This window comes from Methylopila capsulata, assembly GCF_016907975.1.
Lineage (GTDB): Bacteria > Pseudomonadota > Alphaproteobacteria > Rhizobiales > Methylopilaceae > Methylopila > Methylopila capsulata.
The window spans coordinates 334,825-449,373 of the sequence record NZ_JAFBCY010000004.1 but is presented as its reverse complement, the minus strand read 5'-3'; the positions used below and the strand labels follow the sequence as shown (position 1 = coordinate 449,373).

Below are 114,549 nucleotides of genomic sequence, written 5' to 3'. Positions count from 1 at the left end.
CATCACCATGCAGATGACGCCGACGGCCAATTGCGTCCAACGATAGGCGTCGCTGACGCGGTGGCCGGGCTCCCCGGCCTGTAGCGCTGTGGTCATTTCCTACCCCTGAGAATTTTTCTCGTTACGTGGCGTTGTTCGCTCACTGGGGCCATCTTGGTATCCGTTATGCCAAACGTGCAAGGGACGAAATGTTCGTTCGTCTCTGTGCTGCGCCGCACAACAAATCTCCAATAACGAGAAAGAGGCGCCCGGTCGTGGTCTACTGGCGCACCATAACCGGAGCGGCCCGCGCTTTGGAAACGACGCCTTAGTCGAATGCGAGATAGCGTCGCTGCGACGCTTAGACGCTTAGAGCGCCACCGACTCCTTGAGGTTGAAGCGCCGGCGTCGCGGGCGTCACGGCCGCGGCGAACGCCCGATTGACCCGGATCGTCGACGGCGAGCGGGCCTGCCGTCGGAGCCGTCCGGCGATGGGGTTCGCCGATCGCGCGGATCACGCCTTCTATTAAACGAAAGTATCGGAGATTTTGTATTTGGCATGCCAATACTGCTCACGGAAGCGCGAGAAAGCCGTGATCGCTCCGTGGCTTTTGCGTTGCAGCATACGTCAATAGGCCATGCCGTCGCAGGTCTCGTTGACGTTTCGTATCTGGCATGCCAGATTTTGGCGCACCTGATGACGAGCGTTTCGAACGGCGCGACAGGCGGATGCGAGGCGGTCTTTCAGCCTCTCGCCCGGCGCGGCGTCGGATCATCGTCTGGCCCCCCGCGCAACCGCGCGGAAAAGCGAGGAACAGCGGCCGAAGAGCCGACGCCACGCGATTTCGAAGTCCGGCAGGCGCGCGTCATCGCGCCGCTTCGAGAATTGGGCCGTTCGTCCGGCCTCAACGCAAAAAAGCCCCCTGGAGGAATGTCCCATGTCGAGCGCCGCAGCCCTTAAGATCGAATCGCCCGCCGAAGAACGGAATCTCGCGCCCGCGATGGACCCGCAGATCGCCGCAGAACCTGAGCTGACCGACGGCTTCCACCTCGTCATCGACGCGCTGAAGCTGAACGACATCACGACCATCTACGGCGTCCCCGGCATTCCGATCACCGACCTCGGCCGCCTCGCGCAGGCCGAAGGGATGCGCGTCATCTCCTTCCGCCACGAGCAGCATGCCGGCAACGCCGCGGCGATCGCGGGCTTCCTCACCAAGAAGCCCGGCGTGTGCCTCACCGTTTCGGCCCCCGGCTTCCTCAACGGCCTCACCGCGCTCGCGAACGCCACCACCAACTGCTTCCCGATGATCCTCATCTCCGGCTCGTCCGAGCGCGAGATCGTCGACCTGCAGCAGGGCGACTACGAGGAGATGGACCAGCTCGCCATCGCCAAGCCGCTGTGCAAGGCCGCCTTCCGCGTGCTGCACGCCGAGGACATCGGCATCGCCGTGGCCCGCGCGATCCGCGCCGCGGTTTCCGGCCGTCCCGGCGGCGTCTATCTCGACCTGCCCGCCAAGCTGTTCAGCCAGGTGCTCGACGCGACCAAGGGCGAGAAGTCGCTCGTCAAGGTGATCGACGCCGCGCCGGCCCAGATCCCCGCCCCGTCCGCCATCAAGCGCGCGCTCGATGTCCTCAAGGGCGCGAAGCGTCCGCTCATCGTGCTCGGCAAGGGCGCGGCCTACGCCCAGGCCGACGACCTCGTGCGCGAACTCGTCGAACGCACCGGCATTCCCTACGTGCCGATGAGCATGGCGAAGGGCCTGCTGCCCGACACCCACCCGCTGTCGGCCGGCGCCGCCCGCTCGACCGCGCTGAAGGATTCGGACGTCGTGCTGCTGGTCGGCGCCCGCCTGAACTGGCTGCTCAGCCACGGCAAGGGCAAGACCTGGGGCGCGCCCGGCTCGAAGAAGTTCATCCAGATCGACATCGAGCCCAAGGAAATGGACTCGAACGTCGAGATCGTCGCGCCGGTCGTCGGCGACATCGGCTCCTGCGTCGAGGCGCTGCTCGCGGGCGTCGACGCGAACTGGCCGGCCGTTCCGTCCGACTGGACGGAGACCCTGAAGGCCAAGAAGGAGGCGAACGTCTCCAAGATGGCCGCCAAGCTCGGCAAGAACGCGGCTCCGATGGACTTCCACGGCGCGCTCGGCGCGCTGAAGACGGTGATCCAGGAGCGGCCCGACGCGATCCTCGTGAACGAGGGCGCGAACACGCTCGATCTCGCCCGCGGCATCATCGACATGTACCAGCCGCGCAAGCGCCTGGACGTCGGCACCTGGGGCATCATGGGCATCGGCATGGGCTTCGCCATCGCCGCCGCGGTCGAGACCGGCAAGCCGGTGCTGGCGGTCGAGGGCGACTCGGCCTTCGGCTTCTCCGGCATGGAGGTGGAGACGATCTGCCGCTACAACCTGTCCGTGTGCATCGTCGTCTTCAACAACAACGGCATCTACCGCGGCACGGACGTGAACCCGACCGGCGGCGAGGACGTCGCCCCGACGGTGTTCGTCGCGGACGCCCGCTACGACAAGATGATGGAGGCCTTCGGCGGCGTCGGCGTCAACGTCACGACGCCGGACGAACTGAAGCGCGCGGTCGACGCGGCGATGGACTCCGGTCGCCCGACCCTCATCAACGCCGTCATCGACCCGGCCGCCGGCACCGAGAGCGGCAACATCGGCAGCCTCAACCCGCAGAGCGTCGTCAAGAAGAAGTGACGCTCCCGCGGCAGGTCTCCGGCGGTCAACCGTCGGAGACCAAGAGTCGCATGAGGTATATCTAATACCAGAGCCGCATTGACGGCGCGGCCTCCGCGCCGTCATCTGGCCGTGACAACCGTCGACCGGGCGCCTGCACGGTCGACGCGACGGAATGAGAGACAGGGAAGCATTATGAGCAAGGCTCTGGAAGGCGTCCGCGTGCTGGACTTCACCCACGTCCAGTCGGGTCCGACCTGCACGCAGCTGCTCGCCTGGTTCGGCGCTGACGTGATCAAGGTCGAGCGCCCCGGCGTCGGCGATGCGACCCGCGCGCAGCTGCAGGACATCCCGGACGTGGACAGCCTCTATTTCACGATGCTGAACCACAACAAGCGCTCCATCACGCTCGACTCGAAGAACGCGAAGGGCAAGGAGGTGCTGTGGCGCCTCGTGAAGGAGTGCGACGTCCTCGTCGAGAACTTCGCGCCCGGCGCGCTCGACCGCATGGGCCTGACCTGGGAGAAGATCCAGGAGGCCAACCCGCGCATGATCCTCGCGTCCGTGAAGGGCTTCGGCCCCGGCCGCTACCAGGACTGCAAGGTCTATGAGAACGTCGCGCAGTGCGCCGGCGGCTCGGCCTCGACCACCGGCTTCCGCGACGACATCCCGATGGTCACCGGCGCGCAGATCGGCGACAGCGGCACGGGCCTGCACCTCGCGCTCGGCATCGTCACCGCCCTGTTCCACCGCACCCATTCGGGCAAGGGCCAGCGGGTCGACTGCGCCATGCAGGACGCCGTGCTGAACCTCTGCCGCGTCAAGCTGCGCGACCAGCAGCGTCTCGAGCACGGCCCGCTGCGCGAATACAGCCAGTTCGGCGAAGGGATCGAGTTCGGCGAGAGCGTGCCGCGCGCGGGCAACGACAGCGGCGGCGGCCAGCCCGGCCGCATCCTGAAGTGCAAGGGCTGGGAGCACGATCCCAACGCCTATCTCTACTTCATCACCCAGGCCCCGGTCTGGGAGAAGATCTGCGACATCATCGGCGAGCCGGACTGGAAGACCGATCCGAACTACGCCACGCCAAAGGCGCGGCTGCCGCACCTGAACGAGATCTTCACGCGCATCGAGGCGTGGACCATGAAGCACGACAAGTTCGAGGCCATGGACATCCTCAACAAGTACGACATCCCCTGCGGGCCGATCCTCTCCATGAAGGAGATCGCCGAGGACGAGTCGCTGCGCCAGTCCGGCACCGTGGTCGAGGTCGACCACCCCACCCGCGGCAAGTATCTGACGGTCGGAAGCCCGATCAAGCTCTCGGGCAGCCCGGTCGAGGTCGAGCGTTCGCCGCTGCTGGGCGAGCACACCGACGAGATCCTGCGCCAGGTGCTGGGCTACTCCGACAACGAGATCGCCGAGATCGAGGGATCGGGCGCCGTCGGCCAGATCCAGCGCCTCGCAGCCGAGTGATCTTCGCCTGACGTTCTTCGGGAAGGCCGCCGCGGCGATGCGGCGGCCTTTTTAGTCGTATGTGACGAACGAGATCACATTACCGTCGGGATCGCGGACGTGAAAATCGGTCCCGCCCCATGGTTGCCGGGTAGGCTGTTGCCGGATGTCGGCGCCGTGCGCCTCGAATTCGCGGAAAAGCCCATGCACGTCGTCGACTTCCACCGTGGCGAGGATCAGGGACGGCTCGCGCGCGGCCAGTTCGACGAAGTTAGGGCGCTTCACGCAGCGAAAATGGAAGCACGCCCGTCCTCGCGAGACGGATCCGTAGAAGGGCGGTTCACCGTGGAGGAAGTCCACCTCGAAGCCGAGCTTGTCTTTAAAGTAGCCAGCCGCTAGCGGAACATCCCGAACGAACAGGATCGGGATCACGGTCATGCGCGTTTCGCTGCGTTTGTTCATCGAGCCTGCTCCGAGACGAACTGAATTGGGCGGCCGGGCCAGGGACCCCGGACAGATTACAAGGAGAACGTCCCATGCGCATCGTGGTCCACGGCCAGCAGGCCTTCGGCAAGGCGGTACTCGAGGCGCTGCTCGCCCGCGGCGATAACGTGGTGGCCGTCTACGTCGCGCCGGAGAAGGAGGGCCAGAAGCCCGACCCGCTGAAGGAGGCGGCGCTCGCCCACGGCCTCGAGGTGCGCCAGCCCGCCTCGTACAAGTCGGACGAGGTCGCCGAGGCCTTCCGGGCGCTGAAGCCCGACCTGCAGGTCATGGCCTTCGTCACGCTGTTCGTGCCGTCGAGCTTCCTCGCCATCCCGACCCACGGCTCGATCCAGTACCACCCCTCGCTGCTGCCGGCCTACCGCGGCGCCTCCGCCATCAACTGGCCGATCATCAAGGGCGAGACCGAGACCGGCCTGTCGATCTTCTGGCCCGACGACGGCCTCGACACCGGCGACGTGCTTCTGCAGAAGACGACCCCGATCGGCCCGAAGGACACGCTCGGCTCGGTCTACTTCGACCGGCTGTTCCCGATGGGCGTCGAGGCGATGCTGGAGGCCGTCGATCTGGTGAAGGCCGGGACCGCGCCGCGCATAAAGCAGGACGAGGACAAGGCGACCTACGAGGGCATCTGCCGCGTGGCGAACGCGAAGATCGACTGGGGCAAGCCCTGGGAGCAGATCGACCGCCTGATCCGCGGCTGCAACCCCTCCCCCGGCGCCTGGACGACGCTGGACGGCCAGACCGTCAAGATCCTCGACGCCGTTCCTCTGCCGGCCAAGACGCCGAAGGACATCGCCGGCAAGCTCGGCGAAGTGGCGGTCGTTGACGCGGACGGCGTCGTGGTGGTTTGCGCGGACGGTCGCTTCCGGGTCACCCGCGTGCAGCCCGAGGGCGGCGCGAAGACGCCTGCGGGCGAATGGGCGGCCGCCGCCAACCTCGCGACCGGCGTCCGCTTCGGGCTCTGACGCGGTCCGCCGTCAGCGCCACGGCGGCGCGACCGTGAACCGCGCGGGATCGAGAATCGCTCCGTCGTCGTAGAACGTCATGAGCACGTTGAGGCGGACCTCGGGGCCGTCCTCGCGCAGCAGTTCGTAGCGGGCGCCGTGCTCCTCCAGCCGGAGGCTCGCCTTTTGCGCGATCGCCCGCAGCACGCGCTGCGGGGCCCGCCAGCCGAGCGTCGCGTGCAGGCCCTCGAGCGCCTCGGTCGCCGCGCGGGTCACCTCCCGGTCGTCGCCCGGCTTCAGCACGTTGAGCTTCAGCCGGACCACGTCCACCGCGGTCGGCCGTCCGCCCCGCAGGGTGACGATCAGGCTCGACCCGTTCTCGCCGAGGGCCTGGTAGGCCAGGCAGTACCACCCCGGCGAGGTCGGGAGAGGTCCGGGCGTGACCGGGGCCTCGGGCAGGCCGAGCTGCCGGAGCCGTCCGCAGAGCTGCGCGGGCGTCGCCTCCAGGCGGCGCATGAAGCGCGTCGGGCGCGCGAACGGCCCCCGCAGCCAGGCGTCGTCGAAGGCCGCGGCCGGCTCTTCGGCCGGCGGGGTGTCCGCGGTGGCCGAAGGCGCGACGACCTCGGGGGCCGTCGGGACCGGCGCCGCGACGACGTGAACCTGCCGCGCGTCGTCGATCAGCCCGGTCTGGGCCGAAATCCGCCAGATCGCGATCGAGAACACCAGCAGCACCAGCCCCAGAGCCGCGCCCCCGAGCGCCGCCGGCGCCCACTCCGGCGCGCGGCGCCTAGTTCCGACGGGACGCGGCTGCGGCGAAGGGTTCGGGCGGCGGGCGAGGCCGCGGATCGCCCCCGCCGCCGTCGCGGACCGGCGGCGGACCACGAGCGCCGCGGCGCCGACGGCCGACCTCATGCGCGCCCCCGCGCCGCCGCGTGGCCGCACGGGCACGACGGGCCGCGCCGCTGGCCGCGGCTTCGCCCGCGGGGCCGCGCGCCGCAACTGCATCGCCGCCTGGTCTCGGGCCGCCACGAGGCGGGCGCGGACGTCCCGCGACCAACGAGCGCCATGGATGCGAAATCGCTGGGACAGGGCGGCGGGGGCCGCGCGCAGGGCGCCGGCGCTCGGCGGCTGGCGACGGCCCTTGGGGCCCGCCGCGGACAAACCGGCCCGCGCCTTGGCGACCGCCCCCGACGCCAAGGCCTCGAGCCGGACGCGCGAACGCCCCGCCGCCCGGCGCGCGGCCTCGGCCTGCGCCCTCAGCCAAGCCAGGGGCCGTTCGATCCAGCGCGTCACCGTTGTCGCCGCCCGTCTTGCACGTCCGCATGCGCCCCGGACCCGAGATCCGAACGCCGCGTCCGCCGATCCATGCGACGGCCGCAAAGCGCGGTCAACGGCGCCCGGCCGAGCGGCGGCGGCGGTTCGAGGTCCAAACACTGAAGAGGCGGCGCGTCGGCGGAGCCGTCGTCGCCAGGCGAGAGCTTCGGATGGTTCAAGCCTGCCCGGCCGATGCATGACGCGTCGCCCAAGCGGGGCGGCGGATCGGGATATCCGCGACGTCCTGAAGTCGGCTGGTCGGAGTGGCAGGATTCGAACCTGCGACCCCCTCGTCCCGAACGAGGTGCGCTACCAGGCTGCGCTACACTCCGCGGCCGACGGCGGCCCTTATAGGAGGACCAGCGGCGCTCCGCAAGCGGGCAAACGCATGCGACGCCTTCCCTTTTCACAGGCGCGTCTCTCCCGAGGCGCCGCGCGGCGCCTCGCCGGATGGAACTCCTGTTCCGGCCGCACGTTTAGCCGCCACTCCCGCCGCCGACGGCGGCGCTGGTCCTGCGCTCAGGGCGCTGGACAACGAAAGGATTTGAGCGACATGGCGGACCCCAACATCTCCGAAAAAGTCGACGATCTGGCCGATGGCGTGAAGAACGCCGGGCGTAGCGCCGCCGAAGGCGCGCGCGCAGCGGGCGAGAGCGTGGGCGACGCCCTCGACGACGCCGGCGACGCCGCCGAGCGCCGCCTGCGCCGCGCCAACCGCCGCGGCCGCGCCGCCTACGCCGAGACCGAAGATCGATTCGAGAGCGAGTTCGAAGGCATCGAGGACACCATTCGGCGCAATCCGATCGCGGCCACCGGCGCGGCGCTGCTCGTCGGCGTCGTCCTCGGCCGGTTTTTCCTCTGATCTGATCGTTTCATTGCGGCGCCAAGGCGCCAGGAAAGGGAGAGTGACATGGACAAGAACACCGTGAAGGGCGCCCTCAAGGAGGCCGTCGGCAAGGGCAAGGAAGGCGTCGGCAAGGTCACCGGCAACGTCGGCCTCGAAGCCGAAGGCAAGGCCGAGCAGGTCGAGGGCAAGGCCCAGAAGACCGTCGGCAAGACCGCCGACGCCGCGCGGTCCGCCCTCAAGCACTGAACGTCTCACCCGGATGCGGCGCTTGCGCCGCGCCCGGACCAGACAGTCGCCCTGCCTTCGCACAGAACGCACGGCGGTCTGAAACGTGACATCCGGAAGGCCGGTCGCGACGCGATCGGCCTTCTCTGCGTCTAGCCCTGCCCCGTCCGTCGCGCCGGGCCTGCGTCCGTGGAATCGGACGGGCCCACAAGCCGCCGCACGGCGTCGACAAGCGCCGAGAGCGACGTCCGGGATTTCGTCAGCGCCGCGGCCGCCTGGGGAGCGACGTCGCCGTCGATGTCGTGCGCGGAGAAGATGATGGCGGGTGTCGGACGCGGCGTTGTCGCTTCGAGATCGGCCAGAAGCTCGAGCCCGCTTCCGTCGCCAAGCGCCACGTCGATGATCGCCAGATCGAACGACGTGTCCACGAGCCGCGCGCGCGCCTCGATCAGGCTGCGCGCGGACACGACGTCCGCGATCGGCGCGACGGCGGCGGTCACCACCTTGCAGAGATCGGCGTCGTCCTCGACGTGAAGGATCTTGGGCCGCCCGCCGCGCGGTCTCAGCCGATCGCGCAGGAGTCCCGACAGGCGCTGGACGTCGACCGGCTTCTCGAGCCACGCCACGACGTCGAGCATCGCCGCGCGGGCGTCGCGGCGGCCGGCGTCCGCTTCGGCGGAGACCACGATTATCGGCGTCGTGGCGGTCGCTGCGGACGCGCGCAGATCCCGGATCAAGGTGATGCCGTGGCCGTCCGGCAGTCTCAGGTCGACCAGGATGGCCTGCACGTCCCCTGTCGCGGCCGCCTTCGCGCTGCGCGCGGTCGTGGCGAGGATGGTGCGGAAGCCCGCCTCGGACAGCTGTTCGGACAGGATCGCGCCGATGATCGCGTCGTCCTCGCACACGAGGATGCAGGGCCGACGGTCCAACGCCGGCGCGGACGCCGCCCGCTCCTCCCGCATCCGCGGCAGCCGCACCTGGAATTCGGCGCCCTCCCCCGGCTCGCTGACGAAGCCCACGGATCCGGCGTGCCGCTCGACGATCTCCTTGACGATGGCGAGGCCGAGCCCGGTCCCGCCCTTGCGGCGGCTGTCGGAGCCGTCCGCCTGCGCGAACTTCGAGAAGACGTGCGGCCGGAACCCGACCGGCAGGCCCGGGCCGCGGTCGCGCACCCGCAGCCGCGCGGCGGCGCCGTCCACGTCGATCGTGACCGTGACGGTCTCTCCCTTCGGGGAAAACTTGATGGCGTTCGAAATCAGGTTGGTCGCCACCTGGCTCAGGCGGTCGGCGTCCCCGCGCACGATGGTCGCGTCCGTTCCGCTCACCACCTCGACCTGGACCTCGTACGACTGGGCGTAGCCCCTGAGACCGCTCACGGCGTCCTCGACCAGGGGCTCGAGCGCCACCGGACCGAGATCGAAAGCCATGCGGCCTGCTTCGATCTTCTCGATGTCCAGGATGTCGTTGATGAGCCGAACCAGGCGCAAGCTGTTGGCGTGGGCGATGCCGATCAGATGGCGCGCCTTGTCCCCGAGCGGACCGGCGACCCCTTCCGCGAGCAGGCCGAGCGAGCCGGCGATCGAGGTGAGCGGCGTGCGCAGCTCGTGGCTGACCGTCGACACGAACTCGGTCTTCATGAGCTCGACGCGCTTGCGCTCGCTGATGTCGCGCGCGGTGACGAACACGCGCTCGACGCGCCCTCCGGCGTCCTTCAGCGGCACATAGACGATTTCGTAGGCGGCCGGCATGCCGCGCACGGCCGATTCACGCTCGGCCGTGAACGGCTGCCGGGTTTCGACCGCCGTGCGCAGATCCTCCTCCAGCGCGGTCCCGGGTCCGCCGGGGAAAATCTCCGCGGGCGTCCGCCCGACCACATCGTCCTGGCGCAACCCGCTCGCCTCCACGGCTGCGCCGTTCCAGGTCTCGACGCGGAACGATCCGTCGGGCTCGACGCGCAGGACGGCTTTCGAATCGGGGGAGTGGTCAAACAGCCCGCGGAACAGCGCCTCCGCCTCGACCAGCCGACGCTCCCGGTCGCGGATCGCCGCCGCGGTCGCCGCCAGAGCGCGGCTGAGCATCCCGATTTCCCCACGCGCGCCCGCCAGCGAGCGGTCGTCCGGTTCGTCGCCCTGAAGCCGTTGGGCATAGGCCGTCAGGCGCCGGACGGGGCGAAGCACCAGCATCTCGGCGCCGAACACCCCAAGCGCCACGGAGGCGGCCAGCAGGGCGCTGATCAGGCCGAGGCGGCGATTCATCCGGGCGTCGACCGGCTCGACGATCTCCCGCTTGGGCAGGCCGACGATGACCCGCCCTCCGCTGAAGGCGAGAGGGCGCACGACGAACACGAAGGGCTCGCCCCCGTCGCCCGGCGCCTCGAACGCGGCCCTGCGGGTCGTGAGCATGTCGGCCGGCGCGCGCGCGAACGCCCGCGCCCCGATCTGGTCGCGGTCGTCCGGGCGTCGCGCGATGACGACGCCGTCCTTGTCGACGAGCGTCAGCACGGCCTCGCGCTCGCCTCCCACGGCGAGCCGGTCGAGCGGGTCCCCCAGAGCCTCGAGGTTGATGATGGCGCCGACGAGCACCGTCGCGCCGCCGGGAAGCAGCAGAGGCTGCACCACCGCGATCGACGCGCGGGACTGCACCCTTGTGACGATGTAGCCGCTGACCGTGAAGCTCTGGGTCGAGAAGGCTTCGCGGACGTAGTCGCGATCGCCGAGGGAGATCGGGCGTCCGCTGCGCCGCGGGGCGCACAGCACTTCGCCCGAGCGACTGACGACGAACAGCGACGACGTCAGCCCGTTCAGACTGGCGAAGCGGGCGACGGTCGCGTCGCAGGCGGGTCCCGGCGTGCGGATCTCGGGAAAGCGCGCGAGAAAGACCAGCGTGCGCCGCACCTGCTCGATGACCGCGTCCTGCTGCTCCACCCCGAGGCGGGCGAGGCCCGCGAGACGCGTCTCCGCCTGCTTCAGCGCGATGTCGCGCTCGGCGCTCGCGAAATACACCGTGAGCGCCGCGAGCGGCGTCAGCGCGAGCACGCCGACCGGCGCGATGCGCCAGCGCAGCGTCGACGACTGCCGCGCCAGTCCGATCGCGAGATGCAGCAGCGCCAGCGCCGCGGCGCTCGGCAGCGACACCTCGCCGAAGCCCGTCACGGCGGCGAGCGCGGCGGGCTTCATCGCATAGAGCGCCAGGGCGAAAACCGCGATCGCGACGCCGACGATCCGAAACGCCTGGCGCAGGTTTTCGACGAGGCTCGATCCCACGTTGGCGAGCGCGAGGGCGAGCGCGGTGCAGAGCACGGCGGCGACAGGGGCGGAGGCCAGCTCTCCCCCGCCGGCCCCGCTCGACGACGCCGCGGCCAGGACATGCGCCAGGACGCCGACGGCGACCAGCGACGCGAGGACCGCCCCCGCCCGCTGGAACGACGGGATGGGCGCGTAGACCGCCACGCAGGCCGCGGCGAGCGCCACCAGGGCGCCATCCACCCACGCCGCGCCGGAGGCCGAAGCCAGCGCAGCCGTCTGCGGAGTCGGCCAGCCGAGGACCGTGTTGAGTCCGGACAGGGCCGCGATCAGCCCTGCGGCCGCCGCGCAGGCGCCCGCCGCCCAGTGGCGCGGCTTCATCGGAAGCGATCGAGACGACATCGACGACCGCCCTGGCCGCGTGATCGGGGAGCGGCACGCTACGACAGAACCACGCGGGTTGGGAATCGCCCGGTGGGGGGCGTCGTCCTCGGCGCACGGGCGTTTGTGCTAGGGCTTGGCCGATCCTCACGAACGCGCGGAGAGGCGAGCCCGGTGCTTACGAGATCGATTCCCGCCTCGATGGACGACGCCATCGTCAGGATGATCGACAGCCGTCTCGACGACGTCCGCCGGAGCGAGGGCGTGGCGATCCCCCTGGCGATCGAGAGCGGCAGCCGGGCCTGGGGCTTTCCATCCCCCGACAGCGACTACGACCGCCGGTTCGTGTTCGTTCGCCCGAGCGAACACTACCTGTCGCCGTGGCAACGCCGCGACGTGATCGAGACCCCGCTCGACGGCGACCTCGACGTGAACGGCTGGGAGCTCGGCAAGGCGATTCGCCTTCTGCTCAAGGGCAACGCGGTCATCGTCGAATGGCTGAGGTCGCCTGTCGCTTACGGCGTGGACGAGACCTTCCGGACCGCGTTTCTGGAGCTGGCTGAGAACGTCGCCGACCGCAATCTCATCGCGCTCCACTATCTCCATCTCGGCTTGCGCCAGCGAAACGCCTACTTCTCCGACCGCAAGGCCGTCGCGCTGAAGAAGATTTTCTACGCCGTGCGGCCGGCTGCGGCCCTGCGCTGGCTGCGGCGCCATCCCGATGCGGCGATCGCTCCCATGCGGTTTCAGACGCTGATCGAGGAATGCGATCCCCCGTCCGACGTCCGGTCCGTTCTGGCTGACCTGGTCGAGCGGAAGTCCGTGACCCGCGAGCTCGGGACCGCTCCTCTCCCGGCGTCGATCGCGACCTTCGTCGACGGCGAGTTCGAAGCGGCGACGGCGGCCTTTTCGAAGGCGCCTCCGGCCGAGCGACGGCGCGAGATCGAACTGGCGGAGCAGTTTTTTCGGAGAATGGTCGCGCACGTCTGGGCGAGCTGACGAGCCGGAGCCGAGTCGCGGTCTCGGCGCGTGCGCCGGCCTCCTGCAGTCACTCGACCCGCAAGCTGGGCCGTCGCCGTCCTATCTTTGCCCGCGCGGGATTGCTTCCCCGGCGATCACCCTACTTCCTGCGGACGATCGCAGCCCCCGCGCGTCGCATTACAAGGCAGAGCAGATATGACCGACCCCAACGCATCCGAGATCGACGAGGCGCGGCGTTCCGTCGTTTCGCTCCTGCGCCAGGAGTTCAACAATCACACGCTCGGTCAGCTCGACCCCTATGAATTCGGAAACGCGGTCGCGCCGCTGGTCAACGCGCTCGCGGCGTTGACCCTCATGGAGAAAGACCTGTCCGATGGCGCCGGTCTGGGAGAAGCGAGCCGCTCCGACGACTGATTCCTGGACGGCGAACTCGCGTTCATCCGCGTCGCCTCGGGCGCACAGGACCGCGAGCGCGTTTCGCTTCATTCGATGGGGAGGGGCGCCGCTCGGCGGCAGGTCTGGACCGGCGGTCCGCCTGCTAGAAGAACCAAGCAGGCCGGTCGTCGGAACGACCATATGACGTCCTGTCGGAACGTCTCGATGATGCGGCGGTAAACACCAAGAAAGACTTGGTGGGCGCACTAGGGCTCGAACCTAGGACCCGCTGATTAAGAGTCAGCTGCTCTACCAACTGAGCTATGCGCCCGATCGAAAAGTGACGTTCGGGACGCCGCATCGCTTCGATGGCGCGGGATGTAACAAACCATCCCGCGCCTGTCTAGCCTTGTCGATCACTCTTCCTGGAAAACCTCGTCGCGCTTTTTGCGCACGGAGGGGAGGAAGACGACGACGAGCACGAGAACCGCCACGATGAGCAGGCCCGCGCTCAGGGGACGGGTGAAGAACACCGTTGGATCGCCGCGGAAAATGGTCATCGCGCGGCGCAGGTTCTCCTCCAGCATGGGCCCGAGCACGAAGCCGAGCAGCAGGGGCGCCGGCTCGCATTCGAGCTTCACCAGCACGTAGCCGAGCAGGCCGAAGGCGGCCACCGCATAGAGGTCGAACGCGTTCGAGTTCACGCTGTAGACGCCGATGCAGCAGAAGGCGAGAATCGCCGGGAACAGCACCGTGTAGGGCACCGTCAGCAGCCGCACCCACAGCCCGATCAGCGGCAGGTTCAGCAGCACCAGCATCAGGTTGCCGATCCACATCGAGGCGATGACGCCCCAGAACAGCTCCGGCTTCTCCACCGCGACGTTCGGCCCGGGCTGGATGCCCTGGATGATCATCGCGCCGATCATCAGCGCCATCACCGGGTTCGCCGGGATGCCGAGCGTCAGCATCGGGATGAACGAGGTCTGCGCGCCGGCGTTGTTCGCGGCTTCCGGGGCCGCCACGCCCTCGATCGCGCCCTTGCCGAAGCGTTCCGGCGTCTTCGAGATGCGCTTCTCGACGGTGTAGGCCGCAAACGACGACAGCACCGCGCCGCCGCCCGGCAGGATGCCCAGGATGGAGCCCAGCGCCGTGCCGCGCACGACGGGCGCCCAGGCCGCCTTGAAGTCCTCCTTGCTTGGGAAGAGGCCCGTGACCTTCTTCACCATCACCTCGCGGTCGCTCTCGTCCTCGAGGTTGCGCAGGATCTCGGCGATGCCGAACACGCCGACCGCCACCGCGACGAAGTTGACGCCGTCGGCGAGCTCCAGGAAGCCCATCGTAAAGCGTTGCGCGCCGGTGTTGACGTCCGACCCTATGAGACCGAGCAGAAGCCCGATCACGATCATGCCGAGCGCCTTGATGACCGAGCCGTGCGCGAGCGCGACCGAGGCCACGAGGCCCAGCATCAGCAGCGAGAAGTACTCCGCCGGGCCGAACTTCAGCGCGACCTCGGTGAGCGGCGGCGCGAACAGCGCGATCAGCACCGTCGCCACCGTGCCGGCGAAGAACGAGCCAAGCGCGGCGGTCGCAAGCGCCGGACCCGCCCTGCCCTGCTTCGCCATCTGGTAGCCGTCGATCGCGGTCACCGCCGACGAGCTCTCGCCCGGCAGGTTGATCAGGATCGCCGTGGTCGAGCCGCCGTACTGCGCGCCGTAGTAGATGCCGGAAAGCATGATCAGCGACGTCGCCGGCTCGAAACCGAAGGTGATCGGCAGCAGCATCGCGATGGTCGCCGTCGGGCCGATGCCCGGCAGCACGCCGATCAGCGTGCCGAGCAGAACGCCGATGAAGCAGAACAGAAGATTGACAGGCTCCGCGGCGGTCGCGAGGCCAAGCCCGAGATTCTGAAGGATCTCCATCTCAGCCTCGCTTTAAAAGGTGAGCCAGGGGCCGATCCGCGGGACCGGCAACCCAAGGCCAAAGCTGAACACCAGAACGCAGAAAATCGTCAGCCCGACGGTCAGCGAGGCGGCCATGACGAGCGTGGCGCGTCGGCTGGCGAAAGCGGAGATCGCGACCACGAGCGCGGTCGCAGGCCCGAGGCCGAGGCCCCGGAGCGTGAGGCCGAACACGACCGGCGCGCCCAGGATCAGGATCAGGCCCCGCCACGGCACGCCGGTCATCGGCGACGGCGCCTTGCCGACCGCCTTGAAGAGGGTGATGAAGCCGATCAATCCAAGCACGCCTGCTAGCACCAGCGGGAAGTAGCCGGGGCCCATCCGCAGCGCGGTGCCGATCGTCAGCTCTTGCGTGCCGAGCGCGAACAGCCCGGCGATCACGATGAAGATGACGCCGGCCGCGGCGTCACGTGTGTTGATTTGCATGAAGTGGCCTCGGGAACGAACGCGTCGACCCGCCTGAAGCGGGCGCCGAATAGAACGGGAGCGGCGGGTCGCCCCGCCGCTCCCGGCTCCAGAGAGGGTCAGTCGGCGTAGACGCCGGCGGATTTGATCACGGGCGCCCAGCGGGCGATCTCGGAGGTCAGCTTGGCCTTCAGCGCCTCCGGCGTGGCGTCGGCGTCCGGCGACGGGACGGTTCCGAGGTCGGCGAAGCGCTTGACGACGTTCGGATCCTTCAGCGCCTTCTGGAGCGAGGCCGACAGCTTGGCGACGATTTCCGGCGAGGTGCCCTTGGGGGCGTAGATCCCGTGCCAGATGCCGACCTCGAAGTCGGTCAGCCCGCCTTCGGCCGCGGTCGGCACGTCCGGCAGCGCAGCGAGGCGCTCCTTGGTCGTGGTGGCGTAGGCCTTGATCTTGCCGCCCTTGATCTGGTTCGTCGTGTTGGTGGTCTGGTCGCACATCAGGTCGACCTGGCCGCCCACGAGGTCCGTCATCGCGGGACCGGTGCCCTTGTACGGCACGGTCGTGAGCGGGGTCTCGATCTTCGACATGAACAGCATGCCGCAGAGGTGCGACGCCGCGCCGATGCCGGCGTTGGCGTAGGTCACCTTGTCCTTGTTGGCCTTCGCGTACTCGACGAGCGCCTTCATGTCGGCCGGCTCGAAATTGGCGCGGGCGACGATGGTCATCGGCACGTCGGTGACGAGGCCGACGTACTCGAACGCGTTCAGCGTGTCGTAGGGCAGCTTGCGGTAGAGCGACGCGCTCGTCGACATGCCGATGTGGTGGAGCAGCAGCGTGTAGCCGTCGGGATCGGCCTTGGCGACGCGACCCGCGCCGAGCGTGCCGCCGGCGCCGCCGACGTTCTCGATCACGATCTGCTGGCCGAGATCCTTGCTCATGGCCTCCGCCACGAGGCGGCTGACCGTGTCGGTCGGCCCGCCGGCGGAGAACGGCACGATCATGGTGATGACGCGGGACGGATAAGTCTCGGCGGCGGCGCCGCCCGTCAGCACCCCGAAGGCCGCAACCGCGGCGGCAAGCGACTTGAACATAGGATTTTCCCTCCTCACGCCCGTGTGACGGTCGATCGTCCGCCTCTGAGCGGAGCGTCCCCGTAGCTCTTCCCGATCCGCGCGTTACGCGTCTTGATGGGCTGTTCGCTTATCGATGATGCTTAAGTCGAACGCAACCGATCAAGGCGAGATTGCGGCGGCGCACCATGAACGCAAGCCCGTGATCGGCGGCTCCACGATCGCTCGTCGTCGCCCGAATGCCAAGAGGCTGAACGAAAAGAGGCCGCCTCGCGGCGGCCTCTAAGCAGTTCTTGGTATGCCCGTGCTCAGGCGCGGATGGCGGCCTGGGCGTTCAGACTGACGCGCTTGGTCGCGAGCTTGTTCAGCGCCGCCACATAGGCGCGGGCGGAGGCGACGAGCGTGTCCGGATCGGCCCCGCGGCCGGTCACCATTTTGTCGCCCTCCTCCAGCCGCACCGAGACCTCGGCCTGGGCGTCGGTGCCCTCGGTCACCGCGTGGACCTGGTAGAGCGCGAGCTGCGCCTCATGCGGGACCACGCGCTGGATGGCGTTGAAGATCGCGTCCACCGGCCCGTTGCCGACCGCCTGCACCGTGGTGTGCACGCCGTCGATGTCGAGCGTCAGCGTCGCCGACTGCGGCCCCATGGTGCCGGCGATCACGGTCAGCGAGAGCACCTTGATGCGATCGTTTCCGCTCGCGATCTGGTTGTCGACCAGGGCCTCGATGTCTTCGTCGTAGACGTGCTTCTTGCGGTCGGCGAGATCCTTGAACCGGGCGAACGCATCCTGCAGCGCGTTCTCGCCGAGTTCGTAGCCGAGGGCCTTGAGCTTGTCCTTGAAGGCGGCGCGGCCGGAATGCTTGCCCATCACCAGCGAGGTCTTCGACATGCCGACCGAGGCCGGGGTCATGATCTCGTAGGTCTCGGAATGCTTCAGCATGCCGTCCTGGTGGATGCCGCTTTCGTGCGCGAAGGCGTTCTTGCCGACGATCGCCTTGTTGTACTGCACGGGGAACGAGGTGGCGGCCGATACGAGGCGGGAGGCGCGCGTCAACAGGGTCGAGTCGACGCCGGTCTCATAGGGCATGGCGTCCCGGCGCACCTTCAGCGCCATGACGATCTCCTCGAGCGCGGCGTTGCCCGCCCGCTCGCCGATGCCGTTGATGGTGCACTCGATCTGCCGCGCGCCGCCGGCGACGCCCGCCAGCGAGTTCGCTGCCGCAAGGCCCAGGTCATCGTGGCAATGGGTGGAGAAGATCACCTTGTCTGCGCCGGGAACCCGCTCGCGCACCTGGACGAACATGTTCCGGTACTCGTCGGGCGTGGCGTAGCCGACCGTGTCCGGCAGGTTGATCGTGGTCGCGCCCGCCCGGATCGCGGCTTCGACCGCCCGGCAGAGGTAGTCGATCGGCGTGCGGGTGGCGTCCATCCCAGACCACTCGACGTCGTCGACGAGATTGCGCGCCTGGGCGACGGTGCCCGAGATTATCTCCAGCACCTGCTCCTCCGTCTTGCGCATCTGGTGCGCGAGATGGATCGGCGAGGTGGAGACGAAGGTGTGGATCCGCGGACGCCGGGCGAAGCGCACCGCCTCGCCGCAACGGGCGATGTCCGCGGGGATTGCCCGGGCGAGGCCCGCGACGATCGCGGTCTCGGTGCGCCGAGCGATCTCGGCCACCGCCTCGAAGTCGCCGTTCGACGCGATCGGGAAGCCCGCCTCGATGACGTCGACGCCCATCCGGTCGAGCAGATGGGCGACGTCGAGCTTCTCCTCGAACGTCATGGTGGCGCCGGGGCACTGTTCGCCGTCGCGCAGCGTGGTGTCGAAAATGACGATCCGGTCGGTGGATGCGGTCATCGGGAAAGGTCCTTCGGGATCCGGGCGGCTCCGCCGGCTCTGATGTGGCCGTCAGCGGGCTCGCGAGCGTCGCGTGCTGGTCGGGTTCTCGGCGTCCCCTGAGCGCCAGGGCGACAAAGCCCGGCCGGCCCTCAGGGGCGCGTAAGGAGAAGTCGGCCGGCGAACGGGCGCGCGGAGGCGTCGGCCGCGAAGGCCGTCGTCCGATCCACGATGAGGTCGCCGCTCGCGCGCATGACGCCTGTCCGAAATCCGCAAGGCAAACGCCGGGACACATCCGGCGCGAAGGCCACGTTTACGCCCGTTGCACGCGGCGATCAACGGGTAAACCCGCGGTTGACCGGCTGTTACCCCGCCGTTAACCCGCCGCGTCACAACGGAGCGGCGCGGGTTAACCCAGCAGCGTCCCTTCGGCGACGACGACGGCGCCGCCGCCCACCGTGGCCGAGGCGAGCGTTCCGCCCGCGATCTCGAGGCCGACCTCGATCAGGCTGGGCCGCCCCATCTCGTAGCCCTGTTCGATCCGCACCGCGTGGGAGCCCTCGCCCGGCCGGTCGAACGCCGCCACCACGCCCGTGAAAGCGGCCGCGGCGGAGCCCGTCGCGGGGTCCTCCGTGATCGCAGGTTCCAGCATCCGCGCGTGGTAAGTGTTTGCGCTGTCGACCGTTTCTCGCGTGTAAACAAAGACGGCGGAGTTGCGGTCGTCGCCGAACGCCTCCGGCCAGAGCACGCCGTTCGCGGCCACGCGAGCAACGGCGTCGGCGTTCTTCACCGGCACGAAGGTGAAGGGGTTTCCGGCCGAGAATCGCGACACCGAATGCCCGTCGAACCCGATCTCATCCGGCGAAATCCCAAGCGCCGCAGCAGCTTGCGCGACGGTCGGCGGCTCCCCCGCAGGTTCCGGCAGGCGCGGAAGCGTGAAGCTCGCGCGGCCGGAGGTCCTGTTCGCGAGCCTGACCCGGCAGGAAATGACGCCGACGGCCTCCTCGACCTCGAAGGCGCCTTCCTCCTTCGAGCCGACCCCGGTCAGCAGCCCCAGCAGCACGGCGGCGCCGACAGTGGGGTGCCCGGCGAAGGGTAACTCTTTGTGCGGCATGAAGATTCGAAGCCGCGCCTTGCGCCCGTCGACCTCGGCCGGAAGCAGAAACACCGTCTCCGACAGGTTGAACTCGCGGGCGATCATCTGCATCCCGGCGGCGTCCAGGCCCTCGGTGTCGAGCACCGCGGCCAAGGGATTGCCGGCGTAGGCGCGGTCGGTGAAGACGTCGAGGATCACATAGCGTCTGGCCATGACGCGCGGCTTAGCACGCTCCGCGAAGATCAGGCCAGAGCCGGAATCGGCGGAGACGACGATGTCTCGCCGCTCCTAAAAGCGGCCTTCGCCCCGACCGCGAAGGCGCAACGAGCGCCAGCGGGCCAAGAAAAAACCAAGGAACGCCAAGGGCATGACGGCGATCGGAGCGCTCCGGGCGACAATCCGCGCGGCGCGGCGGAACGCGACGATCGTCAGGGCCGCGGCCCCTGCGGCGCTCAGCGTTCGCGCGGATTTCCTACACCCGCTCCGGCTGGAACAGCCTGGTCGGGCGCACGAACTCCTCCTGCGCCGCGATCGTCAGAATCTCTCGTGACCCCGCGTCCGACGTCGCCCTCAGCAGTCCGTAGACCGAGGATCCGGCCAGCGACAGCGCCTGCGCCGCCGAGCCGGTCGTCAGCAGATGCACGAAGAACAGGGCCGCGATCGCGTCGCCCGCTCCGTTCACCGAGAGCGGCAGCAGCGGGGTGCGGAGGCGGAAGGCGCCCTCCCCGTCGACCGCGAGCAGATCGATCGCGTCCTCCGGCGTCTCCGGCGTCCGCAGGCTGGTGACCAACACCGCCTTCGGGCCCCGCGCCCTCATGGCCTCGACGGCGGCGACGGCCGCGCCGAGCGAGCCGACCGTCACCCCCGTCAGGTATTCGAGCTCGAACTGGTTCGGCGTGACGACGTCCGCGGCCGGCAGGGCGCGGTCCCGCATGAACTCCGGAATGCCCGGCCGCACGAACACCCCGCGGCCGACGTCGCCGATGACGGGATCGCAGCAGTAGAGCGCCTCGGGGTTCGCCGCCCGCACGCGGCCGACGGCGTCGAGGATCGCCTCGCCGATCGCGGCGTCGCCCATGTAGCCGGACAGCACCCCGTCGCAGGACGGCAGGACCCCCCGCTCCTCGACGCCGGTCACCACCTCGCGGATGGCGTCGGCCGGAAACACCGGGCCGCGCCAGGCGCCGTAACCCGTGTGGTTCGAGAACTGGACGGTGTTGATCGCCCAGACCTCATGGCCGAGGCGCTGCATCGGAAACGCCGCGGAAGCGTTGCCGACGTGGCCATAGGCGACGTGAGACTGGATCGACAGGATGTTCATCAGCGCGCCCCGCTTTTGCCGCGCCGGTTCTAGCGCCGCATCAGCCGGCCCGTCGAGTTCCGATCGGTGATCGCGACGATCGTCCGCGCTGATGCGTCAGGCGAAGTAGTCGCGCAGAAAGACGCCGCCCGGCGCGAGCAGGATGTAGGCCCAGACGACCGCGGAACTGGCGTTCGCCAGTTGAAAGCGCACCTGTCCCATCTCGAACATGCCGGCGACGAAGGGCACGAAGGATCGAATCGGGCTGATGAAGCGGCCGACGAACACGCCGGGCGCGCCCCATTTCTGCACGAAATTCTGCGTGCGATGAATGAGTTCCGGCCGGTTCTTGATGGTCTTCCACTCCAGCACGCGGTCCTTCAGGCGGTAGCCGAGCGCATAGGACACCCAGTCCCCGAGAAAGCCTCCCAGCGCGACGCCTGCAAAAATCGGCCAGAACGCGATGTTGCTCGCGCCGATCAGCGCTCCGACGCCGACGAAAAGCGGCGTGGACGGCACCGCCAGCGACAGCCCGACGATCGATTCGAGAAAGGCGAGCACGAACACGATCGCCGGCGCCCAGGCCTCGTGCTCCCGGACGAAGTCGAGCGTCGTCGTCATCACGCTGTCGAAGGTCATGGGCAGCCGGAATCGTGAGATGGCGGAAAGCCGGCGTTTCTCCCGCGTTTTCGGCCCCGACGCAACGCGCACGGAGGGAACGATCGCTTTACCGGGCGGCGGCGGGTCCGCGCCCGGAGGCGGCGCGCGACCAGCTCGCGAGGACCGTTGCGCAGTCCCTCGACATCCCGATCCTCCGCAAGTCTTGCACGATCCTCCGAACGTGATGGGACAGCTCTGGCGAAAGCTCCCGCCGCTCTCCTATCTTGCAGCGCGAAGACCCAATCCTCGGACGCTGCGTTACAAGCGAGCGGCCAAGGGGCGACCAGGAGACGCGGCGATGGCCGACACCACCGAACTCGCGGCACTGATTGCGCGATTCGCCACGGACGAAGGCGTCACAGCGACCGCGGCTCCGCGGCTTTCACTGTTTCGCGCCTCGCGGCCGACCGAACCCGTGCATTCTCTTTATGAGCCCGCGTTCTGCATCATCGCCCAGGGCCGCAAGCAGGTGATGCTGAACGGCGCGATCTACGGCTACGACCCCGCGCACTATCTCGTCGTCTCGGTCGATCTGCCCATCGTCGCGCAGGTCACCGAAGCGTCCGACGACGAGCCCTACCTCGGCCTGCGCCTCGATCTTGATCCCGCCGCCCTGAGCGCGATGATGATCGAGCACGGGCTCGATCGCCGCGACATTCCCGCCGGCCCCGGACTAGGTCTTGCGCGGATGACGCCGGACCTGATCGACGCGGTCGTGCGCCTGACGCGGTTGCTCGATCAGCCCGACGACATCGGCGCCCTGGCCCCGCTGATTGAGAAGGAGATCCTTTATCGCCTGATGACGGGCGATCAGGCGTCGCGCCTGCGCCAGATCGCATTGGCCGACAGCAAGCTGAGCCAGGTGAACCGGGCGATCGACTGGATCCGGCGCAACTTCCGCGAACCGTTCCGGATCGACTCGGTGTGCGACGCCGCAGGCATGAGCCCTTCCGCGTTGCACGCCCATTTCAAGACCGTGACCGCGATGAGCCCGCTGCAGTACCAGAAGCAACTGCGGCTGCAGGAAGCGCGGCGATTGATCCTGAGCCAGGCGCGGGACGCGGCTTCCGCCGGGCACGCCGTGGGCTACGACAGCCCCTCGCAGTTCTCGCGGGAGTACAGCCGTCTGTTCGGCGCGCCGCCGCTGCGCGACGCTGCGAAGCTGCGTGAGGCGCCGGAGCTTTCGATCGGCTGACGCTTAGGCCTGGGAGGAGCGCGTCTCGCTCACGCGCTTGGTCTCCAGCCGGCCGAGCAGAAGGTGAAGGGCCCGAAGTCGCCTCCGGGCCCTTCTGGGCGTCTTAGTTCTTGGCCTTGTCGACCATGGCCTTGGCCTTGATCCACGGCATCATGGCGCGGAGCTTCTCGCCGACCTCTTCGATCTGGTGGGCGTCGTTCTTCGCGCGGGTGGCCTTGAACGAGGTCTGGTTGACCTTGTTCTCGAGCATCCAGTTGCGGGTGAAGACGCCGCCCTGGATATCGGCCAGCACGCGCTTCATCTCGAGCTTGGTCTCGGGGGTGATGATGCGCGGGCCCGTCACGTACTCGCCGTACTCGGCGGTGTTCGAGATCGAGTAGTTCATGTTGGCGATGCCGCCCTCATAGATGAGGTCGACGATCAGCTTCACTTCGTGCAGGCACTCGAAGTAGGCCATCTCGGGGGCGTAGCCCGCCTCGACCAGCGTCTCGAAGCCGGCGCGGATCAGCTCCACGAGGCCGCCGCAGAGGACGACCTGCTCGCCGAACAGGTCGGTCTCGCACTCTTCCTTGAAGGTGGTCTCGATGATGCCGGCGCGGCCGCCGCCGATGGCGGAGGCGTAGCTGAGGCCGATGTCGTGGGCGTTGCCGGTGTAGTCCTGCGCGATCGCGATCAGCGACGGCACGCCGCCGCCCTTCTGATACTCGCCGCGCACGGTGTGGCCCGGGCCCTTCGGCGCGACCATCAGGACGTCGATGTCCTTGCGCGGCTCGATCAGGTTGAAGTGCACGTTGAGGCCGTGCGCGAACAGGAGGGCTGCGCCCTCCTTCATGTTGCCCTCGAGGCTCTCCTTGTAGATGTCGGCCTGGAGCTCGTCTGGGGTGAGCATCATCACCACGTCCGCGACCTTCGCGGCCTCGGCCGGCGACATCACCTTGAAGCCCTCGGCCTCGGCCTTCTTGGCGGACGCCGAGCCCGGGCGCAGGCCGATGATGACGTTCGCCACGCCGCTGTCGCGCATGTTGAGGGCGTGGGCGTGGCCCTGGCTGCCGTAGCCGATCACGGCGACGGACTTGCCCTTGATGAGGTTGATATCGGCGTCGCGGTCGTAATAAACGCGCATCCTGAGGCCCTTCCCTATGGGAGTTTCGTGAAGATCAGCCGGCCTGCGCCGGCGTTTTCGTCGCCCCGTACAGGGCAAGAAACTGTTGGACGGCGCGCCGCGCGTCGTCGGCTATGGCGGCGCCGTCGATCGTGAACCGGTCGCCGAGCAGCAACCGGATCTGGATGTCCCGGCCGACGAGGCCGAAGAAGGTGCGGAACGCCTCTTCGGCGTCGTCGAAGGCGACCAGCCGCGCGTTGCGCGCGTCCAGCAGCAGGCCCTTCAGCCGCTCCCCGATCGCGAAGCGTCCGTTGGCGAGGACAATCCCGCCGAGCGTTTCGGCCTGCCCGATCGCCACGCGATTGAGCGCGACCGAGGTCTCCGACGAGATCACGCTCAGCCAGTTGGCAGCGAAGCCCTCCAGGCTTTCGCGCAACGCGCCGGCGTCGAGATGCTGCCGGTCGTAGGCGCCCGCCCGGACCTTCGACGCCTGCCACCGGACGGTCTCCGTGAGCAGCCCGTCGCGGTCGCCGAACCACTTGTAGAGCGTCTCCTTCGAGCAGCTCGCGCTGCGCGCCACCGCCGTCATGGTCAGAGCCGCCGCGCCCTTCTCGACGAGCAGAGCAAGAACGGCCGCGAGCACGGCTTCGCGCCGCTCCGTCATCCCCTCGCCCAGACCGTCTCGACCGCTGCCGCTCATATGACCGTACCGTACGTTACGGTTCGGTCATATGAGCGATCCGACGAGCGCTTGCAAGAGGTTTTTCGTCGTGGAGGAAGACGCGGCGCGGGCGACGAACGTCAGCCGGCCATGCCCTCGGGTCCGCGCGCGATCGCGGCGACGCCGGTGCGGGCGACCTCCACGAGGCCGAGCGGCACCATCAGCGAGATGAACTGATCGAGCTTGTCGGGCTTGCCCGTCAGCTCGAACACGAAGCTCTCCGTGGTCGCGTCGATCACCCGGGCGCGGAACGCCTCGGCGATGCGCAGCGCCTCGACGCGGTCGTCGCCCTTGCCGCGCACCTTCACCAGCAGCAGCTCGCGCTCGAGCGATTTACCCGTGAGCGTGAGGTCGACCACGGAGTGCACCGGCACCAGCCGGTCGAGCTGGCTCTTGATCTGGTCGACCACGCCATCGGGGCCGGTCGTGACGATCGTGATACGCGAGAGATGGCTCTCGAGGCTGACCTCGGACACCGTCAGGCTGTCGATGTTGTAGCCGCGGCCGGAGAACAGGCCGATGACGCGGGCGAGCACGCCCGGCTCGTTGTCGACGAGGATCGCGAGCGTGTGGCGGGCGAGCGGCGGATGCGCGTCGTCCATGAAATAGGCGGAACCGGTCGGCAGAGGCGGCATGGGGTTCTTCTTGCTCTTTTGAGAGAGACGTCATCCCGGACGGCCGCAGGCCGATCCGGGATCGTCGTCAGAACGGGACGGTCACGCGGGCGAGCGAGTCCCGGATCGGCCTGCGGCCGTCCGGGATGACGCGTCCTTCAGACGTGGCTCACACCAGCGCCTGACCGGCCCCGGTGATCGCGGCATTGATGCTCTCGTCGGCGTCATCGTTGAGCAGCATCTCGTTGTGCGCGCGGCCCGAGGGGATCATCGGGAAGCAGTTCTCCATCTTGTCGACGAGGCAATCGACGACGGCGAAGCCCGGCGCGTCGATCATCGCCTGGATGGCGGCGTCGAGGTCGGCGGGGTCCTGCACCCGGATGCCCGTTCCGCCGTAGGCTTCCGCCAGCTTCACGAAGTCCGGCAGCGCCTCGGAGTACGAGTTGGAGTAACGGCCGCCGTGCAGCAGCTGCTGCCACTGGCGCACCATGCCCATGTACTCGTTGTTCAGGATGAACACCTTGACCGGCAGTTTGTACTGCAGCGCGGTCGAGAGCTCCTGCAGCATCATCTGGATCGAGGCTTCGCCGGCGATGTCGATGACGAGCGCGTCGGGATGCGCCTTCTGCACGCCCACCGCGGCCGGCAGGCCGTATCCCATCGTCCCGAGGCCGCCGGAGGTCATCCAGCGGTTCGGCTCCTCGAAGCGGTAGTACTGCGCCGCCCACATCTGATGCTGGCCGACCTCGGTGGTGATGTAGGTCTTCCGGTTCTTGGTCAGCTCGTACAGCCGCTCGATCGCATGCTGCGGCTTGATGATCTCCTGCGAGTTCCGGTAGCCGAGGCTCTTGCGCGCGCGCCAGCGATCGACCTCGCCCCACCAGGAGGCAAGCGCGTCGGCGTCGATCTCGGCGGAGGTCGCCTTCCAGATCCGGATCATGTCGGCGAGGACATGCGCGACGTCGCCGATGATCGGGATCTGAACCTTGACGTTCTTGTTGATCTGCGAGGGGTCGATGTCGATGTGGATCTTCTTCGAGTTCGGCGCGAACGCGTCGAGCCGGCCGGTGATCCGGTCGTCGAAGCGCGCGCCGATGCAGACCATCACGTCGCAATCGTGCATCGCGTGGTTGGCCTCATAAGTGCCGTGCATGCCGAGCATGCCGAGCCACGCCGGGCCCGAGGCCGGATAGGCGCCGAGGCCCATCAGCGTCGAGGTCACCGGCGCGCCGGTGAGCTCCGCGAACTCGCGCAGCAGTTCGCTCGCCCGGGGACCGGAGTTGATGACGCCGCCGCCGGTGTAGAGCACCGGCTTCTTGGCGGAGGCGATCAGCTCGACCGCGGCTTTGATACGCTCGATGTCGCCGTCGACCTTGGGCTGATAGCTCTTATGGACGACGTTCTGCGGACCGACGTAGGTTCCGGTCGCGAACTGCACGTCCTTCGGGATGTCGATGACGACGGGCCCCGGCCGGCCGTTGGTTGCGACGTAGAACGCCTCGTGCAGGATCTGCGCGAGGTCGTTCACGTCCTTCACCAGGTAGTTGTGCTTGGTGCAGGGCCGGGTGATGCCGACCGTGTCGCACTCCTGGAACGCGTCCGAGCCGATAAGGTGCGTCGGGACCTGGCCGGTGATGCAAACCAGCGGGATCGAGTCCATCAGCGCGTCGGTCAGGCCCGTCACGGCGTTGGTCGCGCCGGGGCCGGAGGTGACCAGCACCAGGCCGGGCTTGCCGGTGGAGCGCGCATAGCCCTCGGCCGCGTGCGCCGCGCCCTGCTCGTGCCGGACGAGCACGTGCTCGACCTTGTCCTGCTGGAAAAGCGCGTCGTAGATCGGAAGCACCGCGCCGCCGGGATAGCCGAAGATGTGCTCGACGCCCTGGTCCTGCAGCGCGCGAACGACCATCTCCGCGCCGGTCATCGTCTCGGTCATGGCGTTTGTCCTTTCGCCGTCTCGACCCTGAAACCACCCGGCGCCTCGTTGGACGCCGGGCAACAAAAAAGGGCCCGCTGGGGAGCCCTTGGCTTAGGCGTCATCACTCGGAAGCGAACCTATCTGGTCCGCTCCTGGGATGACGCCCTGATTACGAGAATGAGATTGCGCGCCACGTGGCCGCTCCTGTCGTAAAGTTGCGCGGACGCTACGCGCGCGCCGGCCCCTCGTCAAGGCATAAAGCTTGCCCGCCAGCGGCACGAACCGGGGGGCCCCTCACGCCCGTGCCGGCTGCCGTTCAGTCGATGAAAACCGTCTCGAACTCGTCCTCCGCGTGAGGCGAGACAGCCGAGGGCGGAGGGATCAGCGCGGCCCTCCGCAGTTCGTCGCCCGCGAAGCGCCAGCAATTCCGGCCGGCGGCTTTGGCCTTGTAGAGCGCCTCGTCCGCGAGCAGGAGCAGGCGCTCGGACTCCGTCGCGCTGTCGGGGGCGAGCACGCCGCCGACGGTGACGCTCGGTCGGAGCGAGACCTCCTCGAGACCGCAGTCCTGGTGGACGTTGTCGACGACGCGCTTGGCGAGCCGCATGGCGTCCTCGACCGACGAAATCGGCGCGATCACAGCGAACTCGTCGCCGCCCAGACGCGCAACGACGTCGGTCGCCCGAAACGAGGCCCGGATGCGCGACGACACCGCGATCAGCATCTTGTCCCCGCGAGCATGACCGAACGTGTCGTTCACCGCCTTGAAGTGATCGAGGTCCACGAGAAGCAGCAGGAAACGTCGCTCCTCGCGACGGGCCGCTGCGGCGTAGGCGTCCAGCATCTCGAGAAAATGCGCGCGGTTGGTGAGGCGGGTGAGCGCGTCGTGGCGCGCGCGGTAGGCGAACATCCGCTTGAGGCGTTGCTGCTCGAACACGACCGTCGCGACGACGATGCTGGGCGTCGCCAGCAAGGCGAGCGCGATGTAGCGCAGGATGTCGCCCGCCGCCGTGCTCGCCGCGCTGAACGGCGCCGGCCAGGGCGCGGCCGCTCCGTGCATGAGGAAGATGACCGCGAAGCCAAATGCCGCGACCGTCGTGGCGAACAGGCCGAGCCGCAGCGCGAACCAGAGCAGCGCGACCGACGCCGCCAAGGCCGCTACCGGCCAGCCGGTCACGATCGAGAACTCGACCATGACCATGGCGACCGACGCCGCGCCGACATATTCCCAGGCGGAGGGCTCGCGCTCGTTCGTGACCTGGCTGTCGAGAAACGATTTTGACCGGTCCCTCCCCTGCGTGACGCTGATCGACAGCATCAGGGTCATCGAGACCAGGCCGACCATCATCAGCGCCGCGAGCCGGAGGCCGTCGATCCCGCCGCGGCCGAGCATGGCCGCAGCCTCGACCGCCACGGCCGCGACCGAACTGGCGAGCGCCACGACGACGAGCGCGCCCATCAGGCCGATGGGAGAGGCGACGGCGCCTCGGCGACGCATCAGCTGGAAAGCCAGAACGCCGACCGCGATCGCCGCGAGATCGCGGGCGCTGGCCAAAAGCGTCGCCTCCAGCGGAAAGCCGAAGAACAGGCCCATACCGATGTGGACCGCGAACAGCTTCAACAGGTCGATCGGATCGAGCCGATCGCCCATGCGGACCAACATGCCGACCGCCGCCGGCGCGGCGATCAGAAGCAATGGATAGCCTGCGGCTCCGACGCCTATGATCTGATCGGCGAGGAGGCCGAGCGCGTAGCAGAGCGACAAGGCGACGCTACGATTGCGGATCCGCTCGACGCGAACGAGCGCACGCACATCACGCAGTTTGAACATGGGGCGGGGGCACCTGTGACTGGCCTTCACAATGCCGGCTACACCCTAAATCCGGGTTGGCGACGCCTCTCAAATTTAAAGTGTTTCGCGTTTTCGCGGCGGTCGCCGAGGTAACGGCCGAGCCGAGGGTTTCGTAGACTGGACCGAACCACCACGCAGGACGTTTCGATGCCGCTCCTTCGCGACCGTTCCGGCCGCTTCTCGCCGCTGCTGACGCTCACGCTCGTCGCGCTGGTCGCGCCGGCCATCTGGCTCGCGCTGCGCGCCGCCAACGGCGATTTCTCCGGACCCGCACTCGCGCCGCCTTTTGGGGTTCCGCCGGGCCTTGCCCCGGACGGGCCGTCCGCGTTCGGCGGCGCGGCCCCCGGCGCGGCGCTGCGGCCGGGCGGAGAGGCTGCAGCCCGGCCGATCTACGACGCAATCCACTTCACCGGGGATTGGGCCGTCCGGTTCCTGCTGCTGTCGCTCGCCGTGACGCCGTTCCGGCGGCTGTGGCACTGGAGCCGGCTGCAACTCGTGCGCCGACGCGTCGGCCTTGCGGCGCTGGCCTACGCCGCGCTGCACCTTGGGCTCTACGCGATCGACCAGGAGCTCGTGCTGAGCCGGATCGCGACCGAGATCGTCTTGCGGATCTATCTCGCGGTCGGCTTCGTCGCGCTCCTCGGTCTGATCGCCTTGGGGTCGACCTCGACCGACGGGATGGTCCGCCGGATGGGGGCGAAGCGCTGGGGCCAGTTGCACAAGGCGGCCTACGCCATCGCCGGCCTCGCCGTGCTGCACTTCGCCATGCAGTCCAAGCTCGACGTCGGCGAACCCATGCTGATGTGGGGCCTGTTCGGCTGGGCGATGGGCTGGCGCTGGCTGCAGGCCCGCCACGACGGTCGCGAGACCGCCCTGCCCTGGTTGCTCGGCCTCGCCGTCGCGACCGGCCTGTTCACCGCCGCCTCCGAGGCGCTGTGGTACGGGCTCGCCACGGGCGTCGACCCCTGGCGCGTGCTCGGCGCGAACCTCGATCCCGGCTATGGCGTCCGCCCTGCCGGCTGGGCGCTGGCCTTCGGGCTCGCCGCCGCGGCCTCGAGCCTCATCGGCGCCCGCCGTCGCGGGCCGGAGCGCGCGCGGGCGCCTCGCGTCGCCCCGACCGAACGTCTGGCGACGGAAGGCCCCGCCCCGCGCGCACGCTGACGCGCCCCTTTCAGACCGCAGCGCCGACCTTCGCGACAATCGTCTCGAAGTTGCGGTCGAGCTGTTCCGCGTCAGCGCGAAACGCCGGCAGCTTCGGCGCGACCAGCGCGCCAAGCCCCGCGGCGGCCTCCGCTCCGAGCGCCTGCTCAAGGCTCGCCCGGTACTCTGGAATCCGCGTCCAGTCGTCGGTCGTCTCGGGCGTGATTTCGGAGTGGTACTGGAAGCCGTAGGCGCGGTCGCCCCACCGCATCGCCTGCACCGCGCAGGCGGCGTTGGCCGCGAGCGCGACGGCGCCCTCCGGCAGGACGGACACCTCGCAGCCATGCCACTGCAAGGTTTCGATCGTCCGCGGAAACCCCTCGAAGATCGGGTCGGACGCGCCGGCGTCCGTGAGATCGACCCGCGCCAGCCCGACTTCGGGAGCGTCCATCAGCGTGACCCGGCCGCCGAGGGCGTCGGCGAGCAATTGATGGCCGAGGCAGACGCCAAAGTAGGGTCGGCGCAGTTCCCGCACCCAGCGGCGGATCGCGGCCTTCTCGGGCTTCAGCCAGGGATGGGCGTCCTCCTGCCAGACGTCCATGGGCCCGCCCATGACCGCCAGCATGTCGAAGCCGTCGAGCTCGGGGATCGGCTCGCCGGCGTCGAGCTCGACCGGGATCCAGTCATGGCCCTTGGCGTCCCAGATGTCGCGGAACACGCCGGGATGCTCCACGTCGAGATGCTGGAAAACCAGAATGCGCATCGTCCGCCCCGCGTCCGTGTGTGTGTGTGTCAGCGAGAGGTATACCACGACGCCGCAGGCGCTGAATTTGATGCCGGCGCGTGCTGGCGCGCCGACGCGCGCGAGCGTATAGCGTCGCCGAAAGACTTAGGCCCTTCGTTTCAAGGACGCCCGCCGTGCTCGCCGATCTCTCCGCCGCCGATCTCGAGGGCCTGACGGCCCGCACCCGCGCCGACTACGACGCGTTCCGCGCTCGTGGGCTGAAGCTCGACATGACCCGCGGCAAACCGGCGCCGGAGCAGCTCGACCTCGCCGAAGGCATGCTCGCCCTGCCCGGGAACCGCGACCACATCTCCGACGCCGGCGAGGACGCCCGCAACTACGGCGGCGTGCAAGGCCTCGCCGAGACCCGCGCGCTGTTCGCCGGCACGCTCGGCGCCACGCCGGACCGCATCGTCGTCGGCGACAACTCCAGCCTCGCGCTGATGCACGACACCATCGTTTGGGCGCTGCTGAAGGGCGTTACGGGCTCCGAGCGGCCGTGGAGCAAGGAAAGCGACATTGCCTTCCTGTGCCCCGTCCCGGGCTACGACCGGCACTTCGCGATCTGCGAGGAGTACGGGATCCGGATGATCCCCGTTCCGCTGCTCGGCGACGGGCCCGACATGGACAAGGTCGAGGAGCTCGTCCGCGATCCGGCCGTAAAGGGCATGTGGAACGTCCCGAAGTACGCCAACCCGTCGGCGGACGTCTATTCCGACGAAACCATCCGCCGGCTCGCTAGCATGACGACCGGCGCGCCCGACTTCCGGCTGTTCTGGGACAACGCCTACGTCCTGCACCACCTGACGGACGCGAAGCGCGAGATCCTCAACGTCGTGGACGCCTGCGCCGAAGCCGGCAATCCCGACCGCGCCTTCGTGTTCGCCTCGACCTCGAAGATGACGCTCGCCGGCGCCGGCCTGTCGTTCTTCGCGTCGTCGGCCGCCAACGTGAAGTGGTTCCTGGCGAGCGCCGCGAAGCGCACCATCGGACCGGACAAGCTGAACCAGCTCCGCCACATCCGCTTCCTGAAGGATGAAGCGGGTCTCCACGCCCACATGGAGAAGCACCGCGCCCTGCTCGCGCCGAAGTTCGCCGCGGTGACGGACGCGCTCGAGGCCAAGCTCGCCGGCACGGGCGCGGCGCGCTGGACAAAGCCGGAGGGCGGCTACTTCGTCAGCGTCGACGTGGTCGAGGGCGCGGCCTCGCGGGTGGTCCAACTCGCCAAGGAAGCCGGCCTGCTGCTGACCGGCGCCGGCGCGACTTGGCCCCACGGCAAGGACCCGCACGGTTCGAACCTCCGCCTCGCGCCGTCCTTCCCGTCGCTCTCCGACGTGAAGGCGGCCTCCGAGGGCATCGCGCTTTGCATCCTGCTCGCCGCGGCGGAAGTCGAAAGCGCCAAGCGCCGGGCGGCGGCGGCGTAACAGCCGCGGGCTCCGCCGTAGGATCTAGCGGCCCTCGACGCCCCTGATCATCAGCGCGTCGAGGGCCGCCGCTTCCGCGCCCTCGGGCGCCACGTGGCGCCAGTCCGGCATTCGATTGCGGAACCACGTCGATTGCCGCTTGGCGTAGCGTCGCGTGTCGAGGCGGGTGCGCTCGACCGCCTCCTCGCGAGCGATCTCGCCGCGCTTCCATGCGGCGAACGCCGAGACGCCGACCGCCTTCATGACAGGCGCCCCCTCGGGCAGGCCGCGGGAGACGAGACGCTCGGCTTCCTCGGCCGCACCCGCCTCGAGCATCACTTCGAGCCGCCGCGCGATGCGGAGGTCGAGCGCCGATCGGTCGGGCGCCAGCACCAGCCGAAGCGCGGTCTCCGGCGCAAGCAGCGGGGCGCCCGTCTCCTGCTGCCACAGGCTGAGCGAGCGGCCGGTGCTTTCGACCACCTCGAGCGCGCGCATGAGCCTCTGCGGATCGGACGGCCTGAGCCGCGACGCCATGACCGGGTCGCGCTTTGCAAGCTCGGCGTGGAGATCGACGTCCGCCCCGGCGCCGCGCCATCGCTCGCGGATCTCGGGCGCAATCTCGGGCACCGCCGACAACCCCCTTGTCAGCGCATCGAAGTAGAGGCCTGTCCCTCCGACCACGATCGGCAAGCGACCGCCGCTCAGAACGCCCTCCACATCCTGAAGCCAGGAACTGACCGCGTAGGGCGTCGCGCCGTCCACATGGCCGTAGAGCGCATGCGGCGCGCGGGCGAGATCGGCGTCGGACGGACGGGCGCTCAGCACGCGAAGGTCGGCGTACACCTGCGTGGCGTCGGCGTTGACAACGACACCGTCGAAACGTTCGGCGAGGGCGAGCGCCAGCGCGGACTTGCCGGACGCGGTCGGGCCCGCGATCAAAACCGCCGTGACCGGCGCCGTCATGGATCCTGTCTCATTGCCCTCACCTGCGCGCCGTTCGTTTCCCTGCGCGCCGCGCGGTCGTTATAGACACGAGGATTGCGCCCGCCACGTTCCTTCTCCGCCGGAGTGTCCATGTCCGCCCTCGCCGCCGTGCTGATCGCGAACCCCAACGAGCCCGCGGTCGACGCCGCGCTGGTGATGAAGGCGGCGCAGGTCGTCCAAGGCGCCGAGGTGCGCATGCTCGACGGTGGGATCGCGGCCGAGTTCATCGTGGAGGGCGAAAGCGACCGCCGCGCGCTGCGCCGTCGCCTTCTCGGCGCGATCGACCGCGCTCCGGTCGACGTCGCCGTCGTCCCAGTCGAGGCGCGCCGGAAGCGCCTGCTCATCGCCGACATGGATTCGACCATGATCGAGCAGGAATGCCTGGACGAGCTCGCCGCGGGGCTTGGCCTGAAGGACAGGGTGGCGGCGATCACCGAGCGCGCGATGCGCGGCGAGATCGAGTTCGAGCCCGCGCTGCGCGAGCGGGTCGCGCTGCTCAAGGGCCTGCCCGCGGCGGACACAATCGCCGAAGTTCTGGAGAACCGCATCACCCTGACGCCCGGCGGGCTCGCCCTTGTCGCCACCATGCACGCGAACGGCGCCTACGCGGCTCTCGTCTCCGGCGGCTTCACCGCCTTCACGGAAGTCGTGGCGGCGAAGCTCGGATTCGACGAGAACCGCGCCAACGTGCTGGAGATCGAAGCCGACCTCCTCGCGGGCCGCGTGGTCGAGCCGATCCTCGGCCGGGACGCGAAGCTCGCCGCCCTGAACGAGTTGATGAAGGCGAAGGCCTTGGACCGCGCGGAGACGATCGCCGTCGGCGACGGAGCGAACGATCTCGCGATGCTGGGCGGAGCAGGCCTTGGGGTCGCCTACCGCGCGAAACCCGCGGTCGCCGAAGCGGCGCATGTGCGAATCGATCACGGCGACCTCACCGCTTTGCTCTACCTGCAGGGCTATGCCGAGCATGAGATCGTGGCCGACTGAGGTCCATCTGCCTGCCGGCTAAGCAAATGCCGTCGGTCTGATCAATCGCCCCCCTCGGTATGCCGGAACAGTCGCTCACCCGGCAGGCGCCATCGCCGCATGTGCATGCAGAGAAACGCTTTTTCGCGCCGCGCAACGAGTCGTTAAGGCCGTCGAGGTCCACTGTTCACGATCGGGCGCGCGGGCGGCGCGTTCGCACCGGCTTCGAACGAAGGTCCTCCCATGTCGAGCGTTAGCGGCGCCGCGGCCATTGATCTTGTCGAGTACACGGAAAACATCGGCAGCCGGATAGACGGCTTCCTCTACCGTGGCCTCAACCGCGACGACTACGCGATGGTGTGGGTGTCGTCGGGCTTCCAGGCGCTGACGGGCGAGGACGGCGACGCTTTCGTGCGCCAGCGGAAATCGTTCAGCGTGCTGATCCATCCGGAAGACCTCCAGAGCGTCAACGACGCCGTGGCGCAAGCGCTGGAAACCGGAGGCCGGTGGCAGGTCGCCTATCGTCTCAAGGCTCCGGGAGGCGGCTGGCGCTACGTGCACGAGACGGGAGGCGGATGCGACCCGGATCCCGTGACCGGCATGCCGCGATATCTCGACGGCATCATCCTGGAGTCCGGCCGCCTGACGCGTCTGGCCGAAAAACTCGACAGTGGCCGCGCCTCCGTGAAGGCGATGAACGGCTCGATCGAGCAGATCTTCAAGACGCTGAAGACCCTCCGCCTCCTGGCGCTGAACGCCCGCATCGAGGCCGCGCGCGCCGCCGAACATGGCGTGGGCTTCAACGTGGTCGCGCAGGAGATGAACTCGCTCGCGACCACGAGCGAGGGCGTGATGAAGCTGATCGAAGCCGAACTCGGCCGCCTCAACGAGGCGGTGAAGCTCTGAGGTCCGCAGCCCCCGGCATGACGGCGGTCAGTCGATCGACACCGCCACGAAACGCACGTCGCCCTGGCGATTGGCAAGCAGGAGCAGCGCGGTCTTCTTGCCGTCCTTCTTCAGCGCCTCGATCCGGGCGGCGACGTCCGCGGGCGTCTGCACCGTCTCCTGCGCCACCTCGATCAGCATGTCGCCGGGCTGGATGTTCTTCTCCTGCGCGTTCGAGCCGTCGTCGACCCCGGTGACGACCACGCCCTTGGCGTCCGGTTTCAACTTGAACCTGGTCTTCAGCTCGTCCGTCACCGACGAGAACTGCAGCCCCAGCGCGGCGCCGGTCTTCGCCTCCTCGGCGGGAGGAGGCGTCTTCTCCGCCGCGTTCTTGGGCTCCGCCTCCTCGAGGCGGCCGACCGTGAGCTTCCGGGTCTCCTGCTTGCCCTTGCGCAGCACCACCACCTCGACCTCGCGGTCGATCGGCGTGTCGGCGACGATCCGCGGCAGGTCACGCACGTCGCGCACGCTCTTCCCGTCGAACTTGAGCACCACGTCCCCGACCTCGATCCCGCCCTTCGCGGCAGGGCCGTCGTCGTTGACGCCGGCGATCAGAGCGCCCTTCTCGGCGCCCGAGACGCCGAGGCTTTCGGCGATGTCGTCAGTGACCTGCTGGATACGGACGCCGATCCAGCCGCGGCGGGTCTCGCCGAACTTGAGGATCTGTTCGACCACCGGCTGGGCGGTGTTGGCCGGCACGGAAAAACCGATGCCGATCGACCCGCCGGACGGCGAGATGATCGCCGTGTTGATGCCGACCACCTCTCCGCTCATGTTGAACAGCGGCCCGCCGGAATTGCCGCGGTTGATGGCGGCGTCGGTCTGGATGAAGTTGTCGTATGGCCCGGAATTGATGTTCCGGTCGCGCGCCGAGACGATGCCGGCCGAGACCGAGCCGCCCAGGCCGAACGGGTTGCCGATCGCGAGCACCCAGTCGCCAACCCTGAGCTTCTGAGCGTCGCCGAATTTCACCGCCTTTAGCGGCTTCGTGGGCTTCACCCGCAGCACCGCGATGTCGGTCTTCGCGTCCTTGCCCACCAGTTCGGCGGTCAGCTTTGTCCCGTCGGGGAAGTTCACGACGATCTCGTCGGCGCCGTCGATGACGTGGTTGTTGGTGACCACGATCCCGCTCGCGTCGACCACGAAGCCAGAGCCGAGCGAACTCTGCTTGCGCTGCCGCTGCTGCGGACCGCCCTGCCCGTTCCGCTTGTTGAAGAACTCGTCGAAGAACTCCTCGAACGGCGAACCTTCCGGCGCCTTCGGCGGGGTCACTTCCTTCTGCGCCGGGGCGTTCTGCGAGGTGGAGATGTTCACCACCGAGTCGAGCAGCCCTTCGGCGAGGTCGGCGAAGCTGTCGGGCGCGGGCCGGGCTTGGGCGGACGCGAGCGCCATCGGCGAAAACGCGGTCGCGGCGGCGAGGGCGAAGGCGAGCGCGCGGCGGGCGCGGATCGCCTTGCGGGCGGCAGGCTCGCTCATGACGTCTCCTCAAAGCTGGTTCGACGCGGGCGGACGCGTCCGATTTTGGCCGTCACTCTACACGACGGCGAAGAGGCGAAAAGAGGACGGCGGGGCGGCGTTCGCGACCTTTCGTGAGGCGAATCAACCCCGCACGAACCAGACGATGATCACGCCGACTAGGGCGGAGACCAGGCCGATCGTCCTCAATAGGCCTTCGGGTGTCGCGACCACATTCGCGCTCGCCTGTTTCGCGGCGCCGGGAAACCCGGCGAAGAGCACGCCCTCGATCGCGAGCACGAGACCGAGGGCGGCCAACAGGTCGGTCATCGCGCCTGGGCGGGGGCGGCCGGAGCCGCGGGCTCGCCCGAGGGGCGCTGGAAGAAGCGGAAGAACTCGCTGTCCGGCGCCAGCACCATTCGCGTGCCGGTCTTCAGGCTCGTCTCATAGGCCTGCATCGAACGGTAAAAGGCGAAGAAGTCGCGGTCGCCGCCGTAGGCGTCGGCGAGCAGCTTGGTCTTCTCGGCCTCGCCCTGGCCCCGCAGGATCTCGGCGTCGCGGTTGGCTTCGGCGACGATCACCTGGCTGTCGCGGTCGGCGCGGGCGCGAATCCCTTGCGCCTGCTCCGCGCCGCGGGCGCGGATCTGGGCCGCCTCCTGCGCGCGCTCCGACGACATCCGGTCGAACACCGCCTTCGAGTTCTGCTCCGGCAGGTCGGCGCGGCGGATGCGCACGTCGACGATCTGGATGCCGAAGCGGTCGGCCTCGCGGTTCGCCTGGTCGCGGATGCGGGCCATGATCTGGTCGCGGCGATCGCGCACGATCTGCTCGAAGCTGTTCGAGCGGATCGCCTCCAGCAGAGCGTCGTTGAGCACGAAGGTCAGGCGCGCGTTGGCCTGTTCGATCGTCCCCACCGCCTGGCGGAAGCGCAGCGGATTCGTGATCCGGTAACGCGCGAAGGCGTCGACCACGAGACGCTGGTTGTCGTTCGCCGTCGCTTCCTTCTCGGGCATGTCGAGATCGAGGATGCGCTTGTCGATCCGCGTGACGGTGTCGATGAAGGGCGCCTTCACATGCAGGCCGGGCTGCGTGACGGTGCCGACCGGCTGGCCGAGGCGCAGCACGATCACCTGCTCGGTCTGATTGACGACGTAGAGCGCGCTGTAGGCCGCGATCAGCGCCAGCACGACGATGGCGGCGACGAAGCCGCCGAGGATGCTGCGGTTCACTGGCCGGCTCCCGTGCTGATCGTCGCGCGGGGCGCCTGACGTTGCTGCTGCTGGTTCTGCTGGCCCGCGCCCTGGATCTGATCGAGCGGCAGGAACGGCACCACGCCCTGGCCGGACGCCTTGGGATCGATGATGACCTTGTCAACGCCGCCGATCACGCGCTCCATGGTCTCCAGGAACAGGCGCTCGCGGGTCACGTCGGGCGCCGTGCGGTAGACGGCCGCGACCTGGCCGAAGCGCGAGGCTTGGCCCTGGGCGTCGGCGACGGTCGCAGACTTGTAGCCTTCCGCGCGCTGAAGCGCCTGGGCGGCCTGGCCGCGCGCTTCCGGCACCACCCGATTCGCGTAGGCCTGCGCCTCGTTGGTCAGACGGATGCGGTCGGCCTGCGCCACCTGGACTTCGCGGAACGCGCCGATGACCTCTCCGGGAGGAGCGATCTTCTGCAGCTGCACCGACGAGATGTCGACGCCCGACTGGTAGCTGTCGAGCGTCCTCTGCATCAGTTCGCGAACAGCGGCGGCGGTCACTTCGGGGTTGAGGGTCTCGGCCGCCGGCGTCACCGGCTCAACCGGGGGAGCTCCCGGCGTGGTCGGCTGAGCGGTAGCGTCCGGCGTGCCCTCCGTCAGGATCTGCTGGAGCTTCGAACGGCCCACCACCTCGCGCATGGCGCTTTCCGCCACGGCCTTGATGGAGCTCTCGGGGTTCTGCAGATTGAACAGATAGTCCGCGGCCCCGCTCGGGCGGCCGGTCGCGCCGTCGGCCGGCTTGATCACCCAGACCACCGAGAAGTTGACGTCGACGATGTTGCCGTCGCCGGTGAGCATCAGGCTCTCCTGCGGGACTTCACGCGACGACACGGCGCGCGTCGCGCCGGCGTTGCTGCGCATGCCGACCTCGATCGAGTTCTGCGTGGTGACCTTGGGGGTCAGCACGGTCTCGATGGGATAGGGCATGTGGTAGTTCAGGCCCGACTGCGTGGTGCGGACGTACTGGCCGAAGCGCAGAACGATGCCTTCCTCGTCGGCCTCGACGCGGTAGAAGCCGGAAAGCGCCCAGGCGACCACGGCGACCACGGCCAAAACCAGCACGCCGCGCGATCCGCCGCCTCCGCCCGGAAGGACGGTTCGCAGACGGTCCTGCCCGCGACGGATCAGGTCGTCGAGATTCGGCGGCGTGGGGCCCTGCTGCTGGGGACCTTGTCCCCAAGGCCCGCCGGGCTTGCTTCCCCAAGGGCCGCCGCCTCCGCCGCCGCCACTCTGGTTGCTCCAGGGCATCGATGCTCCTTCAGGATGACGGACGGGAACCCGCGCCGTTCGATGTCACGCGCCGCTTATAGGCGACGGCTTTCCCGCGTTCAACGCGAAGAGATTCAAGCGCTCCGCAGGTGGCGTGCGCGTGATCGGCCGTCAATGGCGAAAGAGGCCCGCGTCGATCACAAGCGTTTCAGCCCGCGCTCGCGCACGAGGTCTCGAAACACAAAAGCATGGTCGTCACGGCCGCCGGCCGGATGCGCTTCGCGGAACGTCTCCCGCCATTCCGCGGGATTGTACTCCGGAAACAGCACGTCGCCCTCCGGCGCCGCGTCGATCTCGGTGAGCCGCATCCGCTGCGCCAGGGGAATGGTCAGCGCGTAGATCTCCCCGCCCCCCGCGCTGATGATCTCGTCGGCGCCCATCTCCTCAGCGAGCGCCTCGGCCAACCCAAGCGCGTCCTTGAGATCATGCGCCACGTGGACGCCGCCGTCCCGGAACGTGCGGTCGCGGGTGAGCACGATCGTCTCGCGCCCCGGCAACGCCCGGCCGATCGCGGCGTGGTTGCGGCGGCCGACGATGAGCGGCTTGCCCATCGTGACCTCCTTGAAGCGCTTCAGATCGCTCGACAGCCGCCAGGGCATGTCGTTGTCGCGGCCGATGACGCGGTTGCGCGCCACGGCCGCGAGGATGACGAGAGGGACGCTCACTCGATCGGGCGGCCGCGCAGGCAGAGCGGCGTCCACAGCGCTTGAACGGTCCGCGTGTCTTCGGCGCCCAGCGTCTCGATCGCCGCGTCGCCGGCGTTGTAGCGGTAGACGAACCGCACGAGGCTCGGCTTGTCACGGCCGATATAGATCGTCGCCTGGCCGCAGACGGCTTCGTCCTTGCCGTTGCTGCGGCGACGGAAGTTCTCGAAGCCGAAGCGGGCCGGCTGCCCGGCGTAGGCCGACTTGAGCTTCGCGCGCAGCGTCTGCTCCGTCTGGGAGTACAGCGCCGGGGTGCTCTGTGCGGCCGCCGCGGCCGCGCTTCCCGTCACGAGCGCCGCGGCCAGCAGCGCCTGAATGCAAAACCGCATCGTCAATTCCCCGTCCCACGCGCGCCGTCCGCGCGCCACAGATTCGCCCCGAGTCGCGCGAACGCGTCCGTATCCCACGCGATACACCCTCCTGCGACGGGCCGCCACGCTCTCCTGCACAGAGCCGGAGGCGCGACAGAGCGTGGCTGCGATCGTCCCACAGCCATCATCGAGGGGATACGACGGGCTGGCCCTCTGCGATCACGCCTGCGCGACAGCCGTCGGGCGGATGCCGTCCGTGGAGACGCCGTCGCTCATCCCAGGGCGGCCGCGCGCTCCAGCGCCTCGCCGGAGAGCCGGTAGACCGTCCACTCGTCCATCGGCTTGGCGCCGAGACGCTCGTAGAAGGCGATCGATGGAGCGTTCCAGTTCAGCACCCACCACTCGAGCCGCGCCAACCCTTCGTCGCGGCAGCGCGCGGCGAGCCCCCGGATCAGCGCCTTGCCAATTCCTGAACCGCGGAACGTCGGCCGCACGAACAGATCTTCGAGATAGATCCCGTGGCGACCTCGGAAGGTCGAGTAGTTGTAGAACCAGAGCGCGAAGCCGGCAGGTTCGCCGTTCCAGCGCGCAATGTCGCAGAACACGCGGGGATTCGCACCGAACAGCGCCTCGGCGAGCCCCTCCTCCGTCGCCTCGACCTCGTGCAGCAGGTTTTCGTACTCGGCGAGTTCGCGCACGAAGGAGAACACCAGGGCGGCGTCCGCCGGCGCGGCCGGGGCGATGACGAGGCTCAAACGACAGGCTCCGCGACGAAAGACGATGGGTTCAGACCGCCACCGGGGCCTTGATGGCGGGGTGCGGCTCGTAGCCCTCGAAGGCGACGTCGTCGTAGGCCATGTCGAAGATCGAGCGCACCGCCGGGTTGAGGCGCAGCTTCGGCAAGGCGCGCGGCTGACGCGCCAGTTGCTCGCGCGCCTGCTCCCGGTGATTGAGGTAGAGGTGGGCGTCGCCAAGCGTGTGCACGAAGTCGCCAACGGCAAGGCCCGCCTCGTGGGCCACGAGGTGCGTCAGCAGCGCGTAGGAGGCGATGTTGAACGGCACCCCGAGGAAGACGTCCGCCGAGCGCTGGTAGAGCTGGCAGGAGAGGCGGCCCTCGGCCACGTGAAACTGGAACAGGCAGTGGCAAGGCGCGAGCGCCATGGCGTCGAGGTCCGCAGGGTTCCAGGCCGAGACGACGAGCCGGCGGGACGACGGATTGCGCTTCAGCTCGTCGAGCACCCAGGCGATCTGATCGATCGTCCGCCCGTCCGGCGCGGCCCACGACCGCCACTGCTTGCCGTAGACCGGGCCGAGGTCGCCATGCTCGTCCGCCCACTCGTCCCAGATGCTGACGCCGTTGTCCCGCAGGTAGCGGACGTTGGTGTCGCCGGCCAGGAACCAGAGCAGCTCATGCACGATCGACTTGAGGTGCAGCTTCTTCGTGGTGACGAGCGGAAAGCCCTGCGTCAGGTCGAAGCGCATCTGAGCGCCGAAGAGCGACAGCGTGCCGGTGCCGGTGCGGTCGTCCTTGCCGGCGCCCTGGTCGAGGATCTGACGCAGAAGGCTGAGATAGGCGTGCATGGCGGCGCTCGTCGTTCGTCCTGGACCGCAGCTTAACATGCGAAGGGCCCCGCGACGGCGTCGCGAGGCCCTTCGTCAACAGGTTCGGCGCCGGCTTCAGGCGGCCCGGACGCCCGAGAGGAAGCCGTCGACCTCCTTCCCGAGCCGCGTCGACTGCACCGCGAGCTCGCCGGCGGCGGAGCGCACCTGCGAGGCCCCGTGACCGGCCTCGTTGGCCGCCATCTGCATCTCGGCGACGTCCTCGCTGACGCGAAGCGTGCCGCGCGCCGCCTCCGAAATGTTGCGCGCGATCTCCTGCGTGGCGGCCTGCTGCTCCTCGACGGCCGCGGAGACGCCGCTTGCGATGTGGTGCACCTCGGCGATGATGCCGGCGATCTCTTCAATCGCCTTCACCGTCTCCTCGGTCGCGCCCTGGATCGAGCTGATCTGGGCGGTGATCTCGTCCGTCGCCCGCGCGGTCTGGCCGGCGAGCTCCTTGACCTCGGCGGCCACCACCGCGAAGCCGCGGCCGGCCTCGCCCGCGCGCGCCGCCTCGATGGTCGCGTTGAGCGCGAGAAGGTTGGTCTGGCCGGCGATGTCCTGGATCAGCTTCACGAACTCGCCGATCTTCTGCGCGCCGCGGGCGAGCAGATCCACCCGCTCATGAGCGTGGCGGACGTTCTCGACCGCGTTCGCGGCGGCCTGCGAGGTCAGCTCGACCTGGGCGCCGATCTCGCGGGCGGAGGCTGCGAGTTCCTCGGTCGCGGCGGCCACGGCCTGGACATTGTTCGACGCGTCGCTCGCGATCGTCAGCACGGAGCTGGACTGCCGCGTGGTCTGCTCGGCGTTGGCCGCGAGGCTTCGCGAGGTCGCCTCCATCTCTTGCGCCGCAGCGGCGAGGTGCTGGACGAGTTCGCCCACGCTTCCCTCGAAGCGGCCCGCGAGACCGGTCATCTCCGACCGGCGTTCGACGATGCGGCGTTTGTCGGTCTCAGCCTGGGCCTCGCGGAGGCTGGCCGCCTCCTGCATGGCGCCCGCGAACACCTGCATGCTGCGCCAGATGTCGCCGACTTCGTCCTTGCCCGGCTTGACGTCGGGCAGCCGGTGGTCGCCCGCGGCGAGCCGCTGGATGGCGCCGGTGACGCCCGCAAGCGGCCGCGCGATCTGGCGCTGAACGATCAGACCGCCCACGACGATCGCAGCCAGCGTGCCGCCCAGCGAGAGGATGAGCAGAAGCGCGAGCCGTTCCGCGTAGAGCGAGGCGACCTGCTCGTCGACCGCCTTCACCTCGGCGCGCCCGCGCTCGGTCATCGCGTCGATGCTGGCCTGGAACGCCCGGCGGTTCGCCCGGTTGCCGTCATTGTTGCCCTGGGCGTTGGCCGCGGCCGGCGATTCCTGCGACCCCAAACGGACGGTCTCGGTGCGGAACGCGCGGAACGTGGCGGCGTCGCGCGACACGGCGTCGAACAGAGCCTGGTCCTGCGCGGGAACGATCGGAGCCCACGCCTTCAGAAGCTCGTCGATCTGCCCCAGCGACGCCATCACGCCCTCGCCGAACTTCTTGGCGGTGGCGGCGTCGTCCGCCGCATAGATCCCGCGGGCGTCCATCACCACGCTGGTCACGAGCCGGTTCAGGCGCTCGCTGTAGAGCGCGCGCCTCGACGCGACCTGCACGTCGTCCACCGCCTGGTCGTAAGCTTGCAGCGTCGAATAGCCGACGCCCGCGACGCCGATCGCCACCGCTCCAAGAGCTGCGATCAGCGCAAAGATCTTCGTCCCGATACGCACGCTTCCATCCCCGAATCGCATCATTTTCTACGCTTCGGATTGTGCCGCCGAATAATTGCACCTTTGCTAAAAGGCTCGCCGTCTTGCCGGTTAAGCAATGAAGTTTCGCGTGCGTTCATCGTTGAATGCTCAGGCGCCCCCTTCCGATCCCGCACGACTGGGACTATATCAATCGGGCCGGAGCGATCCGGCTATGGTGATAAACGGTCGCCGCAATAAACCCTTCGGACCCGGGGGCAGCACCCGGCGCCTCCACCCAAGCCCACTCGTCAAAGTGGGTTTCGGCGGGGGCGAAACAGGATCGACGGGGGCGTAAAGGGCGAGCTTTCCCCCGGCATGGCACCGCCGTTATCGGGCTCAATCTATAGTTGCCAACGACAACTATGCTCCGGTTGCTCAGGCCGCGTGAGCGGTTTGAAACACCGAACTAAAGTCCTAAGGGGTTAGCTCTTTTAGGCGGGGTTCGGAGGTACCTGGCAACAGAAACCTCCACTTCCCTTTTTTGTGCTTATACGTTTCGTTCGGCCATCTCTCTTCGCTTCTGCGAACGTCGGCTGTTTTTCTCCGCTCGAATCCGCCTAAGTAGCGAACATGACGAACGAGACGCCGCCGACCGCCCAGGACTTCATCCGCTACGACCTGCTCACCCAACGCGCCCTGCGCGGCGTGGTGCGCGAGGTGCTGGCGAACGTCGCGCGCGATGGCGCGCCCGGCGACCATCATTTCTACATCTCGTTCCGGACGCAGGCGCCGGACGTGAAGCTGTCGACCCGTCTGCGGGAGCGTTATCCCGCCGAGATGACGGTCATCCTCCAGCACCAGTTCTGGGACCTGATCGTCACCGACCAGGGGTTCGAGGTCGGACTGTCGTTCGGTGGCGTGCCGGAGAAGCTCGGCGTGCCGTTCGATTCGATCGTCGGCTTCTATGATCCCTCGGTGCAGTTCGGGCTCAAGTTCGATAATCCGGACGCTGTGGAGACCGTAGGGACCGACGAGGCCGAGACGCCCGTCGAACCGGCCTCCGACTCGGCGCAGGACGCCGAAGAGACGCCGCCGGCCGCAACGCCCGAAGGCGGCGCGCAGGTCGTCAGCCTGGACAAGTTCAGGAAGAAATGACTGCGCTTCTTCGTCGCGCTCGGGCGTGACGGGGCGGGAAGCTGCGTGGTAAGGACGCCGCTGCGACGCAGCATCCGCGCCGTGTCCTTCCCCTCCTGATCCGAGAGCGCCGCCGATGACCGCGACACGCACCGAAACCGACAGCTTCGGGCCGCTCGAGGTCCCCTCCGACAAGTACTGGGGCGCGCAGACCCAGCGTTCTCTGCAGAACTTCAAGATCGGCGGCGAGACCATGCCGAAGCCGCTGATCCGCGCCCTTGGCGTGGTCAAGCGCGCGGCCGCCCTCGCCAACGAGGAACTCGGCGTCCTGAAGCCGGAGCTCGCGAGCGCGATCGCCGGCGCCGCCCAGGATGTGATCGACGGCAAGTTCGACAAGCACTTCCCCCTGGTGGTCTGGCAGACCGGCTCCGGCACCCAGTCCAACATGAACGCGAACGAGGTCATCTCGAACCGGGCGATCGAGATGCTCGGCGGCGAACTCGGCTCTAAAAAGCCGGTGCACCCGAACGACCACGTCAACATGAGCCAGTCGTCGAACGACACCTTTCCGACGGCGATGCACATCGCGGCGGCCGAGGAGATCGAGAACCGGCTCGTTCCCGCCCTCGAACACCTTGAGCGCGCGCTGGACGCCAAGGCGACGGCGTTCGAGCACATCATCAAGATCGGCCGTACCCACACCCAGGACGCGACGCCGCTGACGCTGGGGCAGGAGTTCTCCGGTTACGTCGCGCAGGTGCGGCTCGGCGTCGTCCGGGCGAAGGAAGGCCTCCGGCACCTGCTGCCGCTCGCCCAAGGCGGCACCGCCGTCGGCACGGGAATCAACGCCAAGATCGGCTTCGCGGAGAAGTTCGCGGAGAAGGCGGCCGAGATCACCGGGCTGCCGTTCGTGACCGCGCCGAACAAGTTCGAGGCGCTCGCCGCCCACGACGCCTACGTCTACGCCCATGGCGCGCTGAACTCGATCGCCGCCGGCCTGTTCAAGATCGCGAACGACATCCGATTCCTGGGGTCGGGTCCGCGCTCCGGCCTCGGCGAACTGATTCTGCCCGAGAACGAGCCCGGCTCGTCGATCATGCCGGGCAAGGTGAACCCGACCCAGTGCGAGGCCCTGACGATGGTCTGCGCCCAGGTGTTCGGCAACAACGCGGCCGTGACCTTCGCCGGCAGCCAGGGCCATTTCGAGCTGAACGTGTTCAAGCCTGTGATGGCCTACAACATGCTCCAGTCGATCCGACTGATCGCGGACGCGAGCGTCAGCTTCGCCGACAACTGCGTCGTCGGCATCGAGGCGGACGAGACGCGCATCGCCGACCTGATGGGCCGTTCGCTCATGCTCGTCACCGCGCTCGCGCCGACGATCGGCTACGACAACGCCACCAAGGTCGCGAAGACGGCGCACAAGAACGGCACCACGCTGCGCGAAGAGGCGGTCAAGCTGGGCTTCGTCACCGCGGAGGAATTCGACGCCGTGGTGCGCCCGGAAACGATGATCAAGCCGAGCTGAGACCCTCGGGTCTCGATTTCCTGTTCGGAGGCGTGTAAACACCTCCTCCGTAATGGCTGAGATCGTGAATCTGCGCCAGGCGCGCAAGCGGCGGGAACGCGAGGACAGGTCGGCGCAAGCCGCCGAGAATCGCGTCCGCTTCGGCCGGCGGAAGGACGAACAGGCCGCCGAGGAGGTTCGCCGCGCTCAGGCGGAACGCCTTCTCGATGGTCATCGTCGCGACAACGGGGGCGACGCGGAGCAATGAGCCGCATTGAGAATTTGACCATCGGCGTCTCGAACTCGGACGGCATCGTCGTGAACGAGATCGTCCGCGAGATGCCTGAAGCGATCGCGAACGTCATCAACCCTGACATCGTCAAGCGATCAATCGTGGTCGCCGGGCACAAGACGAGCGTCAGCCTCGAGGACGCCTTCTGGCACGCGTTGAAGGACATCGCGCGCGAGCGCGGACAGTCTCTGCGCAGCCTCGTTGCGGAGATCGACGCCAGCCGAACGGGCGGCAACCTGTCGTCCGCCGTTCGGCTGCACGTGCTCGATCATTACCGCCGCCGCTCGGGCGCGCTCGGCGCGATCAAGAGCTAGCTCTCGTCGTCAGCGACCGCCCTGCGTTTCGCCCTCGGTCGGCGGGGCCAGGTCGAACGTCGGCGGGAGCGTCGGCTGAGGCGGCGCGAGCAGTTGCAGCTCCTTAAGACGCTCCTCGTCCGCCTTCCGCTTCTCGTCCGTGACCCGTTGCTCCTCGGCGCGACGCCGCTCCTCCGCGGCGGCGCGTTCGCGCGCGAGCCGGGCCCTCTGCTGGATCTCGGCTTCCATCACCTCGATCCGCTTCGTCTCGCGCTCGACGGCACGCACCGAAAGCCAGCTCGTCAGGGCGGTCGCATCCAGCTTTCGGCGCGGCGCGGCAAGCGGCCCCTGGAACGCGACGCCGAGCTGCGGAGCGTCCGCCCGCCGGGGTCCCAGGGTGAGCGTGGCGTCCAGAGCGAGCCGCGACAGATCGATCGAGACGCCGCCGCCGAGCCGGGCCGCCGCACCCTCGTCGACGATCGCGCCGGAGCGCAGCACGCCCCCCGAGATCGTGAAAGGCGCTCCGAGGCGCGGCGCCGTGAAATCCGCCCGGCCGATCAGCGCTTCTAGCGCGCCCGCGATCTTCGGCGCCTGGAGCGGCAGTCCCTGCTCGATCATCGGCTCGACCGCGTCGAGCGCGGCGGCGTCGAGGCCGCGGATCGCGGCCGAGCGCAGCGTCGCGGAGCCGGCGCCGGCGAGGCTCGCCATGATCGCCGAGAGGCTGCGGCCGGAGCCCTGCGCCTCGACCGTTCCTTCGATCACCCCAATCAGCTCGGACGCCACGCCGAGGCCCGTCAGCCGTTCCAGACGCACGTCCTTCGCCGCGGCCTTCACCGCAAGCGTCGCCTCCAGACCCGGCCGGGAGAGATCGAGCGAACCGGTTATTCCCCCGCCGGCGAGATTGGCGGAGAACCGCTCCACGGATGTCGCGTTCGGGCGCAGCGCCAGGGTGAAGCGCACGTCCGTCGCAGGCTCGGCCAGTCCCAACGGCATGCGCCGCGCCGAGACCGCGATCCGCCCGTTGAGGCCGCGCAGCGGCGAAGGTCCGAAGGCGGCGGACGGCCAGACCGAACGGCCGCTTTTTGTTCCGGCGGTCAGGCCTTCGGGCGAGAGGCCGAGCGCAAGAAGCGCGGCGGCGGGCGCCTCGTCGACCGTGGCCTCGCCCTCAAAGGCCGCCCTGGCGTCGAACGGGACGACGAGCCGGCCGGATATGGCGCGATCGGCGATTGATCCGGTGAGGGTCTCGATCGCCGCCTGATCGGCGGTAACTGCGACGCGGGCCGCGAGGTCGACAGGGATCGCTGGCGTAACGCCGGGCGTGAGGCGCCCCAGAGCTTCGGCGAAGGCGGCGATATCTGGCGATTTGAGCGTCACGTCAGCCGCCGCGGACAGTCTTTCTGCAGGCGCGAACGCCACGTCGCCTTTGGCGGCGAGGTCGAGGCCGAGCGCTGCGAAGCGTGCGTCGCCCGTCATGCCGCTGGCCGGCGCTCCCTTGAGCGCCAGCGTCAGGCGCCCTCCCTCCGCGGACGCCACAGGACTGGTCGCCAGACCGACAAGGGCTGCGAGGCTCCGTCCGTCCGGCGAACCGAGCTCGAGCGCCATGTCCATGTCGGCGTCGAGCGCGAAGCGCGGCGTCGAGAGCCGCGCCTCGAAGGCCCCGCCGGCGGCGCTTCCGCGTGCCGTGACGCGGTGGCCGGCCGCGCCGGTGGTGAGCTCGACGGCGGCTTTCGCCGGCTGCAGCGCCGCCGCGCGGCGGGCCAGCACGTCGGCTGCCCCGCCGGCGCCGTCGATCGCGCGCGCGAAGGCGATGAGCCCGTCGAGCCGCTGCGCGTCGACGTCGAAGGCGAGCCGTCCTTCCGGACCCTCGGCGCCCGCGCCGATGCGCCCTCGCCCGGAGATTTTCGCGCCGCCTGCGTCCGCCACGGCGAGCCGCCGCACCTCGAAGCCGTCCGCGTCCAGCGCCGCGTCCAGGGCGACGTCTCTCAGCGAGACGCCGAGCAGCGTCAGGGCGTTTGCGTCAAGCGTCACGGCGACGTCGGTGTCGGCGCCGCGGATCAGGCCGGCGACGAGCCGATCCGCGCCGAGCGCGTCCAGGTCGAGCTTGTCGGCCGTGAGCCGCGCTTCCAGGGCGGCGCGCTGGCCATCCTCCGCCCCCCGCCACGCGAGCCGCCCCGACGTCACCGCGCCGTCGCCTTCGATTCGCGCGTTGTCGACCGCCAGCCCGCCCATCCGCGCGCTGACGTCGCCTTTGACGGACAGGCGGCGAATAGCAGTCCGCCCGCCCTCCCCCACGCCGCCTTGCAGCCAACGGCGAAGGCCCGCGAGGTCGCCGGCCGCGAAATCGATCTTGCCGGCGAACCCCGGCTCTCGGTCCACGAACACCAGCGCGCCCGACGCCGCCAGGCGCGCGTCGCCGGGGAGGCCCACCGACGCGCGGGCGACCCGCCAGACGTCGTCGTTCGCCACCAGCTCGGCGGAGAGAGTGCGGGCGACGTCACCGGCGAGGACGACCCCGCCGACGTCGATGGTGATGCGGCCGGGCAGCAGCGGTCGCGCTGCGCCGGCGAACCGAGCCGCAATCTGCTCGATGACGCCAAGCGGCGTCTTGGGACGGTCGGCTCCAGCAAAGCGATCGAGGTCGAGCTGGCGCGCCCCGAACGCCAGGTCCACGCGCGGCGTCGCACCCAGGGTCAGGGCGCCCTTCCCCGCGAGACGCAGGCCGCGCTCGTCCGGCCCGTAGGCCGCGTCGATCGAGTCGAAGGCGAGGCGCGCGCCGTCGCCCGCAACCTTCGCCGTGAGCCGCCATGGCGCCGCTTCGGCCTTCGCCTTGCTGTCCTTCGGATCCGACTTCGTCTCCGGTCGGGCGACGGACGCCTGACCTTCGAAGCGCGGCTTTGCGGCGATCGTCAGCGCGCCGTCGAGGTCGAAGGTCTCGGGACGTCCGTCCAGGGAGGCCGCGAGCTTCAGCCGAAGCACGCCGAGGTCGTCCGCTTTCGCGGTGGAGAGCTTGAACGTAGCGCGGCCGGACGCCGTCGTGGCTGCGCCCTCGAAGCGGAATGGCCCGCGCAGCGAGCCCGCCTCCGCCACGCCGTCGATGGCCGTCAGCGCCAGCGGCCCGGAGGGCGTCGCGAGGCGAAGGGCGCCGTCGACGATCTCCGCGCGCTCGAAGGAGATGCGGTCCGCATCGCGAGCGCCGCGCGCGCCGGCGCCGAAGGGCGTCGTCAGAACGCCGCCGGCGGTGGCGGCGAGGTTCAGCACGGGGCGGACGAGCTTCAGCCGCTCGGCCTTCGCCTCGCCCCTCAGCAGCGGACCGATGGCGAGGGTGATCTCGATCTCGGAGGCTTCGAGCCGCGCGTCGCCCGCGCCCGCCGTGACGCCGCGAAACCGGACGTAGGGGCTCGGCAGCAGCCGCGCGTCGACGTCGCCGGAGACGGTCACCGGCGCCCCAACCAGCGCGCTCGCCTGCGCCGCGAAGTCGTCGCGATAGGCGTTCCAGTCGATGAACCACGGGCCGACCAGCGCCGCGACGAGCGCAAGAACGAGCGCAAGTCCGAGACCCGTCAGCGCATTGTTCACCAGAGACCGCCGTTTCTTCGCCTCATCCCCCGGCGCGGCCTCACCCGGCCGCGGGCGCGCCAGCCGGGCGGAGGACCGGCGCGCCGCATCGCACTCTATAGCCCTGCGAAGGGCTTACACAGTCACGATCTTTCCGGGATTCATGATGTTTTGCGGATCGAGCGCCAGCTTGATGGCCCGCATGGCGGCCAAGGCCGCCGCGCCGTGCTCGGCCTCGAGATACTTCATCTTGGCCTGGCCCACGCCGTGCTCGCCGGAGCAGGTGCCGCCCATGGCGATCGCGCGCTCCACCAGCCGGGCGAGGAACGCCTTGCAGGTCGCGACGTCCGCGGGATCGTCCATGTCGACCAGCGGCTGGCAGTGAAAATTGCCGTCGCCGACGTGGCCCACGATCGGCGAGACGATGCCGCTCCTGGCCAGGTCGCGCTTTGTCTCGGCCACGCATTCGGCCAGCCGCGAGATCGGCACGCAGACGTCCGTCGGCACGCTCTTCGCGCCCGGACGAAGCGCCAGCGCGGCCCAGAACGAGTCATGCCGCGCCTGCCACAGCTTGTTCCTGTCCTCGGCCTTGGTCGCCCAGTCGAACGGGCCGCCGCCAAACTCTTCGGCGATCTCCCCGAAGCGCTCGGCCTGCTCCTTCACGCTGGCGTCCGTGCCGTGGAATTCGAGGAACAGCGTCGGCGTCTCGACGAGCGAGAGCTTGGAGTAGGCGTTGGCCGCGCGCACCTGGACCTCGTCCAGCAGTTCGATGCGGGCCACCGGCAGGCCGGACTGGATCGTCATGATGGTCGCGTCGCAGGCCGCCTCCACGCTCGGGAACGGACAGACGCCGGCCGAAATCGCCTCGGGAATGCCCTGCAGTCGCAGGGTCAGCTCGGTGATGACGCCGAGCGTGCCTTCGGCGCCCACGAGCAGCCGCGTGAGGTCGTAGCCCGACGACGACTTTTTGGCGCGCCCGCCGGTCGTCATGATCTCGCCCGAGGGCAGCACCACCGTCAGCGCCAGCACGTTGTCCTTCATGGTGCCGTAGCGCACCGCGTTGGTGCCGGAGGCGCGGGTCGAGGCCATGCCGCCGAGGCTCGCGTCCGCGCCGGGATCGATCGGAAAGAACAGGCCCTGGTCGCGCAGCGCCTCGTTCAGCTGCTTGCGGGTGACGCCCGGCTGGACGACGACGTCCAGGTCCTCGGAATGCACGGCGACCACCGCGTTCATGCGCGCGGTCGAGATCGAGATTCCGCCGAGCGGGGCGTTCACGTGGCCTTCGAACGACGAGCCGATCCCGAACGGCACCATCGGCACGCCATGCGCGGCGCAGAGCCGCACGATCCCGGCGACCTCCTCGGTGCTCTCGGGAAACACGACCCCGTCCGGCGGCTGGTTCTCGATCCATGTCAGGGTATTGGCATGCTGTTCTCGCACGGCGCGCGAGGTCGAGAAGCGATCGCCGAACCGGTCCGAAAGGGTCTCGAGCACGGTCTGAAGCGCGAAACTCTCGGGGCGCAGGGCGCCGGAGGTTGCAGAAGCAGGCATGTTCGGCGATGTCCTTCCCGGTCGCTGGTCCGGTTCAGAGTCGCCGGACCGGTGTTTGCCGAAAGTCTAGCAGATTTCCCCGCCATCGCCCCCGCGGCGCCCCCGGAGCGGCCTTGCGTGCCACACATCATCTATTACGCCGCCACCAGCCTCGACGGTCGGCTCGCAGGCCCGGGCGACGCGCTGGCGTTTCTCGAAGCGCTCGCTGACCCGGAGAGCTACGGGGACGACGCGTTCGAGCCGTTCTTCGACACGGTGGACGCGATCGTCATGGGCGCGAAGACCTTCGCCGTGCTGCAGGCTGCGATCCTGGCGGACGAAGCCGACGGCTGGCCCTACGGCGACCGCCGCACCATCGTCATGACGCGCAAGGACCGGATCGCCCCGATGGCCGGGGCGGAGGTCGAAGCTTTCGCGGGGACGCCGCGCGAGCTCGCGGAGGCGCTCGACGCGGCGGGAAGCGGCCGAGTCTGGCTCGCCGGCGGCGGCCGTCTGGCGGGCGCGTTCTTCGACGACGACCTGGTGGACGAGATCGTCCTGACGCTCGTCCCGACGATCCTGGGCGAAGGCCCCGCCCTCGCGGAAGGCAGCGGCATCCCGCTGCGCGACTTCGGGCTCAAGGGCGCGACCCAGGGAGCGAACAGCGTGGCGCTGCGCTATGTCCGGCTGCGCTGAACCGGAGATCCGACGATGACCGACGCCGCTTTCGTCACCGCCCCCCTGCCGATCGAGCGCTCCTACCTCGACCACAACGGCCACGTGAACATGGCCTACCATCTGGTGCTGGTCGATCAGGCGCTCGACCTCTCCTTCGCGGCGTTCGGGGTGGACGCCGCCTACGTCCAGGATCTCGGGCTCTCGACCTTCGCCGGCGAGATGCACGTCCGCTACCTCAACGAGATCAACTTCGGCGACGTCATAAGTGGCCGCGTGGTGTTTCTGGAGGCCGATGCGAAGCGCGTGCGCTGGGCGGTCGAGTTGCGCCGCGAGGCCGACGGGGCCGTGACCACGACCGTCGAGGGCGTGACGCTGTCGGTGTCGCTCGCGACGCGGCGGGTTGCGCCCTTCCCTGACACGGTCCGGCCAGCGATAGCCGCCATGATCGAGAGCCATAGGCGGGAAGCCGCGAAGCTGGACTGGCTCGGTCGCCGCGTCGGCATGCAGCGCTGAATGGGCGACAAAAAAGGCTCCGCAGCATGGCTGCGGAGCCTTTTTCAGATCCTGCGGAGGGACCGATCGGTTCAGTCGACGACTTCGACGACCTTGCGGTCGCTGTCGACGATGTACCGCTTCTGGTTGATCACGGTGTAGCTGTAGTCGCTGTCCGGCACGCGATAGACCTCGACGGTCTGCGGCACCGGCTTGCCCACCACCACGTCGCCTTCGTAGACGACGGAGGGGCGCTGCTCCTGCACCACATAGGTCTTCACGCGCTCCGGCGGGGACGCCAGCGTGCCGATCACGCCGCCGGCCACGCCGCCAGCCACTGCGCCGACCGGGCCGCCGAGAACCGCGCCCGTCGCCGCGCCGCCGGCGATGCCCGCCGCCGTACCTTCGGCCGCGAAGGCAGCAGCGGGAGCCGTAGCAAGCGCGACGGCCAGAGCCAAAGTGCTGATCCGCATAATGTCTTTCCTCCTCTTGTCCGCCCGCTCAATAACGCGGAGTCGCAATTGAGGTTCCGTGGCCATTAAACTTATCGACCGACAACATTGCGGGACGGTTTCTTCGTACCTCTTTTGAGCCAGGGGTTCGCCGGGCGGGCGAGGCTCGCAGGCGGCCAAGGCGAGCCTGCGCCCTCGCAATCCGGACCCGACGGCGCCATTTTGTTCTCCTATGGCGATTGAGTCGCCGCGGCTCGTTCGCCGCGCCGCGCCTCGCCCCCAGGAGCTGCAGACCCTTTGCCTGACCAGAACGCCCGCCATCCGGACGACGACCTGACGCTGCCCGCGCCCCGCGCCGGGGGCATCGCCGCGCGCGCGGCCGCAGCCCTTCGTCCCGCCTCCGCGCCGGATTATTTTCAGGGGCTGAATCCCGAGCAGCGGGAGGCGGTCGAGACGCTCGACGGCCCGCTGCTGGTGCTCGCGGGCGCCGGAACGGGCAAGACCCGCGTGCTGACCACGCGCATCGCGCACATCCTGGCGCTCGGCAAGGCGCGGCCGTTCGAGATCCTGTCTGTCACCTTCACCAACAAGGCCGCGCGCGAGATGCGCGAGCGCGTGGGCAAGCTGTTGGGCGAAGCCGCCGAGGGCATGCAGTGGCTCGGCACCTTCCACTCCATCGGCACCCGCATCCTGCGCCGCCATGCGGAGCTCGCGGGCCTGTCGTCGAGCTTCACCATCCTCGACACCGACGACCAGATCCGCCTGCTGAAGCAGGTGCTGTCCGCCGAGAACATCGACGACAAGCGCTGGCCCGCGCGCCAACTGGCCTTCGCGATCGACGGCTGGAAGAACCGGGCGCTTGCGCCGAAGGACGTGCCGGCCGGCGAGGCGCAGAGCTTCGCCGCCGGCCGCGGCGCCGAGCTCTACGCCATCTATCAGGCGCGGCTGCGCCAGCTGAACGCGGTCGACTTCGGCGACCTGCTGCTGGAGCCGATCCGGCTGTTCCGGGAGCACCCCGACGTGCTGGAGCAGTACCACCGCCGCTTCAAATACATGCTGGTGGACGAGTACCAGGACACCAACGTCGCCCAGTACCTCTGGCTGCGGCTGCTGGCGAAGGGCTCCTCCAACCTCGCCTGCGTCGGCGACGACGACCAGTCGATCTACGGCTGGCGCGGCGCCGAGGTCGAGAACATCCTGCGGTTCGAGAAGGACTTTCCGGGCGCGAAGGTCGTGCGCCTCGAGCGCAACTACCGCTCGACCGGCCACATCCTCAACGCCGCGTCCCATCTCATCGCCCACAACCAGGGCCGCCTCGGCAAGACGCTGCGGCCGCAGACCGAGCTTGGCGAGAAGGTCACCGTCGCCGGCGCCTGGGACTCCGGCGAGGAGGCGCGCCAGATCGGCGACGAGATCGAGTCGCTGCAGACCAAGGGCCACAAGCTCGACGAGATCGCGATCCTCGTGCGCGCCTCGTTCCAGATGCGCGAGTTCGAAGAGCGCTTCATCACGCTGGGCCTGCCCTACCGCGTCGTCGGCGGTCCGCGGTTCTACGAACGCGCCGAGATCCGCGACGCCCTCGCCTATCTGCGCGTGGTCGCAAGCCCCGCGGACGGCCTCGCCTTCGAGCGCATCTACAACACGCCGAAGCGCGGCCTCGGCGATGCGGCGCTGAAGCAGATCGTCGACCTGTCGCGCGCCGAGGAGGTGCCGCTGCTGGAGGCCGCGCGCCGCCTGCTCGACGGGCCCGACCTGAAGCCGAAGCCGCGCTCCACGCTGAAGGAGCTGGTGCAGTCCTTCGACCGCTGGTCGGCGCTGATCGACAAGATCCCCCACACCGCGCTCGCCGAGCAGGTGCTGGAGGAGAGCGGCTACACCGATATGTGGACCAAGGACCGCTCGGCGGAGGCGCAGGGGCGGCTGGAAAACTTGAAGGAGCTGGTGCGCTCCATGGAGCCGTTCGAGAACCTGCGCGGCTTCCTCGAACACGTCTCGCTCGTCATGGACGCCGACCGCGGCCCGGGCGAGGACGCCGTCACCATCATGACGCTGCACGCCGCCAAGGGGCTGGAGTACGACACGGTGTTCCTGCCCGGCTGGGAGGAAGGCCTCTTTCCCCACCAGCGCTCGCTCGACGAGAGCGGCCGCGCCGGGCTCGAGGAGGAGCGCCGCCTCGCCTATGTCGGCGTCACGCGGGCGCGGCGTCGGGCGAAGGTGTGGTTCGCCTCCAACCGCCGCATCCACGGCATGTGGCAATCCTCGCTCCCCTCGCGCTTCCTCGACGAGTTGCCGGAGGCCGACGTCGACGTGATCGAGGCGCCGGCGACGTTCGGCGGCGGAAGCGGCGGCATGGGCGGGTCCTACGGCGCGAGCCGCTTCGACCGCGCCGAGCCGTTCAAATCGACCTACGACACGCCCGGCTGGCGCCGCGCGCAGGAAAACCGCGGCCCCGCCTCCCCCGGCCCCGGCGCGCGCCGCAGCGGGCCGATGACGATCGAGGGCGAACTGGTCGCCTCCTCCACCGCGAAGTCCGCCGGCTTCGGCAAGGGCGCGCGCGTGTTCCACCAGAAGTTCGGCAACGGGACTGTGGTCGAGGTCGACGGCAACAAGCTCACCGTCGCCTTCGACAAGGCCGGCCACAAGCGCGTGGTGGACAGCTTCGTGAAGGCCGCCTAACTCACCTCGACGATCGCTTTTCGCCCGCGACGTCCCGATCGCATCAAAGGAAGCCGATCATGCAGACGTCGCAGACCGACGAAGGAACGCGCGTGATCGCGGAGATCGCGCAGCGTCACGGCTTCGGCCCCGAGGCGGGCCAGGCCATGGTCGCGGCGCTGGAAGCCGGCGCCGGCGCGATGGCGCAGTTCAGCCATTACGAGCTGGGCGGCATGGGCCAGTGGTCGCGCGGCGGCATGCTGATGATCGGCGACATGTTCAACAACGGCCTGAAGGCGCGGGTCGGCGCCCTCGCCGACGACCTCGCCGCCGCGATGGCGGGCGGCGCGATCCCGGCCCGGCGGCCCGCCCCCGGCCAATCCTCCGCGGGATTCGCGAACTGGTGGCCCGAGGAGCTCGGGGCGCCCTCCGCCACCGGCGCCCAGAACGGACGGCGCTACGCGGTGTTCCCCGCCACGCGCCGGCTCGCAATCGAGCGCGACGGGCAGGTTCGGATCTACGACACCGGGGACCACAACATCGGCGGCGCCGGCCAGCAGCAGGGCGGCGGCGACAGCCTGAGCTTCTCCACCGACCGCGGCTCGATTGGCGTGCATGACCTTCGGGAGGTCGACGCCCAGACATCCGCCGCCCCGGACCCCGCGCCCAGGTCGTCCGACGGCTGGCAGCAGCAGCAGCAACAGCCAGCGGCCTTGCAGACGTTCATGGAGGAGCCCCGCTCAGCTCCTCGGGCGCAGGCGCAACCCGATACGCCGCAAGCCCCCGCCCCCCGCCCGAACGGCGAGAGCGCCGACCCGATCGAACTCATCCGCAAGCTCGCGGCGCTCAAGGACGCGGGCGCGCTCACTGAGGACGAGTTCCAGGCGAAGAAGATCGAGCTGCTCGCCCGCATCTGAGGCGGCATCGGCGAGGCTCGGACCGGTTCCCCTCCGCGGGCGGACCGGCTATGGCTCCCCGCTCAAGGCCGGGACCCGCCGTCGAGGTCCCGAGCAACGTCGCTGAAGGTCTCGTCTCCATGTCCACGCCCCTCGTCCGCCTCTGTCTCGACGAAGCGACCGCTAAGCGCGTCGCAGACGTGCTGGAGGAGGCCTTCCCGTTCGGCGAGGCCTCCATCGCCGCGTTCGAGGTGACCAAGGACGACTGGACGGTCGAGGTCTACGGCGGCCCGGACGCGACCGCCGAGGAGCTGGCGTCCGCCCTGCGCGAGGCGCTGGGACCGGAGAGCGCCGGCCTGCGCATCGAGGCCGACGCCGTCGAGGAGGCCGACTGGGTCGCGAAGAGCCTCGCGGGGCTCGCGCCCGTGCCGGCGGGCCGCTTCGTGGTCCACGGCTCCCACGACCGCGACAAGATCCCGGCGGACGTGATCGGCATCGAGATCGAAGCTGCTCTGGCCTTCGGCACCGGCCACCACGGCACCACGCGTGGCTGCCTGCTCGCGATCGACGAACTGCTGACCGAGCGCCGCTTCGAGCGGGTGCTCGACCTCGGCTCCGGCACCGGCGTGCTGGCGATCGCCATCGGTCTCGCCCAGCAGGCGCCGGTGCTCGCGACCGACATCGACGAGACCTCCGCGCGCATAGCCGGCGAGAACGCCGAGGCGAACGGAGCCGGCGCCTTCGTTGAGTCCATCCACGCCACCAGCTTCGACCATCCCGTCTTCGCGGAGCGCGGCCCGTTCGACCTGATCGTCGCGAACATCCTGGCCGGCCCGCTGGTGGAGCTCGCCCCCGACGTGAAGCGTCATCTGGCCGCCGATGGCCGCGTGGTGCTGTCGGGCCTGATGAACCACGAGGAGGACCGCGTTCTCGCGGCCTACGCGGCGGAAGGCCTTGGGCTGATCTCCTCGCGCCAGCTCGAAGGCTGGTCGACGCTGATGCTCAAGGCATGATCCGCCCTCTCGCTCTGCGCTACTGCCGTGGGACTCGAGGCCTGAGATGAGCGCCAAGCCGAAGCGCGGTCCGGAACGCCGCGTGATGTACGTCGAGAGCAAGAGCGGAACCATCGAGGGCGTCGCGGCCCGGATCGGCTGGGTCGAGTTCTCGAAGACCGGCCAGACGATCTACTACCGTGGGCTGATGCTGCAGAAGGGCGTCGTGCCCCGCGGGAACTGCTTCGACGTGATCACGGGCGACGTGTACTGGGTCTCGGACGTCAAAAAGCGGGGCTCCAACACCCACCCCGACAATCTCGACCTCGAGGTCGAGATCGATCCGGACGCCCTGGACGAGTACCGGCGGATAAGGTCGACTTGATCGTCGGCGGCTCCGCTGTCGTCGGTCACGCGCGTGCGATGTTTACGGAACAGATCTGATGTTCGAAGCGAAGTTCCAGTCCTTCGACGAGACCTCCGACCCGTCCCAGGGCGCGCCGCGGCTCGCCGCGCTTCGGGCGAGGCTCGCGACGCTGACGCTTGACGGTTTCCTGCTGCCGCGGGCGGACGAGCACCAGAACGAGTACCTGCCGCCTTCCGCCGAGCGCGTGGCCTGGCTCACGGGCTTCACCGGCTCCTACGGTTTCGTCGTCGTGCTCGCCGACCGCGCCGCGCTGTTCGTGGACGGGCGCTACACCGTGCAGGCGCGGACGCAGGTCGACGCGTCCTGCTTCACGCCGGTAAATGTGGGAGACACGCCGCCGACGGAGTGGCTGAAGCGCAACCTCAAGGCCGGCGCGCGCGTCGGCTACGACCCGATGCTCCACACGCTCGAGGGCATCGAGCGGCTGGAGAAGGCCGCCGACCACGCCGGCGCGGCTCTGGTCGCGGTCGAGACGAACCCGGTCGACGCGATCTGGAGCGACCGGCCGGCCCCGCCGCTGACGCCGGTCGTTCCGCACGACCCGGCCTTCGCCGGCGAAACGGTGGACAGCAAGCTCGGTCGGATCGTCGACGAACTCGCCAGGGCGCGCGCCGACGCGCTGCTGGTGACGGACGCTCATGCGCTGGCCTGGGCGTTCAACATCCGCGGCTCCGACGTCGCGCACACGCCGCTGCCGCTCGGATTCGCGATCATTCCGGCCGAGGGTCGGGCCACGGTGTTCCTCGACGGGCGCAAGCTTTCCAACGCGGTGCGGGCGGATCTTGAAGCGAACGCGGAGCTCGCCGAGCCCGCCGCGCTGGACGCCGCGCTCGGTCGCTTGTCGGGCAAGACCGTGCGGGTGGACGCCTCAGGCGTCGCCGCCGCCTTCGCCCGCAGGCTGGAGGCAGGCGGCGCCCGGCTGCAGCGCGGCGCGGACCCGATCGCCAAGCTCAAGGCGGTGAAAAATCCGGTCGAAATCGACGGCGCGCGGGCCGCGCATCTGCGCGACGGGGCGGCGCTCTGCCGCTTCCTCGCCTGGCTCGACGCCGAGGCGCCCAAGGGGACGCTGGACGAAATCGGCTCGGCCGAGGCGCTGGAGAGCTTCCGGCGCGAGACCGGCCTGCTGCGCGACGTGTCGTTCCCGTCGATCTCGGCCGCCGGTCAAAACGCGGCCTTGCCGCATTACCGAGTGACGCGCGCGAGCAACGCGCGGTTAACTCCGGGTTACTTTCTGATCGACAGCGGCGCCCAGTACGAGGACGGCACCACCGACGTCACGCGCACCGTGGTGATCGGCCAAGCCAGCGACGAGATGAAGGACCGGTTCACGCGCGTCCTGAAGGGCCACATCGCGATCTCGACCGCCGTGTTCCCAAAGGGGGTCTCCGGCGCGCAGATCGACGCCTACGCGCGGCGCCCGCTGTGGGAGGCCGGCCTCGACTTCGACCATGGCGTCGGCCATGGCGTCGGGTCCTACCTGTCGGTGCACGAGGGTCCGCAGCGCATCTCGAAGCTCGGGACCACGCCGCTCGAACCCGGCATGATCCTCTCCAACGAGCCCGGCTACTACAAGGAAGGCCATTACGGCATCCGCACCGAGACGCTGGTGCTGGTCGAGCGCCGGCGGATCCCCGGCGCCGAGCGCGAGATGTACGGCTTCGAAACCCTGACGCTGGCGCCGATCGACCGCCGCGCGATCGTCTCCGAGCTGCTGACGGCGGAGGAGCGCGCGTGGCTCGACGCCTATCACGCGCGGGTGCTGGCGGAGATCGGCCGTCTGGTCGATCCGGCGACAGCGGCGTGGCTCGAGGCCACCTGCGCGCCGCTGTAAGGCGGCTTCCCAGACCAGACCGCCCTCAGCCGCGCGGCGTCAGGCGCTCGGCGGCGCGCTTGCGTCCGATGAAGGGCAGCAGCTTCGCGAGCTCCGGCCCATGCGGCCAGCCGGTCAGCGCGAGGCGGAGCGGCGCGAACAGGGCCCGGCCCTTCCGGCCGGTGGCGGCGCCGAGCGCCGCGGTCCAGCTCTTCCAGGTCGTCTCGTCCCAGGGCTCTGGGGGCAAGGCCCGCAGCGCTTCGGCAAGGAAGCTCGCGTCGTCTCCGGAAGGACGCTCCGCGGTCGCGGGCAGCGGCGCGGTCGCGATCCGCCACCAGTCGAGCGCTTCGTCGAGCCGGGCGAGATTGCCGCGAACCGCCTCCCAGAAGGCCGCGCCGCCCCCGACGCCGAGCGCCAGAAGACGGGAAGAGACCGCAGCGTGGTCCAAGCCATGCAGGGTTCTGGCCGAAAGGGCCTGAAGGTCGTCCTCGTCGATCCGGGCCGGCGCCCGCGACAGCCGCTTCAGATCGACGAGCGCCGCCAGCGCGTCGAGGTCCGCGATCGGCCGCACGGCTTCGGCCGAGCCGATCAGCGCGACATAGGCCGCCACCGCCAGCGCCTCGACGCCGCGCTCGCGCAGCGCGCCGAGCGACAGGCTGCCCTCGCGCTTCGACAGACCGGCGCCGTCGGCGGCCGTCAGCAGATTGTGGTGCGCGAAGGCCGGCGGCGCGGCGCCGAGCGCTGTGAACATGTCGATCTGCACCGCGGTGTTGGCGACGTGGTCCTCGCCGCGCACCACTTCCGTCACCTGGAGATCGACGTCGTCGACCACGCTGGTGAAGACATAGAGAAAGGAGCCGTCGTCGCGCCTGACGACCGGGTCGGACAGGCTTCCGAGATCGATCTCCTGCCGCCCTCGGACGCCATCGTCCCAGCCGATGCGGCCATCGGACAGCCGGAAGCGCCAATGCGGCGCGCGGCCCTCGGCGAGGTAGGCGGCGCGTTTTGCGTCCGTCAGCCGAAGTGCGGCCCGGTCGTAGACCGGCGGACGTCCCGAGGCGCGGGCAAGCCGACGCGCGCGGTCGAGCTCTTCCTCGGTCTCATAGGCGGGATAGACGCGGCCGGCGGCCTGCAGGCGCGCGAAGGCGGCTTGGTAGAGCGCGTCGCGGTCGGACTGGCGCACCTCGACGTCCGGGGCGAGACCAAGCCAGGCCAGATCCTCGCGGATGGCCTCGGCATACTCCTCACGCACGCGGGCGCGATCGGTGTCGTCCAGCCGAAGCACGAAGCGCCCGCCCCGCTTGCGCGCGGTCAGAGCGTTGAGCAGCAGCGTGCGGGCGTTGCCGAGATGAAGGCGCCCTGTCGGCGAAGGCGCGAAGCGCAGCACGTCCGGAGCGCGTGTCGCAGTCACGGGGAAAGATCTCCGGGCTCAACGGTCTTCCGGCGCCGCGCCCGGTCGCGCGGGATCGCTCGAAGCCGGAAACTGGTGGGCGGTGACGGGCTCGAACCGCCGACCCTCTCGGTGTAAACGAGATGCTCTACCAACTGAGCTAACCGCCCTCCGGCCGGATATGGAAACGCCGCTCCCGTGCGGGAAGCGGCTGGTTCGGCCGGGCAGTATGACGGGCGTCGGCGGGACGCCTCTTTCCGGACGAAGCCGGAAAGATCGTCCGCGCCGACGATCCGCGTCAGGCGTTGACGGCGTCCTTCAGGGCCTGGCCGGCCTTGAACTTCGGCGTCTTGGACTCCGGGATCTTGATGGTTTCGCCGGTGCGGAGATTGCGGCCGACGCCGGCGGCGCGCTTCACCACCGCGAAGGTGCCGAAGCCCACGAGACGGACCTCTTCGCCCTTCTTGAGAGCAGCGATCACCGCGTCGAACGTCGCGTCGACGGCCTTGGCGGCGTCGAGCTTGGTCAGGCCGGACGTCTCTGCAACTTCGGCGATCAGATCGGATTTGTTCATCGTTCCCTCCATGAACACGTCGGGAATCGCGCCTTTGGCGCGTTCCGTTGAACGAGCCCGCGCACACTTTCCGAAAATGGCAGTGGCTGCAAGGACGGACGCGCCGTTTTCCGTCATTTTCTACGCGTTTCGACCGATATAACGCCCCAAAAGGGGTACCCTATTCCGGACCCGCGCGAAAAGTCCACGCCGGCCGTCCCGCGTTGAGACGGCCGGCGCAGTAGGCTTCAGTGGGCCCGCATGCCCGCCGAATCGTCCTCGACGGGGTGCGCCGGCGGAGGGGTCACCGGCTCGTCCCATTCGATCGGCTCAGGCTTGCGCAGCAGAGCGCGGCTCAGCGCCTCGTCGACGAAGCGAACGGGGACGATCTCAAGCCGGCTCTTCACGCTGTCGGGGATGTCCGCCAGATCCTTGGCGTTCTCCTCGGGGATCAGCACCGTCTTGATGCCGCCGCGGAGCGCCGCGAGCAGCTTCTCCTTGAGCCCGCCGATCGGCAGCACGCGGCCGCGCAGCGTGATCTCGCCGGTCATCGCGATGTCCTTGCGGACCGGGATGCCCGTCATGATCGACACGATGGCGGTCGCCATCGCGACGCCGGCCGAAGGACCGTCCTTTGGGGTCGCGCCCTCCGGCACGTGCACGTGGATGTCCCGCTTGTCGAACATCGGAGGCTCCACGCCGAAGTCGACGGCGCGACTGCGGACGTAGGACGCCGCGGCCGAGATCGACTCCTTCATCACGTCCTTCAGGTTGCCGGTCACCGTCATGCGGCCCTTGCCGGGCATCATCACGCCTTCGATCGTCAGCAACTCGCCGCCGACCTCCGTCCAGGCGAGACCCGTGACCACGCCGACCTGGTCCTCGGTCTCCGCCTCGCCGTAGCGGTAGCGCTGCACGCCGAGGTAGTCCGCGAGGTTGGCGTCCGTGACCTTGACCGACTTCTGCTTCTTGGCGAGCACCAGCTCCTTCACCGCCTTGCGAGCGAGGTTGGACAGTTCGCGCTCAAGATTGCGGACGCCGGCTTCCCGCGTGTAGTGCCGGATGACCGCGAGCAGCGCCGCGTCGTCGACGGAGAACTCCTTCGCGCCGAGGCCGTGCTTGGTGAAGATCTCGGGCAGCAGATGCCGCCGGGCGATCTCGACCTTCTCCTCCTCGGTGTAGCCGGCGATGCGGATCACCTCCATCCGGTCCATCAGGGCCGGCGGGATGTTCAGCGTGTTCGCCGTCGTCACGAACATCACGCTCGACAGGTCGTAGTCGACCTCGAGGTAGTGGTCGTTGAACGAGGCGTTCTGCTCGGGATCGAGCACCTCCAGCAGCGCGGACGCCGGGTCGCCCCGGAAGTCCATGCCCATCTTGTCGATCTCGTCGAGCAGGAAGAGCGGGTTCGCCTTCTTCGCCTTCTTCATCGACTGGATGACCTTGCCGGGCATCGAGCCGATGTAGGTCCGGCGATGACCGCGGATCTCCGCCTCGTCCCGCACGCCGCCGAGCGACATGCGCACGTACTCGCGCCCCGTCGCCTTGGCGATGGACTTGGCGAGCGAGGTCTTGCCGACGCCGGGAGGGCCGACCAGGCACAGGATCGGGCCGGTCAGCTTGTTGGCGCGGCTCTGCACGGCGAGGTACTCGACGATGCGCTCCTTGACCTTCTCAAGCCCGAAGTGCTCGGACTCGAGCAGCTTCTCGGCCGCAGGCAGGTCCTTCTTGACGCGGCTCTTGACGCCCCACGGGATCGACAACAGCCAGTCGAGGTAGTTGCGCACGACGGTGGCTTCCGCCGACATCGGGCTCATCTGCCGCAGCTTCTTGAACTCGGCGTCGGCCTTCTCGCGCGCTTCCTTCGAGAGCTTGGTCTTGGCGATGCGCTCCTCGAGCTCGCCCAGATCGTCCCGGCCGTCGTCGTCGCCGAGCTCCTTCTGGATCGCCTTCATCTGCTCGTTCAGGTAGTACTCGCGCTGGGTCTTCTCCATCTGGCGCTTGACGCGCGTGCGGATGCGCTTCTCGACCTGCAGCACCGAGACTTCGCTCTCCATGAGCGACAGCACCTTCTCGAGCCGCTGGAAAACGTCGACCAGCTCCAGCACCGCCTGCTTCTCGGGGATCTTGACCGCGAGATGCGAGGCGACGGTGTCGGCGAGCTTGGACGCCTCCTCGATCTGCGTGACGGCCCCGACGACCTCCGGAGAGACCTTCTTGTTGAGCTTCACGTAGTTGTCGAAGTCCGCGGTCACGGAGCGCGCCAGCGCCTCGACCTCGACCGGATCGCCGATCTCGTCCTCGATCGGCTGGACGCGCGCCTCGAAATAGTCCGTGCGGTCGGTGTAGCCGACGACGCGGGCGCGCGACTGGCCCTCGACCAGCACCTTGACGGTGCCGTCCGGGAGCTTGAGCAGTTGAAGCACGGAGGCGAGCGTGCCGACCTCATAGATGCCGTCGGCCGCCGGATCGTCGTCCGTCGCGTTCTTCTGGGTCGCGAGCAGGATCGGGCGATCCGCCTTCATGACCTCCTCGAGGGCGCGGATGGATTTCTCGCGGCCCACGAACAGGGGCACGATCATGTGGGGGAAGACCACGATGTCGCGAAGCGGCAGCACCGGATGGACGTCGGCGCCGCCGGTGTCGGCAGGCGCGCGCGATTTGGCAGTGGTCATCGTCTGGTCCTTGTCACCGGCCCGCGCCGGACGCCTTGGGAGCGCGTCACGGCGGAGCCACGATTCGGCGCGGTCGTCAGGTGCGAGCCTAAGGCCTCGCGGGGCGACCGCCCAAGGGGAAGCGCGCAGGGGAGAGGGGTCTGTGCACGCCTAGTTGAGGATTAGGTGGCCCTCGCCTTGGGGGGTGTCAAGAATGGGACACATGACCGGCGACGCCAATATTGCGCCGCACCACCGGCGGATGGCGTAGCAGGCGTGGTCCGCGGCGGCGGATGGCTGGTAACACCGTTCTGCGGCCTGCAAAAACGATGACGCCCGCGGCGTGGGCCGCGGGCGTCGTTTCACGTTCGAAGCGATGTCGCGTCGTCGGCGTCAGGCGCTGACGCCGGCCTCGCTCGCGCGGTCGGCATAGATGTACAGCGGACGGCCCTTGCCGTCGGCGACGTCGCCCGAGATCACCACCTGCTCGACGCCCTCAAGGCCGGGGAGGTCGAACATCGTGTCGAGCAGGATCTGCTCCATGATCGAGCGCAGGCCGCGGGCGCCGGTCTTGCGCTCGATGGCCTTCTTGGCGATCGCCGTCAGGGCCTCCTCGTTGAAGGCCAGTTCGACGTTCTCCATCTCGAACAGCCGCTGGTACTGCTTGACCAGCGCGTTCTTGGGCTCGGTCAGGATCGTCTTCAGCGCGGCCTCATCGAGGTCCTCGAGCGTGGCGAGCACCGGCAGACGGCCGACGAACTCCGGGATCAGGCCGAACTTCAGCAGGTCCTCAGGCTCGACGTGGCGGAAGATCTCGCCGGTCTTGCGGTCGTCGACCGACTTCACCTTGGCGCCGAAGCCGATCGAGGTGCCCTGCCCCTTGGCCGAGATGATCTTGTCGAGCCCTGCGAACGCGCCGCCGCAGATGAACAGGATGTTCGTCGTGTCGACCTGCAGGAACTCCTGCTGCGGGTGCTTGCGGCCGCCCTGGGGCGGGACGCTCGCCACGGTGCCTTCCATGATCTTCAGCAGCGCCTGCTGGACGCCCTCGCCCGACACGTCGCGGGTGATCGAGGGGTTGTCCGACTTGCGGCTGATCTTGTCGATCTCGTCGATGTAGACAATGCCGCGCTGGGCGCGCTCGACGTTGTAGTCGGCCGACTGCAGCAGCTTGAGGATGATGTTCTCGACGTCCTCGCCGACGTAGCCGGCCTCGGTGAGGGTCGTCGCGTCCGCCATCGTGAACGGCACGTCGAGGATGCGCGCGAGCGTCTGGGCGAGCAGCGTCTTGCCGCAGCCGGTGGGGCCGATCAGCAGGATGTTGGACTTCGCCAGCTCGACGTCGTTGTGCTTCGTCGCGTGGTTCAGGCGCTTGTAGTGGTTGTGGACCGCGACCGAGAGGACCTTCTTCGCGTGGTCCTGCCCGATGACGTAGTCGTCGAGGACCTTGCGGATCTCCTTCGGCGTCGGAATGCCGTCGCGCGACTTCACCAGCGAGGATTTGTTCTCCTCGCGGATGATGTCCATGCACAGCTCGACGCACTCGTCGCAGATGAACACGGTCGGGCCTGCGATGAGCTTGCGCACCTCGTGCTGGCTTTTGCCGCAGAAGGAGCAGTAGAGGGTGTTCTTGGCGTCGCCGCCGCCGACCTTGCTCATCATCTTACCCCTTTCGGGTCCCAAGCAGCGTCCCGTCGCCGCGCTGCTTCATCGGAATGTCATACGTCGATCGGGCTTAATCAATCGGCGCCGTCACGTAGGCACGGTCACGCCGCGACGCAACGCAGATCGTTATGATAGCTTCATGCGGCGGCGCCGCAACCGCACACGCGCCCGGCGTCTCGGTTGCGGCCCGCCCGCGCCTTTAGGGTCACGCCGGCTTCGGATCCGGCTCGCCCTCGACCTGGCGCTTCTCGAACACCTGATCGATCAGCCCGAAGTCGCGCGCCTGCTCCGCCGACAGCATGGTGTCGCGGTCGAGCGTGCGCTCGATCTCCTCGTAGGAGCGGCCGGTGTGCTTGACGTAGATCTCGTTCAGCCGACGCTTGATCTTCACGATGTCCTCGGCGTGGCGCTCGATGTCCGAGGCCTGGCCCTGGAAGCCGCCCGACGGCTGGTGCACGAGGATGCGGGCGTTCGGCAGCGCGGCGCGCATGCCCTGCTCGCCGGCCATCAGGATGAACGAGCCCATCGAGGCGGCCTGGCCCATGCAGAGGGTCGCGACCGCGGGCCGGATGTACTGCATGGTGTCGTAGATCGCGAGGCCGGAGGTGACGACGCCTCCCGGCGAATTGATGTAGAGCGCGATCTCCTTCTTCGGATTCTCGGCCTCGAGAAACAGCAGCTGGGCGCAGATCACCGCCGCCATGTCGTCGTTGAAGGGGCCGGAAAGGAAGATGATGCGCTCTTTGAGCAGGCGGGAGTAGATGTCGAACGACCGCTCGCCGCGGTTGGTCTGCTCGATCACCATCGGGATGAGGAAGTTCGTCGTCAGATCCTGAAAATCGCGCATCTCTGAAGTCTCTTCCTCACTGGGGCCGGTCGCCGGCCACGCAAATCAGCGCGGCCGGACGCCCTATCGACGCCGCTTGCGGCGCCTGCGTCAAGCCGACGGCTGGTCGGTCTTCGTCTCGTCCGCGTCCGGCTCGGCGAGGAGCTCGTCCTTGCCGACCTTGCGCTCGGCGACCGACGCCTTCTCGAGCACCAGGTCGACGACCTTATCCTCGAAGATCGGGGCGCGCAGCTCGGCCAGAGCTTCCGGACGCTGACGGTAGAAGTCCCACACCTGCTGCTCCTGGCCCGGGAACTGCCGGGCCCGCTCGACAAGCGCGCGGGTGACCTCGTCGTCGGTGACCTTGACTTCGTGCGTCTCCCCGATTTCCGCAAGGACCAGGCCAAGGCGCACGCGGCGCTCGGCGATCTTGCGGTACTCGGCCTTGGCCTCGTCCTCGGTGGTCTCCTCGTCCGCGAAGGTGCGGCCGGAGCGGGCGAGATCCTGCTCGACCTGGCGCCACACGTTCTCGAACTCCTGCTCCACCAGCGTGGGCGGCAGCGCGAAATCGTACTGGCCGTCGAGCGCGTCGAGCAGCTCGCGCTTCACGCGCTGGCGCGAGACGCGGGCGTACTCGGTCGAGATCTGGGTGCGGACGGCGTCCTTGAGGCCGGCGACGTCCTCGAAGCCCATGCCCTTGGCGAGCTCGTCGTCGATTGACAGCGCGCCCGGCGCTTCGATTCCCTTCACCGTGACGGCGAATTCCGCCGCCTTGCCGGCGAGGTTCGCCGCGCCGTAGGCCTCGGGGAAGCTCACCTTCACAACCGTCTCGTCGCCGGTCTTCACGCCGACGAGCTGCTCTTCGAAGCCCGGGATGAAGGTGTTGGAGCCGATCGTGAGCGGCTGGTCGGTCGCCGAGCCGCCCTCGAAGGCCTCGCCGTCGATCGTGCCGACGAAGTCGATGGTGACGCGGTCGCCGTCAGCGGCGGCCTCGCCCTCGCCCTTGGGCGTGAAGGACTGATTCTGCTTGGCGATGCGCTCGACCGCCTCGTCGACCTCGGCGTCCTCGACCTCGGCCACGAGCTTCTCGAGCTTGAGCTCCGAGACGTCCTTGACCTCGAACGTCGGCAGCACCTCGAGCTCGACGCCGAGGGAGAGATCGGACTTGCCCGAGAGCACGCCCTCGACCTCGTCCTTGTCCTCGGGGAAGTTGACCTTCGGCTGCATCGCGAGCTTCAGGCCGTTGTCGTCGACGATCTTGCGGTTGGCGTCTGCGACCGCCTGCTCGACGACCTCCGCCATCACCGACTTGCCATAGAGCTTCTTGAGGTGCGCGAGCGGCACCTTGCCCTTGCGGAAGCCGTTGATGTTGACACGGTCCTTGAGGCTCGTGAGCCGCTCGATCAGGCGGGCGTCGAGATCCTGCGCCGGCACGACGATCTTGAACTCGCGCTTCAGGCCCTCGTCGAGGGTTTGCGTCACCTGCATGAGAGTGGTCTCTTCGAATCCTCCGCGGGCGGCGCGCTTTTCGAGCTGCGCGCGACCGCGGTCCTTGTGTCTCGGATGGCGGCGGGCTTGCGGTCACAGGCTTGGTGCGGGCGGAGGGGCTCGAACCCCCACGGCTTGCGCCACGGGAACCTAAATCCCGCGTGTCTACCAGTTCCACCACGCCCGCGCCGGGCGCATTGCTCCTCGCGCCGGGACCGGCGCGAAAGCGGACGCTCTATATCATGGCCGAGGCCGCGCGCAGCAAAAAACTGACATGCGCGCGTCGCCCTTCCCCCACAGCCTGATCAGTCTAGCGCCGCAAGGACGGCCGGCAGCGCTCCCGGCAGATCGTCGGCGATGAGCCCGCGGCCGATCGCCTTGGCCGCCTCGCCGTGGATCCAGACCGCCGCCGCCGCCGCCTCGAAGGCGGGCGTGCGCTGTGCGAGCAGGCCGGCCGCGATCCCCGCGAGCACGTCGCCGGCGCCGGCGGTGGCGAGGTACGGCGGCGCGTTGTCGGCGATCGCGGCCCGCCCGTCGAGCGAGGCGACCACCGTGTCCGGCCCCTTGAGCGCCACCACGGCGCCGAGCCGGACCGCCGCTTCGCGCGCCCGCTCGAGCTTCGATCCCGAGGGAGCCGCGTCGCCGAACAGCCGGCCAAACTCGCCCTCGTGCGGGGTGACGACCACCGGCCGGTCGGGTCGCGCGGCGATCGCCGCCGCGAGGTCTTCGGGCCGCCCCGCAAAGGCGGTGAGGGCGTCGGCGTCGAGCACGACCGCACCGGCGAGATCGAGCGCCCGGCGGACGATTTCCTCCACGCCCTCGCCCGCCCCAGGCCCCACGACCGCCGCGTCGGTCCGGCGCAGGGCGACCGCGGCGGCGAATCCAGCGGCGTCGTCGGCCGGCCGCAGCATGACGGCGGTGACGTGCGCGGCATGGATTCGGAGCGCGGAGGGCGGGCCGATCAGCGTCACCGCGCCCGCTCCCGCCCTCAGCGCCGCGACCGCCGACAGCCGTGCCGCGCCGGTCGCGAATTCGGGGCCGGTCCACACCACGCAGTGGCCGCGGCCGTATTTGTGGCCTTCAGGCTCGGGACGCGGCAGCGCGGCCAGCCACAGCGCCGGACGGTTGAGGAACACGGTGGCGCCGACGCTCTCGACCACGCGCTCCGGCATGCCGATGTCGGCGAGCACGAGGCGGCCGCACAGCGCGCGGCCGGGATAGAGCACGTGGCCCGGCTTGAGGCGGACGAAGGTGACGGTGGCGCCCGCCCGGACCACGGCGCCCTGCCCCGCCGGTCGCCCCGTGTCCCCGTCGAGGCCGCTCGGCACGTCCACGGCGAGCGTCGGGACCGCCGCCGTGCGGAGCCGCTCGACCGCGTTCGCGGCGGCGCCGTCGAGCGCTCGCGACAGGCCGGCGCCGAAGAGCGCGTCGATCACGACGTCGGCGCCCGAAAACTCCGCCTCGGCGAGCGGGACCACCGGCCCTTCCCAGCGGCCGGCAGCCGCCGCCGCGTCGCCCTTTAGCCGCTCGCGCGGAACGAGCGCCGCGACCGCGACCTCAAGGCCGCGCGCGGCCAGCAGGCGCGCCGCGACGTAGCCGTCGCCGCCGTTGTTTCCGGGTCCCGCCATGACGACGACGCGGCGGGCGAGCGGCCAGAGATCGAGCGCGGCGTCCGCAACGGCGCGGCCCGCGGCCTCCATCAGCGCCTCCGCCGGCGCGCCGGCGGCGGGCGCACGGCGGTCTGCGTCGGCCATCTCCGTGGTCGACAGCAGCTCCAGCGTCATCACCGAGCCCCGCCGGGGAGACTCTGCACAATTCTCACGCTGCCACGCGATGCCGGCGCGGATTTAATCGCCTTTTTATTAAGCATTTTGCCTATTTTTAGATCATACATCGGGCGGCTGCCAATTCGGGGGCTCGACCTATCTATCAAACAGTCGGCGGACGCAGAGGTTTCGCCGACGGCGGAAGACTGGCACGCTAGCTGCTTAGGTGCGCGACGTCCCGGAGCGCGGTCTCGTCACCGATCGGCGCGCGGCGACGACGCCAAGGAGGCCTGGAAACGTGAAGAAAATCGAAGCGATCATTAAGCCGTTCAAGCTTGACGAGGTGAAGGAAGCGCTTCAAGAGGTCGGCGTCCAGGGCATCACGGTCACGGAAGCCAAGGGCTTCGGCCGGCAGAAGGGCCACACCGAGCTGTACCGTGGCGCGGAGTACGTGGTGGATTTCCTCCCGAAGGTGAAGATCGAGGTCGTCATCGGCGACGATCTGCTCGACCGCGCCGTCGAAGCTATCCGAAAGGCTGCCGCGACAGGCCGCATCGGCGACGGCAAGATCTTCGTGTCGGCCGTCGAAGAGGCCATCCGCATCCGTACGGGGGAAGTCGGCGTCGACGCGATCTGAGCCTTGGATACGGCCGCCCCTGAGCGGCCGAAGCCCCACTCCTGAACAAGGATAAGGATAATCAAAATGGCAATGACCACGGCCAAGGACATTCTCGCATTCATCAAAGAGAACGATGTCAAGTACGTCGATCTCCGCTTCACCGACCCGCAGGGCAAGTGGCAGCACGTCACCTTCGACATCACGATGGTGGACGACGAGTTCTTCGCCGAAGGCCAGATGTTCGACGGCTCGTCGATCGCCGGCTGGAAGGCGATCAACGAGTCCGACATGCTGCTGATGCCGGACGTCGCCACCGCGTGCCTCGACCCGTTCTTCGCCGCCACCACGCTGTCTGTGGTCTGCGACGTGCTCGAGCCCACCACCGGCGAGCCCTATGAGCGCGACCCGCGCGGCACGGTGAAGAAGGCCGAGGTCTACATGCAGTCGCTGGGGATCGGCGACACCGTCTATTTCGGCCCCGAGGCCGAGTTCTTCGTGTTCGACGACGTCAAGTTCGCGGCGACCCCGTACAACACCGGCTTCAAGCTCGACTCGATCGAGCTGCCGACGAACTCCGACACCGACTACGAAACCGGCAACATGGGCCACCGCGTCCGCACCAAGGGCGGCTACTTCCCCGTGCCGCCGGTGGACAGCGAGCAGGACATGCGCGGCGAGATGCTGGCCGCGATGGCCGCCATGGGCGCGGTCGTCGAGAAGCACCACCATGAGGTGGCCTCCGCCCAGCACGAGCTCGGCCTCAAGTTCGAGAAGATCGTCCGGATCGCCGACCACCTGCAGGTCTACAAGTACTGCATCCACCAGGTGGCGCATTCCTACGGCAAGACGGCGACCTTCATGCCGAAGCCGGTCTACGGCGACAACGGATCGGGCATGCACGTCCACCAGTCGATCTGGAAGGACGGCAAGCCGATGTTCGCCGGCGACAAGTACGCCGGCCTCAGCCAGGAGTGCCTCTGGTACATCGGCGGCATCATCAAGCACGCCAAGGCGCTGAACGCCTTCACCAACCCGTCGACGAACAGCTACAAGCGCCTCGTCCCGGGCTTCGAGGCGCCCGTGCTGCTGGCCTACTCCGCGCGCAACCGCTCGGCCTCCTGCCGCATCCCGTGGACCAACTCGCCGAAGGCGAAGCGCGTCGAGGTCCGTTTCCCCGATCCGACCGCGAACCCCTACCTCGCCTTCGCCGCGCTGCTGATGGCCGGCCTCGACGGCATCACCAACAAGATCGATCCGGGCCCGGCCATGGACAAGGATCTCTACGACCTGCCGCCGCGCGAGCTGAAGAAGATCCCGACCGTCTCCGCCAGCCTGCGCGAGGCGCTGCAGAACCTCGACAAGGACCGCGAGTTCCTCAAGAAGGGCAACGTGTTCACGGACGACCAGATCGACAGCTTCATCGAGCTGAAGATGAAGGAGGTCATCCGGTTCGAGCACACGCCGCACCCGGTCGAGTTCGATATGTACTACTCGGCCTGAGACGTTCCTTCCGAACCGGAAAGCCGACTGCAGGGGCGCCGAAAGGCGCCCCTTTTTGTTCTATGACGATCTTGAAAGCCTCATCAGAGGCTGGCGCGGCTGACGACGCCTTCTACGCGAAGATTCGCGGTCCCAGTGCTTTCGCTGAATGATGCGAGGTCGGTCGTTCCAGTGATGGTCCCCGCAGCGTTCATCTGTCGCAAAGCGCCGCCGCCCGACGCGACCGAGGCGAAGCCGGCCGCGAGGTTGTCGGCGACCAGCACGTCTTTGGCCCCGTTGACCGTCGAAACGCCCATCGCGAGCGTCGTCTGGCGCAGGACGTTGCCGATGACGACGCTGTCCTGCGTGTAAGAGCCCGCGGAGACGTCGATCGCCTGGAAGGCATTCTCCACGAAGTTGTTCGCAATAAGCGCGCAGGTCTCCACCGCGATCGCCTTGCCGGGTGAGGTGTACTGGTTTGGCGTTCCCGCAGCTACGGTACGTTTGGAAATGCGCCGGATTATATTATTCGAGATCACACCGAGCCGGCCGCTGTAATCGATGTTGGCGATCGCGACGCCCACTCCGGCGTCATTGATCACGTTGTCGCTGACCACCACATCGTAGCCGTCATTCGCAATCTGCCGTCCGTTACCGAAGCCCTCGATGTAGATCGCGACCTCGCCATGTTTATCGCAGTGGTTCTGGACGACTCGGGCGCGCGTGCAACCGTTCAGTCGAACCGCCGTGAACGCACAATCATGAATCTCATTCTGGGCGACGACGACATTGGACTCCGACTCGATCAACACGGCGTTGCCCTGATAGCCCGTAGACTCAGGAAGAGTGCGTGAAACGCCGTCGACTCGATTGCCGACAATCCGCGTGATCGCAGGCGTTCCCGCGTCGCGGGAGATGACGACGCCATTGTTTCTCATCGCGCCGATCCGGTTTCCTTCGAAGACGAAGCCTTCGTGATTGGACGCCCCCGTCGCCGCGTACAAGTTCGAGAAACGACTATCCGTCACGAACGCGGCGCATTGGGATATGCCGAGCCCGTAGCCGTCTGCGGCCTGGAAGGCGCAACGTTCGATCCGAATGCGGGATGCGACAGTGGTCGTTCGCCGAGCGACCAAGAGAGCGCGGTAGCCGACGCCATAGGCGTCGGAAGGCGTGAGATCCGCGCCGTCGAAGATCAGGCCGCTAAGCTGCGCGGACGAGAAATTCTGCAGAACGAGGATGGACTTCGCCCCCGACGCCATCTTCAACGTCACCTTGCCGGGCACGCCGATCAGTTCAATCGGACCGGAAATCACGACGTTGCTGACGGTATAGGAGCCGGGCTCGATGAAGAGCGGCTTTCCTTGCGAAATGGCTGCGGCGATCGCGCTCGACAAGGCCGCCGAAGGGTTCGCAGCGGTGGGCGTGAACCCATAATCGACGGCGTTGAGCTGAGTGACCGTAGGCATGGAATCCTCCTGAACAAAACAAGAACACTCGCTTCCTAACCCACGGCCGCCGTGGTGGTCAAGCTATAATAAGCTTTTTTTCCTATACCTGCTCACGCTCCTCTGCCACTCGCCCCACGAGGCTCCGGCCGGCGCACAGGCTGGCTTCGACTTCGGACAGCACCCAGCCCTCCACGACGACCGACCGGCCGTGAGCGAAGTCGCCGGCGCAGCGTCCGGAACCGAGATTTTGCGCGCCGTCGGACAGCCCGGCCGTGAGCGCCTCGGGGATCAGTGGGCGGTCGCCGAGAGCGGCGGCGGCCTCGCCGCCGCGCACTCAAGGGCGCCTTCGGGCGCCCTTTTTCGTTACGCGGCGGCGAACGCAGACAAACCGGCCGCATTGACTTTGGTCGCAGGCCAGCTCCCGCCCCGCCAAGATGATCAGCGTGATCACGACGCCCTGACGGCAATGTGAGGGTCGCCTCGGTCGCAATATCACCCATGTCATTTATGTGTCGCCGTCGCGATAGACGGAACATTATACCGGCTCATACTTATAATATGAGTTTTATAATTTACGTCTTTTCGGTTTTTGAGAAACGCGCGGGAGGAATGACATGGCAAGAGCTTGGGTGAAGGGCGCAGTTGCTGCGGCGCTGGCGACGGCCGTCGGCGCGGCGGGCGTCATGGGCGCCAAGGCTGCGCTCACCTTCAACAACGCGGTGACCGGCGAGGTCCTGAACCTCGACGACGCCCCGCCGGAGGGCAAGGACACGGAGGCGTTCAAGGCCTTCGTGGAGACGGGCAAGAACGCCTATCTCGGCAACCCAAGCTGCCTCGCCAAGGGCGAGCAGTTGTTCCTCGCCATGTGCTCGGGCTGTCATGGCCAGAAGGGTGAGGGCAAGCTCGGACCCGGCCTCAACGACAGCTACTGGACCTACCCGCAGGGCGCGACCGACAAGGGCCTGTTCGAGCTGATCTTCGGCGGCGCCAGCGGGCAGATGGGGCCGATGTACGGCTCGATGAACGTCGACGAGATGCTGCTGACGATGGCCTGGGTGCGCCACCTCTACAAGGACAAGCCCGACGACGCCGGCGAGTGGATGACCGCCGAGCTCAAGGCGGCCTACAAGCCCTTCGACGGCAAGACGCCGGCCCCGAAGCCCGCCGCCGACGCGCCCGAGAGCTGCAAGACCGAAGAGTAAAGCCAAGGCCGATAGGCCCGGATGGATCACGCCGGCAGGCCGATCGCCGTCGCGGGGGCGTCCACGACACCGGACGAAGCTCGACGCCCCCGTCGCGGACGCCCGGCTCCGCCGGAGAAGGCGGCGGGCCGATCACAAGCGACCACGCTCCAAACGAGCGCCTTGGGATTGGTATAACTCCTGATTGCACTGTCTGCCGCTAAATGCAACCTTTGCGCGATCATCGCGAGGGGGAGGTTGCAGATGGCGCATCACGGCTGGATTTCGGTTCTCGACCCGCGGACCCTGGCGCCGAGCGCGCTCAAGTCCCCGTTCGGACGCCTGTTCGAAGCGTCGAACCACGCCTACGATTCCCTTGCGCTCTCCATGCTCGCGGGCGCAAGGGGGCCGATCGAGCAGATTGCGCCGACGCCGGTCCCGCCGCCGCCCGGCGGCAAACCCGGCAACCCGGCGGGCTTTACCTTCCTCGGGCAGTTCATCGACCACGACATGACGGAGTTCCGCGTCGTGGCGCAGGATCTCGCGCTCGTCCACCAGAACCCCACGCTCGGCCAGCGCCAGCGCGTCCTCGAGGACGGCGGCCAGCCGACCGCCACCAACGGCCGCATTCCGAGCCTGGACCTGGATTCGGTCTACGGCCTGCTCGGCGTCGCGCAGCCGGACCTCTACGACGACGACGGCTTGTTCCTGCTGGACAACGACGTGGACATCCTGCGCGGGGCGGCCTTCAACAACGGTCGTCTGATCGCCGATCCGCGCAACGACGAGAACAAGCTCATCGTCCAGATCCACATCCTGTTCCAGCGGCTGCACAACGCGATCCACGCCGCCGCGACGGGGTCCGCGAGCGACAAGCGTCCGGGCGGCGACGTCTTCAAGGCGACCAAGCTCGAGGTGCAGAACGCCTACCGGCGGATCGTGCTGCACGACTACCTTCCGAACATCGTGCAGAAGGAGCACATCGACGCCGTTCTCGCGGCCCTCGCCGCAAAGACGACGCTCTATCAGGCGATGATCGCGCGCGCCCGCGAAGCCTACCTCCGCGCCGTCGCGTCGGAGGGCGTGGCGGACCTCCTGGCGATGCCCGTCGAGTTCGCCCACGCGGCGTTCCGGCTGGGGCACAGCCAGCTTCGGGAGGGCTATGCGCTGAACGCCCGCGGCGGCGCGCCGCTGTTCGCGCCGGGCCGCGACCTCCGCGGCAAGGCCAAGCTCAGCGACGGCGACTTCGTGGTGGACTGGGAGCTGTTCTTCGACGCGCCGAGCCCGACGCCCACGGCCCAGCACGGCGAGCCGCTGGACGCCCGGCTGGCCAAGGCGGTGTTCCGCCTGCCGCCGCCGTCGATCGGCGAGCCGCCTGCGTCGCTGGCCGAGCGCAACATCCGCCGCGGGGTGGATTTCGGCCTCCCCTCGGGCCAGGAGGCGGCGGCCCGGCTGACGGACATCTACGGCGGCCTCGTTCCGGGCCTCCGCGGCGACCAGCTGTTCCCGCCGTCGGAGTTCGGCGACTTTCCCGAGATCCTCCAGCTCGCGCCCTCGCTCGTCTGGGCCACGCCGCTCTGGTACTACATCCTCCGCGAAGCCGGCCTCTACACGGCGGACCGCCAGCTCGGCGCGGTCGGCGGGCTGATCGTCGCGGAGACGATTCTGGGATCGCTCGACGAGATCCAGAACGCCGAGTTCGATCTGCAGGTCGAGGCCCGAGCGGCGCCGCTGGCCGGCGCGCCCTCCTCGCCCGCCGGCATCGCCTCGATGACCCAACTGCTGCAGTTCATCGGGGTCTTCAGTTAGCGGCGGAGCTCGGAGTCGTGCTTCGCAATCCCGGCGCGGGCGCGCTCAGATGATCGACGGCCGCAGCAGCTTCGCGGCGCAGAGGCTCGCTTCGGTCTCGGACAGCACCCAGCCGTCGATCACGACGCAGCGGCCCTCGGCGAAGTCCGCCGCGCACTGATCCTGGACCAGTTGCCGGCGGGTCGTCGGGCAGTCGGTCGCGATCGCCTCGGCGATCAGGGGACGAAGCTTCATCGCCGTCGCGAGAGCGTCGAAATCCGAGGGGAGGCTCGCCTCGGCGAGCGCCCCCTCCCCGATCCGGCGCGCGACGGCGCCCTCCGGCGGGATGTCGAGCAGCGAGAAGAAGTCGGGATGGTTGCGCGGCACGAAGCTGCAGGCCGCGCGGCCGCCGCCGTAGGCCACGAGGCCGAAGGCGCCGACGGCTGCGGTCCCGAGCAGCGCCCGGCGGGTGAGCTTGCCCATGTCGCTCTCCTCAGGCGCTGACCGCGAGGCGCTCGGCGAGACGGATCGCGAGCGCGGTGATGGTGAGGGTCGGGTTGGCGCAACCACCGGTCGTGAACACCGAGCTGCCGGCCATGTAGAGGTTCTTCGTCGAATGCACGCGGCAGTCGGCGTCGACCACGCCCTGCCGCGGATCGGCGTGCATGCGGGTGGTGCCCATGTGGTGGTAGCCGGAATAGGCGATGCTGAGGTCCGGCGGATCGCTGACGCCGAGCTGCAGTCGGCCGAGGCCCGCCGCGCCCACCTGCTCGCCGATGAACTGGTGCGTGCGGCGCAGGCGCAGCAGATCGTCGCTCGTCACCCGCCAGTCGAGCGCGATGCGCTGCAGCCCGAGCGGATCCGTGTCCGCGATCAACGTCACGCGGCTGTCGGGGTTCGGCGCCTGCTCGGCGTCCTGCCGCAGGCGGAACGCCTGGGCCGGCTTCTCGGGCAGGACGCGGCGCAGGGCATGACGGTAGATTCCCGTCGCGACCGAGCCCAGGTCGTCGACCACGTCGCAGGTGCGCTCGGCGAACCGGTCCGGCACATGGCCGCGGCTGAAGGTCTTCAGCATGGTGGAAAACGCGACCCAGCCGTAGTTCCGGAAGTCGTCGCTAAAGACCGCGTCGCCGTAGTCCGCGACCAGGAACGCCGAGTTGTTGTTGAGATTCCTCTCCTTCACCACGTCCGGGTGGACCTTGAGCCCCATCAGGATCTCGGCGCCGTCGTAGTTCAGCGAGGTCGGGTAGAGCCGGGTGTCGACGTCGTCCCGGAACAGCAGCATCGAGGTCTCGATCGTCATGTGGTCGGTGTAGAACCGCCCCACGAGATCGTGCTCGTTGCCCAGCCCCGCCGGGCGCTGCTTGCGGGCGTTGAGCAGGATGCGGGCGTTCTCGATTCCGCCGCAGGCGATGACGTAGGCCTTGGCCCTCACGGTCGTGGCGCGGCCGTCGAGCGTATGGACGGCGATCGAAGACACGACGTCGCCGCCCTCCTCCAGCGTCACGTCGACGAGGTTCGCGTGCGTCCAGCAGGCGATCTTCGGTTCGGCCCGCACCGTCTCCATGAATTTTTCGGCGAAGCGGGTCGGCGGGCTCTGCTGGTAGACGTCGGTCAGTATCTTCGTCGGATCGAGCGGCAGCGCGGGGAATGGCACGATCGAACGCCAGTCCTGCCAGTCATAGCGGTAGGGCCCAAGGTCGAGATAAGGATGCGCGCGGGCGTAGAACGGGTCGAGGTCGGCGCGGGTGATCGGCCAGCCGTGGTGGGGAATGTCAGCGCGGGGCTCGAAGTCGAGCGCGTCGAGCGGGGCGCAGAGCCCGGTCCAGTGGCCCGACGTGCCGCCGAACTGGCGCAGGCGCGACGCCGCCACGTCGATGTGGTCGTGCCCGATCACGGCGCCCTCGTAGAGCGCCTGGCTCGACTCCTCATAAGCCTCGCCGCCCCCTTCGAGCAGGACCACGCTCCGCCCCTTGCGGGCGAGCTCGAGCGCGAGGGTGACGCCCGCGGGGCCGGTGCCGACGACGCAGACGTCGCCCGTGATCTCCTTCGGCGTCTCGCCGGTCTGCAGATCGAAGATCATCCGCTCATTCCGCTCCAGCGGGCCGCAGGGCCTTGCGTTCGCCGCGCTCGGCGACGCGCATGACCAGCTTGCGGCCAGGTTTCTCGACCCATGCGTAGGTGATCTGCGACGCGACCAAGGTCACGAAGGGAACGCTCAAGCCCAGCGCCGCGCGTTCGGCCAGCGTCTCGGCGAGGCCAAGGATCTCGGCGGTGTTGAACAGCACCGTGAGCACGATCGCGTGGGTGAGGTAGATCGAATAGGAGATGTCGCCGAGCCAGTTCAGGACGCGGCCCCGCAGCAGCCCCGGCTCGACCCAGGTGGCGCGGGAGGCGAGCGCCGCGACCAGCACGATCATCGGCGGCCAGAGGGCGTCGTAGGGCGCGTTGAACGCCACCAGAACCGCGCAGACGCCGAACACGCCGGCGATGGACGCGGCGTAGACCCTCGGCGTCATCGCGACCAGCCACGGCTCGTCGTCGAAGATTCGGCGCAGCAGGATGCCGGCGAAGAACGACGGCGCGATGCGCAGCGCGCCCCCGTCGGCGGTGAGCGAGGTCAGGTCCAGTCCGAAGGCCCAGTGCGAGAACAGCGAGCAGGCGAGGAACACGGCCAGCATCGCGACGACGCGCCGACGCGTGCCGCGCACCCGGTCCGCCGCCATCAGGAACAGCGGGATCGCGAGATAGGCGCACCATTCCGCGCTGATCGACCACGACGGCCAGTTCCACGCGAGGTCCGGCGCGAGCCAGGTCGAGTGCAGCATCGCCGCGTTGACGAGGAAGGTGTAGGCGGTGTGCGGGTTTTCCGGCTCGGCGCCCATCATCCGCCCGACCGTCACGATGGCGCCCATCACGCACAGCGTGAACATGTGCAGCGGCCAGAGCCGCGCCAGCCTGCGGATCAGAAAGGAGCCGTGCCGAAACCGCCCCTCGGTCCACGGCGGATCGTACATATGGGCCAGCACGAAGCCGCTCAGCACGAAGAAGAAATCCACGACGAGCCGTGTGTATTCGACCGGGGCCGGCAGCTCGCCCTGACCTTTGAGGACGGTCGCGAGCGTGTGCGCGAGCACGACCCAGACCGCCGCGATCCCGCGGGTCGAGACGAGCTCGGGCAACAACATCCCGGACCTGAAGCTTCGCGGCGGCTCATGCATCGTCACTCGCTGCCCCCCCGGACGTCGATCGAACGAGCTTACTTGAAAGTCCTTTACGGACCGCTGCCGCGGCGGTGATGTCACCGACACGACATGGAAGGTTTTTAGAAACCTTCTTGTTGACGCTCCGCAGGGCGTGACGACGCCTTCCCGAGCCCGCCGGACGGACCCCCGCCCCATGACCGACGACCTCCGCACCACCCGCGCCGTCGCCTGCGAAGAGGCGGAGAACGTCGGGCGCAACGACAGCGCGAACCCGACCCTCGGAGAGATCATCGCCGCGCGTTTCTCCAGGCGGGAGATGATGCGCGGCGCGCTGGCGGCGACGGCGATCGCGGCCACGATCTCGCCCCGCGCGTTCGACGCCGCCGGCGCCGCTTGGGCCGCCGAGCCCGCGTCCCGGTTCGACTTCGAGGAGATCGAGGCCGGGATCGACGAGACCCACCACGTCGCGGACGGCTACGACGCCGACGTCCTGCTGCGCTGGGGCGACCCGCTGTTTCCGGGAGCGCCCGCCTTCGATCCCCTGACGCAGACGGCGGAGAAGCAGCGCCTGCAGTTCGGCTACAACAACGACTTCGTCGGCTTCGTGCCGCTCGACGGCTCCGCCGACCGCGGCCTGCTGGTCGTCAATCACGAGTACACCAACGAGGAGCTGATGTTCCCCGGGCTCAGGCGGCAGGACTCCAAGCAGGCGGCCTTCGCGGGAATGACCCGTGAGTTGGTGGACATCGAGATGGCGGCCCACGGCGGCTCGGTGGTCGAGATCGCCCGCGCCGGCGGCAAGTGGTCGGTCGTCGCGGACTCGCGCTACACGCGCCGCATCACCGCCGAGACCGAAATGGCGATCCATGGCCCGGCCGCCGGCCACGAGCGGCTCCGCACGTCCTACGACACGGAGGGCCGAAGCGTGCGGGGCATGATCAACAATTGCGCGGGCGGCGTAACGCCTTGGGGCACGTGGCTCACCTGCGAGGAGAACACCAACAACTACTTCTGGGGCGAGGTCGCCGACGACCACAGGGAAGCGAAGAACTACAAGCGCATCGGGATCACCGGCAGTCCCTGGCAGGCCTGGGGCCGGTTCCACGAGCGCTTCGACGTGACCAAGGAGCCGAACGAGCCGAACCGCTTCGGCTGGGTGGTCGAGATCGACCCGATGGACCCGGCCTCGACCCCGAAGAAGCGCACCGCCATGGGGCGCTTCAAGCACGAGGGGGCTGCGAACGCGCTGTCGGCCGACGGCCGGTTCGTCGTGTACCAGGGCGACGACGAGCGCTTCGACTACGTCTACCGCTTCGTGACGACCGCGAAGGTCGACATGGCGAACCGCGCGAACAACGCCGACATCCTCGACGACGGCGTCCTGCACGTCGCGCGCTTCGACGCCGACGGCCGCGGCCGCTGGATGCGTCTCGTCCAGGGCGAGGGCCCCCTCACCCCGGCGAACGGCTTCGCGAGCCAGGCCGACGTGGTGATCGAGGCGCGCCGCGCCGCGGACCTGCTCGGCGCCACCAAGATGGATCGCCCTGAGGACGTCGAGGCCAATCCGAAGACCGGCAAGGTCTACGTGATGCTGACCAACAATTCGAAGCGGAAGGCCGATCAGGTCGACGCCGCCAACCCGCGGCCGGAGAACGCCTTCGGCCACATCGTCGAGATCTCTCCGGACGGCGGCGACCATGCGGCGGAGGGGTTCGCCTGGGAGATCCTCGTGAAGTGCGGCGATCCGTCGATCGCGGCGGTGGGCGCGACCTTCTCCAGCGCCACCAGCGCGAACGGCTGGTTCGGGATGCCGGACAACTGCGCGGTGGACGCGCAGGGACGCCTTTGGATCGCGACCGACGGCAACGGTCCGAAAAGCACCAGCCGCGCCGACGGGTTGTGGGCGCTCGAGACCGAAGGGGCTGGCCGAGGCGCGTCGAAGCACTTCTTCCGCGTGCCGGCCGGCGCCGAGATGTGCGGCCCCTACTTCACCGCGGACGACACGACGCTGTTCCTCGCCGTCCAGCACCCCGGCGAGAGCGACGACGACAAGGCGCCGGGCACCTTCGAGGCGCCCGCCACGCGCTGGCCGGACTTCAAGCCGGGCATGCCGCCGCGCCCGGCCGTGGTGGTGGTGACGAAGCGCGGCGGCGGCGCGATCGCCTGACGCGTCGCCCGCCCGTCCGGGCGGGCCGGGACGGGAAGCCGCCCCGGAAGCGGTCGAGGCTCGACGTCTCGACCGGCGCCTTTGCGCGCTTTCGAACATCTCCGACGAGGCCGCTTGACGACCACGAGAACCGGGCGCATGCTTCGAGGGTCAACACAGATACGGGAGGTCTAAGACAATGACTCCACCGAAGCGTGTAAAGACACCGCGTTGACGCGCATCCGGAGCGCGAAGATTACGTGGCGAAAACATCATCAGGATTTTGAACGGCCGCTGTAGTTTGCGACGTCTTGATACGATCTGTCGGAGATCGGAACGACAGATACCCTGACGTTTAAGGACTGCAGTCGCCGTAAAAGAGCAGATCGAGAGCTCGCCGGTCCATCACCAGCCGAGCGCCTCCCAGGAGGCCGGCCGACACCCGAACGGACCCGCGTCATCGACGACATGAAGCGTCTCGCCGGCCCAGCCTGCGGGGCGTTTCTGTATGAGCGCGCCCGCGGGCGCGCCGATGCAGCGGGCGGCGGCGTCTCGCGACAAGGGCGGCCATTCTCGTCCGCACCGTGCATCGAGATGTGAAGCGGGGCGGTCCGTGCCTATCGCCAGCAAGGATCGGGCGGTCGCAGATCCCGGAGCGCGGTCGTTTCAAATTCATCGCACGTCATGCCCGGCGAAGCCGGATATGCACGACGGGGGCGTCGAGCCCTGACCGAAGCCATGGACGCTGACGCGAAAGCGCGGGCATGACGACGCGATGCGATCGAGCTGATCATGCACCAGTCTCCTGAAGCGTCGGCCGAACGTGAGAGCCGGAACGACCTCAGTCCTCGCGCGGGGCGCCGCCTTCGACCTTGGCGAAGCGCCGCCGGATGCCCTCGACGCGCCCCGGTTCGACGCGGATCGTCACCTCGACGGCGCCGTCGTCCTGGGGATGACGCGCCAGCACGTCGGCATGACCGAACAACCAGTTCACCCCGCCGCCGTCGTCCGGCGCCACGGTGACCATCAGCGTCTCGCGACCTGCCGACAGCCGCTCCTCGATCGCGCCGAGCAGGACGTCCTCGCCCTCCCCCGTGAGCGCCGAGACGAGCACGGGCCGCTCCGCGGCGTCGCGCCGGGAGATGGTCGCGGCCAGATTCTCGCGCGCGCCCTCGTCGAGCTTGTCGACCTTGTTCCAGACCTCCACGACGCGCTTCGCGTCGCCGAGGTCGATCCCGAGGTCCTTCAGCACGCCGGCGACGTCGGCCGCCTGCGCCTCGGTGTCCTCATGCGCGACGTCGCGCACGTGCAGGATGACGTCCGCCTCGATCACCTCCTCCAGCGTCGCCCGGAAGGCGGCGATCAGCTGCGTCGGCAGTTCGGAGATGAAGCCCACCGTGTCGGAGAGGATGGCGTGTGCGCCGTGCGGCATGGTGATCGACCGCAACGTCGGGTCGAGCGTCGCGAACAGCATGTCGGCGGCCACCACCTCGGCGCGGGTGAGCCGGTTGAACAGCGTGGACTTGCCGGCGTTGGTGTAGCCGACCAGCGCGACCACCGGATAGGGCACGCGCTTGCGGCCCGCGCGGTGCAGGCCGCGGGTGCGCTTCACCTGCTCGAGCTCGCGCTCGATCTTCAGGATCCGCTCGGTGATCATCCGGCGGTCGGCCTCGATCTGGGTCTCGCCCGGGCCGCCGAGGAAGCCGAAGCCGCCGCGCTGGCGCTCGAGATGGGTCCAGGAGCGGACGAGCCGGCTCTTCTGCCAGGTGAGGTGTGCGTGCTCGACCTGCAGCACGCCTTCCTTGGTGCGCGCGCGCCGGCCGAAGATCTCGAGAATCAGGCCGGTGCGGTCGAGCACCTTGGCGCCGAGCGCCTTTTCCAGGTTGCGCTGCTGCACCGGCGTCAGAGCGGTGTCCGCCACCACGAGTTCTATCTCGGACGCCTTGATGATGTCCGCGAACTCCTCGACCTTGCCCTTGCCAATGAAGGTGGAGGGCCGGATCTGCTGGAGCGGGACGAGCTTGCTCTCGAGCACGTCGAGGTCGATCGCCTGCGCGAGGCCGACCGCCTCCTCGAGGCGCGCGGCCGGACTGCGCTCGGCAGGGTCGCCCGCCCGGCGGCCGACCACGGGGGTCATCACGAAGGCGCGCGTCCGGTCGGCCCGGGCGGTCAGATGCCCGGCGCCGGCGTCGCGTACGCCCTCGTCATGGATGTCGATGTCGTCCTGTCGCATGCGTCTCCGTCACGGCGCCGATGCGCGCGCCGTCAGCGGGCGGCCCGCGCCGGCGCCTCGTCGGCCTCCTCCGGCTCGAAGAGCTGGATCGGATGGCCGGGCATCACCGTCGATATGGCGTGCTTGTAGACGAGTTGCGAGTGCCCGTCGCGGCGCAGCAGCACGCAGAAATTGTCGAACCAGGTGACGACTCCCTGCAGCTTGACGCCGTTCACGAGGAAGATGGTGAGCGGCACCTTGTTCTTGCGAACGTTGTTGAGAAAGGTGTCCTGGAGATTCTGGGAGCGTTCGGCCGCCATGTTCTTCTTCTTCCGTTAGAGGCTCAGGCCAGTTTGACGCGCCCGCGAGCGGCGGTTGGGAACCGACGCTTCGGCGCTAGGTTTTTTTTGGCCGCCCCGCGTTTTTCGCGACGGCGCCGCATGTGGCGGCGCCGCCCTTATTAACGCCACCACGCCCGGATTTCGCAAGAGCGAGATGAGCCCAAGAGCCGGCTCCGGCGTCGCGCGTCCACGGCTTTCGCCGCCGCGTCCCGTCAGGAGCGATGGGCGAACTCGTGGAAGCGGCGGCGCAAGCCGAGCGCGACCGGCCCGGGCTTGCTGTCGCCGACCGGCGCGCCGTCGATCGCGATCACCGGCGTCACGATCGCGGTCGCCGCGGTGTTGAAGGCCTCCTTCGCCCGCCGCGCCTCCTCCACCGTGAACGGACGCTCCTCGATCCGCATCTGCAGCTGTTCGGCCATGTCGAACACCGCCGCGCGGGTGACGCCGCGAAGAATGCCGTCGTCGGCCGGCCGCGTCACGATCACGCCCTCGGCCGTGACGATCCAGGCGTTGGTGGAGCCGCCCTCTGTGACGCGGCCCTCCCCGTCGACGAACCAGGCCTCCCGCGCGCCCGCCTCTTTGGCCTGCTGCTTGGCGAGGACGTTGGGGAGCAGGCCGATCGACTTGATGTCCACCCGCGGCCAGCGGTTCTCGGGAACGGTGATCACCTTGACCCCGGCTTCCGCCATGGCGTCGGCCTTCGCCCGGTCGGCGGAGCGCGACGTCACCACCAGCGCGGGCGCGGCGTCCGCGGGGAAGTAATGGTCGCGGCGCGCGACCCCGCGGGTCACCTGCAGGTAAACGATGCCGTCGCGCACCCGGTTTCGGCGCACGGTCTCGCGCAACACGATCTTCAGCGCCGCCTCGCCGAGGGGCGGCGCGATCTTCAGCTCCGCGAGCGAGCGCCACAGCCGGGCGAGATGGCGCGGCTCGTCGATCAGCCGCCCGTCCCGCACCTCGCAGACCTCATAGACGCCGTCGCCGAACTGGTAGCCGCGGTCCTCGATGTGGACGCCGGCGTCGGCGTGGCGGACATACTGGCCGTTGACGTAGGCGATGCGGGACATTGAGCGAGATTCCTGATCGTGAAACGCGTCATCCCGGCCGAAGCGAAGCGCAGAGCCGGGATCGTGCGCCGTTTTTGGCGCTTCATCCTGAAAACGATCCCGGATCTGCGCCGCTGCGCGGCTTGTCCGGGATGACGGCCTTCCTCACCCGATCCCGAGCGCCTTGAGCTTGCGGTGGAGCGCGGAGCGCTCCATGCCGATGAACTCGGCTGTGCGGGAGATGTTGCCGCCGAAACGGCTGATCTGGGCGAGCAGGTACTGCCGCTCGAAGATCTCGCGGGCCTCGCGCAGCGCGAGGCCCATCAGCTGCTCGCCGCCCGCCCCGTGCGGCGTCGGCGGCACCATGGTGCCGATCTCCGACGGCAGCATGGTGGCCGTCACCACCGCCTCCGGATCGCCGCCGGCGAGGATCATCAGGCGCTCGACGTTGTTGCGGAGCTGGCGGACGTTGCCCGGCCAGTCGTGGCTCTGCAGCACCGCCATGGCGTCCTCGCCGATGGTGCGCTTGGGGAGGCCCGTCGCCGACGAGATCTGCTCGAGGAAGAAGTCGATCAGTTCCGGAATGTCCTCGCGGCGCTCGGCGAGGCCCGGCACCCGCACGGGCACCACCGCCAGACGGTGAAACAGGTCCTCCCGGAACCGGCCCTCGGCGATCTCGTCCTCGAGGTTGCGCGCGGAGGAGGAGATGATGCGCACGTCCACCGAGACGCGCGTCGCGCCGCTGACGCGGGTGAAGGTCTGCTCGACGAGCACGCGCAAGATGCGGTTCTGCGTCTCCCGCGGCATGTCCGCGATCTCGTCGATGAACAGCGTGCCGCCATGCGCCTCCTCGAGCGCGCCGATCTTGCGGCTGCCGTTGACGCCCTCGACGCCGAACAGCTCCTCCTCCATCCGCTCCGGCGTGATGGTGGCGGCGTTGATCATCACGAAGGGCCCGCCGGCGCGCCCCGAGGCGTTGTGGATCGAGCGCGCCGCGAGCTCTTTGCCGGCGCCCGAGGGGCCGGTGATCAGGATGCGGCTGTTCGTAGGCGCCACGCGGTCCAGCGCGTTGCGGAGCTGGTTCATCACGGTCGAGCGCCCCACGAAGCGGGTGGGATGGCCCGAGCCGCGCTTGAGATCGCGCAGCTCCCGCTTCAGCCTGTAGGACTCGAGCGCCCGCTGGGCGATCAGCACGAGCCGGTCGGCCTTGAACGGCTTCTCGATGAAGTCGTAGGCCCCGCTTTTGATCGCCGCGACGGCGGTCTCGATGTTGCCGTGGCCGGAGATCATCACGATCGGCAGATCGGGATGCTGGCTGTGGATGAGGTCGAGAATCTCGAGCCCGTCGAGCTTCGAGCCCTGCAGCCAGATGTCGAGGAAGACCAGCTGAGGCCGGCGCTTCTCGATCTCCGCGAAGGCCTCGTCGGAGTTCCGAGCCGTCCGCGCGCCGTGGCCTTCGTCCTGAAGAATGCCGGCGACGAGTTCGCGGATGTCAGCTTCGTCGTCGACGATGAGGATGTCGGTCGCCATGAGAAGACTTGCACACTCCGAGTGGGAATTTCAGGCGGCGGAACGATCGGCCATATCAGGCCACCGGAGCCGCGCGGGATGGGACGGTCGAGGACGAGGCCGGCGCGCGAGCCTGGAACCAGAGCCGCACGAGGGCTCCGCGCCCGCCGGAGGCGACGTCGGGCGCATCGAGCAACTCCACGCCGCCGCCATGTTCCTCCATGATCTTGCCGACGATCGCGAGACCGAGGCCGGTGCCTTTCTCTCGCGTCGTCATATAGGGCTCGAGCAGGCGCTGTCTGTTTTCGGTCGGCAATCCGGCGCCGTTGTCGATCACGTCGATGATCGCCAGTTCGCCCTCCCGCCGCACGGACACGTTGATCCGGCCGGCGCCGCCGGCGTTCTCCGGAACCGCCTGCACCGCCTCGGTCGCGTTCTTCACGATGTTGGTGACGGCCTGCGAAATCAGCCGCCGGTCGAACATGGCGGGGGCCGGAACGTCGGCGCCGTCGAGCTCGATGCGGATGTCGGGATAGCCGACGCGCATCATGAAGACGCCCTGCTTCACAATCTTGGCGAGATCGTCCTCCTCCATCTTCGGCTTGGGCATGCGCGCGAAGGAGGAGAACTCGTCGACCATCCGCTTGATGTCGTCGACCTGGCGGATGATCGTGTCGGTGCACTGGTCGAAGATCTCGCGCTCCTCGACGATGACCTTGCCGTACTTGCGGCGGATGCGCTCCGCGGAGAGCTGGATCGGCGTCAGCGGGTTCTTGATCTCGTGCGCGATGCGGCGCGCGACGTCGGCCCAGGCCGAGGTGCGCTGCGCGGCCACCAGCTCCGTGATGTCGTCCAGGGTCACGACGTAGCCGTGCTCCTGCGCCGTCGAGGTCTCGGTCGTGAAACGGACGTTCACGGTGCGCTCGCGGCCCGCGCGCAGCAGCGTGACCTGTCCCTGCACCAGCCGTTGCGCCCGGCCGAGCGCGGCCTCGACCAGCGGGCTGAGCTCGGGCGCGGCCTCCTTCAGCGACAGGCCAAGCAGCTCGGTCTCCTGCGCTCCGAGCAGCTTCTCCGCCGTCCGGTTGATCAGCGTCACGCGGCCGGCGGGGTCGATGCCGATGACGCCCGCGCTGACGCCCGCGAGCATCGCCTCGGTGAAGCGGCGGCGGCTGTCGATCTGGTCCGAGGCCTCCAGCAGCTCGTTGCGCTGGCTGCGCAGCTCCGACGTCATCTTGTTGAAGGTCTCGGCGAGGCCGCCGAGGTCGCCCTGCTTCCGGGTGATCGGGACCTGGACGTAGAGGTTGCCCTGGCTGACCTGATCGGCGGCGGTGATCAGCCGGCGGATCGGCGAGACCAGCCGGTTCGCGAAGGCGAGGCCGAGCCAGATCGCCGCCAGCAGCAGCGACAGCGCCACCACAAGATAGAGCAGCGCGAAGGTCGCCTGGATCCGCGGTCGTCGGAGGGTGAGCGAGGAGTATTCCTCCGACCCCTGCTCCACCAGCCGCATGTAGCTGTTCGCGCGCGGATCCACCGGGCGGGCCACGAACAGCACCAGGTCGTCGTAGTTCGCGAGCTTGAGAACCGCGCCGATCGCGTTCTGCTTGCCCGGCGCGAGCAGCGTCGGCTCGTCGGTCGGCGCGCTCTGGACGTCGACCAGCGGGGGACGCGGAAACTCACGGCCGATCTGGATGTTCGCCCGCTCCACAACCGTCATGTCCGGTTTCAGGAGCTGCGCGACCGGCAGGCCGCGGATCTGCGCCTGGGCGGTGAAGAACTCCGCGAAGCGCTGGCGATCGTTGTCGAACAGCGGACGGGCGCGGTTCACGTCGCTCGCCATGGCGAGAATTTCGCCGCGGATCGAGCGGGCGTGCTCGTTGAGGTAGGCGCGCGCCACCACGAGGGAGTTGTCGACGATCTCGCGGACGCGGGTGGAAAACCAGCTGTCGAAGCCCCGGTCGATCGTCACCACCGCGAAGATCGCGAGCAGGGCCGCGGGCGTGACCGCGAGCAGCGAGAACAGCCCGACGAGGCGCCCGTGGATCTGGGAGCCGGCCTGCCCGCGCCGGCGCGCGATGAGAAACGCCCGGCCCTCCCACAGGATGATCAGGATCAACAGTCCCGCGAAGGCCGCGTTGACGTAGACCGCGATCTGCGAGGCGCGCTCGGTCGGCTCGATGTCGAACCGCCCCGTCAGCACCACGAAGGTGACGAGCGCCGAGATCAGCGCCGCGGCGACGCAGACCGGCCCGAGCAGGCCCGGGCCCCGCCTTTCGGGCGCAGCAACGGAGAGCTCAGGCGCGGCGGACGCGTCGCTTGGCATGAAACCTCAAAACAGGGGCGACGTTCGCGCCCCGTGGCGCTGCACCCGACGTCGCTCCCCCCGAACCCGAGTCGCCGTCGATCGATGATGCATCATGGGCACAGTGTTGTTCAAATGCGACAACTTCTGGGCGCGAGGAACCGGATATCAACGATCGCGTCATCTCTCGGGCGCGCCATGCCTCGAAACTTCGTTTGCGTGCGGCATGATAAATATATAAAGACATCTTTATGTCTAGCTCACCCCATCCGGCGCTTCGGCTCGGCCTCGACGTCGCTCTCTCGGCTCTGAAAGCCGCCGCGGAACCGACGCGTCTGCGGTTGCTCGCGCTTCTGGCGGAGGGCGAACTGACGGTGTCGGACATGACCGACATCCTCGGCCAGAGCCAGCCCCGGATTTCCCGTCACTTGAAGCTGCTGGTCGAAGCGGGGCTGGTCGAACGGCATCGCGAAGGGGCTTGGGCGTTTTTCCGACTGTCCGACGGCGCGGGCCACGACGCCGCGCTCCGCGCCGCGCTGTCCCGGCTCGACCCCGCGGACCCCGCTCTGCGCCGCGACCGCGAACGCCTGACGGAGGTCCGCGCCGCGCATCAGCAGGCGGCGGCGCGCTATTTCAGCGCCAACGCCGAGCGCTGGGACGGCGTGCGCGGGCTTCACGTCTCGGAAGCCGCCGTCGAGCGCGCGATCCTTGCCGCCGTCGGCGACGTGCGGATCGAGACCGCGCTGGACCTCGGCACCGGCACCGGCCGCATGCTCGAGCTTCTCAGCCCGCGCGTCGGTCGCGCGATCGGCGTGGACGCCAACCGCGACATGCTCGCCCTCGCCCGCGCCAATCTGGCCCGCGCCGGCGTCACCAACGCGCAGATCCGCCAGGGCGACATTTTCGCCCCGCCGGTCGAGACGAGCGCTTTCGACCTCGTCGTGGTGCATCAGGTGCTGCACTTCCTCGACGATCCGGCCCGCGCCGTGCGGGAGGCCGCGCGCGCCCTGCGGCCGGGCGGGCGTCTGCTCATCGTCGACTTCGCGCCCCACGGCATCGAGGAACTGCGGGAGCGCCACGCCCACCGCCGTCTCGGCTTCTCAAGCGAAGCGATAGCTGGCTGGCTGGCGGCCTGCGGCCTCGACCTCGTCGCTCACTCCAATCTGCCGCCGCCCGACGGCGACGGCGACAAGCTCACCGTTTCGCTCTGGCTCGCCCGCGATCCGCGGATCGTGTCGGACGCGCTCCCCTCTTCCTCGAACCTCGAGGTCGCCTGATGCCCAACCACCGTCTCTCCCGCGCCGCGCGCCGCCCGATCCGGGTGTCGTTCGAGTTCTTCCCGCCGAAGACGCCGGAGATGGAGGCGACCCTGTGGCGCTCGGTCGAGCGCCTCGCGCCGCTTGACCCCACCTTCATGTCCGTGACCTACGGCGCCGGCGGCTCCACCCGCGAGCGCACGCACGCTACCGTCGCGCGGATGGTGACGGACACCGTTGTGCCGCCGGCGGCGCACCTCACCTGCGTTTCCGCCACCAAGGCCGAGGTCGACGCCGTCGTGGACGCCTACCGCGAGGCCGGCGTCCGCCACATCGTGGCGCTGCGCGGCGACCCGGCGAACGGCGTCGGCGGCACGTTCGAGCCGCACCCCGGCGGCTACGCCTCGACGGCCGAGCTCGTCGCCGGCATTCGCCGACGCGCGCCGGAGATCGAGCTGTCGGTCTCGGCCTACCCCGAGAAGCATCCAGAGAGCCCGAGCCTCGAGGCCGACTTCGACGTGCTGAAGGCCAAGGTGGATGCTGGCGCGAACCGGGCGATCACCCAGTTCTTCTTCGACAACGACCACTACCTTCGCTACGTCGACCAGGCGCGGGCGCGCGGGATCCACATCCCGATCGTCCCGGGCATCGTGCCGGTGTCGAACTTCAAGCAGACCGCGAGCTTCGCGGCCCGCGCCGGCGCGACCGTGCCGGACTGGTTCGCCGCCCGCTTCGACGGCCTCGACAACGATCCGCAGACCCGGCAATTGATCGCCGCCGCCGTCGCCGCCGAGCAGGTGCTCGACCTGGTCGACCACGGCGTGAAGGACTTCCATTTCTACACGATGAACAAGGCCGACCTGGTCTATGCCGTGTGCCACCTGCTCGGCCTGCGGCCGACCGGCGCCGCAGCGAAGGCCGCCGCGGCCTGAGACGGTGCATTTCTGAGGAAACGCGCCCATCTTAAGGACGAGATATCCACGGAGCTGACGCCATGGCCGAGCCTGACAACCTCGTTCTGACCCTGCTGCGGGAACTGCGGCACGACATGAATGCGCGCTTCGACGCGATCGGCGCCCGTTTCGACGAAGTCGACGGACAGTTCGCGGCGCAAGACAAGAAGCTCGAAGCCATTCGGGAAGCGCTGAAGAGCGAGACGATCCTCGGCCGTTACGTCGTGAACGGCGTCGACGATCGACGGGAGGCGATCGAGAAACGTCTCGAGGCGCTGGAATCGGTGAAGTAAGGAGTTGAGATCATGAGCGACGTCGAAACCACGCTGCGGAAGCTCGCCTCCGAGCGCATCCTCGTGCTCGACGGCGCGATGGGCACCATGATCCAGCAGCGCAAGTTCTCGGAGGCCGACTTCCGCGCCGAGCGCTTCAAGGACTGGGGCCGCGACCTCAAGGGCAACAACGACCTGCTGATCCTGACCCAGCCGGACGCCATCCGCGAGATCCATCTGGAGTACTTCCGGGCGGGCGCCGACATCGTCGAGACCAACACCTTCTCCTCGACCACGATCGCCCAGGCCGACTACGGCATGGAGGCGCTCGCCTACGAGCTGAACGTCGAGGGCGCCCGGCTCGCGCGCCAGGCGGGCGACATCGCGGCGAAGGAGGACGGTCGTCCGCGCTTCGTCGCCGGCGCCATCGGCCCCACCAACCGCACCGCCTCGATCTCGCCGGACGTGAACAACCCCGGCTTCCGCGCCGTGACCTTCGACGAGCTGGCGACCGCCTACGGCGAGGCCGCGCGCGGCCTGATCGAGGGCGGCGCCGACGCGCTGCTGATCGAGACCATCTTCGACACGCTGAACGCCAAGGCCGCGGTGTTCGCGCTGGAGGAGATCTTCGCCGAGCTCGGACGCCGCCTGCCGGTGATGATCTCCGGCACGATCACCGACCTTTCCGGCCGCACGCTCTCCGGCCAGACGCCGGCCGCGTTCTGGAACGCGCTGTCGCACGCGCAGCCGCTGTCGGTCGGACTGAACTGCGCGCTCGGCGCCAAGGAGATGCGCGCCCATGTGGCGGAGCTCTCGCGCGTCGCGGACACGTTGATCTGCGCCTACCCCAACGCCGGCCTTCCCAACGAATTCGGGCTCTACGACGAGAGCCCGGAGGCGATGGCCGTCCTGGTCGGCGAATTCGCAAGCTCCGGTCTCGTCAACATCGTCGGCGGCTGCTGCGGCACCACGCCCGCCCACATCGCGGCGATCGCCGAGGCCGTGAAGGGCAAGGCGCCGCGGACGATCCCGGAGGTCGCGCCCAAGATGCGGCTTTCGGGGCTGGAGCCGTTCGAGCTGGTGGCGTGATCGTCATCACACATGTAGGTCCTGCAAGCTCCTTAGCGTGAGGACCTACTTTTTCACTCTCCGGCCACCTCATGCTGAGGAGGCCCGGAGGGCCGTCTCGAAGCACGCACTCGGCTCTCCACGAACTCTTATGAAGACGGACGCCCTATGACCTCCGCCGCCTCCCGCTTCGTCAACGTCGGCGAGCGCACCAACGTCACCGGCTCCGCGAAATTCCGGAAGCTGATCACGGCCGGCGACTACGCCGCGGCCCTCGACGTCGCGCGCGAGCAGGTGGAGAGCGGCGCGCAGATCCTCGACGTCAACATGGACGAGGGCCTTCTCGACTCGGAGAAGGCGATGGTCGAGTTCCTCAACCTGATCGCCGCCGAGCCCGACATCGCCCGCGTGCCGGTCATGATCGACTCGTCGAAGTGGTCGGTGATCGAGGCGGGCCTGAAGTGCGTCCAGGGCAAGCCGATCGTGAACTCGATCTCGCTGAAGGAAGGCGAGGAGAGCTTCATCCATTACGCCCGCAAGGTGCGCGCCTACGGCGCGGCCGTGGTCGTGATGGCGTTCGACGAGCAGGGCCAGGCCGACACCTTCGCCCGCAAGACCGAGATCTGCGCCCGCGCCTACAAGATCCTGACCGAGCAGGTCGGTTTTCCGCCTCAGGACATCGTGTTCGACCCGAACGTGTTCGCAGTCGCGACCGGCATCGAGGAGCATTCGAACTACGGCGTCGATTTCATCGAAGCCACGAAGTGGATCCGCGAGAACCTGCCCCACGCGCATGTGTCGGGCGGCGTTTCGAACCTGAGCTTCGCCTTCCGCGGCAACGAGCCCGTGCGCGCGGCGATGCACTCCGTGTTCCTGTACCACGCGATCGCGGCCGGCATGGACATGGGCATCGTCAACGCGGGCGCCCTGCCCGTCTATGACGACATCGACCCGGAGCTGCGCGAGCTCGCCGAGGACGTGGTTCTGAACCGCCGGGCGGACTCGACCGACCGGCTGCTCGCCGTGGCCGACAGGTTCAAGGGCGGCAAGCAGGAAGCCCGCGTCGTCGACACCAAATGGCGCGACCAGCCGGTGGCGAAGCGGCTGGAGCACGCGCTGGTCCATGGCGTCACGGAGTTCATCGAGGCGGACACCGAGGAGGCGCGCGCGCAAGCCGAGCGTCCGCTGCACGTCATCGAAGGCCCGCTGATGGCCGGCATGAACGTGGTCGGCGACCTGTTCGGCGCGGGCAAGATGTTCCTGCCGCAGGTGGTGAAATCCGCCCGCGTGATGAAGCAGGCCGTCGCCTACCTCATGCCTTACATGGAGGAGGAGAAACGGCTCTCCGGCGCGACCCAGCGTCAGGCCGCCGGCAAGATCCTGATGGCGACCGTGAAGGGCGACGTCCACGACATCGGCAAGAACATCGTCGGCGTGGTCCTGCAGTGCAACAACTACGAGGTGATCGACCTCGGGGTGATGGTGCCGGTGCAGAAAATCATCGCGGCCGCCCGCGAGCATGAGGTCGACGTCATCGGCCTCTCCGGCCTCATCACGCCCTCGCTCGACGAGATGGTGACGGTCGCCTCCGAGTTGGAGCGCGAAGGTTTCGACGTGCCGCTGCTGATCGGCGGCGCGACCACCTCGCGCATCCACACCGCCGTCAAGATCCACCCCGCCTACGACCGCGGCCAGGCCGTGCACGTGCTCGACGCCAGCCGCGCCGTCGGCGTCGTCTCGCAGCTGCTGTCGCCGGACAACAAGGCAGGCTACGTCGCCGGCGTTCAGGCCGACTACCTCCGCCTCGCCGAGCAGCACGCCCGGGCGCAGGAGGACAAGGTGCGCGCGCCAATCGCCGCCGCCCGAGCCAACCGCCACGTGCTCGATCTTTCCAAGGTGCAGCGGAAGCCCTCGTTCCTCGGAACGAAGGTGTTCCACGAGATCCCGCTCGAGACGCTGATCCCCTACGTCGACTGGACGCCGTTCTTTTCGACCTGGGAGCTGCACGGCCGGTATCCCGAGATCCTGACGAGCGAGAAGTACGGCGAGGCCGCGAGGAACCTCTTCGAGGACGCCACCGCCATGCTGCGCCAGATGGCCGAGGAGAAGTGGCTGGAGGCCCGCGCGGTGATCGGCTTCTGGCCGGCCGCGGCCCGCGGCGACGACGTCGTCCTGTTCAAGGACGAGACCCGCACGGAGGAGCTCACGGTCCTTCACACGCTCCGCCAGCAGATGGCGCGCTCGAAGGACAAGCCGAACCTCGCGCTCTCCGATTTCGTGGCGGACGAGGCGAGCGGCGTCGCGGACTATGTCGGCGGCTTCGCGGTGACGGCCGGCATCGGCGAAGAGGCGATCGCCCAGCGCTTCGCCCGCGCCAACGACGACTACAACGGCATCCTCGCCAAGGCGCTGGCCGACCGTCTCGCGGAGGCCGCCGCCGAGTACATGCACGCCGAGGTGCGCCGTGAGCATTGGGGCTACGCGCCGGACGAGGCGCTGTCGAACGACGACATGATCGCCGAGAAGTACGACGGCATCCGCCCCGCGCCGGGCTATCCCGCGCAGCCCGACCACACCGAGAAGGGCGCTCTGTTCGACCTGCTGGACGCCCCGAAGGCGATCGGGCTCACCCTGACCGAGAGCTACGCGATGTGGCCGGGCTCGGCGGTGTCGGGGCTCTACTTCAGCCACCCCGACAGCCGCTACTTCGGCCTCGGCAAGATCGACCGCGACCAGGTGATCGACTACGCCGCCCGCAAGGGCTACGCCCTTGCCGACATGGAGCGCTGGCTCGCGCCGGTGCTGAACTACGACCCCAACCGCATCGCGAAGATCGCCGCGGAGTGAGGACGGGAGCGTCCGCGGATGGCGGGCGCGAGTGAAATGAGATCCTAGTTTTGATGCTGCAGATCGTGGATCAGGCGATCCATGCCTGCGCGCCATTGGGGTCCGTCCGACGGCGATTCATCCCAAAGTTCCTGCAGCTCCGACTGATCCTGCCGAATACGCCTCAGAGCATGGATCGCAGGGCGGCAAAGGTCTTCGCCAGCAGGACCTCGTATCCCTGCGCCAAGCCGATGCGATTCGGCCAGAAGATGAGCCGCAGCTACTGCTCGTTGCGCCTCAGGGCGCTCGAGGTAAACCTCTGTGGGCAGAGTGGCCGCTGCAAATGCCGCGAGGAAAATACGAGCATCGCGGTCCGCCTCGAACTCAGCTTGCAACTCCGCGGCCTCGTCGTTCGCCAGATGGCCCAGATCCCACGTCCCCATCAGTCCGCTCGCTCCGCTCACCATGCTCTCTAATACGACCAGTGATGAGTCGGCTGCAGCATTAACGAACATGGGCGCAGGGCTTAAAACGAATGCTGCCCAGAGAACGGTCCCGGATCGGCCTTAGGCCGTCCGGGATGACACGCCGCCCCTCACGCCGCCGCGTGCAGCGCCGCCGTTCGCCGGTAAAGCACGTGCGGCAGGCCGGCGTGCTGGAACGGCTTGTCGTAGGCGAAGGCGAGGCGTTCGATCACCGCGAGAGAGTGCGTGTTCGCCTCGGTCGTGAAGGCGACGATCTCGGGCAGCCCCAGGTTCTCGAAGCCGAGCTGAAGCGCCGCGGCGCCGATGCGGGTCGCGTGGCCCTTGCAGCGCAGCTTCGGCATCAGCGCGTAGGCGAGCTCGACCGTCTTCTCCCCGTCGGCCTCGCAGCGGCGGATGCCGGCCCAACCGGCGAAGGACCCGTCCCGCATGTCGCGGAGGAACCACAGGCCGAAGCCGGCGTCGCGCCAGTGGGCGCGGGCGCGGGTGATGAAGCTGCGCGCGGCCTCGGGCGGGCGCACCCCGCCGAGCGTGACCATGACCGCGGGATCGGCGAAGGCCGCGGTGACCGCGTCGACGTAGCCGTCGTGCGGCACGTCGGCGAGAATGCCCTCGATCTCGAGGATCGTCGGATAGCGAGCGCTGAGCATCGCGGCGCGTCCTGTTTTCCGCCTGTCGCGGCCGTCCGCGGTTGGGTCCGCAGATCAGATGTCAAATGACATAAGACGATCGTGGCATCCTGAAGACGGGATGGACAAGATCGTCTTCAGTCGAGTGGAGAAACGCCGGCTTCGATCGTCGTAAGCCCACGCGCGGCGAGCGCGCAGACCAGGGGCGACGGCGCCGTCCGGTTCGAGGTGAAGAGCGCGCGGCGCTCGGCGGGCGGCCCCGCCGGCATGGGCGAGGCGCTGAGCAATGCGGCGACGCGGCGGGCGACCGCCGGCGCCGGGTCGATCCAGGCGACGTCCCAGGGGCTGAGCCCGCGGAAGCGCCGGGTGAGCAGCGGAAAGTGCGTGCAGGCGAGGGCGACCGCGTCGGTGCGGCGGCCGTCCTCCTCCACGAAACAGGGCGCGATCTCGGCGGCGAGCGCGCCATCGTCGATCGGCGCGCCGCGAAGCTCGGCCTCCGCAAAGGCGGCGAGGTTCGGGGCGCCCACGAGCGTGACCTTCACCGATCCCGCAAAGGCGTCGATCATGGCGTGCGTGTGCTCGCTTCGGGCGGCTCCGGGAGTCGCCAGCACGGTGACGAGACCCGAGCGCGTCGCGGCCACGGCGGGCTTCACCGCAGGCACCGTGCCCACGAACGGCAGCGCGAAGCGGGCGCGCAGCGCCGGCAGAGCGAGCGTGGAGGCGGTGTTGCAGGCGATGACCACGAGGTCGGGAGCCTCCCGGTCGATCAGCCGCTCCATTACCGTCACGATCCGGGCGACAAGGCGTTCGGGCGAGAGCGCGCCGTAGGGGAAGGCGGCGTCGTCGGCGGCGTAGACATAGGCCGCGTAGGGAAACGTCGCGACCAGCTCGGCAAGCACCGTCAGGCCGCCGAGGCCTGAATCGAACACGAGAATGCGAGGCGTCCGGTCGAGCGGCGGAAGCGCCGCATTGGTGAGCCCCGCGAACAGATCCACGCCCATGCCTTCCGCCACGCCCTTCGCAACCGCACTCTACGACGCCCATTGAACGCCGGGATGGTTACCGAAACGTGGCGAGCGGCAAAGGTTCGCCGAGCGTTGCAACGCGGCGACAGTGGCCGCGCGGCGCTTGCGGCGCAGAGACGGCACCCCCTAGCATGACGCCGCCGCTTCGCCGATCAGGACCCTTCGTGACCTCTCTCCGCCGCCTCGCGCTCGCCTGCCTTGCGCTGCTGTTCGCGACGGCGGCCTCGGCCGAGGTCGTCTACGACCGCGGCAACTCCGGCGAGCCGGAGACGCTCGACCCGCACCTCGTCTCCACCGTGCAGGAGGCGAACCTGATGCGCGAGCTGTTCGAGGGCCTCACCGCCCACGACGGCCGCGCCGACGTCGTGCCGGGCGTGGCGGAACGCTGGGAGGTCTCCGACGACGGCCGAACCTGGGTCTTCACGCTCCGGCCCGACGCGCGCTGGTCGAACGGCGATCCGGTGACGGCGGAGGATTTCGCGTTCTCGCTCCGCCGGATCCTCGACCCGTCCTTCGCGGCGAAGTACGCCAACCTGCTCTACCCGATCCTGAACGCCGAGAAGGTCAACAAGGGCGAAGCGCCGAGGGAGGCGCTGGGCGTCGTGGCGCGGGACGCGCGCACGCTGGAGATCCGGCTGGAGCGGCCGACGCCCTACTTCCTGGAGCTGCTGACCCACCAGACGACCTATCCCGTGCACCGCGCGAGCGTGGAGCGCTTCGGCCGCGACTGGCTGAAGCCCGGGCGCATGGTGACGAACGGCGCCTACCGGCTGGCCGAGAACCTGCCCAACGACCACATCCGGCTGGAGAAGAACCCGTTCTTCCACGCGGCCTCCGAGGTCGCGATCGACGTGGTGAACTACGTGCCGCTGGAGGACCGCGGCGCGGCGCTCCGCCGCTTCCAGACCGGCGAGATCCAGTCCTACGACGACGTGCCGGCGGAACAGATCGCTTTCATCCGCCGCACGCTCGGCGACCAGCTCCGGATCGCGCCTTACGTCGGCGTCTACTACTACGCCGTGAACGTGCGGAAGGCCCCGTTCTCAGACCCACGCATCCGCCGCGCGCTCTCCATGGCGCTCGACCGGGAGTTCATCGCCGACAAGGTCTGGGCCGGAACGATGCTGCCCGCCTACGGCTGGGTTCCTCCTGGGTTCGACGGCTACGCCCCGGTCGAGGCGTCGTGGCGGGCGATGTCGCAGCTCGAGCGGGAGGACGCCGCGAGCGCCCTTCTCAAGCAGGCCGGCTACGGCCCGGGAGCGAAACGCCTCGAGGTCGAGATCCGCTACAACTCCAGCGAGAACCACCAGAACACCGCGACGGCGATCGCCGACATGTGGAAGGCGATCGGCGTCTCGACCCGCTTGATCAACTCGGACGGCAAGACCCATTTCGCGCATCTGCAGAACGGGGGCGACTTCGACGTCGCCCGCGCCGCCTGGATCGCCGACTACCGCGACCCGCAGAACTTCCTGTTCCTGGGGCTCAGCGACAACGTCGGCTTCAACTATCCCGGCTGGAAGAGCCCTCCTTACGACGCGCTGGTGAAGGCGTCCGACGACATCGCCGACCCCGCCGCGCGCCTCGCCACGCTTGGGAAGGCGGAGGCGATCCTGGTCGACGAGCAGCCGATGATCCCGATCCTGTTCTACGCCTCCAAGGCGCTGGTCTCCCACCGGCTGAAGGGGTGGGAGGACAACGTCATGGACATCCATCCCACGCGCTACCTGAGGCTGGAGCCATGAGGGCGCGCGCCGCCGTCGTCCCGGCTGACGAGAAGCGAAATGCCGGAACCCATCACCCCTACGGCGCGAGGGGATGGCGCCTCGGTCGTTTGCGGGGGGGGTTTGGGGCGCGGGGACTCCCCCCCCCGCCCCCCCGCCGGGGGGGGGGGGGGGGGGGGGCCCCCCCCCCCGGGGGGGGGGTGGGTTTGGGGGGGGGGGTGGCGCCGCAAAGTACCCGCGGGCGGGGCGGCCTTCTGACGCCGCGCTCCATCCTGAACCACCCCCACCCCCGGCCCCTCCCCGCAAGGGGGAGGGGGGCAGGCCTCGCTTCTTCGGAAGTGAGCGTTCCATGACCGCCTTCCTTGTCCGCCGTCTGCTCTGGGCCATCCCGACGCTGTTCGCGGTGGTCACGCTCTCCTTCGTCCTGATGCGCTTCACGCCCGGCGGGCCGTTCAACGCCGATCAGGCGCTGGCGCCCGCGGTGCTCGAAAACCTCAAGCGCGCGTACCGGCTCGACCAACCGCTGATCGTGCAGTACCGCGACTACCTTGCGCAGCTGCTCCGGGGCGATCTGGGCCCGAGCTACAGCTACCGCGACTTCACCGTGACGGAGCTGTTCGCCCGCGCCCTGCCCTATTCGCTCCAGATCGGCGGCGCTGCGCTGCTGCTGTCGCTCGCCGTCGGCGTCTCGCTGGGCGCGCTGGCGGCGAAACGGCGAGGATCGGCGCTCGACGCGGTCGTCACCACGCTCGCGGGCCTCGGCGTCACCGTGCCGAGCTTCGTCATCGCGCCGCTGCTGTCGCTGGTGTTCGCCGTCTGGCTGGGCTGGCTGCCGGCCGCCGGTTGGGGCGAGGGCGCGCTCGCCTACAAGATCCTGCCTGTGGTCGCGCTCGCGCTGCCGCAGATCGCGGCCTTCGCCCGGCTGACCCGCGCCGCGACCATCGAGGCGCTGAAGGCGGACCACATCCGCACCGCCCGCGCCTACGGGCTTCCCGAATGGCGGGTGACGGCCCAGGCCCTACGCGCGGCCGGCGGCCCGGTCGTGTCCTACCTCGGGCCGGCGGCGGCGGGGCTGCTCACAGGCTCGGTCGTGGTCGAGACGATCTTCGGCATTCCCGGCGTCGGCCGCTATTTCGTGCTCGGCGCGCTCAACCGCGACTACGCACTGGTCATGGGCACGGTGGTGCTGGTCGCGGTCTTCATCGTCGCCTTCAACGTGCTGGTCGATCTCGCCTACGCCGCGCTCGATCCCCGGATCCGCCATGACTGACGCGGCGCTGACGGCTTCTCCTCTCCGCGGCGGCCTCGGCCGGCGCGCGCTCGAGCGGCTGCGGCGTGACCCCGTGGGACTTGCGGCGCTCGGGCTTCTGCTCGCCATCGCCGCCGTCTGCTTTGTCGGCCCGTGGCTCTCGCCGCATCCTCATGACCGCGTCTACCGCTCCTACGTGCTGGTCCCCCCGAGCCTCCAGCCCTATCCACAGGAGGAGACGCTCGAGGCCGCGCTGCGCTCCGCGCTCGCGCGCGGCCGGGTGGAGCTTAAGAGTCTTTCCGTCGAGGGCGGTCGTTTCCGGGCGGTGGCGACGTCGGAGCAGCCCATCGATCCGCGGGTGCTCCGCTACGTCGATCGCGCCGACGAGTTTCGCAACGCCCGTCTTGCCGAAACCCGCGATGGCGGCAGAACGGCGACGCTCGACGGCGAGGTCAGCCGGGTTCGTTTCCTGATGGGGACCGACGCCAACGGGCGCGACCTGCTGGCGCGCATCCTCGTCGGCGGCCAGGTCTCGCTCGCGGTCGGCGTGCTCGCCACCCTGACGAGCCTCGTCATCGGCGTCGCCTGGGGCGCGATCGCGGGCTTCATCGGCGGTCGAACCGACGACCTGATGATGCGGACCGTGGACGTGCTCTACGCCCTGCCCTTCGTGTTCCTCGTCATCCTGCTGGTGGTCGCCTTCGGCCGGAACGTCGCGCTGCTGTTTCTGGCGATCGGCGCAATCGAGTGGCTCGACATGGCCCGCATCGTCCGCGGCGAGACGCTGCGGCTGAAGAGCCGCGAGTTCGTGCAGGCCGCCCGCGCGCTGAGCGTGGCGGAAGGGCGGATCCTCACCCGCCACATCCTGCCGAACATGATCGGGACCGTCGTCGTCTTCGCCACGCTGACGGCGCCGAAGGTGATCCTGCTCGAAAGCTTCCTGTCGTTCCTCGGGCTCGGCGTGCAGGCGCCGCTGACGAGCTGGGGCGCGCTGATCGCGCAAGGCGCGGGCAGCCTGCAGGGCGCGCCGCACCTCCTGCTGTTTCCCGCGGCCTTCTTTATCGCGACGCTCGCCGCCCTCAACGTGCTGGGCGACCGGCTCCGCGACGCGTTCGATCCGAAGGAGCGGTAGAGGCGCTGAAACGAGGTGCGTGCTTCGAGACGCGCCTTCGGCGCTCCTCAGATAAACGCCCCTCCCCTTGCCGCCCCTCGGAGCGGCGCGCTAGAAGACGCGCGACCCATGACATCCAGCGCCGGCCGTCTCACGCCGCGCGCGCATCCCACGCGAGCCCGAGACCCCATGGCACAGCGCGAATTCATCTACCATATGAGCGGCTTGTCGAAGTCGTACGGCGCCAAGAAGACCCTCGACAACATCCACCTCTCGTTCTACCCGGACGCCAAGATCGGCATCCTCGGCCCGAACGGCGCCGGCAAATCGACCTTGCTGAAGATCATGGCGGGGATCGACAAGGAGTACACCGGCGAGGCCTGGGTCGCGAAGGGCGCCCGCGTCGGCTACCTCGCGCAGGAGCCGCAGCTCGATCCCAACAAGACGGTCCGCGAGAACGTCATGGAAGGCGTCGCGTCGAAAACGGCGATTCTCGAGCGCTACAACGAGCTCGCCATGAACTACTCCGACGAGACCGCCGACGAGATGACGGAGCTTCAGGACCGCATCGAGGCGCTCGGCCTCTGGGACCTCGACAGCAAGGTCGACCAGGCGATGGACTCGCTGCGCTGCCCGCCGGACGACTGGAACGTGGAGAAGCTCTCGGGCGGCGAGAAGCGCCGCGTGGCGCTGTGCAAGCTGCTGCTCGAGGAGCCCGAGCTGCTGCTGCTGGACGAGCCCACCAACCATCTCGACGCCGAGACCGTCAGCTGGCTGGAGAACCATCTCCGCAACTATCCCGGCGCCATCCTGATCATCACCCATGACCGCTACTTCCTGGACAAGGTGACGAGCTGGATCCTCGAGATCGACCGCGGCCGCGGCATCCCCTACGAGGGCAACTACTCCGCCTGGGTGGTGCAGAAGCAGAAGCGGATGATCCAGGAGAACCGCGTCGAGGAGGCGCTTCAGCGCACGCTCCAGCGCGAGCAGGAGTGGATGGGCAACAGCCCGAAGGCCCGTCAGGCCAAGAACAAGGCCCGCATCCAGCGCTACGACGATCTTGTGGCGAAGGCGTCCGAGGCCGGCCCGACCAGCGCCCAGATCGTCATCCCGATCGCGGAGCGCCTCGGCGCGAACGTCGTCGACTTCGAAAACATGTCGAAAGGGTTCGGCGACAAGCTGCTGATCGAGAACCTGACCTTCAAGCTGCCGCCCGGCGGCATCGTCGGCGTCATCGGGCCGAACGGCGCGGGCAAGACCACGCTGTTCCGCATGATCACCGGCCAAGACAAGCCCGACAAGGGCGAGATCAAGGTCGGCGAGACGGTGCAGCTCGGCTATGTCGACCAGTCGCGCGACTCGCTCGATCCGAACAAGAACGTCTGGGAAGAAATCTCGGGCGGCACCGACGTGATCTACCTCGGCAAGCGCGAGGTGAACTCCCGCGCCTATGTCGGCGCCTTCAACTTCAAGGGCGCGGCCCAGCAGAAGAAGGTCGGCGACCTCTCCGGCGGCGAACGCAACCGCGTGCACCTCGCCAAGATGCTGAAGTCGGGCGCCAACGTCCTGCTGCTCGACGAGCCGACCAACGACCTCGACGTCGAGACGCTGCGGGCGCTCGAGGAGGCGCTCGAGGACTACGCCGGCTGCGCCGTGATCATCAGCCATGATCGCATGTTCCTCGACCGCATCGCGACGCACATGCTGTCGTTCGAGGGCGACAGCCACGTCGAATGGTTCGAGGGCAACTTCCAGGACTACGAGGAAGACAAGAAGCGCCGCCTCGGTCCGGACTCGGTCGAGCCGAAGCGCATCAAGTACCGCCAGTTCGCGCGCTGACATAAGTTCAAGAGGCGTTCTCAACCAAAGAGAACGCCTCTTGAACTGGATTCAGCCATCCGGCGCCGTGGCCAAACGACAAACCCATTTTATCGTAGTTCGGCAAAAATCGCCTGAAGTCGCCATCTTTGCGCTGCTGTCCCGCCTTGCCAGGCGTGGATAGCCACAGCGTATGCGAATGCTTGATAACATCCGCTACGACCGCGCTGGGGACCACGTAGGACACTGGCATCGAATCCACGTTCTTTCCAAAATCAACAAACGCATAGAATAGATTTGGTGATATGATCCGCTCGTGCTTGGAGCTCATATGCCAGCCGCCGTCTGTGCCTTTCTCGACACGAGTTTTGACTTGAACGGCGCATACCCGATCACCAACGTCGTCCGTGACAATAATGTCAGTATGAGGGACACCCGCCGGGGCCAGCGCTGCAATCAATCCTCGACGCAAAAGCTGGCACATAACGTAGTGCTCGCCAGCGGCTCCAAGCACTGTGGTTTTGGAGACCATGTGATCACCTAATTCCGGCTGATTTCCGTAGGTCGAGGCTGATGACTATTTTCACGATAGAACAAGCCGAAGTTGAACTCGAAGCCCTCATTGAGATGGTCGAAGCTGGCAGACGCGTGCTCATCGTGGGCACGTCGGGCCGGCTAGTCGAATTGCAACCTATTCCACCTGACGAGAATTCTAGGGGCGAACAGATTTATGATGCGTGACGACTGGTGCGCAGCGACCTACCTGCGCTTCGAGGACGAGCGCACGCGGCCCTCCGCGGACCTGCTCGCGCGCGTGCCGCTCACGACCGCGGGCCTCGTCGTCGATCTCGGCTGCGGCCCGGGCAACTCGACGGAGCTGCTCGCCCGCCGCTTTGCCCAAGCGGAGGCGGTCGGCGTGGACACGTCTCCCGACATGCTGGCCGCAGCGCGCAAGCGCCTGCCCGGCGCCCGCTTCGTCGAAGCCGACGTCGCGACCTGGGTCCCGGAGCGGCCGGCCGACGTGATCTTCGCCAACGCGGTGCTGCAGTGGCTGTCGCACCACGACACCCTGCTGCCGCGGCTCATGGGCCTGCTCGCTCCCGGCGGCGCCCTCGCCATCCAGATGCCCGACAATCTCGACGAGCCGTCGCACCGGGCAATGCGCGAGGTCGCGCTCGATCCCCGCTGGCGGGAGCGTCTCGCGCGGGCCGCCGCCGCCCGGACGGCGCTGCCGTCGCTGGAGGCCTATTACGACATGCTGCGGCCGCATGCGGCGCAGGTCGACGTCTGGCGCACCACCTACGCCCACCCGCTCGACGGGGCCGAGGCGATCGCGGACTGGCTGAAGGCGACGGGTCTGCGCCCGTTCCTCGACCCGCTCGACGCCAGCGAGCGCGAGGCCTTCGTCGCGGCCTATGTGGAGCGGGCGCGCCGGCTCTACCCCGCGCTCTCCGACGGCAAGGTTCTGCTGCGTTTTCCCCGGCTGTTCATCGTCGCGACGCGCGCATGAGCCGCGACCTGCTGGGCGCGGTCTCCGTCCACCCCGGCCGCCGGCTCACGGCGCGGCTCGCCCAGACGCTGGCGGTCGCCGGCGCCGCGAGCTTCGAGACCGCGCCGGTCGCCGGACTGACGCTGACCCTCGAGGGCGTGCCCGGCGATCCGCACGCCGGCTTCACCCGCCGCGCCGGGCCGCGCGAGCCATGGCATCCGCGTGGAACCGAGATCCGCTCGGGCCGCCAGCTCTCCATCGTCTCCGTCGAGGAGCTTGCGGAGATCGCGGGCGCCATGGGGCTTCCCGCGGTCGAGGCGGGCTGGATCGGCGCCGACCTCGTCTTGGACGGCCTGCCGAGCCTGTCGTTCCTGCCGGCGGGAACGCGTCTGTTCTTCGAGGGCGGCGCCTGCGTGGTGGTCGAGGCGCAGAATGCGCCGTGCCGGGACGCCGGGCGGGCCATCGCCGGCCACACGGGACGGCCGGGTGACGAACTCAGCTTCCCGAAGATCGCCAAGCGCCTCAGGGGCGCGGTCGCGAGCGTGGAGCGCGCCGGAGAGGTCACGGCCGGCTCTGATGTGACCGTCCGCGTGCCCGAGCAGTGGGTCTATTAGGACGAAACCCGGCCCTGCGGCTCCCGCGCCCCAGCTCGGCGATGTTCAAATCGCTCGCGACCCCTATGTTCCGCAAGGCGCGCGGGTCCGACGTCCCGCTCGCGCCTCTCGGAGATTCGCACGCATGACCGATGTCGCCGTCCTGTTCGACCGCCTCGCCGAGCTTCGCCGCGAGGCCGAGGGCCTGACGCTCCGAAAACTCTTCGCCGACGACGCCGAGCGGTTCGCCCGCTACTCGGTGAAGCTGGACGACCTGCTCTTCGACTACTCCAAGACCCACATGACGCCCGAAGCGCTTGAGCTGCTGGTCGCGCTCGCCAAGGCCGCCGACGTCGAGGGGCGTCGCGACGCGATGTTCGCGGGCGAGAAGATCAACGTCACCGAGGACCGCGCGGTGCTGCACACGGCGCTGCGCGCGCCCGAGGGCGCCTCGATCCTGGTCGACGGCGTCGACGTGATGCCGGAGGTGCTGGCCGAGCGCCGCAAGGCCGCCGACTTCGCGGAGGCCGTCCGCGCCGGCGTGCTCGAAGGCGCGACCGGCGAGCGCTTCACCGACGTGGTCAACATCGGCATCGGCGGCTCCGACCTCGGCCCCGCCATGGCGGCGCTCGCGCTCAGCCCCTACACGCAGCAGGGCCTTCGCGGGCACTTCGTCTCGAATGTCGACGGCTCGCACATCACCGACGTGCTGCGCCATCTCGACCCGACGAGCACGCTGATCCTTGTCGCCTCCAAGACCTTCACCACCATGGAGACCATGGCGAACGCCCATGAGGCGCGGCGCTGGCTCGTGGGCGCGCTGGGGGAAGCGGCGGTGGGCGCGCACTTCGCGGCGATCTCGACCAACGCCAGGGCGGTCGAGGCCTTCGGCATGAGCGCGGACCGCATGTTCCGCTTCTGGGACTGGGTCGGCGGGCGCTACTCGCTGTGGTCGGTGATCGGCCTGTCGCTGACCATCCTGATCGGCGGCAAGAACTTCGACGCCTTCCTGGCCGGCGGCCACGAGATCGACGAGCACTTCCGCACGGCGCCGCTCGACCGCAACATCCCGGCGCTGATGGGGCTGATCGGGATCTGGCACCGCAACGTCTGCGGCTACGACACCCACGCGGTGCTGCCCTACGACCAGCGGCTCGCGCGCTTCCCGGCCTACCTCCAGCAGCTCGACATGGAGTCGAACGGCAAGTCGGTGACGCTCGACGGCGCGCCGGTCGCGACCAAGACCGGACCGATCGTGTGGGGCGAGCCCGGCACCAACGGGCAGCACGCGTTCTACCAGCTGCTGCACCAGGGCACGAACGTGGTCCCGGCGGACATCCTGCTCGGCGCCGTTCCGCACGAGCATGTGGCCGACCAGCACGCCATGCTGCTCGCGAACGGGCTGGCGCAGGGCGAGGCCTTCATGAAGGGGCGCACGACCGAGGAAGCGGTGGCGCAACTCGAAGCGTCCGGCGTCGACGCGGCGGAAGCGACCCGACTCGCCCCGCACAAGACCTTTCCCGGCGACCGCCCGACCTCGACCATCGCCTATCGCACGCTGGATCCGCGCACGCTCGGCCGCCTGATCGCCCTCTACGAGCACAAGGTGTTCGTGCAGGGGACGATCTGGGGGATCAACTCGTTCGACCAGTGGGGCGTGGAGCTCGGCAAGGAGCTCGCAAGCCGGCTGATCCCGGTGGTGAAGGGCGAGAGGGGCACGGAGGAGCTGGACAGCTCCACTAGGGGGCTCGTCGAGCATCTGGCGAAGCTGCGGGAGGCCTAGGCGGGCCGCTCATCGAGCTCGCCCCGCAGCGCCGCCCGGTCCTCGCCTTGACTTTTCCTCTTCGCACATGCGAATAGACGGCATCGCACACGATGCGAGCCCTCGCGTCCAGGCCGCGTGAGTCGGGCCCCTCGCCCGAACCTGCCGGACGCCCACGAACCTCCTCGACAGCCCAGATCACGCGGGGCGCGTCTCAACGCACCCGCCGTCGCCGCGCGCGCCTTTTCGAGGCCTGACGCGCAAGCGCACGGCTGCATTCGAAAGCTTTAGCACCTTGACCAAGTTCACCGATCTCGGCCTGTCGCAGCCCATTCTCCAGGCGCTCTCGGCCGACGGCTACGAAACCCCCACCCCGATTCAGGCCCAGGCCATCCCGGCGCTGCTCTCCGGCCGCGACCTGATGGGCATCGCCCAGACAGGCACCGGCAAGACCGCCGCCTTCGCGCTGCCGATCATCGAGAAGCTCGTCGCGAACCCGCGCATGGCCCCGCGCCGCGGCTGCCGCGCGCTGATCCTGTCGCCGACCCGCGAGCTCGCCAGCCAGATCGCGGACTCCTTCCGCTCCTATTCCAAGAACCTGAAGCTCTCGATCGCCGTCGTGTTCGGCGGCGTCGCCGCCGGCCCGCAGGTCCGCAAGCTCTCGAACGGCGTCGACATCCTCGTCGCGACGCCGGGCCGCCTGCTCGACCACATCGACGGCAAGATGCTGCGGCTGGATCAGGTCGAGTTCTTCGTGCTCGACGAAGCCGACCAGATGCTGGACCTCGGCTTCATCCATTCGATCCGCCGCATCCTGCCGATGCTGCCGCACCGTCGCCAGACGATGTTCTTCTCGGCCACCATGCCGAAGACCATCAAGGACCTCGCCGACGCCATGCTGACCGACCCGGCCATGGTCCAGGTGACGCCCGTCGCCAAGACCGCGGATCGCGTCGAGCAGAGCGTCGTGTTCGTGGAGCAGGCCGGCAAGAAGACCGTTCTGGTCGACGTGCTGCGCTCGCCCGAGATCGGCCGCGCGCTGATCTTCACCCGCACCAAGCACGGCGCCGACAAGGTCGTGCGCCAGCTCGAGGAGGCCGGCATCGCCTCCGCCGCGATCCATGGCAACAAGAGCCAGGCCCAGCGCGAGCGCGCGCTCGGGTCGTTCAAGACCGGGCACATCAAGACGCTGATCGCGACCGACATCGCCGCCCGCGGCATCGACGTCGACGGCGTCACCCATGTGGTGAACTACGACGTGCCGAACGTGGCGGAATCCTACGTCCATCGCATCGGCCGCACGGCGCGCGCCGGCGCGGCGGGCCTCGCCATCACGCTGGTGGCGAACGACGAGCGCGCCTATCTCCGCGACATCGAGCGCCTGATCAAGCAGTCGATCCCCTCGACCGACCGCCGTTCCGAGGCCGGAAAGGCCGAGCCGGAAGGCGCGGGCGCCGCGTCCAAGACGGGTCAGAACCGTGGCGGCGGCAGCGGCCGGCCGCAGGGCCAGGGTCGTCCGGCCGGCGGCGGCCAGCGCAACCAGCAGCCGCGCCGCGACGGCGGCCGTCCCGGCGGCGAGAGCGGCAATCGCACCGCTGAGCCGCGTCGCCAGCACGCCGCCCCGCAGGGCGCGCGGAACGACGGCGGCCGCGGCTCCGAAGGCGGCATCTCCGGCGTCGGCTTCCTGAAGGCGAACGGCGGCGGTGCAAAGCCCGGCGGTCGCCGCCCGCGTCGCGACGGTCGTCCGCAGGGCGATCGCCGTCAGGCCGACCACGGCTGACGCCCCCCGCCGCGCTTGCCCCTGCGGACCCTTGATGCGACGTTTCTCGTCACAGAGTGACGGGGGTTGCGGAAGTTGACGACTGTGAACGTGCGCGACATTCGCGAGGCGCTCGCACGGGGCGACTGGCCGGCCGTCTTGAAAGACGCCGGTAAGGAAGCGGCGTGGCGTCAGCCCGGCGTCCTGAAGATCTTCATTCGGGCGGCCTGCGAGGTCCAGGACCTGAACGGACTGGACCGCGCGGCGAGCTTCGCCGAGACAGCGTCGAAAGACTGGCCGCCGCAGCAGCGGTTCGCGATCGTGCGTGAGATCGCCCGCTCCGGGGCGCCTGTCCCGGCATGGCGGCTGCTATCGTCGTTTCCCGCGGACGCCGGCGACCCGGCGTTCATTCGCGAGGCGTCGCGGATCATCCCCTACGTGAAGGACGGGACGACCAGGCGCGAGATCCAGGACGCGCTGTCGCAAAAGCTGAGACGCTCCGAGGCCACGCCTTTGGAGCGCTCTTCGGCGGCGTTCCCCGCGCCCGGCGCGATCCCGAGGCCGCCTGCGGACATCACCATAGCGGCGAGTTCCGCCACCCCTCAACGCCATGTCGAAGGTCTGCGGGACGCGATCGTGGAGCATCGCAAACGGACCCAGAAAGGCTCCGGTCCAGCGGTTTTCGAACGCCGTGACGTGTTCGTGAGCCGGATCGGTCAGATCTGGGACGAGCGCGGCGTCGTTTACGCGACCGCCTCCCGCGAACCGCCGAACGTCACCCGCGAAGACGTCCCGACCATCGACGAGGGGTTTTCGGTCGCTGGCGCGTCGCGCGGAATCTATCACTGGCTCGCGGAGCGGGTCGCGAACCTGTCCTGGATGTTCGAGCCCGGAGCTCCGCGGGTGACCGTTCTTCAGAGCGGCGGAGCGCCTGAGTTCGAGCGCGACACGCTGGCCTTGGCGGGGCTGTCGAACAGCCCGCTCCACGTCATAGACGAGGCGGTGTTCGTGCGCCGCCTCCTGATCGCGCGAACCGGCTTCGCCGGCCTGCGCTACTGGGACAGGGTCGCGCCCGTTTTCGAAGCGATGAAAGCGTCTGCTCGCGAGGCTGCGACGGCGGAGGGCGTCGAGCCGAACCGTCTGCTCTACATCTCCCGGAGCCGGGCGGCGCGGCGCATCATGGCGAACGAAGCGGAGCTGGAAGCGGCGCTGCGCGCCCGCGGCTACGCCATCGTCCTCTTCGAAGATCTCCCGCTGTGGCGACAGGTGTTTCTCACGACGCACGCCGAGCATGTCATCTCGCCGCACGGCGCGGGCCTGTCGCATATCCTCTTCAGGTCCCCCGGAACTCGGGTGACGGAGTTGCTGCCGATCCGGGACGGCACCTACGGGCTGCGGTTCAACTACGCCCGCCTCAGCTCGACGCTCGGCCTGGATTACACGGCGTGGCTCGAGCCTCAGGTGGGCGCCGACGACTCGTGGCGCATGGACATCCCGGCCTTCCTCGCGCATCTCGACGCGCGAAGCTGATCCGCGGCGATCTCAGCCCGGCGGCGTGAACCGCTGTTCGGCGCAGCGTTCCTTCAACATCATGAGCGCGCCGGCGATTGATCTGAGCGCCCACGTCTCACTGCGTGGTGGTCGATTTCACGATGGCCACGCCGTCGGCCGCGCCGCAGGTCGTGTCGAGTTGGGGGCCGAGCCAGGCGAGCGCCGGTCCCAGTTCGCGCCGCCATAAGGGCCACTCGTGGCGGCCCGGGACGATCGTCAGCTTGCTGTCGACGCCCGCCCTCAGCAAAGCGAGATGCAGTTCGGTCGAGCCCTGCACGATGCCGCCCGGGTCGTGGTCTCCGGCGTTGATGTAGATCTTCGGCTTCTCGCGCAGCAGCGCGAGCCGCGGCGCCTTGGGAAACAGGTTGGCCGCGTTGAAGCGCGAGACCTTGAAGGGCGTGCCGAAGGCGCCGTCGTAGAAGGTGCGCGCGCGTCTCAGACGGCTGGTCATCTGCGGCGCGATCGGTTGGGTCAGACTGCCGGAGAGGCTGACCCCGAAGCCGAACCTACGCGGCTTGTCGAACGCGAACAGCAGCGCGCCGTAGCCGCCCATCGACAGGCCGGCGGCCGCCCTGCCCCCGCGGCAGGCCGCCGTCGGCAGGCTCCGGTCGATCGCATTGACGAGATCGCGCGTGATCGCGGTCTCCATCAGGCCTTCGCCTTGCGGATCGGGGTTGTCGACGTACCAGCTGTTGCCGGCGTAGGGCATGACCACGACCGTCGGGGGCATAGCCCCCTCCGCGATCGTCTTGTCCATCGTGGTCGCGAGCCCGCCCGCATCGAGCCAGTCCGCCTCGCCCGGCCCGCCGCCGTGCAGCAGGTAAAGCACGGGCCAGCGCGTGCCGGGCGCGGGCTCCCCGGCGGGCTTGTAGAGGCTGTAGCGCAGCGGCTTGCCGAGAGCGGGACTGGGCGCCTTGAGGTCCCGCTCCACGACCCCGCCGGAGACGGCGGGCGTCGCGGCGCTCAAGACCAGGGCCGCGGCGGCGAGGCTGGCGGACAGGATACGCGTGATCAACGGGCGCTCTCCGACGGGCGGGCAACCGGGAGCGGCGCGGGCGGCGTCAGAACGTCGTCGGGGCCGTCACGATGTTATTGCGCGCACGATCAGAAAAGCACGCCCAAATGGTCGGCGCCGGCCTTGCGCTTTTGCATGCGTTCAAGGCGTCGGCCTGGTCCCGTCAGGCGCTCCGGTCGAGGCCACGTCGTGGCCGCAGGTGGGATCGAGCTTGGGCCCGAGCCACGTCAGGGAGCTAGCGAACTCACGCCGCCACGTCTCCCAATCATGCTGGCCCGGGCCGATCCGGAAGGTGCTGTCGACGCCCGCCCGCAGCAGCGCGACATGCAGCCGCGTCGTGTTCTGCAGCAGACCCCCACGATCGCGGTCGCCGATCGACAGGTAGACGTCCGGCTGCGGCGCGGCGCCCTTTTCGAGCGTGCGGAGGCGCGTGAAGAGGTTCCAGGCGTTGAACCGCTCGCGATCGAGCGGCCGGCCGAAGGCGCCGTCGTAGAAGGCGTCGGCGCGCTTCAGCCGCGCGACGTCGTTGCGGTCGATCGGCGGGCTCACGGCGCCCGCGAGGCTGATCGCCGCGGAAAACACCTCGGGCGCGTCGATCGCGAACAACAGCGCGCCGTATCCGCCCATGGACAGGCCGCCCACCGCCCGCCCCTCGCGGCAGGCCGCGGTGGGAAACCGCTGGTCGACCGCCGCGACGAGGTCGCGGACGATCGCCGTCTTCATCAGGCCGTGGCCACCGGGATCCGGGTTGTCGACATACCAGCTGTAAGGCGCGACGGGCGTCACCACGAGCGCCGGCGGCATCGCGCCCTCGGCGATCGCCCGGTCCATTGTCTCGGCCAGGCCGCCCTGGTCGAGCCAGTCCGACACGCTGGGACGGCCTTCGAGGAGGTAGACCACGGGCCAGCGCTCGCCGCCGGTGGGCTGCGTCGCCGGGCGGTAGAGATTGTATTCGATCGCGCGGCCCAGCGCCGGGCTCCAGGTCGTCTGGTTGCGTTCGACGACGCCCTGGGCCTCCGCTCCGGTGGAGGCGAGAAGGCAGCTCAGGACGGCGGAGGCTCGTCGACGCATCGGGCACCATTCAACGGCATGTGAGCCGGAACATAGGGCTCCCAGCGCTCCGCGCCGTTCAGAATCTCGTGCGCCGGAACGCGCCCGGCTGGGCGATCGGCTTCGGCTGGCCCTGATCTGGAGCAGCCGGACCTCAGCCGAGACCTGAACCGTTGGTGCGGACGGCGGGACTCGAACCCGCATGCCTTGCGGCGCAAGATTTTAAGTCTCGTGCGTCTACCGGTTTCGCCACGTCCGCCCGTGCGGCAAGGTATGGACACGAAAAAGGCGCGCCGCAACTGCGACGCGCCTTCCAGCAATCGATAACGACGTAGGCTTACGAGCCGAACGGACGGCGGACCTGGGTCGCCGCGTCGGAGATGCCGAGACGGTCGAGGTCGGCGGCGTTCGGAGTCCGGTGCGACTCGACCGCCGATGCGACGCGGCCGGCGGCGAACACGAGACCAATGGTCTCCATCACCTCACGAGCCATGTTGCGGATGCGAAGCGCCGGCAGAGGGCGGCCCATCGCGACGGAAAGATTGCGAGCCACGTTCGATCTCCAAAGTTCCTGGAACCCGTTGGTTCCTGGCACTCAAGATAAGCCCGATGCCGCATCGCACAATGCGCGTTGTCCTCGACGGAGGCATGCTACTTTCGCATAACTCCTTTCGACCGCTTTCACACTATCGCAACAGTCCGACTCATCCCGCCGCGCCCTCGCGGATCGGCGGCTGGAAGGCGAGGCCCATGTCCCAGGGGAAATAGATCCAAGTGTCCTGGCTGACCTCCGTGACGAAGGTGTCCACCAGCGGCCGGCCCTGCGGCTTGGCGTAGACGGTGGCGAAATGCGCCTCCGGGAGCATGGCGCGGACGCAGCGCGCGGTGCCGCCGGTGTCGACCAGATCGTCGACGATCAGCACGCCCCGCCCCTGCCCGCCTCCGAGCGCCGCCACCGACGCCGCAACCTCTTTCAGCACGGTCATCGCGCCCTGCGTGTCGTAGTCGTGGTAGCTCGCGACGCAGACCGTCTCGATCACCCGGATGTCGAGTTCGCGCGCCACGATCGCCGCCGGCACCAGCCCGCCGCGGGTGACGCTGACGATCGCCTTGAAGCCGCCGACCGCCTCCGCGTCCGCCGTCAGGCGCCAGGCGAGCGCACGGGCGTCGCGATGAAACTGCTCCCACGAAACGGGAAAGATCTTCTCGGGGCCGGGAGCCGCCATGGTGGTCGTCCTCTTGAGGCCTCAGCGCAGGCCGGCGAGCATCGCCTCGACCGCGGCCTTCGCCGCGGCGAGCGCCTCGGGATCGCGCGAGCGGATCACGATGTTGGTGTTGAAGCCGCCCTCGTCCACGAAGGGATAGCTGCCTATCGCGACGCCGGGATGAGC

At 68.8% G+C, this 114,549-nt stretch carries 96 protein-coding genes, 5 tRNA genes, 1 other RNA gene and 1 pseudogene (2 of these 103 cut by a window edge); 42 read left to right on the top strand and 61 right to left on the bottom strand.

The genetic code is table 11. The features are described 5' to 3' along the window. Window positions 1-96, bottom strand: the start of a protein-coding gene (oxlT, locus tag JOD31_RS17990) for an oxalate/formate MFS antiporter (protein WP_204951799.1). 1,227 nt of this gene lie to the left of the window's left edge; only the first 96 of its 1,323 coding nucleotides appear in the window; it begins with the start codon at window positions 94-96; its stop codon lies beyond the left edge, outside the window. 884 nt (window positions 97-980) lie between these two features. On the opposite strand from oxlT, the gene oxc reads away from it, so the two are divergent. Both oxc and frc read left to right on the top strand, forming a co-directional pair. Next, a complete protein-coding gene (oxc, locus tag JOD31_RS17985) occupies window positions 981-2,699 on the top strand; it encodes an oxalyl-CoA decarboxylase (protein ID WP_204951824.1) in 1,719 nt (572 codons plus the stop codon). A gap of 174 nt (window positions 2,700-2,873) precedes the next feature. Then, window positions 2,874-4,151 (top strand): formyl-CoA transferase, encoded by a 1,278-nt coding sequence (frc, locus tag JOD31_RS17980; protein WP_204951798.1) that lies wholly within the window; start codon window positions 2,874-2,876, stop codon window positions 4,149-4,151. A gap of 51 nt (window positions 4,152-4,202) precedes the next feature. On the opposite strand, the gene JOD31_RS17975 is transcribed toward frc, so the two are convergent. Next, window positions 4,203-4,592 (bottom strand): VOC family protein, encoded by a 390-nt coding sequence (locus JOD31_RS17975; protein ID WP_204951797.1) that lies wholly within the window; start codon window positions 4,590-4,592, stop codon window positions 4,203-4,205. Between the two features lie 74 nt (window positions 4,593-4,666). Here JOD31_RS17975 and JOD31_RS17970 point away from each other — a divergent pair, with 74 nt between their 5' ends. Beyond that, on the top strand, window positions 4,667-5,599 hold the full coding sequence (locus JOD31_RS17970) for a methionyl-tRNA formyltransferase (RefSeq protein ID WP_204951796.1): 933 nt from the start codon (window positions 4,667-4,669) through the stop codon (window positions 5,597-5,599). Between the two features lie 12 nt (window positions 5,600-5,611). On the opposite strand, the gene JOD31_RS17965 is transcribed toward JOD31_RS17970, so the two are convergent. Both JOD31_RS17965 and JOD31_RS17960 read right to left on the bottom strand, forming a co-directional pair. After that, window positions 5,612-6,490 (bottom strand): DUF6030 family protein, encoded by an 879-nt coding sequence (locus JOD31_RS17965; RefSeq protein WP_204951795.1) that lies wholly within the window; start codon window positions 6,488-6,490, stop codon window positions 5,612-5,614. A 657-nt stretch (window positions 6,491-7,147) separates the two neighbouring features. Further along, window positions 7,148-7,224 (bottom strand) — tRNA-Pro (locus tag JOD31_RS17960). 221 nt (window positions 7,225-7,445) lie between these two features. Between JOD31_RS17960 and JOD31_RS17955 the strand changes: the two genes are divergently transcribed. Together JOD31_RS17955 and JOD31_RS17950 are read left to right on the top strand one after the other, a co-directional pair. Next, window positions 7,446-7,754 carry a hypothetical protein gene (locus tag JOD31_RS17955; protein ID WP_204951794.1) on the top strand — a complete coding sequence of 103 codons (309 nt, stop codon included), beginning with the start codon at window positions 7,446-7,448 and terminating at the stop codon, window positions 7,752-7,754. 48 nt (window positions 7,755-7,802) lie between these two features. Then, window positions 7,803-7,985 carry a CsbD family protein gene (locus JOD31_RS17950; RefSeq protein WP_204951793.1) on the top strand — a complete coding sequence of 61 codons (183 nt, stop codon included), beginning with the start codon at window positions 7,803-7,805 and terminating at the stop codon, window positions 7,983-7,985. A gap of 131 nt (window positions 7,986-8,116) precedes the next feature. On the opposite strand, the gene JOD31_RS17945 is transcribed toward JOD31_RS17950, so the two are convergent. Then, window positions 8,117-11,608 carry an ATP-binding protein gene (locus JOD31_RS17945; RefSeq protein WP_204951792.1) on the bottom strand — a complete coding sequence of 1,164 codons (3,492 nt, stop codon included), beginning with the start codon at window positions 11,606-11,608 and terminating at the stop codon, window positions 8,117-8,119. Between the two features lie 153 nt (window positions 11,609-11,761). On the opposite strand from JOD31_RS17945, the gene JOD31_RS17940 reads away from it, so the two are divergent. Continuing rightward, complete coding sequence (locus JOD31_RS17940) at window positions 11,762-12,586, top strand: nucleotidyltransferase domain-containing protein (RefSeq protein ID WP_271206210.1); 825 nt, start codon at window positions 11,762-11,764, stop codon at window positions 12,584-12,586. A 177-nt stretch (window positions 12,587-12,763) separates the two neighbouring features. Beyond that, the gene (locus tag JOD31_RS17935) at window positions 12,764-12,982 is read left to right on the top strand and encodes a hypothetical protein (protein WP_204951791.1); all 219 of its coding nucleotides are present in this window, start codon (window positions 12,764-12,766) and stop codon (window positions 12,980-12,982) included. 216 nt (window positions 12,983-13,198) lie between these two features. Here JOD31_RS17935 and JOD31_RS17930 read toward each other — a convergent pair. The 8 genes from JOD31_RS17930 to JOD31_RS17895 all read right to left on the bottom strand — a co-directional run bounded on the left by JOD31_RS17930 (window position 13,199) and on the right by JOD31_RS17895 (window position 21,249). After that, a tRNA-Lys gene (locus JOD31_RS17930) sits at window positions 13,199-13,274 on the bottom strand. Window positions 13,275-13,359: 85 nt separating this feature from the next. Then, window positions 13,360-14,862, bottom strand: coding sequence for a tripartite tricarboxylate transporter permease (locus tag JOD31_RS17925; protein WP_204951790.1), 1,503 nt, complete (start codon window positions 14,860-14,862; stop codon window positions 13,360-13,362). 12 nt (window positions 14,863-14,874) lie between these two features. Continuing rightward, window positions 14,875-15,327: a tripartite tricarboxylate transporter TctB family protein gene (locus JOD31_RS17920; RefSeq protein ID WP_204951789.1), complete on the bottom strand. Its 453-nt coding sequence runs from the start codon at window positions 15,325-15,327 to the stop codon at window positions 14,875-14,877. 98 nt (window positions 15,328-15,425) lie between these two features. After that, a complete protein-coding gene (locus tag JOD31_RS17915) occupies window positions 15,426-16,397 on the bottom strand; it encodes a tripartite tricarboxylate transporter substrate binding protein BugD (RefSeq protein WP_204951788.1) in 972 nt (323 codons plus the stop codon). A gap of 287 nt (window positions 16,398-16,684) precedes the next feature. After that, a complete protein-coding gene (locus tag JOD31_RS17910) occupies window positions 16,685-18,235 on the bottom strand; it encodes a 2-isopropylmalate synthase (protein ID WP_204951787.1) in 1,551 nt (516 codons plus the stop codon). 388 nt (window positions 18,236-18,623) lie between these two features. Continuing rightward, window positions 18,624-19,523 (bottom strand): PhzF family phenazine biosynthesis protein, encoded by a 900-nt coding sequence (locus JOD31_RS17905; protein WP_204951786.1) that lies wholly within the window; start codon window positions 19,521-19,523, stop codon window positions 18,624-18,626. A 259-nt stretch (window positions 19,524-19,782) separates the two neighbouring features. Next, on the bottom strand, window positions 19,783-20,631 hold the full coding sequence (pdxY, locus tag JOD31_RS17900) for a pyridoxal kinase PdxY (RefSeq protein ID WP_204951785.1): 849 nt from the start codon (window positions 20,629-20,631) through the stop codon (window positions 19,783-19,785). A gap of 96 nt (window positions 20,632-20,727) precedes the next feature. Then, the gene (locus JOD31_RS17895) at window positions 20,728-21,249 is read right to left on the bottom strand and encodes a DedA family protein (RefSeq protein ID WP_204951784.1); all 522 of its coding nucleotides are present in this window, start codon (window positions 21,247-21,249) and stop codon (window positions 20,728-20,730) included. A gap of 319 nt (window positions 21,250-21,568) precedes the next feature. On the opposite strand from JOD31_RS17895, the gene JOD31_RS17890 reads away from it, so the two are divergent. Beyond that, window positions 21,569-22,465 (top strand): AraC family transcriptional regulator, encoded by an 897-nt coding sequence (locus JOD31_RS17890; RefSeq protein WP_204951783.1) that lies wholly within the window; start codon window positions 21,569-21,571, stop codon window positions 22,463-22,465. Window positions 22,466-22,568: 103 nt separating this feature from the next. Here the strand turns inward: JOD31_RS17890 and ilvC are convergent, their stop codons facing one another. The 5 genes from ilvC to JOD31_RS17865 form a co-directional block, all read right to left on the bottom strand. Next, window positions 22,569-23,588, bottom strand: coding sequence for a ketol-acid reductoisomerase (gene ilvC, locus JOD31_RS17885; protein ID WP_204951782.1), 1,020 nt, complete (start codon window positions 23,586-23,588; stop codon window positions 22,569-22,571). Window positions 23,589-23,622: 34 nt separating this feature from the next. Further along, window positions 23,623-24,231, bottom strand: coding sequence for a TetR/AcrR family transcriptional regulator (locus JOD31_RS17880; RefSeq protein ID WP_204951781.1), 609 nt, complete (start codon window positions 24,229-24,231; stop codon window positions 23,623-23,625). 137 nt (window positions 24,232-24,368) lie between these two features. Further along, entirely contained in the window at window positions 24,369-24,923 is a 555-nt protein-coding gene (gene ilvN / locus JOD31_RS17875; protein WP_204951780.1) for an acetolactate synthase small subunit, read from the bottom strand. A 148-nt stretch (window positions 24,924-25,071) separates the two neighbouring features. After that, window positions 25,072-26,835, bottom strand: coding sequence for an acetolactate synthase 3 large subunit (locus JOD31_RS17870; protein ID WP_204951779.1), 1,764 nt, complete (start codon window positions 26,833-26,835; stop codon window positions 25,072-25,074). Window positions 26,836-27,133: 298 nt separating this feature from the next. Continuing rightward, a complete protein-coding gene (locus JOD31_RS17865) occupies window positions 27,134-28,645 on the bottom strand; it encodes a GGDEF domain-containing protein (protein WP_204951778.1) in 1,512 nt (503 codons plus the stop codon). Between the two features lie 168 nt (window positions 28,646-28,813). On the opposite strand from JOD31_RS17865, the gene JOD31_RS17860 reads away from it, so the two are divergent. Beyond that, window positions 28,814-29,827, top strand: coding sequence for a protein-methionine-sulfoxide reductase heme-binding subunit MsrQ (locus tag JOD31_RS17860; protein WP_204951777.1), 1,014 nt, complete (start codon window positions 28,814-28,816; stop codon window positions 29,825-29,827). A gap of 10 nt (window positions 29,828-29,837) precedes the next feature. On the opposite strand, the gene JOD31_RS17855 is transcribed toward JOD31_RS17860, so the two are convergent. Then, a complete protein-coding gene (locus tag JOD31_RS17855) occupies window positions 29,838-30,569 on the bottom strand; it encodes a type 1 glutamine amidotransferase (RefSeq protein ID WP_204951776.1) in 732 nt (243 codons plus the stop codon). A 155-nt stretch (window positions 30,570-30,724) separates the two neighbouring features. On the opposite strand from JOD31_RS17855, the gene JOD31_RS17850 reads away from it, so the two are divergent. After that, the gene (locus JOD31_RS17850) at window positions 30,725-32,014 is read left to right on the top strand and encodes an aspartate aminotransferase type Ic (protein ID WP_204951775.1); all 1,290 of its coding nucleotides are present in this window, start codon (window positions 30,725-30,727) and stop codon (window positions 32,012-32,014) included. A 24-nt stretch (window positions 32,015-32,038) separates the two neighbouring features. Here the strand turns inward: JOD31_RS17850 and miaA are convergent, their stop codons facing one another. Further along, entirely contained in the window at window positions 32,039-32,956 is a 918-nt protein-coding gene (miaA, locus tag JOD31_RS17845; RefSeq protein WP_204951774.1) for a tRNA (adenosine(37)-N6)-dimethylallyltransferase MiaA, read from the bottom strand. A gap of 111 nt (window positions 32,957-33,067) precedes the next feature. Here miaA and serB point away from each other — a divergent pair, with 111 nt between their 5' ends. Continuing rightward, the gene (gene serB / locus JOD31_RS17840) at window positions 33,068-33,964 is read left to right on the top strand and encodes a phosphoserine phosphatase SerB (protein ID WP_204951773.1); all 897 of its coding nucleotides are present in this window, start codon (window positions 33,068-33,070) and stop codon (window positions 33,962-33,964) included. 222 nt (window positions 33,965-34,186) lie between these two features. Next, a complete protein-coding gene (locus JOD31_RS19685; RefSeq protein ID WP_204951772.1) occupies window positions 34,187-34,849 on the top strand; it encodes a PAS domain-containing protein in 663 nt (220 codons plus the stop codon). A 27-nt stretch (window positions 34,850-34,876) separates the two neighbouring features. Here JOD31_RS19685 and JOD31_RS17830 read toward each other — a convergent pair whose 3' ends face one another. The 9 genes from JOD31_RS17830 to JOD31_RS17790 all read right to left on the bottom strand — a co-directional run bounded on the left by JOD31_RS17830 (window position 34,877) and on the right by JOD31_RS17790 (window position 43,230). After that, the gene (locus tag JOD31_RS17830) at window positions 34,877-36,364 is read right to left on the bottom strand and encodes a Do family serine endopeptidase (protein WP_204951771.1); all 1,488 of its coding nucleotides are present in this window, start codon (window positions 36,362-36,364) and stop codon (window positions 34,877-34,879) included. Window positions 36,365-36,487: 123 nt separating this feature from the next. Next, entirely contained in the window at window positions 36,488-36,673 is a 186-nt protein-coding gene (locus tag JOD31_RS17825) for a DUF2065 domain-containing protein (RefSeq protein ID WP_204951770.1), read from the bottom strand. Next, entirely contained in the window at window positions 36,670-37,572 is a 903-nt protein-coding gene (gene hflC / locus JOD31_RS17820; protein ID WP_020185433.1) for a protease modulator HflC, read from the bottom strand. Before hflC ends, JOD31_RS17825 begins: the two co-directional genes overlap by 4 nt. Next, entirely contained in the window at window positions 37,569-38,846 is a 1,278-nt protein-coding gene (gene hflK, locus JOD31_RS17815) for a protease modulator HflK (protein WP_204951769.1), read from the bottom strand. Before hflK ends, hflC begins: the two co-directional genes overlap by 4 nt. Window positions 38,847-39,004: 158 nt before the next feature. Continuing rightward, window positions 39,005-39,532, bottom strand: coding sequence for a dihydrofolate reductase (locus JOD31_RS17810; protein ID WP_204951768.1), 528 nt, complete (start codon window positions 39,530-39,532; stop codon window positions 39,005-39,007). Continuing rightward, window positions 39,529-39,900 carry a hypothetical protein gene (locus tag JOD31_RS17805; RefSeq protein ID WP_204951767.1) on the bottom strand — a complete coding sequence of 124 codons (372 nt, stop codon included), beginning with the start codon at window positions 39,898-39,900 and terminating at the stop codon, window positions 39,529-39,531. Before JOD31_RS17805 ends, JOD31_RS17810 begins: the two co-directional genes overlap by 4 nt. A 254-nt stretch (window positions 39,901-40,154) precedes the next feature. Next, the gene (locus JOD31_RS17800; protein WP_204951766.1) at window positions 40,155-40,637 is read right to left on the bottom strand and encodes a GNAT family N-acetyltransferase; all 483 of its coding nucleotides are present in this window, start codon (window positions 40,635-40,637) and stop codon (window positions 40,155-40,157) included. Between the two features lie 31 nt (window positions 40,638-40,668). After that, window positions 40,669-41,463, bottom strand: a complete 795-nt coding sequence (locus JOD31_RS17795; RefSeq protein ID WP_204951765.1) for a thymidylate synthase — start codon at window positions 41,461-41,463, stop codon at window positions 40,669-40,671. A 96-nt stretch (window positions 41,464-41,559) separates the two neighbouring features. Then, window positions 41,560-43,230 carry a methyl-accepting chemotaxis protein gene (locus JOD31_RS17790; protein WP_204951764.1) on the bottom strand — a complete coding sequence of 557 codons (1,671 nt, stop codon included), beginning with the start codon at window positions 43,228-43,230 and terminating at the stop codon, window positions 41,560-41,562. Window positions 43,231-43,367: 137 nt separating this feature from the next. Here JOD31_RS17790 and ssrA point away from each other — a divergent pair. From ssrA to JOD31_RS17765, 5 genes are all read left to right on the top strand, one after another. Beyond that, window positions 43,368-43,724, top strand: a transfer-messenger RNA (tmRNA) gene (gene ssrA, locus JOD31_RS17785). A 97-nt stretch (window positions 43,725-43,821) separates the two neighbouring features. Beyond that, window positions 43,822-44,346, top strand: a complete 525-nt coding sequence (locus JOD31_RS17780; RefSeq protein ID WP_204951763.1) for an SspB family protein — start codon at window positions 43,822-43,824, stop codon at window positions 44,344-44,346. A gap of 115 nt (window positions 44,347-44,461) precedes the next feature. After that, window positions 44,462-45,853 (top strand): class II fumarate hydratase, encoded by a 1,392-nt coding sequence (fumC, locus tag JOD31_RS17775; RefSeq protein ID WP_204951762.1) that lies wholly within the window; start codon window positions 44,462-44,464, stop codon window positions 45,851-45,853. Between the two features lie 52 nt (window positions 45,854-45,905). Continuing rightward, window positions 45,906-46,100 carry a DUF4169 family protein gene (locus JOD31_RS17770; RefSeq protein WP_204951761.1) on the top strand — a complete coding sequence of 65 codons (195 nt, stop codon included), beginning with the start codon at window positions 45,906-45,908 and terminating at the stop codon, window positions 46,098-46,100. Window positions 46,101-46,195: 95 nt separating this feature from the next. Continuing rightward, a complete protein-coding gene (locus tag JOD31_RS17765; RefSeq protein WP_204951822.1) occupies window positions 46,196-46,438 on the top strand; it encodes a ribbon-helix-helix domain-containing protein in 243 nt (80 codons plus the stop codon). A gap of 9 nt (window positions 46,439-46,447) precedes the next feature. Here JOD31_RS17765 and JOD31_RS17760 read toward each other — a convergent pair whose 3' ends face one another. Both JOD31_RS17760 and JOD31_RS17755 read right to left on the bottom strand, forming a co-directional pair. Further along, on the bottom strand, window positions 46,448-49,993 hold the full coding sequence (locus tag JOD31_RS17760; RefSeq protein ID WP_204951760.1) for an AsmA family protein: 3,546 nt from the start codon (window positions 49,991-49,993) through the stop codon (window positions 46,448-46,450). Between the two features lie 114 nt (window positions 49,994-50,107). Beyond that, window positions 50,108-51,523 carry an FAD-binding oxidoreductase gene (locus JOD31_RS17755; protein WP_204951759.1) on the bottom strand — a complete coding sequence of 472 codons (1,416 nt, stop codon included), beginning with the start codon at window positions 51,521-51,523 and terminating at the stop codon, window positions 50,108-50,110. A gap of 117 nt (window positions 51,524-51,640) precedes the next feature. On the opposite strand from JOD31_RS17755, the gene JOD31_RS17750 reads away from it, so the two are divergent. Further along, on the top strand, window positions 51,641-52,198 hold the full coding sequence (locus tag JOD31_RS17750; protein WP_204951758.1) for a dihydrofolate reductase family protein: 558 nt from the start codon (window positions 51,641-51,643) through the stop codon (window positions 52,196-52,198). A 15-nt stretch (window positions 52,199-52,213) separates the two neighbouring features. Further along, complete coding sequence (locus JOD31_RS17745) at window positions 52,214-52,693, top strand: acyl-CoA thioesterase (protein WP_204951757.1); 480 nt, start codon at window positions 52,214-52,216, stop codon at window positions 52,691-52,693. Between the two features lie 71 nt (window positions 52,694-52,764). Here the strand turns inward: JOD31_RS17745 and JOD31_RS17740 are convergent, their stop codons facing one another. Further along, window positions 52,765-53,145: a DUF1236 domain-containing protein gene (locus JOD31_RS17740; RefSeq protein WP_020185448.1), complete on the bottom strand. Its 381-nt coding sequence runs from the start codon at window positions 53,143-53,145 to the stop codon at window positions 52,765-52,767. A 276-nt stretch (window positions 53,146-53,421) separates the two neighbouring features. Here JOD31_RS17740 and JOD31_RS17735 point away from each other — a divergent pair, with 276 nt between their 5' ends. The 5 genes from JOD31_RS17735 (at window position 53,422) to JOD31_RS17715 (ending at window position 59,925) form a co-directional block, all read left to right on the top strand. Further along, the gene (locus JOD31_RS17735; RefSeq protein WP_204951756.1) at window positions 53,422-55,800 is read left to right on the top strand and encodes an ATP-dependent helicase; all 2,379 of its coding nucleotides are present in this window, start codon (window positions 53,422-53,424) and stop codon (window positions 55,798-55,800) included. A 59-nt stretch (window positions 55,801-55,859) separates the two neighbouring features. Next, window positions 55,860-56,696, top strand: coding sequence for an SHOCT domain-containing protein (locus JOD31_RS17730; protein ID WP_204951755.1), 837 nt, complete (start codon window positions 55,860-55,862; stop codon window positions 56,694-56,696). A 119-nt stretch (window positions 56,697-56,815) separates the two neighbouring features. After that, entirely contained in the window at window positions 56,816-57,688 is an 873-nt protein-coding gene (locus tag JOD31_RS17725; RefSeq protein WP_204951754.1) for a 50S ribosomal protein L11 methyltransferase, read from the top strand. A gap of 46 nt (window positions 57,689-57,734) precedes the next feature. Continuing rightward, window positions 57,735-58,052, top strand: coding sequence for a hypothetical protein (locus JOD31_RS17720; protein ID WP_020185452.1), 318 nt, complete (start codon window positions 57,735-57,737; stop codon window positions 58,050-58,052). Window positions 58,053-58,110: 58 nt separating this feature from the next. After that, complete coding sequence (locus JOD31_RS17715; protein WP_204951753.1) at window positions 58,111-59,925, top strand: aminopeptidase P family protein; 1,815 nt, start codon at window positions 58,111-58,113, stop codon at window positions 59,923-59,925. 25 nt (window positions 59,926-59,950) lie between these two features. Here JOD31_RS17715 and JOD31_RS17710 read toward each other — a convergent pair whose 3' ends face one another. The 9 genes from JOD31_RS17710 to JOD31_RS17670 form a co-directional block, all read right to left on the bottom strand. Next, a complete protein-coding gene (locus tag JOD31_RS17710; protein ID WP_271206211.1) occupies window positions 59,951-61,315 on the bottom strand; it encodes a glutamate--tRNA ligase in 1,365 nt (454 codons plus the stop codon). A gap of 73 nt (window positions 61,316-61,388) precedes the next feature. Then, window positions 61,389-61,464: transfer RNA gene (locus JOD31_RS17705), tRNA-Val, on the bottom strand. A 128-nt stretch (window positions 61,465-61,592) separates the two neighbouring features. Continuing rightward, window positions 61,593-61,985: an HU family DNA-binding protein gene (locus JOD31_RS17700; RefSeq protein ID WP_271206212.1), complete on the bottom strand. Its 393-nt coding sequence runs from the start codon at window positions 61,983-61,985 to the stop codon at window positions 61,593-61,595. A gap of 110 nt (window positions 61,986-62,095) precedes the next feature. Beyond that, window positions 62,096-64,522 (bottom strand): endopeptidase La, encoded by a 2,427-nt coding sequence (gene lon, locus JOD31_RS17695; RefSeq protein WP_204951752.1) that lies wholly within the window; start codon window positions 64,520-64,522, stop codon window positions 62,096-62,098. A 372-nt stretch (window positions 64,523-64,894) separates the two neighbouring features. Next, window positions 64,895-66,160 carry an ATP-dependent Clp protease ATP-binding subunit ClpX gene (gene clpX / locus JOD31_RS17690; protein ID WP_024816355.1) on the bottom strand — a complete coding sequence of 422 codons (1,266 nt, stop codon included), beginning with the start codon at window positions 66,158-66,160 and terminating at the stop codon, window positions 64,895-64,897. 211 nt (window positions 66,161-66,371) lie between these two features. Continuing rightward, window positions 66,372-67,013 carry an ATP-dependent Clp protease proteolytic subunit gene (locus JOD31_RS17685; RefSeq protein ID WP_204951751.1) on the bottom strand — a complete coding sequence of 214 codons (642 nt, stop codon included), beginning with the start codon at window positions 67,011-67,013 and terminating at the stop codon, window positions 66,372-66,374. A 90-nt stretch (window positions 67,014-67,103) separates the two neighbouring features. Beyond that, window positions 67,104-68,480, bottom strand: coding sequence for a trigger factor (gene tig / locus JOD31_RS17680; RefSeq protein ID WP_204951750.1), 1,377 nt, complete (start codon window positions 68,478-68,480; stop codon window positions 67,104-67,106). A gap of 102 nt (window positions 68,481-68,582) precedes the next feature. Next, window positions 68,583-68,667 (bottom strand) — tRNA-Leu (locus tag JOD31_RS17675). A gap of 118 nt (window positions 68,668-68,785) precedes the next feature. Next, entirely contained in the window at window positions 68,786-70,264 is a 1,479-nt protein-coding gene (locus tag JOD31_RS17670) for an NAD(P)H-hydrate dehydratase (protein ID WP_246482568.1), read from the bottom strand. 280 nt (window positions 70,265-70,544) lie between these two features. Here JOD31_RS17670 and JOD31_RS17665 point away from each other — a divergent pair, with 280 nt between their 5' ends. Then, window positions 70,545-70,883: a P-II family nitrogen regulator gene (locus tag JOD31_RS17665; protein WP_020185465.1), complete on the top strand. Its 339-nt coding sequence runs from the start codon at window positions 70,545-70,547 to the stop codon at window positions 70,881-70,883. A gap of 72 nt (window positions 70,884-70,955) precedes the next feature. Next, window positions 70,956-72,365 carry a type I glutamate--ammonia ligase gene (glnA, locus tag JOD31_RS17660; RefSeq protein ID WP_020185466.1) on the top strand — a complete coding sequence of 470 codons (1,410 nt, stop codon included), beginning with the start codon at window positions 70,956-70,958 and terminating at the stop codon, window positions 72,363-72,365. Between the two features lie 83 nt (window positions 72,366-72,448). Here the strand turns inward: glnA and JOD31_RS17655 are convergent, their stop codons facing one another. Both JOD31_RS17655 and JOD31_RS17650 read right to left on the bottom strand, forming a co-directional pair. Continuing rightward, entirely contained in the window at window positions 72,449-73,813 is a 1,365-nt protein-coding gene (locus JOD31_RS17655) for a TIGR03808 family TAT-translocated repetitive protein (RefSeq protein WP_204951749.1), read from the bottom strand. An 82-nt stretch (window positions 73,814-73,895) separates the two neighbouring features. After that, the gene (locus JOD31_RS17650; protein WP_204951748.1) at window positions 73,896-74,129 is read right to left on the bottom strand and encodes a hypothetical protein; all 234 of its coding nucleotides are present in this window, start codon (window positions 74,127-74,129) and stop codon (window positions 73,896-73,898) included. 280 nt (window positions 74,130-74,409) lie between these two features. Here JOD31_RS17650 and moxG point away from each other — a divergent pair, with 280 nt between their 5' ends. Together moxG and JOD31_RS17640 are read left to right on the top strand one after the other, a co-directional pair. Then, on the top strand, window positions 74,410-74,997 hold the full coding sequence (moxG, locus tag JOD31_RS17645) for a cytochrome c(L), periplasmic (protein ID WP_204951747.1): 588 nt from the start codon (window positions 74,410-74,412) through the stop codon (window positions 74,995-74,997). A gap of 243 nt (window positions 74,998-75,240) precedes the next feature. Then, window positions 75,241-76,785, top strand: a complete 1,545-nt coding sequence (locus tag JOD31_RS17640) for a peroxidase family protein (protein WP_204951746.1) — start codon at window positions 75,241-75,243, stop codon at window positions 76,783-76,785. 45 nt (window positions 76,786-76,830) lie between these two features. On the opposite strand, the gene JOD31_RS17635 is transcribed toward JOD31_RS17640, so the two are convergent. From JOD31_RS17635 to JOD31_RS17625, 3 genes are read right to left on the bottom strand one after another with little or no spacing between them, the layout of a single operon-like run. Then, complete coding sequence (locus tag JOD31_RS17635; RefSeq protein ID WP_204951745.1) at window positions 76,831-77,247, bottom strand: hypothetical protein; 417 nt, start codon at window positions 77,245-77,247, stop codon at window positions 76,831-76,833. Between the two features lie 10 nt (window positions 77,248-77,257). Beyond that, the gene (locus JOD31_RS17630) at window positions 77,258-78,847 is read right to left on the bottom strand and encodes an FAD-dependent oxidoreductase (RefSeq protein ID WP_204951744.1); all 1,590 of its coding nucleotides are present in this window, start codon (window positions 78,845-78,847) and stop codon (window positions 77,258-77,260) included. A gap of 4 nt (window positions 78,848-78,851) precedes the next feature. Then, on the bottom strand, window positions 78,852-79,946 hold the full coding sequence (locus JOD31_RS17625; protein WP_204951743.1) for an acyltransferase family protein: 1,095 nt from the start codon (window positions 79,944-79,946) through the stop codon (window positions 78,852-78,854). Between the two features lie 217 nt (window positions 79,947-80,163). Here JOD31_RS17625 and JOD31_RS17620 point away from each other — a divergent pair, with 217 nt between their 5' ends. After that, complete coding sequence (locus JOD31_RS17620; protein ID WP_204951742.1) at window positions 80,164-82,137, top strand: PhoX family protein; 1,974 nt, start codon at window positions 80,164-80,166, stop codon at window positions 82,135-82,137. Between the two features lie 820 nt (window positions 82,138-82,957). Here JOD31_RS17620 and hflX read toward each other — a convergent pair. The 5 genes from hflX to JOD31_RS17595 form a co-directional block, all read right to left on the bottom strand. Further along, window positions 82,958-84,349, bottom strand: a complete 1,392-nt coding sequence (gene hflX / locus JOD31_RS17615) for a GTPase HflX (protein WP_204951741.1) — start codon at window positions 84,347-84,349, stop codon at window positions 82,958-82,960. A 32-nt stretch (window positions 84,350-84,381) separates the two neighbouring features. Further along, complete coding sequence (gene hfq / locus JOD31_RS17610; RefSeq protein ID WP_020185473.1) at window positions 84,382-84,648, bottom strand: RNA chaperone Hfq; 267 nt, start codon at window positions 84,646-84,648, stop codon at window positions 84,382-84,384. Between the two features lie 233 nt (window positions 84,649-84,881). Then, window positions 84,882-85,736: a D-amino-acid transaminase gene (locus JOD31_RS17605; protein WP_204951740.1), complete on the bottom strand. Its 855-nt coding sequence runs from the start codon at window positions 85,734-85,736 to the stop codon at window positions 84,882-84,884. Between the two features lie 144 nt (window positions 85,737-85,880). Then, the gene (gene ntrX / locus JOD31_RS17600) at window positions 85,881-87,245 is read right to left on the bottom strand and encodes a nitrogen assimilation response regulator NtrX (RefSeq protein ID WP_204951739.1); all 1,365 of its coding nucleotides are present in this window, start codon (window positions 87,243-87,245) and stop codon (window positions 85,881-85,883) included. Between the two features lie 55 nt (window positions 87,246-87,300). Further along, entirely contained in the window at window positions 87,301-89,544 is a 2,244-nt protein-coding gene (locus tag JOD31_RS17595) for a sensor histidine kinase NtrY-like (RefSeq protein WP_204951738.1), read from the bottom strand. Between the two features lie 230 nt (window positions 89,545-89,774). On the opposite strand from JOD31_RS17595, the gene JOD31_RS17590 reads away from it, so the two are divergent. From JOD31_RS17590 to metH, 4 genes and pseudogenes are all read left to right on the top strand, one after another. Further along, window positions 89,775-90,800, top strand: coding sequence for an ArsR/SmtB family transcription factor (locus JOD31_RS17590; protein ID WP_204951737.1), 1,026 nt, complete (start codon window positions 89,775-89,777; stop codon window positions 90,798-90,800). Beyond that, window positions 90,800-91,711, top strand: a complete 912-nt coding sequence (metF, locus tag JOD31_RS17585) for a methylenetetrahydrofolate reductase [NAD(P)H] (protein WP_204951736.1) — start codon at window positions 90,800-90,802, stop codon at window positions 91,709-91,711. The genes JOD31_RS17590 and metF overlap by 1 nt, the downstream gene beginning before the upstream one ends. A gap of 62 nt (window positions 91,712-91,773) precedes the next feature. Beyond that, window positions 91,774-92,025: a hypothetical protein gene (locus JOD31_RS17580; protein ID WP_204951735.1), complete on the top strand. Its 252-nt coding sequence runs from the start codon at window positions 91,774-91,776 to the stop codon at window positions 92,023-92,025. A 12-nt stretch (window positions 92,026-92,037) separates the two neighbouring features. After that, window positions 92,038-95,919: pseudogene (gene metH, locus JOD31_RS17570) on the top strand (methionine synthase). A gap of 44 nt (window positions 95,920-95,963) precedes the next feature. On the opposite strand, the gene JOD31_RS17565 reads toward metH, so the two are convergent. The 3 genes from JOD31_RS17565 to murI form a co-directional block, all read right to left on the bottom strand. Further along, window positions 95,964-96,413, bottom strand: a complete 450-nt coding sequence (locus JOD31_RS17565) for a DUF4259 domain-containing protein (RefSeq protein WP_204951732.1) — start codon at window positions 96,411-96,413, stop codon at window positions 95,964-95,966. 80 nt (window positions 96,414-96,493) lie between these two features. Then, entirely contained in the window at window positions 96,494-97,030 is a 537-nt protein-coding gene (locus tag JOD31_RS17560) for a GNAT family N-acetyltransferase (RefSeq protein ID WP_204951731.1), read from the bottom strand. Window positions 97,031-97,146: 116 nt separating this feature from the next. Beyond that, complete coding sequence (murI, locus tag JOD31_RS17555; RefSeq protein ID WP_204951730.1) at window positions 97,147-98,010, bottom strand: glutamate racemase; 864 nt, start codon at window positions 98,008-98,010, stop codon at window positions 97,147-97,149. 155 nt (window positions 98,011-98,165) lie between these two features. Here murI and JOD31_RS17550 point away from each other — a divergent pair, with 155 nt between their 5' ends. The 4 genes from JOD31_RS17550 to ettA all read left to right on the top strand — a co-directional run bounded on the left by JOD31_RS17550 (window position 98,166) and on the right by ettA (window position 103,960). Beyond that, entirely contained in the window at window positions 98,166-99,779 is a 1,614-nt protein-coding gene (locus JOD31_RS17550) for a peptide ABC transporter substrate-binding protein (protein ID WP_210341568.1), read from the top strand. Window positions 99,780-100,107: 328 nt separating this feature from the next. Further along, window positions 100,108-101,028: an ABC transporter permease gene (locus JOD31_RS17545; RefSeq protein ID WP_204951728.1), complete on the top strand. Its 921-nt coding sequence runs from the start codon at window positions 100,108-100,110 to the stop codon at window positions 101,026-101,028. Then, the gene (locus JOD31_RS17540; RefSeq protein WP_204951727.1) at window positions 101,021-102,139 is read left to right on the top strand and encodes an ABC transporter permease; all 1,119 of its coding nucleotides are present in this window, start codon (window positions 101,021-101,023) and stop codon (window positions 102,137-102,139) included. Before JOD31_RS17545 ends, JOD31_RS17540 begins: the two co-directional genes overlap by 8 nt. A gap of 168 nt (window positions 102,140-102,307) precedes the next feature. After that, window positions 102,308-103,960 (top strand): energy-dependent translational throttle protein EttA, encoded by a 1,653-nt coding sequence (gene ettA / locus JOD31_RS17535; RefSeq protein ID WP_204951726.1) that lies wholly within the window; start codon window positions 102,308-102,310, stop codon window positions 103,958-103,960. 7 nt (window positions 103,961-103,967) lie between these two features. Here ettA and JOD31_RS17530 read toward each other — a convergent pair whose 3' ends face one another. Continuing rightward, a complete protein-coding gene (locus tag JOD31_RS17530) occupies window positions 103,968-104,471 on the bottom strand; it encodes a hypothetical protein (protein ID WP_204951725.1) in 504 nt (167 codons plus the stop codon). A gap of 201 nt (window positions 104,472-104,672) precedes the next feature. Between JOD31_RS17530 and tam the strand changes: the two genes are divergently transcribed. The 5 genes from tam to JOD31_RS19680 all read left to right on the top strand — a co-directional run bounded on the left by tam (window position 104,673) and on the right by JOD31_RS19680 (window position 111,072). After that, window positions 104,673-105,449, top strand: coding sequence for a trans-aconitate 2-methyltransferase (gene tam, locus JOD31_RS17525; protein ID WP_204951724.1), 777 nt, complete (start codon window positions 104,673-104,675; stop codon window positions 105,447-105,449). Continuing rightward, entirely contained in the window at window positions 105,446-106,042 is a 597-nt protein-coding gene (locus tag JOD31_RS17520; protein WP_204951723.1) for an MOSC domain-containing protein, read from the top strand. The genes tam and JOD31_RS17520 overlap by 4 nt, the downstream gene beginning before the upstream one ends. A 124-nt stretch (window positions 106,043-106,166) precedes the next feature. Next, entirely contained in the window at window positions 106,167-107,804 is a 1,638-nt protein-coding gene (pgi, locus tag JOD31_RS17515) for a glucose-6-phosphate isomerase (protein WP_204951722.1), read from the top strand. Between the two features lie 274 nt (window positions 107,805-108,078). After that, window positions 108,079-109,563, top strand: a complete 1,485-nt coding sequence (locus JOD31_RS17510; RefSeq protein ID WP_204951721.1) for a DEAD/DEAH box helicase — start codon at window positions 108,079-108,081, stop codon at window positions 109,561-109,563. Window positions 109,564-109,653: 90 nt separating this feature from the next. After that, complete coding sequence (locus JOD31_RS19680) at window positions 109,654-111,072, top strand: glycosyltransferase family 61 protein (RefSeq protein ID WP_204951720.1); 1,419 nt, start codon at window positions 109,654-109,656, stop codon at window positions 111,070-111,072. Window positions 111,073-111,169: 97 nt separating this feature from the next. Here JOD31_RS19680 and JOD31_RS17500 read toward each other — a convergent pair whose 3' ends face one another. The 6 genes from JOD31_RS17500 to JOD31_RS17475 all read right to left on the bottom strand — a co-directional run. Next, a complete protein-coding gene (locus tag JOD31_RS17500) occupies window positions 111,170-112,108 on the bottom strand; it encodes an alpha/beta hydrolase (protein WP_204951719.1) in 939 nt (312 codons plus the stop codon). 141 nt (window positions 112,109-112,249) lie between these two features. Then, window positions 112,250-113,179 carry an alpha/beta hydrolase gene (locus JOD31_RS17495; RefSeq protein ID WP_204951718.1) on the bottom strand — a complete coding sequence of 310 codons (930 nt, stop codon included), beginning with the start codon at window positions 113,177-113,179 and terminating at the stop codon, window positions 112,250-112,252. 153 nt (window positions 113,180-113,332) lie between these two features. Beyond that, a tRNA-Leu gene (locus tag JOD31_RS17490) sits at window positions 113,333-113,417 on the bottom strand. A gap of 78 nt (window positions 113,418-113,495) precedes the next feature. Beyond that, window positions 113,496-113,711: a hypothetical protein gene (locus JOD31_RS17485; RefSeq protein WP_103119779.1), complete on the bottom strand. Its 216-nt coding sequence runs from the start codon at window positions 113,709-113,711 to the stop codon at window positions 113,496-113,498. 151 nt (window positions 113,712-113,862) lie between these two features. Continuing rightward, the gene (gpt, locus tag JOD31_RS17480) at window positions 113,863-114,384 is read right to left on the bottom strand and encodes a xanthine phosphoribosyltransferase (protein WP_204951717.1); all 522 of its coding nucleotides are present in this window, start codon (window positions 114,382-114,384) and stop codon (window positions 113,863-113,865) included. 21 nt (window positions 114,385-114,405) lie between these two features. After that, a protein-coding gene (locus JOD31_RS17475) for a competence/damage-inducible protein A (RefSeq protein WP_204951716.1) crosses the window boundary here: on the bottom strand, window positions 114,406-114,549 show its 3' portion. The gene runs 588 nt beyond the window's last position; 144 of the gene's 732 nt are visible here — the last part of the coding sequence; its start codon lies beyond the right edge, outside the window; it ends in the stop codon at window positions 114,406-114,408.

What these genes read in the sequence shown, in the direction of transcription:
- oxc (WP_204951824.1), top strand. Translation starts at nt 981, where the DNA reads ATGGACCCGCAGATCGCCGCAGAACCTGAGCTGACCGACGGCTTCCAC.
- frc (WP_204951798.1), top strand. Translation starts at nt 2,874, where the DNA reads ATGAGCAAGGCTCTGGAAGGCGTCCGCGTGCTGGACTTCACCCACGTC.
- JOD31_RS17975 (WP_204951797.1), bottom strand. Translation starts at nt 4,592, where the DNA reads ATGAACAAACGCAGCGAAACGCGCATGACCGTGATCCCGATCCTGTTC.
- JOD31_RS17970 (WP_204951796.1), top strand. Translation starts at nt 4,667, where the DNA reads ATGCGCATCGTGGTCCACGGCCAGCAGGCCTTCGGCAAGGCGGTACTC.
- JOD31_RS17965 (WP_204951795.1), bottom strand. Translation starts at nt 6,490, where the DNA reads ATGAGGTCGGCCGTCGGCGCCGCGGCGCTCGTGGTCCGCCGCCGGTCC.
- JOD31_RS17955 (WP_204951794.1), top strand. Translation starts at nt 7,446, where the DNA reads ATGGCGGACCCCAACATCTCCGAAAAAGTCGACGATCTGGCCGATGGC.
- JOD31_RS17950 (WP_204951793.1), top strand. Translation starts at nt 7,803, where the DNA reads ATGGACAAGAACACCGTGAAGGGCGCCCTCAAGGAGGCCGTCGGCAAG.
- JOD31_RS17945 (WP_204951792.1), bottom strand. Translation starts at nt 11,608, where the DNA reads ATGTCGTCTCGATCGCTTCCGATGAAGCCGCGCCACTGGGCGGCGGGC.
- JOD31_RS17935 (WP_204951791.1), top strand. Translation starts at nt 12,764, where the DNA reads ATGACCGACCCCAACGCATCCGAGATCGACGAGGCGCGGCGTTCCGTC.
- JOD31_RS17925 (WP_204951790.1), bottom strand. Translation starts at nt 14,862, where the DNA reads ATGGAGATCCTTCAGAATCTCGGGCTTGGCCTCGCGACCGCCGCGGAG.
- JOD31_RS17920 (WP_204951789.1), bottom strand. Translation starts at nt 15,327, where the DNA reads ATGCAAATCAACACACGTGACGCCGCGGCCGGCGTCATCTTCATCGTG.
- JOD31_RS17915 (WP_204951788.1), bottom strand. Translation starts at nt 16,397, where the DNA reads ATGTTCAAGTCGCTTGCCGCCGCGGTTGCGGCCTTCGGGGTGCTGACG.
- JOD31_RS17910 (WP_204951787.1), bottom strand. Translation starts at nt 18,235, where the DNA reads ATGACCGCATCCACCGACCGGATCGTCATTTTCGACACCACGCTGCGC.
- JOD31_RS17905 (WP_204951786.1), bottom strand. Translation starts at nt 19,523, where the DNA reads ATGGCCAGACGCTATGTGATCCTCGACGTCTTCACCGACCGCGCCTAC.
- pdxY (WP_204951785.1), bottom strand. Translation starts at nt 20,631, where the DNA reads ATGAACATCCTGTCGATCCAGTCTCACGTCGCCTATGGCCACGTCGGC.
- JOD31_RS17895 (WP_204951784.1), bottom strand. Translation starts at nt 21,249, where the DNA reads ATGACCTTCGACAGCGTGATGACGACGACGCTCGACTTCGTCCGGGAG.
- JOD31_RS17890 (WP_204951783.1), top strand. Translation starts at nt 21,569, where the DNA reads ATGGCCGACACCACCGAACTCGCGGCACTGATTGCGCGATTCGCCACG.
- ilvC (WP_204951782.1), bottom strand. Translation starts at nt 23,588, where the DNA reads ATGCGCGTTTATTACGACCGCGACGCCGATATCAACCTCATCAAGGGC.
- JOD31_RS17880 (WP_204951781.1), bottom strand. Translation starts at nt 24,231, where the DNA reads ATGACGGAGCGGCGCGAAGCCGTGCTCGCGGCCGTTCTTGCTCTGCTC.
- ilvN (WP_204951780.1), bottom strand. Translation starts at nt 24,923, where the DNA reads ATGCCGCCTCTGCCGACCGGTTCCGCCTATTTCATGGACGACGCGCAT.
- JOD31_RS17870 (WP_204951779.1), bottom strand. Translation starts at nt 26,835, where the DNA reads ATGACCGAGACGATGACCGGCGCGGAGATGGTCGTTCGCGCGCTGCAG.
- JOD31_RS17865 (WP_204951778.1), bottom strand. Translation starts at nt 28,645, where the DNA reads ATGTTCAAACTGCGTGATGTGCGTGCGCTCGTTCGCGTCGAGCGGATC.
- JOD31_RS17860 (WP_204951777.1), top strand. Translation starts at nt 28,814, where the DNA reads ATGCCGCTCCTTCGCGACCGTTCCGGCCGCTTCTCGCCGCTGCTGACG.
- JOD31_RS17855 (WP_204951776.1), bottom strand. Translation starts at nt 30,569, where the DNA reads ATGCGCATTCTGGTTTTCCAGCATCTCGACGTGGAGCATCCCGGCGTG.
- miaA (WP_204951774.1), bottom strand. Translation starts at nt 32,956, where the DNA reads ATGACGGCGCCGGTCACGGCGGTTTTGATCGCGGGCCCGACCGCGTCC.
- serB (WP_204951773.1), top strand. Translation starts at nt 33,068, where the DNA reads ATGTCCGCCCTCGCCGCCGTGCTGATCGCGAACCCCAACGAGCCCGCG.
- JOD31_RS19685 (WP_204951772.1), top strand. Translation starts at nt 34,187, where the DNA reads ATGTCGAGCGTTAGCGGCGCCGCGGCCATTGATCTTGTCGAGTACACG.
- JOD31_RS17830 (WP_204951771.1), bottom strand. Translation starts at nt 36,364, where the DNA reads ATGAGCGAGCCTGCCGCCCGCAAGGCGATCCGCGCCCGCCGCGCGCTC.
- JOD31_RS17825 (WP_204951770.1), bottom strand. Translation starts at nt 36,673, where the DNA reads ATGACCGACCTGTTGGCCGCCCTCGGTCTCGTGCTCGCGATCGAGGGC.
- hflK (WP_204951769.1), bottom strand. Translation starts at nt 38,846, where the DNA reads ATGCCCTGGAGCAACCAGAGTGGCGGCGGCGGAGGCGGCGGCCCTTGG.
- JOD31_RS17805 (WP_204951767.1), bottom strand. Translation starts at nt 39,900, where the DNA reads ATGCGGTTTTGCATTCAGGCGCTGCTGGCCGCGGCGCTCGTGACGGGA.
- JOD31_RS17795 (WP_204951765.1), bottom strand. Translation starts at nt 41,463, where the DNA reads ATGCACGCCTATCTCAGCCTTCTGCGTCAGATCCTCGACCAGGGCGCC.
- JOD31_RS17780 (WP_204951763.1), top strand. Translation starts at nt 43,822, where the DNA reads ATGACGAACGAGACGCCGCCGACCGCCCAGGACTTCATCCGCTACGAC.
- fumC (WP_204951762.1), top strand. Translation starts at nt 44,462, where the DNA reads ATGACCGCGACACGCACCGAAACCGACAGCTTCGGGCCGCTCGAGGTC.
- JOD31_RS17770 (WP_204951761.1), top strand. Translation starts at nt 45,906, where the DNA reads ATGGCTGAGATCGTGAATCTGCGCCAGGCGCGCAAGCGGCGGGAACGC.
- JOD31_RS17755 (WP_204951759.1), bottom strand. Translation starts at nt 51,523, where the DNA reads ATGCCTGCTTCTGCAACCTCCGGCGCCCTGCGCCCCGAGAGTTTCGCG.
- JOD31_RS17745 (WP_204951757.1), top strand. Translation starts at nt 52,214, where the DNA reads ATGACCGACGCCGCTTTCGTCACCGCCCCCCTGCCGATCGAGCGCTCC.
- JOD31_RS17740 (WP_020185448.1), bottom strand. Translation starts at nt 53,145, where the DNA reads ATGCGGATCAGCACTTTGGCTCTGGCCGTCGCGCTTGCTACGGCTCCC.
- JOD31_RS17730 (WP_204951755.1), top strand. Translation starts at nt 55,860, where the DNA reads ATGCAGACGTCGCAGACCGACGAAGGAACGCGCGTGATCGCGGAGATC.
- JOD31_RS17725 (WP_204951754.1), top strand. Translation starts at nt 56,816, where the DNA reads ATGTCCACGCCCCTCGTCCGCCTCTGTCTCGACGAAGCGACCGCTAAG.
- JOD31_RS17720 (WP_020185452.1), top strand. Translation starts at nt 57,735, where the DNA reads ATGAGCGCCAAGCCGAAGCGCGGTCCGGAACGCCGCGTGATGTACGTC.
- JOD31_RS17715 (WP_204951753.1), top strand. Translation starts at nt 58,111, where the DNA reads ATGTTCGAAGCGAAGTTCCAGTCCTTCGACGAGACCTCCGACCCGTCC.
- JOD31_RS17700 (WP_271206212.1), bottom strand. Translation starts at nt 61,985, where the DNA reads ATGACGGAAAACGGCGCGTCCGTCCTTGCAGCCACTGCCATTTTCGGA.
- lon (WP_204951752.1), bottom strand. Translation starts at nt 64,522, where the DNA reads ATGACCACTGCCAAATCGCGCGCGCCTGCCGACACCGGCGGCGCCGAC.
- clpX (WP_024816355.1), bottom strand. Translation starts at nt 66,160, where the DNA reads ATGAGCAAGGTCGGCGGCGGCGACGCCAAGAACACCCTCTACTGCTCC.
- JOD31_RS17685 (WP_204951751.1), bottom strand. Translation starts at nt 67,013, where the DNA reads ATGCGCGATTTTCAGGATCTGACGACGAACTTCCTCATCCCGATGGTG.
- tig (WP_204951750.1), bottom strand. Translation starts at nt 68,480, where the DNA reads ATGCAGGTGACGCAAACCCTCGACGAGGGCCTGAAGCGCGAGTTCAAG.
- JOD31_RS17670 (WP_246482568.1), bottom strand. Translation starts at nt 70,264, where the DNA reads ATGACGCTGGAGCTGCTGTCGACCACGGAGATGGCCGACGCAGACCGC.
- glnA (WP_020185466.1), top strand. Translation starts at nt 70,956, where the DNA reads ATGACCACGGCCAAGGACATTCTCGCATTCATCAAAGAGAACGATGTC.
- JOD31_RS17655 (WP_204951749.1), bottom strand. Translation starts at nt 73,813, where the DNA reads ATGCCTACGGTCACTCAGCTCAACGCCGTCGATTATGGGTTCACGCCC.
- moxG (WP_204951747.1), top strand. Translation starts at nt 74,410, where the DNA reads ATGGCAAGAGCTTGGGTGAAGGGCGCAGTTGCTGCGGCGCTGGCGACG.
- JOD31_RS17640 (WP_204951746.1), top strand. Translation starts at nt 75,241, where the DNA reads ATGGCGCATCACGGCTGGATTTCGGTTCTCGACCCGCGGACCCTGGCG.
- JOD31_RS17635 (WP_204951745.1), bottom strand. Translation starts at nt 77,247, where the DNA reads ATGGGCAAGCTCACCCGCCGGGCGCTGCTCGGGACCGCAGCCGTCGGC.
- JOD31_RS17630 (WP_204951744.1), bottom strand. Translation starts at nt 78,847, where the DNA reads ATGATCTTCGATCTGCAGACCGGCGAGACGCCGAAGGAGATCACGGGC.
- JOD31_RS17620 (WP_204951742.1), top strand. Translation starts at nt 80,164, where the DNA reads ATGACCGACGACCTCCGCACCACCCGCGCCGTCGCCTGCGAAGAGGCG.
- hflX (WP_204951741.1), bottom strand. Translation starts at nt 84,349, where the DNA reads ATGCGACAGGACGACATCGACATCCATGACGAGGGCGTACGCGACGCC.
- hfq (WP_020185473.1), bottom strand. Translation starts at nt 84,648, where the DNA reads ATGGCGGCCGAACGCTCCCAGAATCTCCAGGACACCTTTCTCAACAAC.
- JOD31_RS17605 (WP_204951740.1), bottom strand. Translation starts at nt 85,736, where the DNA reads ATGTCCCGCATCGCCTACGTCAACGGCCAGTATGTCCGCCACGCCGAC.
- ntrX (WP_204951739.1), bottom strand. Translation starts at nt 87,245, where the DNA reads ATGGCGACCGACATCCTCATCGTCGACGACGAAGCTGACATCCGCGAA.
- JOD31_RS17595 (WP_204951738.1), bottom strand. Translation starts at nt 89,544, where the DNA reads ATGCCAAGCGACGCGTCCGCCGCGCCTGAGCTCTCCGTTGCTGCGCCC.
- JOD31_RS17590 (WP_204951737.1), top strand. Translation starts at nt 89,775, where the DNA reads ATGTCTAGCTCACCCCATCCGGCGCTTCGGCTCGGCCTCGACGTCGCT.
- metF (WP_204951736.1), top strand. Translation starts at nt 90,800, where the DNA reads ATGCCCAACCACCGTCTCTCCCGCGCCGCGCGCCGCCCGATCCGGGTG.
- JOD31_RS17580 (WP_204951735.1), top strand. Translation starts at nt 91,774, where the DNA reads ATGGCCGAGCCTGACAACCTCGTTCTGACCCTGCTGCGGGAACTGCGG.
- JOD31_RS17565 (WP_204951732.1), bottom strand. Translation starts at nt 96,413, where the DNA reads ATGTTCGTTAATGCTGCAGCCGACTCATCACTGGTCGTATTAGAGAGC.
- JOD31_RS17560 (WP_204951731.1), bottom strand. Translation starts at nt 97,030, where the DNA reads ATGCTCAGCGCTCGCTATCCGACGATCCTCGAGATCGAGGGCATTCTC.
- murI (WP_204951730.1), bottom strand. Translation starts at nt 98,010, where the DNA reads ATGGGCGTGGATCTGTTCGCGGGGCTCACCAATGCGGCGCTTCCGCCG.
- JOD31_RS17550 (WP_210341568.1), top strand. Translation starts at nt 98,166, where the DNA reads ATGACGCCGCCGCTTCGCCGATCAGGACCCTTCGTGACCTCTCTCCGC.
- JOD31_RS17545 (WP_204951728.1), top strand. Translation starts at nt 100,108, where the DNA reads ATGACCGCCTTCCTTGTCCGCCGTCTGCTCTGGGCCATCCCGACGCTG.
- JOD31_RS17540 (WP_204951727.1), top strand. Translation starts at nt 101,021, where the DNA reads ATGACTGACGCGGCGCTGACGGCTTCTCCTCTCCGCGGCGGCCTCGGC.
- ettA (WP_204951726.1), top strand. Translation starts at nt 102,308, where the DNA reads ATGGCACAGCGCGAATTCATCTACCATATGAGCGGCTTGTCGAAGTCG.
- JOD31_RS17530 (WP_204951725.1), bottom strand. Translation starts at nt 104,471, where the DNA reads ATGGTCTCCAAAACCACAGTGCTTGGAGCCGCTGGCGAGCACTACGTT.
- tam (WP_204951724.1), top strand. Translation starts at nt 104,673, where the DNA reads ATGCGTGACGACTGGTGCGCAGCGACCTACCTGCGCTTCGAGGACGAG.
- JOD31_RS17520 (WP_204951723.1), top strand. Translation starts at nt 105,446, where the DNA reads ATGAGCCGCGACCTGCTGGGCGCGGTCTCCGTCCACCCCGGCCGCCGG.
- pgi (WP_204951722.1), top strand. Translation starts at nt 106,167, where the DNA reads ATGACCGATGTCGCCGTCCTGTTCGACCGCCTCGCCGAGCTTCGCCGC.
- JOD31_RS17495 (WP_204951718.1), bottom strand. Translation starts at nt 113,179, where the DNA reads ATGCGTCGACGAGCCTCCGCCGTCCTGAGCTGCCTTCTCGCCTCCACC.
- gpt (WP_204951717.1), bottom strand. Translation starts at nt 114,384, where the DNA reads ATGGCGGCTCCCGGCCCCGAGAAGATCTTTCCCGTTTCGTGGGAGCAG.